Origin of the sequence: Bosea sp. Tri-49 (assembly GCF_003952665.1) — a bacterium.
Lineage (GTDB): Bacteria > Pseudomonadota > Alphaproteobacteria > Rhizobiales > Beijerinckiaceae > Allobosea.
Map to the genome: position 1 here is coordinate 337,435 of NZ_CP017947.1, position 111,111 is coordinate 448,545.

General features: G+C 63.7%; 113 protein-coding genes and 5 pseudogenes (1 of these 118 only partly in view). 48 read left to right on the forward strand and 70 right to left on the reverse strand.

The genetic code is table 11. The features are described from left to right. Positions 1–120 precede the first annotated feature (120 nt). The 18 genes from BLM15_RS31710 to BLM15_RS30705 all read right to left on the reverse strand — a co-directional run bounded on the left by BLM15_RS31710 (position 121) and on the right by BLM15_RS30705 (position 15,547). Complete coding sequence (locus BLM15_RS31710; protein WP_126116681.1) at positions 121–312, reverse strand: hypothetical protein; 192 nt, start codon at positions 310–312, stop codon at positions 121–123. 409 nt (positions 313–721) lie between these two features. Continuing rightward, positions 722–1,105, reverse strand: coding sequence for a hypothetical protein (locus tag BLM15_RS30625; RefSeq protein ID WP_126116682.1), 384 nt, complete (start codon positions 1,103–1,105; stop codon positions 722–724). A gap of 250 nt (positions 1,106–1,355) precedes the next feature. After that, a complete protein-coding gene (locus tag BLM15_RS30630) occupies positions 1,356–1,817 on the reverse strand; it encodes a Pam3-gp28 family putative phage holin (RefSeq protein ID WP_126116683.1) in 462 nt (153 codons plus the stop codon). A 439-nt stretch (positions 1,818–2,256) separates the two neighbouring features. After that, the gene (locus tag BLM15_RS30635; protein WP_126116684.1) at positions 2,257–2,592 is read right to left on the reverse strand and encodes a type II toxin-antitoxin system RelE/ParE family toxin; all 336 of its coding nucleotides are present in this window, start codon (positions 2,590–2,592) and stop codon (positions 2,257–2,259) included. After that, positions 2,592–2,867 (reverse strand): type II toxin-antitoxin system Phd/YefM family antitoxin, encoded by a 276-nt coding sequence (locus BLM15_RS30640; protein ID WP_126116685.1) that lies wholly within the window; start codon positions 2,865–2,867, stop codon positions 2,592–2,594. Before BLM15_RS30640 ends, BLM15_RS30635 begins: the two co-directional genes overlap by 1 nt. A 77-nt stretch (positions 2,868–2,944) precedes the next feature. Next, on the reverse strand, positions 2,945–5,095 hold the full coding sequence (locus BLM15_RS30645; protein WP_126116686.1) for a type IV secretory system conjugative DNA transfer family protein: 2,151 nt from the start codon (positions 5,093–5,095) through the stop codon (positions 2,945–2,947). Further along, positions 5,073–6,131: a P-type DNA transfer ATPase VirB11 gene (gene virB11 / locus BLM15_RS30650; RefSeq protein ID WP_126116687.1), complete on the reverse strand. Its 1,059-nt coding sequence runs from the start codon at positions 6,129–6,131 to the stop codon at positions 5,073–5,075. The genes BLM15_RS30645 and virB11 overlap by 23 nt, the downstream gene beginning before the upstream one ends. After that, the gene (gene virB10 / locus BLM15_RS30655) at positions 6,094–7,440 is read right to left on the reverse strand and encodes a type IV secretion system protein VirB10 (RefSeq protein ID WP_126116688.1); all 1,347 of its coding nucleotides are present in this window, start codon (positions 7,438–7,440) and stop codon (positions 6,094–6,096) included. The genes virB11 and virB10 overlap by 38 nt, the downstream gene beginning before the upstream one ends. A gap of 9 nt (positions 7,441–7,449) precedes the next feature. Next, a complete protein-coding gene (gene virB9 / locus BLM15_RS30660) occupies positions 7,450–8,241 on the reverse strand; it encodes a P-type conjugative transfer protein VirB9 (protein ID WP_126116811.1) in 792 nt (263 codons plus the stop codon). After that, positions 8,241–8,957: a VirB8 family type IV secretion system protein gene (locus BLM15_RS30665; protein ID WP_126116689.1), complete on the reverse strand. Its 717-nt coding sequence runs from the start codon at positions 8,955–8,957 to the stop codon at positions 8,241–8,243. Before BLM15_RS30665 ends, virB9 begins: the two co-directional genes overlap by 1 nt. Continuing rightward, positions 8,954–10,087 carry a TrbL/VirB6 family protein gene (locus BLM15_RS30670; RefSeq protein WP_126116690.1) on the reverse strand — a complete coding sequence of 378 codons (1,134 nt, stop codon included), beginning with the start codon at positions 10,085–10,087 and terminating at the stop codon, positions 8,954–8,956. Before BLM15_RS30670 ends, BLM15_RS30665 begins: the two co-directional genes overlap by 4 nt. An 8-nt stretch (positions 10,088–10,095) precedes the next feature. Next, on the reverse strand, positions 10,096–10,290 hold the full coding sequence (locus tag BLM15_RS30675) for a hypothetical protein (RefSeq protein WP_126116691.1): 195 nt from the start codon (positions 10,288–10,290) through the stop codon (positions 10,096–10,098). 190 nt (positions 10,291–10,480) lie between these two features. Continuing rightward, the gene (locus tag BLM15_RS30680; protein WP_126116692.1) at positions 10,481–11,188 is read right to left on the reverse strand and encodes a type IV secretion system protein; all 708 of its coding nucleotides are present in this window, start codon (positions 11,186–11,188) and stop codon (positions 10,481–10,483) included. An 11-nt stretch (positions 11,189–11,199) separates the two neighbouring features. Then, a complete protein-coding gene (locus BLM15_RS30685; RefSeq protein ID WP_126116693.1) occupies positions 11,200–12,030 on the reverse strand; it encodes a hypothetical protein in 831 nt (276 codons plus the stop codon). Then, positions 12,027–14,438, reverse strand: coding sequence for a VirB4 family type IV secretion/conjugal transfer ATPase (locus BLM15_RS30690; RefSeq protein ID WP_126116694.1), 2,412 nt, complete (start codon positions 14,436–14,438; stop codon positions 12,027–12,029). Before BLM15_RS30690 ends, BLM15_RS30685 begins: the two co-directional genes overlap by 4 nt. Positions 14,439–14,444: 6 nt before the next feature. After that, complete coding sequence (locus BLM15_RS30695) at positions 14,445–14,741, reverse strand: VirB3 family type IV secretion system protein (RefSeq protein WP_126116695.1); 297 nt, start codon at positions 14,739–14,741, stop codon at positions 14,445–14,447. Continuing rightward, positions 14,738–15,037 (reverse strand): TrbC/VirB2 family type IV secretion system protein, encoded by a 300-nt coding sequence (locus tag BLM15_RS30700; RefSeq protein ID WP_126116696.1) that lies wholly within the window; start codon positions 15,035–15,037, stop codon positions 14,738–14,740. Before BLM15_RS30700 ends, BLM15_RS30695 begins: the two co-directional genes overlap by 4 nt. Positions 15,038–15,049: 12 nt before the next feature. Further along, a complete protein-coding gene (locus BLM15_RS30705; RefSeq protein WP_236846831.1) occupies positions 15,050–15,547 on the reverse strand; it encodes a lytic transglycosylase domain-containing protein in 498 nt (165 codons plus the stop codon). A 297-nt stretch (positions 15,548–15,844) separates the two neighbouring features. Here BLM15_RS30705 and BLM15_RS30710 point away from each other — a divergent pair, with 297 nt between their 5' ends. From BLM15_RS30710 to BLM15_RS30740, 7 genes are all read left to right on the forward strand, one after another. Further along, a complete protein-coding gene (locus tag BLM15_RS30710; protein WP_236846832.1) occupies positions 15,845–16,312 on the forward strand; it encodes a hypothetical protein in 468 nt (155 codons plus the stop codon). A gap of 1 nt (position 16,313) precedes the next feature. Then, the gene (locus BLM15_RS30715) at positions 16,314–16,898 is read left to right on the forward strand and encodes a thermonuclease family protein (RefSeq protein ID WP_126116699.1); all 585 of its coding nucleotides are present in this window, start codon (positions 16,314–16,316) and stop codon (positions 16,896–16,898) included. Positions 16,899–16,954: 56 nt separating this feature from the next. Then, positions 16,955–17,539 carry a thermonuclease family protein gene (locus BLM15_RS30720; protein ID WP_126116700.1) on the forward strand — a complete coding sequence of 195 codons (585 nt, stop codon included), beginning with the start codon at positions 16,955–16,957 and terminating at the stop codon, positions 17,537–17,539. After that, entirely contained in the window at positions 17,536–18,096 is a 561-nt protein-coding gene (locus BLM15_RS30725) for a hypothetical protein (RefSeq protein WP_126116701.1), read from the forward strand. The genes BLM15_RS30720 and BLM15_RS30725 overlap by 4 nt, the downstream gene beginning before the upstream one ends. Positions 18,097–18,184: 88 nt before the next feature. After that, entirely contained in the window at positions 18,185–18,757 is a 573-nt protein-coding gene (locus tag BLM15_RS30730; RefSeq protein ID WP_126116702.1) for a hypothetical protein, read from the forward strand. A gap of 43 nt (positions 18,758–18,800) precedes the next feature. Then, entirely contained in the window at positions 18,801–19,274 is a 474-nt protein-coding gene (locus BLM15_RS30735; RefSeq protein ID WP_126116703.1) for a hypothetical protein, read from the forward strand. Next, positions 19,274–19,963 (forward strand): acyltransferase, encoded by a 690-nt coding sequence (locus BLM15_RS30740; protein ID WP_126116704.1) that lies wholly within the window; start codon positions 19,274–19,276, stop codon positions 19,961–19,963. The genes BLM15_RS30735 and BLM15_RS30740 overlap by 1 nt, the downstream gene beginning before the upstream one ends. Before the next feature lie 294 nt (positions 19,964–20,257). Here the strand turns inward: BLM15_RS30740 and BLM15_RS30745 are convergent, their stop codons facing one another. From BLM15_RS30745 to BLM15_RS30760, 4 genes are all read right to left on the reverse strand, one after another. Continuing rightward, positions 20,258–20,548 carry a hypothetical protein gene (locus BLM15_RS30745; RefSeq protein WP_126116705.1) on the reverse strand — a complete coding sequence of 97 codons (291 nt, stop codon included), beginning with the start codon at positions 20,546–20,548 and terminating at the stop codon, positions 20,258–20,260. Beyond that, a complete protein-coding gene (locus BLM15_RS30750) occupies positions 20,539–20,784 on the reverse strand; it encodes a hypothetical protein (RefSeq protein WP_126116706.1) in 246 nt (81 codons plus the stop codon). The genes BLM15_RS30745 and BLM15_RS30750 overlap by 10 nt, the downstream gene beginning before the upstream one ends. Positions 20,785–20,813: 29 nt before the next feature. Further along, positions 20,814–21,413: an acyl-homoserine-lactone synthase gene (locus BLM15_RS30755; RefSeq protein ID WP_126116707.1), complete on the reverse strand. Its 600-nt coding sequence runs from the start codon at positions 21,411–21,413 to the stop codon at positions 20,814–20,816. Positions 21,414–22,203: 790 nt separating this feature from the next. Further along, the gene (locus tag BLM15_RS30760; RefSeq protein WP_442859480.1) at positions 22,204–22,632 is read right to left on the reverse strand and encodes a Ros/MucR family transcriptional regulator; all 429 of its coding nucleotides are present in this window, start codon (positions 22,630–22,632) and stop codon (positions 22,204–22,206) included. Positions 22,633–23,202: 570 nt separating this feature from the next. Here BLM15_RS30760 and repA point away from each other — a divergent pair. The 4 genes from repA (at position 23,203) to BLM15_RS30780 (ending at position 27,517) form a co-directional block, all read left to right on the forward strand. Next, positions 23,203–24,417, forward strand: coding sequence for a plasmid partitioning protein RepA (gene repA / locus BLM15_RS30765; protein ID WP_126116708.1), 1,215 nt, complete (start codon positions 23,203–23,205; stop codon positions 24,415–24,417). A gap of 283 nt (positions 24,418–24,700) precedes the next feature. Beyond that, complete coding sequence (repB, locus tag BLM15_RS30770) at positions 24,701–25,699, forward strand: plasmid partitioning protein RepB (protein ID WP_126116709.1); 999 nt, start codon at positions 24,701–24,703, stop codon at positions 25,697–25,699. A 181-nt stretch (positions 25,700–25,880) separates the two neighbouring features. Next, entirely contained in the window at positions 25,881–27,110 is a 1,230-nt protein-coding gene (gene repC, locus BLM15_RS30775; protein ID WP_126116710.1) for a plasmid replication protein RepC, read from the forward strand. A 143-nt stretch (positions 27,111–27,253) separates the two neighbouring features. After that, positions 27,254–27,517, forward strand: coding sequence for a WGR domain-containing protein (locus tag BLM15_RS30780; RefSeq protein WP_126116711.1), 264 nt, complete (start codon positions 27,254–27,256; stop codon positions 27,515–27,517). A gap of 315 nt (positions 27,518–27,832) precedes the next feature. On the opposite strand, the gene BLM15_RS30785 is transcribed toward BLM15_RS30780, so the two are convergent. Further along, positions 27,833–28,996, reverse strand: coding sequence for a tyrosine-type recombinase/integrase (locus tag BLM15_RS30785; RefSeq protein WP_126116712.1), 1,164 nt, complete (start codon positions 28,994–28,996; stop codon positions 27,833–27,835). 95 nt (positions 28,997–29,091) lie between these two features. On the opposite strand from BLM15_RS30785, the gene BLM15_RS30790 reads away from it, so the two are divergent. The 6 genes and pseudogenes from BLM15_RS30790 (at position 29,092) to BLM15_RS30815 (ending at position 32,388) form a co-directional block, all read left to right on the forward strand. Next, the gene (locus BLM15_RS30790) at positions 29,092–29,388 is read left to right on the forward strand and encodes a nucleotidyltransferase family protein (protein WP_126116713.1); all 297 of its coding nucleotides are present in this window, start codon (positions 29,092–29,094) and stop codon (positions 29,386–29,388) included. After that, positions 29,388–29,732, forward strand: a pseudogene (locus BLM15_RS32270) (HepT-like ribonuclease domain-containing protein). The gene BLM15_RS30790 and the pseudogene BLM15_RS32270 overlap by 1 nt, the downstream one beginning before the upstream one ends. Positions 29,733–30,005: 273 nt before the next feature. Then, positions 30,006–31,208: an RHE_PE00001 family protein gene (locus BLM15_RS30800; RefSeq protein ID WP_126116715.1), complete on the forward strand. Its 1,203-nt coding sequence runs from the start codon at positions 30,006–30,008 to the stop codon at positions 31,206–31,208. Between the two features lie 54 nt (positions 31,209–31,262). Next, positions 31,263–31,640, forward strand: a complete 378-nt coding sequence (locus BLM15_RS30805) for a type II toxin-antitoxin system RelE/ParE family toxin (protein ID WP_126116716.1) — start codon at positions 31,263–31,265, stop codon at positions 31,638–31,640. Then, positions 31,637–31,978, forward strand: coding sequence for a helix-turn-helix domain-containing protein (locus tag BLM15_RS30810; RefSeq protein WP_126116717.1), 342 nt, complete (start codon positions 31,637–31,639; stop codon positions 31,976–31,978). The genes BLM15_RS30805 and BLM15_RS30810 overlap by 4 nt, the downstream gene beginning before the upstream one ends. A 68-nt stretch (positions 31,979–32,046) precedes the next feature. Then, positions 32,047–32,388: a hypothetical protein gene (locus BLM15_RS30815; RefSeq protein ID WP_126116718.1), complete on the forward strand. Its 342-nt coding sequence runs from the start codon at positions 32,047–32,049 to the stop codon at positions 32,386–32,388. A gap of 21 nt (positions 32,389–32,409) precedes the next feature. On the opposite strand, the gene BLM15_RS30820 is transcribed toward BLM15_RS30815, so the two are convergent. Together BLM15_RS30820 and BLM15_RS30825 are read right to left on the reverse strand one after the other, a co-directional pair. Continuing rightward, a complete protein-coding gene (locus BLM15_RS30820) occupies positions 32,410–32,697 on the reverse strand; it encodes a hypothetical protein (protein ID WP_126116719.1) in 288 nt (95 codons plus the stop codon). Positions 32,698–32,700: 3 nt separating this feature from the next. Next, positions 32,701–33,009, reverse strand: coding sequence for a hypothetical protein (locus BLM15_RS30825; RefSeq protein WP_126116720.1), 309 nt, complete (start codon positions 33,007–33,009; stop codon positions 32,701–32,703). Between the two features lie 76 nt (positions 33,010–33,085). Between BLM15_RS30825 and BLM15_RS30830 the strand changes: the two genes are divergently transcribed. The 3 genes from BLM15_RS30830 (at position 33,086) to BLM15_RS30840 (ending at position 34,472) form a co-directional block, all read left to right on the forward strand. Then, positions 33,086–33,319: a hypothetical protein gene (locus BLM15_RS30830; protein WP_126116721.1), complete on the forward strand. Its 234-nt coding sequence runs from the start codon at positions 33,086–33,088 to the stop codon at positions 33,317–33,319. A gap of 141 nt (positions 33,320–33,460) precedes the next feature. Continuing rightward, positions 33,461–33,700: a hypothetical protein gene (locus tag BLM15_RS30835; RefSeq protein ID WP_126116722.1), complete on the forward strand. Its 240-nt coding sequence runs from the start codon at positions 33,461–33,463 to the stop codon at positions 33,698–33,700. Continuing rightward, positions 33,693–34,472 carry an SOS response-associated peptidase gene (locus BLM15_RS30840; RefSeq protein ID WP_126116723.1) on the forward strand — a complete coding sequence of 260 codons (780 nt, stop codon included), beginning with the start codon at positions 33,693–33,695 and terminating at the stop codon, positions 34,470–34,472. Before BLM15_RS30835 ends, BLM15_RS30840 begins: the two co-directional genes overlap by 8 nt. A 455-nt stretch (positions 34,473–34,927) precedes the next feature. On the opposite strand, the gene BLM15_RS30845 is transcribed toward BLM15_RS30840, so the two are convergent. Next, positions 34,928–35,143 (reverse strand): Imm27 family immunity protein, encoded by a 216-nt coding sequence (locus BLM15_RS30845; RefSeq protein WP_126116724.1) that lies wholly within the window; start codon positions 35,141–35,143, stop codon positions 34,928–34,930. A gap of 213 nt (positions 35,144–35,356) precedes the next feature. Between BLM15_RS30845 and BLM15_RS30850 the strand changes: the two genes are divergently transcribed. Next, a complete protein-coding gene (locus BLM15_RS30850) occupies positions 35,357–35,599 on the forward strand; it encodes a DUF6894 family protein (protein WP_129267040.1) in 243 nt (80 codons plus the stop codon). Positions 35,600–35,701: 102 nt separating this feature from the next. On the opposite strand, the gene BLM15_RS30855 is transcribed toward BLM15_RS30850, so the two are convergent. The 7 genes from BLM15_RS30855 to BLM15_RS30885 form a co-directional block, all read right to left on the reverse strand. After that, positions 35,702–35,911, reverse strand: a complete 210-nt coding sequence (locus BLM15_RS30855; RefSeq protein ID WP_126116726.1) for a hypothetical protein — start codon at positions 35,909–35,911, stop codon at positions 35,702–35,704. A gap of 90 nt (positions 35,912–36,001) precedes the next feature. Then, positions 36,002–36,331 (reverse strand): hypothetical protein, encoded by a 330-nt coding sequence (locus BLM15_RS30860; RefSeq protein WP_126116727.1) that lies wholly within the window; start codon positions 36,329–36,331, stop codon positions 36,002–36,004. A 247-nt stretch (positions 36,332–36,578) separates the two neighbouring features. Continuing rightward, a complete protein-coding gene (locus tag BLM15_RS30865) occupies positions 36,579–36,842 on the reverse strand; it encodes a DksA/TraR family C4-type zinc finger protein (protein WP_126116728.1) in 264 nt (87 codons plus the stop codon). 114 nt (positions 36,843–36,956) lie between these two features. Then, on the reverse strand, positions 36,957–37,679 hold the full coding sequence (locus tag BLM15_RS30870) for a GAF domain-containing protein (RefSeq protein ID WP_236846833.1): 723 nt from the start codon (positions 37,677–37,679) through the stop codon (positions 36,957–36,959). Positions 37,680–38,244: 565 nt separating this feature from the next. After that, positions 38,245–38,736, reverse strand: coding sequence for a hypothetical protein (locus BLM15_RS30875; RefSeq protein ID WP_126116729.1), 492 nt, complete (start codon positions 38,734–38,736; stop codon positions 38,245–38,247). Between the two features lie 220 nt (positions 38,737–38,956). Continuing rightward, positions 38,957–39,532 carry a hypothetical protein gene (locus tag BLM15_RS30880; protein WP_206438722.1) on the reverse strand — a complete coding sequence of 192 codons (576 nt, stop codon included), beginning with the start codon at positions 39,530–39,532 and terminating at the stop codon, positions 38,957–38,959. Positions 39,533–39,539: 7 nt separating this feature from the next. Continuing rightward, on the reverse strand, positions 39,540–40,169 hold the full coding sequence (locus tag BLM15_RS30885) for a hypothetical protein (protein ID WP_126116731.1): 630 nt from the start codon (positions 40,167–40,169) through the stop codon (positions 39,540–39,542). 490 nt (positions 40,170–40,659) lie between these two features. Here BLM15_RS30885 and BLM15_RS30895 point away from each other — a divergent pair, with 490 nt between their 5' ends. The 3 genes from BLM15_RS30895 (at position 40,660) to BLM15_RS30905 (ending at position 42,165) form a co-directional block, all read left to right on the forward strand. Continuing rightward, positions 40,660–40,959, forward strand: a complete 300-nt coding sequence (locus BLM15_RS30895; RefSeq protein WP_126116733.1) for a PepSY domain-containing protein — start codon at positions 40,660–40,662, stop codon at positions 40,957–40,959. A gap of 35 nt (positions 40,960–40,994) precedes the next feature. Further along, positions 40,995–41,537: a hypothetical protein gene (locus tag BLM15_RS30900; RefSeq protein ID WP_126116734.1), complete on the forward strand. Its 543-nt coding sequence runs from the start codon at positions 40,995–40,997 to the stop codon at positions 41,535–41,537. A 415-nt stretch (positions 41,538–41,952) separates the two neighbouring features. Continuing rightward, positions 41,953–42,165 (forward strand): hypothetical protein, encoded by a 213-nt coding sequence (locus tag BLM15_RS30905; protein ID WP_126116735.1) that lies wholly within the window; start codon positions 41,953–41,955, stop codon positions 42,163–42,165. A gap of 113 nt (positions 42,166–42,278) precedes the next feature. On the opposite strand, the gene BLM15_RS30910 is transcribed toward BLM15_RS30905, so the two are convergent. From BLM15_RS30910 to BLM15_RS30925, 5 genes are all read right to left on the reverse strand, one after another. After that, entirely contained in the window at positions 42,279–42,497 is a 219-nt protein-coding gene (locus tag BLM15_RS30910; RefSeq protein ID WP_206438723.1) for a hypothetical protein, read from the reverse strand. A 358-nt stretch (positions 42,498–42,855) separates the two neighbouring features. Then, positions 42,856–43,464, reverse strand: a complete 609-nt coding sequence (locus BLM15_RS32420) for a DUF6894 family protein (RefSeq protein WP_442859481.1) — start codon at positions 43,462–43,464, stop codon at positions 42,856–42,858. 345 nt (positions 43,465–43,809) lie between these two features. Next, positions 43,810–44,088, reverse strand: coding sequence for a DUF7696 family protein (locus BLM15_RS30915; protein ID WP_126116737.1), 279 nt, complete (start codon positions 44,086–44,088; stop codon positions 43,810–43,812). Next, on the reverse strand, positions 44,085–44,336 hold the full coding sequence (locus BLM15_RS30920; protein WP_126116738.1) for a hypothetical protein: 252 nt from the start codon (positions 44,334–44,336) through the stop codon (positions 44,085–44,087). The genes BLM15_RS30915 and BLM15_RS30920 overlap by 4 nt, the downstream gene beginning before the upstream one ends. Before the next feature lie 75 nt (positions 44,337–44,411). After that, complete coding sequence (locus tag BLM15_RS30925) at positions 44,412–44,702, reverse strand: hypothetical protein (protein ID WP_126116739.1); 291 nt, start codon at positions 44,700–44,702, stop codon at positions 44,412–44,414. A gap of 158 nt (positions 44,703–44,860) precedes the next feature. On the opposite strand from BLM15_RS30925, the pseudogene ligD reads away from it, so the two are divergent. Both ligD and BLM15_RS30935 read left to right on the forward strand, forming a co-directional pair. Continuing rightward, positions 44,861–45,905 (forward strand): annotated as a pseudogene (ligD, locus tag BLM15_RS30930) (non-homologous end-joining DNA ligase). A 155-nt stretch (positions 45,906–46,060) separates the two neighbouring features. Continuing rightward, positions 46,061–46,300, forward strand: a complete 240-nt coding sequence (locus BLM15_RS30935; protein WP_126116740.1) for a hypothetical protein — start codon at positions 46,061–46,063, stop codon at positions 46,298–46,300. 470 nt (positions 46,301–46,770) lie between these two features. On the opposite strand, the pseudogene BLM15_RS30940 reads toward BLM15_RS30935, so the two are convergent. The 9 genes and pseudogenes from BLM15_RS30940 to BLM15_RS30980 all read right to left on the reverse strand — a co-directional run bounded on the left by BLM15_RS30940 (position 46,771) and on the right by BLM15_RS30980 (position 58,552). Then, positions 46,771–47,793 (reverse strand): annotated as a pseudogene (locus BLM15_RS30940) (IS110 family RNA-guided transposase). 570 nt (positions 47,794–48,363) lie between these two features. After that, the gene (locus BLM15_RS30945) at positions 48,364–49,521 is read right to left on the reverse strand and encodes a DSD1 family PLP-dependent enzyme (RefSeq protein WP_126116741.1); all 1,158 of its coding nucleotides are present in this window, start codon (positions 49,519–49,521) and stop codon (positions 48,364–48,366) included. After that, entirely contained in the window at positions 49,518–51,254 is a 1,737-nt protein-coding gene (locus BLM15_RS30950; RefSeq protein WP_126116742.1) for a hydantoinase B/oxoprolinase family protein, read from the reverse strand. Before BLM15_RS30950 ends, BLM15_RS30945 begins: the two co-directional genes overlap by 4 nt. A 2-nt stretch (positions 51,255–51,256) precedes the next feature. Beyond that, the gene (locus tag BLM15_RS30955; protein WP_126116743.1) at positions 51,257–53,332 is read right to left on the reverse strand and encodes a hydantoinase/oxoprolinase family protein; all 2,076 of its coding nucleotides are present in this window, start codon (positions 53,330–53,332) and stop codon (positions 51,257–51,259) included. Continuing rightward, positions 53,319–54,197: an ATP-binding cassette domain-containing protein gene (locus BLM15_RS30960; protein WP_126116744.1), complete on the reverse strand. Its 879-nt coding sequence runs from the start codon at positions 54,195–54,197 to the stop codon at positions 53,319–53,321. Before BLM15_RS30960 ends, BLM15_RS30955 begins: the two co-directional genes overlap by 14 nt. Further along, positions 54,194–55,159, reverse strand: coding sequence for an ABC transporter ATP-binding protein (locus BLM15_RS30965; protein WP_126116745.1), 966 nt, complete (start codon positions 55,157–55,159; stop codon positions 54,194–54,196). Before BLM15_RS30965 ends, BLM15_RS30960 begins: the two co-directional genes overlap by 4 nt. Beyond that, a complete protein-coding gene (locus BLM15_RS30970; RefSeq protein WP_126116746.1) occupies positions 55,156–56,040 on the reverse strand; it encodes an ABC transporter permease in 885 nt (294 codons plus the stop codon). The genes BLM15_RS30965 and BLM15_RS30970 overlap by 4 nt, the downstream gene beginning before the upstream one ends. Further along, entirely contained in the window at positions 56,037–56,981 is a 945-nt protein-coding gene (locus BLM15_RS30975; protein WP_126116747.1) for an ABC transporter permease, read from the reverse strand. Before BLM15_RS30975 ends, BLM15_RS30970 begins: the two co-directional genes overlap by 4 nt. Positions 56,982–56,992: 11 nt before the next feature. Continuing rightward, the gene (locus BLM15_RS30980; protein ID WP_126116748.1) at positions 56,993–58,552 is read right to left on the reverse strand and encodes an ABC transporter substrate-binding protein; all 1,560 of its coding nucleotides are present in this window, start codon (positions 58,550–58,552) and stop codon (positions 56,993–56,995) included. A 142-nt stretch (positions 58,553–58,694) separates the two neighbouring features. Between BLM15_RS30980 and BLM15_RS30985 the strand changes: the two genes are divergently transcribed. After that, a complete protein-coding gene (locus tag BLM15_RS30985) occupies positions 58,695–59,579 on the forward strand; it encodes a LysR family transcriptional regulator (protein WP_236846861.1) in 885 nt (294 codons plus the stop codon). A 93-nt stretch (positions 59,580–59,672) separates the two neighbouring features. Here the strand turns inward: BLM15_RS30985 and BLM15_RS30990 are convergent, their stop codons facing one another. Both BLM15_RS30990 and BLM15_RS30995 read right to left on the reverse strand, forming a co-directional pair. Then, a complete protein-coding gene (locus tag BLM15_RS30990; protein WP_126116750.1) occupies positions 59,673–60,536 on the reverse strand; it encodes an alpha/beta fold hydrolase in 864 nt (287 codons plus the stop codon). Next, positions 60,533–60,955, reverse strand: a complete 423-nt coding sequence (locus tag BLM15_RS30995; protein ID WP_126116751.1) for a helix-turn-helix domain-containing protein — start codon at positions 60,953–60,955, stop codon at positions 60,533–60,535. Before BLM15_RS30995 ends, BLM15_RS30990 begins: the two co-directional genes overlap by 4 nt. Before the next feature lie 76 nt (positions 60,956–61,031). On the opposite strand from BLM15_RS30995, the gene BLM15_RS31000 reads away from it, so the two are divergent. Continuing rightward, complete coding sequence (locus BLM15_RS31000; RefSeq protein WP_126116752.1) at positions 61,032–61,373, forward strand: GatB/YqeY domain-containing protein; 342 nt, start codon at positions 61,032–61,034, stop codon at positions 61,371–61,373. 77 nt (positions 61,374–61,450) lie between these two features. Here BLM15_RS31000 and BLM15_RS31005 read toward each other — a convergent pair whose 3' ends face one another. Continuing rightward, positions 61,451–63,034: a carboxylesterase/lipase family protein gene (locus BLM15_RS31005; RefSeq protein WP_164547741.1), complete on the reverse strand. Its 1,584-nt coding sequence runs from the start codon at positions 63,032–63,034 to the stop codon at positions 61,451–61,453. A gap of 726 nt (positions 63,035–63,760) precedes the next feature. Between BLM15_RS31005 and BLM15_RS32275 the strand changes: the two genes are divergently transcribed. The 5 genes and pseudogenes from BLM15_RS32275 (at position 63,761) to BLM15_RS31025 (ending at position 74,931) form a co-directional block, all read left to right on the forward strand. After that, complete coding sequence (locus tag BLM15_RS32275; protein ID WP_335904846.1) at positions 63,761–64,795, forward strand: hypothetical protein; 1,035 nt, start codon at positions 63,761–63,763, stop codon at positions 64,793–64,795. Positions 64,796–64,830: 35 nt separating this feature from the next. Further along, a complete protein-coding gene (locus BLM15_RS31010) occupies positions 64,831–69,519 on the forward strand; it encodes a DUF3320 domain-containing protein (RefSeq protein ID WP_335904847.1) in 4,689 nt (1,562 codons plus the stop codon). Positions 69,520–69,569: 50 nt separating this feature from the next. Beyond that, positions 69,570–70,844: a metallophosphoesterase family protein gene (locus BLM15_RS31015; protein WP_126116754.1), complete on the forward strand. Its 1,275-nt coding sequence runs from the start codon at positions 69,570–69,572 to the stop codon at positions 70,842–70,844. Further along, the gene (locus BLM15_RS31020; RefSeq protein WP_126116755.1) at positions 70,844–74,335 is read left to right on the forward strand and encodes an ATP-binding protein; all 3,492 of its coding nucleotides are present in this window, start codon (positions 70,844–70,846) and stop codon (positions 74,333–74,335) included. Before BLM15_RS31015 ends, BLM15_RS31020 begins: the two co-directional genes overlap by 1 nt. Before the next feature lie 119 nt (positions 74,336–74,454). Further along, positions 74,455–74,931 (forward strand): annotated as a pseudogene (locus BLM15_RS31025) (Ros/MucR family transcriptional regulator). A 715-nt stretch (positions 74,932–75,646) separates the two neighbouring features. Here the strand turns inward: BLM15_RS31025 and BLM15_RS31035 are convergent. After that, complete coding sequence (locus tag BLM15_RS31035; RefSeq protein WP_164547742.1) at positions 75,647–77,200, reverse strand: ShlB/FhaC/HecB family hemolysin secretion/activation protein; 1,554 nt, start codon at positions 77,198–77,200, stop codon at positions 75,647–75,649. A 397-nt stretch (positions 77,201–77,597) separates the two neighbouring features. Here BLM15_RS31035 and BLM15_RS31040 point away from each other — a divergent pair, with 397 nt between their 5' ends. The 3 genes from BLM15_RS31040 to BLM15_RS31050 all read left to right on the forward strand — a co-directional run bounded on the left by BLM15_RS31040 (position 77,598) and on the right by BLM15_RS31050 (position 82,523). Continuing rightward, positions 77,598–79,160 (forward strand): FecR domain-containing protein, encoded by a 1,563-nt coding sequence (locus BLM15_RS31040; RefSeq protein WP_126116757.1) that lies wholly within the window; start codon positions 77,598–77,600, stop codon positions 79,158–79,160. A gap of 80 nt (positions 79,161–79,240) precedes the next feature. Further along, on the forward strand, positions 79,241–81,955 hold the full coding sequence (locus BLM15_RS31045) for an EAL domain-containing protein (RefSeq protein ID WP_126116758.1): 2,715 nt from the start codon (positions 79,241–79,243) through the stop codon (positions 81,953–81,955). A gap of 154 nt (positions 81,956–82,109) precedes the next feature. Beyond that, the gene (locus tag BLM15_RS31050) at positions 82,110–82,523 is read left to right on the forward strand and encodes a DUF1236 domain-containing protein (protein ID WP_126116759.1); all 414 of its coding nucleotides are present in this window, start codon (positions 82,110–82,112) and stop codon (positions 82,521–82,523) included. Positions 82,524–82,887: 364 nt separating this feature from the next. Here BLM15_RS31050 and BLM15_RS31545 read toward each other — a convergent pair whose 3' ends face one another. Then, a complete protein-coding gene (locus BLM15_RS31545) occupies positions 82,888–83,055 on the reverse strand; it encodes a hypothetical protein (RefSeq protein WP_164547743.1) in 168 nt (55 codons plus the stop codon). A gap of 195 nt (positions 83,056–83,250) precedes the next feature. Between BLM15_RS31545 and BLM15_RS31550 the strand changes: the two genes are divergently transcribed. Beyond that, positions 83,251–84,126: a DUF1236 domain-containing protein gene (locus BLM15_RS31550; protein ID WP_164547744.1), complete on the forward strand. Its 876-nt coding sequence runs from the start codon at positions 83,251–83,253 to the stop codon at positions 84,124–84,126. Positions 84,127–84,366: 240 nt separating this feature from the next. On the opposite strand, the gene BLM15_RS31060 is transcribed toward BLM15_RS31550, so the two are convergent. Continuing rightward, complete coding sequence (locus BLM15_RS31060) at positions 84,367–85,944, reverse strand: methyl-accepting chemotaxis protein (RefSeq protein ID WP_164547745.1); 1,578 nt, start codon at positions 85,942–85,944, stop codon at positions 84,367–84,369. Between the two features lie 354 nt (positions 85,945–86,298). Between BLM15_RS31060 and BLM15_RS31065 the strand changes: the two genes are divergently transcribed. After that, positions 86,299–87,990, forward strand: coding sequence for a sensor domain-containing diguanylate cyclase (locus BLM15_RS31065; protein ID WP_126116762.1), 1,692 nt, complete (start codon positions 86,299–86,301; stop codon positions 87,988–87,990). A 766-nt stretch (positions 87,991–88,756) separates the two neighbouring features. Here BLM15_RS31065 and BLM15_RS31070 read toward each other — a convergent pair. Further along, complete coding sequence (locus tag BLM15_RS31070; protein ID WP_236846834.1) at positions 88,757–90,025, reverse strand: PQQ-dependent sugar dehydrogenase; 1,269 nt, start codon at positions 90,023–90,025, stop codon at positions 88,757–88,759. On the opposite strand from BLM15_RS31070, the gene BLM15_RS31075 reads away from it, so the two are divergent. Genes BLM15_RS31075 through BLM15_RS31095 form a run of 5 tightly spaced genes read left to right on the forward strand, consistent with a single transcriptional unit; the run spans position 89,913 to position 95,826 of the window. Continuing rightward, positions 89,913–90,872 (forward strand): cytochrome c oxidase assembly protein, encoded by a 960-nt coding sequence (locus BLM15_RS31075; protein WP_236846835.1) that lies wholly within the window; start codon positions 89,913–89,915, stop codon positions 90,870–90,872. The genes BLM15_RS31070 and BLM15_RS31075 overlap by 113 nt on opposite strands. Continuing rightward, positions 90,850–91,998, forward strand: coding sequence for a c-type cytochrome (locus tag BLM15_RS31080; RefSeq protein WP_126116765.1), 1,149 nt, complete (start codon positions 90,850–90,852; stop codon positions 91,996–91,998). Before BLM15_RS31075 ends, BLM15_RS31080 begins: the two co-directional genes overlap by 23 nt. Continuing rightward, complete coding sequence (gene coxB / locus BLM15_RS31085) at positions 91,995–92,978, forward strand: cytochrome c oxidase subunit II (protein ID WP_236846836.1); 984 nt, start codon at positions 91,995–91,997, stop codon at positions 92,976–92,978. The genes BLM15_RS31080 and coxB overlap by 4 nt, the downstream gene beginning before the upstream one ends. After that, a complete protein-coding gene (ctaD, locus tag BLM15_RS31090; protein ID WP_126116766.1) occupies positions 92,975–95,500 on the forward strand; it encodes a cytochrome c oxidase subunit I in 2,526 nt (841 codons plus the stop codon). The genes coxB and ctaD overlap by 4 nt, the downstream gene beginning before the upstream one ends. Continuing rightward, complete coding sequence (locus BLM15_RS31095; RefSeq protein WP_126116767.1) at positions 95,497–95,826, forward strand: hypothetical protein; 330 nt, start codon at positions 95,497–95,499, stop codon at positions 95,824–95,826. The genes ctaD and BLM15_RS31095 overlap by 4 nt, the downstream gene beginning before the upstream one ends. Before the next feature lie 24 nt (positions 95,827–95,850). Here BLM15_RS31095 and BLM15_RS32095 read toward each other — a convergent pair whose 3' ends face one another. The 3 genes from BLM15_RS32095 to BLM15_RS31105 form a co-directional block, all read right to left on the reverse strand. Continuing rightward, positions 95,851–96,159, reverse strand: a complete 309-nt coding sequence (locus BLM15_RS32095; protein WP_206734945.1) for an alpha/beta fold hydrolase — start codon at positions 96,157–96,159, stop codon at positions 95,851–95,853. Positions 96,160–96,164: 5 nt separating this feature from the next. Then, on the reverse strand, positions 96,165–96,563 hold the full coding sequence (locus BLM15_RS32100) for an alpha/beta fold hydrolase (protein WP_206734946.1): 399 nt from the start codon (positions 96,561–96,563) through the stop codon (positions 96,165–96,167). 325 nt (positions 96,564–96,888) lie between these two features. Beyond that, entirely contained in the window at positions 96,889–97,239 is a 351-nt protein-coding gene (locus BLM15_RS31105; RefSeq protein WP_126116768.1) for an ethanolamine utilization protein, read from the reverse strand. Positions 97,240–97,513: 274 nt separating this feature from the next. Between BLM15_RS31105 and BLM15_RS31110 the strand changes: the two genes are divergently transcribed. Continuing rightward, positions 97,514–99,574, forward strand: coding sequence for an ATP-dependent helicase (locus tag BLM15_RS31110; RefSeq protein WP_126116769.1), 2,061 nt, complete (start codon positions 97,514–97,516; stop codon positions 99,572–99,574). Between the two features lie 24 nt (positions 99,575–99,598). On the opposite strand, the gene BLM15_RS31115 is transcribed toward BLM15_RS31110, so the two are convergent. From BLM15_RS31115 to BLM15_RS31125, 3 genes are all read right to left on the reverse strand, one after another. Then, positions 99,599–99,826, reverse strand: a complete 228-nt coding sequence (locus BLM15_RS31115; protein ID WP_126116770.1) for a DUF6894 family protein — start codon at positions 99,824–99,826, stop codon at positions 99,599–99,601. A 47-nt stretch (positions 99,827–99,873) separates the two neighbouring features. Next, entirely contained in the window at positions 99,874–100,599 is a 726-nt protein-coding gene (locus tag BLM15_RS31120) for a Crp/Fnr family transcriptional regulator (RefSeq protein WP_126116771.1), read from the reverse strand. A 171-nt stretch (positions 100,600–100,770) separates the two neighbouring features. Beyond that, positions 100,771–101,031 (reverse strand): hypothetical protein, encoded by a 261-nt coding sequence (locus BLM15_RS31125; RefSeq protein ID WP_126116772.1) that lies wholly within the window; start codon positions 101,029–101,031, stop codon positions 100,771–100,773. Positions 101,032–101,082: 51 nt separating this feature from the next. Here BLM15_RS31125 and BLM15_RS31555 point away from each other — a divergent pair, with 51 nt between their 5' ends. Beyond that, positions 101,083–101,220, forward strand: coding sequence for a hypothetical protein (locus BLM15_RS31555; protein WP_164547747.1), 138 nt, complete (start codon positions 101,083–101,085; stop codon positions 101,218–101,220). 211 nt (positions 101,221–101,431) lie between these two features. Next, a complete protein-coding gene (locus BLM15_RS31130) occupies positions 101,432–102,322 on the forward strand; it encodes a hypothetical protein (protein WP_236846837.1) in 891 nt (296 codons plus the stop codon). Positions 102,323–102,771: 449 nt separating this feature from the next. On the opposite strand, the gene BLM15_RS31135 is transcribed toward BLM15_RS31130, so the two are convergent. The 4 genes from BLM15_RS31135 to BLM15_RS31150 all read right to left on the reverse strand — a co-directional run bounded on the left by BLM15_RS31135 (position 102,772) and on the right by BLM15_RS31150 (position 105,086). Further along, positions 102,772–103,305 carry a hypothetical protein gene (locus BLM15_RS31135; RefSeq protein WP_126116773.1) on the reverse strand — a complete coding sequence of 178 codons (534 nt, stop codon included), beginning with the start codon at positions 103,303–103,305 and terminating at the stop codon, positions 102,772–102,774. Positions 103,306–103,339: 34 nt separating this feature from the next. Next, entirely contained in the window at positions 103,340–103,639 is a 300-nt protein-coding gene (locus tag BLM15_RS31140; protein WP_126116774.1) for a PepSY domain-containing protein, read from the reverse strand. Between the two features lie 144 nt (positions 103,640–103,783). Further along, entirely contained in the window at positions 103,784–104,554 is a 771-nt protein-coding gene (gene xth / locus BLM15_RS31145; RefSeq protein ID WP_126116775.1) for an exodeoxyribonuclease III, read from the reverse strand. A 232-nt stretch (positions 104,555–104,786) separates the two neighbouring features. Beyond that, a complete protein-coding gene (locus BLM15_RS31150) occupies positions 104,787–105,086 on the reverse strand; it encodes a hypothetical protein (protein ID WP_126116776.1) in 300 nt (99 codons plus the stop codon). Between the two features lie 72 nt (positions 105,087–105,158). Here BLM15_RS31150 and BLM15_RS31155 point away from each other — a divergent pair, with 72 nt between their 5' ends. Together BLM15_RS31155 and BLM15_RS31160 are read left to right on the forward strand one after the other, a co-directional pair. Continuing rightward, positions 105,159–105,665: a YciE/YciF ferroxidase family protein gene (locus BLM15_RS31155; protein ID WP_126116816.1), complete on the forward strand. Its 507-nt coding sequence runs from the start codon at positions 105,159–105,161 to the stop codon at positions 105,663–105,665. Positions 105,666–105,783: 118 nt separating this feature from the next. Beyond that, a pseudogene (locus tag BLM15_RS31160) lies at positions 105,784–106,000 on the forward strand (low affinity iron permease family protein); the annotation flags it as partial. Positions 106,001–106,440: 440 nt separating this feature from the next. Here the strand turns inward: BLM15_RS31160 and BLM15_RS31165 are convergent. From BLM15_RS31165 to BLM15_RS31190, 6 genes are all read right to left on the reverse strand, one after another. After that, entirely contained in the window at positions 106,441–106,950 is a 510-nt protein-coding gene (locus tag BLM15_RS31165; RefSeq protein ID WP_126116777.1) for a hypothetical protein, read from the reverse strand. Continuing rightward, the gene (locus BLM15_RS31170) at positions 106,947–107,759 is read right to left on the reverse strand and encodes an SDR family NAD(P)-dependent oxidoreductase (RefSeq protein WP_126116817.1); all 813 of its coding nucleotides are present in this window, start codon (positions 107,757–107,759) and stop codon (positions 106,947–106,949) included. Before BLM15_RS31170 ends, BLM15_RS31165 begins: the two co-directional genes overlap by 4 nt. A gap of 71 nt (positions 107,760–107,830) precedes the next feature. Continuing rightward, positions 107,831–108,754: an MBL fold metallo-hydrolase gene (locus tag BLM15_RS31175; protein WP_126116778.1), complete on the reverse strand. Its 924-nt coding sequence runs from the start codon at positions 108,752–108,754 to the stop codon at positions 107,831–107,833. Continuing rightward, positions 108,751–109,281, reverse strand: a complete 531-nt coding sequence (locus BLM15_RS31180) for a type 1 glutamine amidotransferase family protein (protein WP_126116779.1) — start codon at positions 109,279–109,281, stop codon at positions 108,751–108,753. The genes BLM15_RS31175 and BLM15_RS31180 overlap by 4 nt, the downstream gene beginning before the upstream one ends. A 92-nt stretch (positions 109,282–109,373) precedes the next feature. Further along, a complete protein-coding gene (locus BLM15_RS31185; RefSeq protein WP_126116818.1) occupies positions 109,374–110,198 on the reverse strand; it encodes an alpha/beta fold hydrolase in 825 nt (274 codons plus the stop codon). A gap of 236 nt (positions 110,199–110,434) precedes the next feature. Beyond that, positions 110,435–111,111, reverse strand: the end of a protein-coding gene (locus BLM15_RS31190; RefSeq protein ID WP_126116780.1) for an ATP-binding protein. The gene runs 1,381 nt beyond the window's last position; 677 of the gene's 2,058 nt are visible here — the last part of the coding sequence; its start codon lies off the right edge, out of view; the stop codon is at positions 110,435–110,437.

Here is a 111,111-nt window from a genome sequence, read left to right on the forward strand (position 1 = left end):
TGATCCGGGTGACGTGCAGGGAAACAGCCATCGTGCGGTGCCGTACGCTCTGGAGTTTCGTTTAAGACCCCATGCCCGAACCAAATAAGCCCCGCGCGAGTGTGCTAGCGGGGCAAGGCGTCAGGGGCTTTGTCGAAACCGTTCAAGAGCTCGCCGGGCCAGATCTTCGGCAAGAGTGGCGAAGCTCGCCACGATATAGGCCAGCCGCGTCCGCTCTCGCTCAGTGTGCGCCTGAGGAATGCTCGATTTGATCTGAGCCAATGCAGCATCCAGTGCCGCGCCCGCCCGAGCTAGCTTGACGGGATCGGTCAATGATGAAAATGGCATCTCCTTCCCCCAAGGTGTCAGCTCGGGGGTGGAATTAGCGCAAGCATCGGGCTTTCAAGTTTTTGAAATTGGACGTGCACGAGTGACACCGCCCAGGGGAATGTGAACAGCAGTTCACAACCGTGTAAGCATCACCGAACGAACCAATTCCGTTTGGAACGAACGGGGGTTACCTTTGTAGCCGCGGCAATTCGAGACTCGATATGACAGTGCCTGTTGGATGGCTCTATACGGCAGCTGTTGCCGTGATCGGGTTTGCGTGCTGGCAAGTCCTCAATCCTTAGCAGTCTCTTTGGCTGAAAAGAAAACGCCCCGCCGGCAGTGCCAGCGGGGCTGAGTTGGCTTGGTCAAGGAGACCTTTGGAACGCGCTGTGGATCAACCGGTTCCAGCAGCTCACGAGGGTCCGCGTCGCTCCAAAGTACGCATCCGATCGTCGAGGTTCTTGAGGAAGTCGCGCGCGCTGACGAGGTCGGTGTTGAAGCGCTCCAGATTGTCGATCTGCCGCTGCACGCTCTCGATCTGGCGGTAGTGGCCACGCCACTTCTCTTCATGTTCACCGCGAGCAACGGTCACCCGGTCGACTGCCTGGACATCTTCGCGCAGACGCGACAGGTCCGTCAGCGTTCGCGCCGATCGCACATCGAGCTCGCCGCGTGTGACGGCGGCATCGCGCAGCTTCTCGACCCCGACCTCAAGCCGCTCTGTGGAGCTGCGGATTGGCAGATAGGCAAGCGTCCCGATCGAGGTCATGAACGCGAGCAGGAAGCCGGCCGACATGATCATGATCGTCCACTGCGGCCGACCGCGCTCCTCGATCTTGGTCGCCAGCCCTGAGATCGCACCGTTCAATGCCCCGAATTGCGTCTGGAAGGCCTGGTTGAGATCCTGGATGTCTCGCTCGATCCCAGAAACGCGGGTGCGCAGGATACCCAGCTCTTCCCGATCACTTTGCGACCATCCGACATATGCCCCGGGGCGATCACCGGTCTGGCGCGGCCTGATAGGTGTCGTCTCCTGTCGCGGCGCGTCAGCGGGTCGTCACCGCGGGATCATCGACCGTCGTTGCGATATCGGCCGTGGTGACGATCTTCGTCACCTCTGGCAAGACGGCAGCCGATGCGACAAGGCCGGCCTTGCGGCGGACGTAGAGGCTCCAGGCCGTTGGGATTGCCCACATAACGAAGGCGACGATCACCAGCTCGCCGGAGGCATCGATGAAGCCCTTTGCAGCAAGGGCGCCTGCAGCGCTCTGCACGAGGGTGCGCAAGAAGCTGAGGATCTGTTCGCTTATGATGTTCTCCTGGAGGTGACGAAACGTAAATTCGCCGCTACCGTCGCCGGCGGTGCGCGGTGAGGGCGTTGCGATCGTGATGGAAAAGTTGATGGCCAATAACCTGCGCGCGATGTGGCTCAGGGTGGCGCTGGTGATCGCGATCGGAACCGCCCTAGCCCTGCCGATTCTCTGATCCGCTTGCGTGTATTTCTGCATGGCCAGACACGTCTGGCCGTGGTTGCCCCTTGTCGGCATAACAATATGCATCAACTTCAATTTGGTGAGCCATCGAGACGCCGGAGATCCGGGAAGCGATCACCGCCATCATGGAAGGCGGCCTGGACGCCTTCGACCTGCGGGCCAGGAAGTACCGGGTCGACCTCCCGGCCTAGCCGGAGAGGGAATGTGCGGTGGCCAATGCAGGAATCAAAAAACGCTCAATGCAGGATTCATGAAATTACGACACGGGCAGCGCCAATATCTGTTCTCTGGCAAATGTAGATTCGCATAAGGTATCTTATGGAACCTAGAAGCGATTTCATGTCTGTTGGGTTCCGGTGCGTGAGCGGGCTGGATGTAGCCGTCCACCGCATGGAATCGCAAACAATATGCATCCGGCAAAAGGGCTCGAAGAACTGCGGAGCATAGCCCGATCTCACCGACCAAGTAAGCGGCGCTCAAGCAACGCTTGTAGGTCGCGACGACCATCGGCGACAACGAGGATAAAGACCTTATTGCCGCTGACGCGATAGATCAGGCGGTAAGGATCGAGCAGAATCTGCCGGAATTCCCGAACCCCCAGCACCTCGAGTACCCTGGGAAAGCTACCTCGCTCCGGGTGGTGTTCCAGTGTATGGATTTTCTCGAGGAATGCGTCGAGCAACGACTCGGCCGCCTCCCTTGAACGGTGTTCCAGCAGGTATCGGTGAATGGATTCGAGGTCATCTTCGGCGCCTCGCGTCAGTTCGACCTCGAAGCGGCCTTCCTTCATCAACGATCGGCCGCTTTTGCGCGCAACCTTTCGACAACGCCGCGAACGGGCGAGGTCTTGCCGGCATCGATATCCTGATTGCCGATGGCTAGCAGCTTTAGCAGTGCGAGCGTCTCTTGCGTCTGCTCGAAAGAGGCGACGTCCTGGATAACGGCCCTGGCTTCGCCATTCTGCGTGATCACCATGGGCTCCCGCTTCTCGGCGAGGCTTAAAAGGATATCGGCTGCATTGGCCTTCAAATAGCTGATCGGTTTGACCTGGGCCGAGTATCGCATGGCTGCCTCGATCTAAATTCAGACCGAATTTAGTCTGAGCGCGTGCGGGCCGCAAGAGCTAATCGTACGGTCTGAGCTCAAGTGGCCGATCTGTCGGCATCGCCAAACCCGCGCTGCAGGCTCTTGAGGTTTTCCGCAGCTTGAGCGACGGAACTGCTTGTAGAAGACGGTTCGCCAAGAGCCTGCATCATTATGGCGAAGGTCGCCTCCTGTTCGTCCCCGGCAGCCGCGATGATCCCGCGCAGATCGCAATCTTCGCCGACCGGCGCCGGCGGTGTCCCGAGGCTCAATTCCCCGGAAGGCTTCGTACTCACCCGAGGTGCAGAGGCCTTGACGGGCTCTGTCCGCTGCGTGGGGCTGGTCATGGTGACTGGCGACATATCCGGAGGTTTCCAGTTTGCCGGTGCTCTCTCCGAGGCCGCCCGCTCGGCCTTTGCAGCGGTTCTGGGGAGCTGCTCCGTTTCGCTTTGCCGCGCATGCGCCGATGGGCTGATCGTCCCGCCAAGTGGCTTATCCAGCCAGCCATCGAGGCGCGGCAGTGCGGGTGGAGACCCCTTCGCGGCCTCATAGAGCCGGCGATACGGCTTGTCGCGATAGTGCCGAATCTTGGTGAGCTCGAACGATGGGGAGTTCTTCACCATCAGGATCGAGAGCCGCGCCGACATCTCGCGCAGCTCGAGCGGGCTTCGGAGCGGGCGCGGCGTGTAGTGCGGTGCCCAGACGCGTGGCGAGAAGACCCCCTGCCCGGGCCGCATGACCGGCGTCTTGTAGATCTGCGTGGTCTCGCCGAGCATCTCCGACACGAATCCCGAGGTTTCCAGGTCGTTGATCTGGATGAACAGCTTGATCTGCGAGCCCGAGACCGTGGTGATGCGGGTGTTGCGGCCATAGAGTTCGTCGAGCTGGGCGATGTCCTGCATAATAATCGCCATGCGGAAGCCATAGCCGGCGGAGATCGTGATTTTCGAGATCAGCGAGTCCATCCGCCCGACATGGTAGAACTCATCGAGCATGAGCAGGACCTGATGCGGTTCGTCGGGCCCTGGGATTTTTTCCATCAGCAGGTCGTGGATCTGCTGGAACAGGATGCGGATCAGCGGCCGGAAGATCGCGAGTTCCGCGATGCTGCAGCCGATGAAGATGGTCATCGGGTAGCGGCGCAATGCGCGGATGTCGAAGTCGGAGGTCTCGGTCGCGGCCGAAATCAGTCCGTTGTTCCACAGGCTCATCGCCATGTTGATGTTGAACACGGCGCTGTTGCGGGTTTCCGGCTCGAGCGCGATGTACTGGTTGAAGCTGTCGACGACCCAGGTCGGCAGATGCTCGCTTTCAGTCTTCACGATCGCCCGCAGGACGGTCGAGATGTCCTTGCCGGTCGTCGTCATGCGCGCAACGCTGCGCATGTGCTGTGCGGCGGCCGTCAGCGGCGACGAGAGTACGTACCCGATCAGCGCCGAGAGCAGGAGGCGCCCTGCCCCGGCCCAAGTGTCGTCGGCCTTTTCGGGAATAACAAAGCTCGCGACGACAAGGCAGTCCGTTGCCATACGCTCGTCGCGGCGCACGAAATCGAGCGGATTGTAGCGATGGGTATCGGGTGAGCCCGGCGAGAACATGAAGACCTTGTTGCCCTGCTGCTGCCGGTGGCCGGCGAGGGCTTCGAAATTCTCGCGCTTTGGATCGAAGAACACGGCCGAGCCCTGCCAGAGATAGCCGTTCGGCAGCACAAAGCCGGTGCCCTTGCCCGACCGGGACGGTCCGACGACGAGGATATGAGCCGGCTCGTCCGAGCGGATGGTGACGCCGTTCAGCGTGCCGAGGATGATGCCTCTTTTGGCGGTGAGGCCCTGTTTCGCGGCCTCCATGAAGGTTCCGAAGCGGGCCGCGCCAAACGGCATCTGCCGACGATTGATCAGCCCGATGACGACGAGGCCGACACCGAGCGCGACGACGGCGCCGGCAGCATAGCCGGCACGGATCAGCGCCTCGGTGCGGGTCGGCGGAAAGATCAGCCGCTCATGGAAGTGCCGCCAGGCGATGAAGGCGAAATCAGAGGAGCGGTCGGCGTTCTGCATCCGAAGCAAGGCCCAACGCTGCGATCCTTCGCTCGGAAACCGCGACGGCGCCCAGCGCAGGCCAACAACCACCTCATAGGCGAGGCCCCAGAGCAGCCAGAAGGCAATCAGCGCCAGGATGGCAATGCCGATCCTATAGACGACGATGCGCGCCATGGCCCCCCTCCTCTCCCTGGCGCTCCTTGGGCCATTCCGCCATCCGCGCGAAATAAATCGCCGACGTGCCGCGCCAGCCGCCGATCTTGGTCTGCTGGATCACGATCGGCAGGACCGACTTGATGTAGGCGATAATCTCCTCGCGCTTCAGGCCGAGCCCGGCCTGCATCACCATGAGTGCAAGCTGCTCGAAGGCGCCGGTGGGGCTGTCGGCATGAACCGTGGTGATGCTGCCGGGATGGCCGGTGTTGATCGCACGGAGAAAGGAATAGGCCTCCGCGCCCCGGATCTCGCCGAGGAAGATCCGGTCGGGGCGCAGGCGCAGCGACGCCTGCAGCAGCATCTCGACGGTGATGCGCGCCTCGCCCTGGTCGCCTTTCGAGGCGATCAGCGGCAGATAGTTCTGCTGGATCGGCCTGACCTCGCGGGTATCCTCGATGGTGATGATCCGCTCGTCGGCCGGAACCTCTTTGAGGATCGCGTTGAGGAAGGTGGTCTTGCCTGAGCTGGTGCCGCCGGAGAGCAGGATCGAATACCGACTGACCACGGCGAGCTTGATAAAATCCTCGATCCGTCCCGCATCGAGATGCTCGCAGAGCGCCTGGTCGGCTTCGGTCAGAAACCCCTCCCCGGCCGTCTCCACCTGCTTGAACGAGCCGAGCTTGCGGTAATCGTCGAGTCGCATCTCCTTGATCACCTGCTTGCGGATGGCGAAGGCACCGCCAGCTGTAGTCGCCGGCGGAATGACGCCCTGGAAGCGTTCGCCAGTCGGAAGTGCCGCTGACAACAGCGGGTGCTCCTCGTTGACACTCTGCCCGGAATGGCCGGCGATGCGCTCGGCGAGATGGCGGATCGCCTGCTCGGTCAGTTGCGGAACGTCGTGACGCTCCATCGCGGATTGGCCGAAGCGCTCGACCCAGATCACGCCCGGGCCATTGGCGCAGATCTCGACGACCTGGTCGTCGTCCAGCCAAGGCCGCAGAGGCGAAAGCGCGCGGTCAAGGAAGACCGTGAGGTTTCTGGATGGTGCGCTCACGCCTGAGCTCCCGCAGCGCCTCCTTCACCGGATCGGGATAAAGGGACGAGAAATCGAGATCCCGCCGGACGAAGACGATGATCCGGATACCCTGGTCGAGATGGATCGTCGGCGGGATGTTGATCGAATTCTTGAGCGCCTCCTGGGCGATGTTGGTCAAGGTTTGCGAGACATTCTGGGCGGCGATCTGCCTCGCCTGCAGGGAGAGCTGGTTCTGCCCGACGCCGGTCTGGGTCTGCGTGACCGCGCCAGTGACGGGGTCGGTCGTGGTGACGACCGTGCCATTGCCGGTGCTGTCGTAGTTCTGGCCGAAGCCGCTGAGGAACTGCGCGGCGCCGCCGACGAGGGACAGCATGATCGCCGCGCCGAAGCGCTCAAGATAATGGTTGTCGACGGTGCCGGCGCTGCCGGCCCGGCCGAGATCGTCAGTGCCGTTCGAACCGAGCTGGATCGAGACGCCGTCGGAACGCAGCAATCGTGTCCAGACGACGAAGACACGGGTCTGGCCGCGGGTCAGGCCGGATTTGTACTCGCCGACGAGCCGGCTGCCGGCCGGGATCAGGATGCGTCGGCCGTCGTACGACCAGACATTTTCGGTAACGACGGCACGCACCATGCCGGGCAGGTCGCTCTGGACGGCGGTCTCCAGCACGCCGCGGATCAGCGTGCCCTGGGCGACCAACGCATCGATCCGATTGTTCCTGGTTGCGCGCGAGATATCGACGCCGGCGGCCGACACCGAGGCGAGGAAGCGGCGATTGGGATCATCGTCTGCGGCCGTCGCGGTTCCCGATGAGCTCTCAAGATTCCCGGCACCGGCGGCCGTCGCACTATTGTCCGAGATCACCTGCGGGGCGCGCAGACGCTCCCATTTGCGGCGTTCCTCTTCCGCCAGCCGCTGGCGTTCGAACTCGGCCAGACGGCGCGCCTCGTCGTCGTTAGCCGCTGCGGTCGGGAGGGGAGGTTCGGGCGCGGGTGGCGGCTGGATCGTCTGGGGCGGTGGTGGCGGAGGAGCCGGCGGTTCGACCGGCGCTTGCGGGATGACGATCGTGCCCTGGTCGGTCTGGGGCCGCGGCGTCGACAGCGACGGCGCCGGAAACTGCGTCGTCGTAAACTCCTCCTTGTCTGGCGTGGTCATGATGGTCGGGCGCTGATTGGTCGTGCGATAAAGCAGCCAGCCGGCCACGACGAGCGCTCCAGCCGGAATGCCGACCGTAAGCAGGCGGCCGAGCACGGTGCGGCCGCGGGCGACCGAGGTCGCGGCCGCGGCCTCCAGCTCGAAAGCGCGATAGTCGTCAGCGCTCGGCATCGCTTCTCCTCATTTGCCGGTGGCGCCGATGCGCTGCGGCGCGTAGGGCTCGAGCCCCGTGGGCTCGTGCAGGTTGGTGCGGCGGCGGTTGAAAATGCAGGTCGCATCCTGGCCATTGCGCAGCGTCCACTGCGCCGCGACCTTGTCGACGACGACATAAGGGCCTTCCGTTCGGAAATTAACCAGGCTCTCGTTGCGGTCGCCGTCGACGATGTAGATCGCCGGCGTCTCGCCTTCGAAGCGGAACCAGGTCTTGGTCCCGTCGTCGAACACCGTCATCGGCTTGTTGGCCGAGGCGCCCTTATAGCCATAGTCGCTATTGGCGTTGGCGATGTTGAGGGCCTTGAGATTGGGATGGGCCGCGCGATCTTTGGCGGTTGCGAGCAGACGCGCATCGGCCTCGTCATCCGGGAAGCGGAAGCGCACGGCGTAGGTCTGGTCCTGTGCGGGGTGCGTGTTCGAGCGCAGCAGGAAGACATAGACGCGCTTGGTGGTGACGACATTGAGGTTCGACAGGGCGTTCTTCTCGACCGGCTTGACGAAGATGATGTCGCCCTTGCGGTTGGGCTCGACCTTCCAGGCGATCGCGTCGCCAAGCGCCAGCGTCTCGATCTTCTCGTCGGACTGAAGCTGGATCATCGTCGAGGTGCCGTAGCTCGCGTCGATCGCCGTGACATTGTCGCGGTTATAGGTGACGTCACGGATCCGGGCGTCGATCCGGCCAGGCCGCGGCGTCGCCTCGGCGAAGGCTGCGGAGATCGTCAGAGCTGTGATCGCGAGGCCGAGCAGAGTGCGCCGCATCACGGCTGGCTCCCTGCCGTGCCCGGTGACGGAGCCGTCTCCTGGTCGCGGCGATATTCGAGTGCCTGGAATCCGAGCGGATTGTCGAAGCGCCATTGGTTGCGCATCGGTGTCGCGGTGTAGCGGAAGCGCACGAGCGAGACCCAGTGTCGGGTCAGGATGTTGGTCGCCGATTTCTGATCGGTCGAGAAGCGCACCAGGGCCGTGCGGTGGTTCGGGAAGGTCACCGATTTGATGGTGACGGCAACCTCGGTGTTCGAGCCGAACAGCTTGACCGGATTGTTCGGATTCGCCGGCGAATAGATCTCGGTGAGTTCGCGCGAGGCGTCGCCGGCCGAGAGCAGCTGGGCGAGGTCGAAATTGTCCTTGAGTGCACGCGGATCATAGGTCTCGCGCGCCTTGATATAGCGCACGACGCTGAACATGGTGACGGCTTCGTCCTGCGTCAGCGCGCCCTCGGCCATCGGACGCTTGACCTCGACGAAGCCCGTCGTCTTGTCGACCACGACCATATAGGGCTCGTAGGTCTTGAGCGGCACGAGCAAGGCAAGCAGCCCGAGCGCGACGACGGCAACGACGGTCATCACCGCGGCGACGATCCAGGCGAGGGCCCGTGAATTCCGATTACGGCGGGCGAGATCATGTTCCCAGGTCGCGCCCTCGGCGTAATAGCGCGGATCGACCCGAGGTGATTCCGATGCGGTGACCTCGCTCATGACCGCCCTCCTCGCTCGCCGGTTCCGGGCGCGGCAGCCTGATTGCGAATCTGGTCGGCGAGCCGGCGGAATTCGGGGGTCTCGGCCCAGGAGCCCGCGCGCAAGCCGACGCGGGCACGCTGACGGGCGGTGAGTTCCTCGCGCCGCGACAGCGAGGCTGGTCTGAACGGATTGCGCAGATCGAGCCGGGTCCGGTTGGCGGCGAGGCCAAGGCGATAGCCTGTCGCGGTCGCGAGCACGGCGCCGATCCGCGGCGCGTGGACAGGAACGCCGCCGGCGATCGCCGCGGCGACGTTGTTGATCTGAGCGAGCAGCAGAATGCCGATGATGGCGAGCAGAACGACCGGACCGATCGTCGCCCAGGTCGCGGACTTGCTGCCGGCGACGCCGTTCAGCGCATCGATCGATTGCTGGATCAGCGAGACGTAGAAGGCGAGGAAGGCGTAGACGAGGATCTGCACCACGAAATACTGCGCGATCGCGCCGAGCCAGCCGCTGAAGAAGCGGCTCGTCACGCCGAACAGCAGCAGGATGATGAAGACCGGCGCGAGCGCGAGCAGCAGCCACATGAACATCTTCGAGAGGATGATCAGGAAGATCGCGAAGCCGATCAGGATCGCCATCGCGACATAGAAGACGGCGGCGAAGATGTAGGGTCCCCAATTTGTGATGCCGGCATTCTGCAGGAAGGCTTCGGTGGCGCTGTTCGTCGTGTCCCACATGTTCTGCAGGGCATTCTGGACGCCGTTGACCGAGGTGAGGTTCGCCGAGGTACCGGTGTTGTTGGCGGTGGTGACGACGCTGAGCAGAGCGTTGCCGATGGCTGAGGGGCCGCTGTTCATCGCGTCGTAGACGAGGGTCTGGAAGTCGCTCCAGCTCGTCGCTAGCGCGTAGATCAGGAAGGCCCGAAACAGCCGGAAGGCATGGTCGGCCGGGCCGCCGGTCGCGGTTCCCTGCCAGATGCCGACACCCCATAAGATCACATAGAGCGTGAGCAGGAGCCCGGCGACGCTGGTGGCGCCGCCAGAGGTCGCGGCGTTCGCCAAAGCCTGGTAGGCGCTCGAGACGTAAGTCTCGCCGATCTGATCGACAGATTGCAGGAGCGTGGTGACGCTGAAGGACTTGGCCATCGTCGTCCTCAGATCGGCCGCATCGGGCCGCAGGGTGTGAGTGAGGTGAACGCGGCCAGCGGCAGTGATGGGGCGCCCTCGCGGGATGCGATCGAGGCCGCGTCCTCGTCGGCCGAGCACGGCGCCTTCAGCGGCTTGTAGGCGCAGCCGCCGAGAAGGCCTGCGAGCAGCGCGAGGGTCGTCAGCCTGCGCGCGAGGATCACGGCACCGGCGCCTTCGGCTGTGTGAAGGCATGGCGCGGGACGCTGCCTTTGCCGCATCGTCCGAACTTTGCTGGGTATCGGGTGTTGCCGGGCGGTTCGACGGGACTGCCGAAGAGCCGATCGCAGCCGCGACGAAGGCGACGACCAATCCGCCAAGACACCACAGAACGATCTTGCCGGTATCGGGCCCTCATTGGGTGAACTTCATGGCGCGCGCGACGGCCGATTCCGCCGCGAGACGATCGAGATTGGCCTGGTTGGCCGCAGCCGCCGCGGTGTTGACCGTACCGGTGAGCTCGTTGATCGTCTGGCCGGTCTGGACCTGAACCTGGGTGTTCTGGTCGACGCTGCCCTTGAGATCCTGGGCCTTTCCGATCTCCTGGCCGCCTTGGGTGAAGGCTTGCGAGCGCTGCTTCACAGCGCCTTGCGTGGAATCGATCAGGCCCGACAGGGTCGCCGCGACGTTCACGGAGTTCTTGTAGGCGGTGTCGACCGGATGGGTCTTGCCGCTCACCATCCCGGTGATCGTCTGTACGAGCTGGAGCCCGTTGATCAGAGTCGAGACGATATTCTGCGATCCTGAACCCATTCCGGCGAAAGACAGCGTCCCGCCCGAGATCACCGAGCCGAGCGAGGGGGCCGACCCCATGGAGAAGCCACCGCCGAGCGCCATCTGCGCGAGCGAGCCTTGCGCCTGAGACGAGCGATCCCCGGTGACGGCGGCCAGCGTCTTTTGCGTGAACTGCATGATTTGCTGGTCGGCAGTGAGGATCTGCCGTGTCGTCGAAGCGATTTCCTGGGCTTTGATGAGATTGGCACCGTCACGGGTCGGGACCTGCGCGAAGACCGGACTGGTAATCGCGATCGCAAGGCCTGAGAGCAGCAAGCGGAGGCGCATCGATCTCTCCCTTATCGGTTGCTGGCGGCAGTGGCCGCGTTCTGGGTCTGCTCGAGGAAGAACAGGACGTTGCCAGCGGTATCGACATAGCGTGGCGTGACACAGGCCGGATCGCCTGAGGTGCCGGCTTCCGGCGACGGACAGTTCGACGTGGAGCGACAGGGATCGAGCGCGCTCCCTGAACCGGCCGTGCCAGCGGGACAGACCGTTCCCGTTGACGCCGGGTGGTCGGGACTACCTGCCCGCATCCCACCGGCGGCACGGCTTCCGTCGCTGATGCGCGCGAGATTGAGGGCATTCAGCGCCGTCACCCATAAATTCGTGGAGTTGATCGCCTCGTTCCAGGCGAGGTTGTTCTGGATCCGGGCCGAGCTGTTTGCATCAAGGGCCGCCATCACCGTGTCAGTCGCGCCGATCTGCTGCCCCGTCGTGCGAAAGCCATTCTGCGCCGCCTGCAGGGTCGAACGGCTGGCATCGAGACCGCCGACGACGTTGCCAGCGGACTGGAAGAGCGTCTGGTCGTTGAGGGCCGCGCCCTTGGCACCGGCAGTGGGCGTGACGGAACTCTCTGGGCTGTAGGCCTGGATCTTGCGGGCACCGTCACCGCTCCGCGGCTGCACGGTCGGGTTGGTGACGTTGGCCTTCTTGCCCGTCGTCACGGCGCATTTGACGCCCTTATTAGCCTCTTTGCGCTGACTTCTGATCGGAACGAGCTTGACCGTCGTCCCGGCGGTCTCCGATTGCTTCGTCAGTAGGGCGGCGTCGTTGACGGGGACATTGGCAAGCGTCGGCGGCACGCCGAGCAACGTGATCATCGTGACGATGAGGTGCGTCCGTTTCATGATGCCTCCCTCCCGAGGAAGATCGGCAGCCAGATTGTAGGGTCGTCACCCACGCGGGCGCGCAGCGCGTCGAGCTCGGCCACCGTCTCGGTCCGGCCGGACAAGACCTTGATGAGATCGGGCATGCCGGCGAGGTTCAACCGTGCCACCACGCTGTCGCGCCCGTGCTTGATCAGGAAGGAGCGGCTTTCCGGGGCGGTCGAACGAATCCACGCGACCTCGCGGCCGGACAGACGGAAGGCCTGGGCGTAGCTGTCGTCGTCGGCCTTCGGGTTCGGGAAGAAGATGTTGGTGCTGGTCTGTTCGATCAGCGTGTTCGACGATCTCGAGCGAACGATATCGGCCGCCGATTGCGTGCCGAAGCCGATGATGCCGTTTTGCTTGCGGATCGTCTTCAGCTTGTCGCGGATGAAGAAGGCGAAGACATCGTCGTCGAGCAGGCGCCAGCCCTCGTCGAGGAAGATCATGACCGGATCGCCGGTCAAGAGCTCCTCGGTCCGATGGAAGATGTACATCAGCGCCGCGGTGCGGATGACCGGATCGCCGAGCACCCGCGTCATGTCGAAGCCGAACACGCTCGAGATCGAGAACCGGTCCTCGTCATTGTCGAAGAGCCAGCCGCGCTGGTCGGCCCGCATCCAGCTTTCGAGCCGGGCGAGCAGATCCCCCTCCCCTGCCCGGATGCGGCCGCGCAGCAGGGTCGAGAAGGCTTTCAGCGTCCGCCCTTCGGGCCCGGCACCGAGCGAGGCCGCGATTGCGTTGCGGATCACCTGCTCCTCGGAGGCCGAGAGCTCGCCGCCATTCGCCGGCCGCAGCATGAAGGCGAAGAGCTCGAACAGGAATTCGCGGTTGGGTGCGGTATCGGGCAGCGAGAGTGGGTTGAAGCCGGTCGCCTCGCCCGGGACGAGTGTTTCGTATTGGCCGCCGAGCGCGCGGATGAAGATCTCGGCGCCGCGGTCCTTGTCGACGAAGACGAGCTTTGGCCGCGGTTCGATCCGCTGGGTCTGCGCCGCGATGAAGGACAGGAACACCGTCTTGCCCGAGCCCGTCGGGCCGACCACGGTGAAATTGCCGATGTCCCGGATATGGTGGTTGTAATAATAGGCCGTCTGCGAGGTCGTCTCGAAGACCGAGATCGCCGGTCCCCAATGATTGCCGGCTGGCCGGCCGCTCGGATAGTTGTGCAGGGAGGTCAGTCCCGCAAAATTCTTCGACGAGAGGATCGACTTGCGCGCGATATAGGCGAAATTCCCTGGAAGTTGGGCCCAGAAGGCCGGCTCGCAATTGAGGTCCTCGCGCACCCAGGTGACCGAGCGATCGGTGAGTGCAGCCCCAATCGCCGTGACTGCCGCGCCCACCTCGGCAAGATCGCGACCAAGGCACATCACGGTCATGTGGTGCTCGCCATAGATCGCCTCGGAGGCGAGGAGCTCGTCGCGCGCTGCGTCGAGATGCTCGGCGACGATCGAGCCGGCTTCGTCCGACATGTCGACCTGGCGGGAGACGCGCTCGATCTGCTTGGCCGCCTCCGGCCGGTCGACGATCGCAAAGCTCTGCGTCGCGATGAACTCGTGCGGGACCCGCAGGAGATTGTCGAAGGAGCCGGGGCCGGTTTGGGCCGGGTATTCCCGGATCGAGACCATCGCGCCGAAGCGCGTGTCGGCGGGGCCGGCGCCACGGAGCTCGATCGCGTTGCGGCCGAAGAAGATGCGCTTCATTGCCAGCGCATCCGCCAGATCCATGCGCGGCAGATGCATCGGCCGCGGCTGGCCGCCGTTCAGCAACTGGACCAGGAATTCCAGCGGTTCGGAGAACCAGACGTCGCCGCGACTGACGACGCCGAGCTGCCGGATTCCGTAGCCCGAGAGGTTCGCGCGGACGGCGGTCGCGACATCGCGCAGCTCGGTGAGCGCTGTTTGCTGTGCGACCGACGCGCCCGCCTCGTCCGTGCGGCCGAGCAGCTTCGCCATCATGAATTCGAAGGTGCCGGCCTGGCCCTGTAGCGGCCGGCGAACGATCGTAAGGTACAGATCGTTGACGAACATCCGCCGTTTCGATAGCGCCGCGTTGTAGCGTTCGTCGAGCTCCCGGCAGAACGGATTGTCGAAGCTGGAGTCGATCCGGGGCTGAATCTCGCGCCGCACGATATGCGAGACGAGTGCGAAGCGAGAATTCGCCAAGGTGCGCACGACATCGTTGCGGCCGAGCAGGTGCGCATTGACCTCGCTGATGTCCGAGGTCTCGAAGGAATAGCCTTCGAGCTTGAAGACGGTCAGCACCAACCCGTTGAGCGTGCGGATGACGTGATCGTCGACATGTCGGGTGTAGGGTACATGTGAGCTGACCGGCCGCTCGCGCCGCGAGACCGCCCCGAAAGTCAGTTCGTCGAGAAGGGCGCGGGCGACCATCTCGCCCTACACGCGATAGCTGTCGGCACTCCAAAAGGAGCGCGAGCGAGGCGGGCACCTGGCGGATCTGACGAAGAGGATCTCGAAGATCCGATCATCCCGCACCGTCATGACGAAGCCAAGCAGATGCAACGGAATCGCCACCAGCAGCATCAGCAGATTGTGCGAGACGAGGAAGCAGACGCTCGTCACCACACCGTTCAGCATGAAGTACATGTAAGGCACGCCCATCAATGTCGGCGCTCGCGTGAGTCCCTTGACCAAGGGCGTGATCAACGGATCCTCCAGCTCGGCTTCGGTCATTGGCCGACAGCCGACTGGAAGAACTGGACGATCTGCGCCGACCCGAAGACCAGGACGATGCCGAAGATGACGCTGCCGGCGATGCCCCAGGTCAGCCGTGCCGTCCAGGCGAAGAAGCCGCAGGCGATGACGGCGAGCGTCGCGAGCGAGGTCGCGATCGGGCCGGTCATCGTCGAGACCAGTTGCTGCAAGGTGGACTGGACCGGTTGCAGGGTGCCAGCCTGGGCGAACGCCTCGCTGGCGCCGAGGCCGAGCAAACAACCGATCGCAGCGGCGCGAGAGATCGAGACCTTCATGGGAGCTCCTCTTCAGTCGATGTGCATGACGAAACCGTCGTTCCAGCCAGCGCCTGGCGGTGCCTTTGACGGGGATTTGCCGGCGACTGCGCGACCGGGCGCGGGCAATGCGTAGAAGTCGTTGATGACCTCGGCGACGTAACGCACGGTCTCCGGATAAGCCGGAACGCCGCGGTTCTTCTCGATCGCTTCCTCGCCGGCGTTGTAGGCGGCGAGGATATAGAAGGGATTGCGGTACTTCTCGTGTAGGGCGCGGAGGAAGCGGACACCGCCGCGGACATTGCCAGCCGGATCGCAGAGATCGACCTGGAAGCGTTTTGCCGTCTCCGGCATGAGCTGCATCAGCCCGAAGGCGCCCTTCTCGGAGAGCGCCACCGAATTGAAGCGGCTCTCGATCTTGGCGACCGCGAGCACGAAGTCGGGATAAAACTCCTCCTCGGTGGCGACACGGGTCACCAGCGCGCGCGCCTCCTCGGGCGGTAGCGGCTTATCGGTCGAGCAGGCTGGCATCCGCCCTGCCTTATCGCCTTGTGTAGGCTGAGCGGGCGCCGGCGCCACCGGCATAACACGCCCCGACGCGTCGACGGTGGCCAGGCGCGGCTGCGGACGATCCTGCGCGCGAACGCCCACGAAAGCAGTCGCGATGATCCCTAGTCCGACTGCCAGGCCTGGAATCCGCATCTCTTGGCTCTTTCAATCTAATATCTATTAGAATAGATGTTGTGAATGTGGTAGCCGCTTTGGCATGAGCCGGTCAACCCCGGTCACGGAGGAACGATGAGAGCGAGAGCTGCTTGGGGGATCGTGGTGCTAAGTGCATTCGGACCGCTTTTGGCGGGACCGGCCGCCGCGCAGGACGCTTCCTTCGGCTGCAAGGTGCTGCTCTGCTCGGCCGCGACCTCGCCCGGCTGGCCAAGCGTCCCCTATTGCGTGCCGGTGATGCAGACTCTGTTCCGGATTCTCGCCAAGGGCGGGAGCTGGCCGAGCTGCCCGGAGGCCCGCACCGGCGGGCTTGGCTATGAGGCTTATCAGACTTGCCCCGCTGGCCAGACGCCCGTCCAACCTAGCGACGATGCCGCAGCAACACCGACGGAGGCGTCCAACGGCAATCTCTGCGCCGACCTGTCGAAGCCGCAGCAGGACTGCTCAACGGATGCGGGCTGCCGCACGCGCTATCCGACGACCCCGCGCGCGATTCGCAGCGAACCTCACTTCGTCGAGATCACCACGGCGAACGGCGTCCAGCGCTTCTACTTCTCGCTGCAGGGCTATTGAGATGAGGCGAACGGGAATCGTCGCGATCGCGATGACGATCCTTGCGATCGCCAGTGCGTCGGCGCAGACGGCGTCACGCTGGTTCCCGGTTCCGGCGCACGCTCAGTATCTCACCGGCGACAGTTGGTCGGATGCGGCCACGACCTATCGCCTCTACGGCGTGCAGTCCTGTCTGCGCGGCACCAGCTTCACCAACGCTCGCGGCATCCACCGAGATTGCGGCGAAGCGTCGCTTGCCATGCTGGTCGCGCTGACGCGCGATCTGAAACCGCAGTGCTATGACGCGGCCGCACAGCCACAGAGCCGCACGGTCTTCGTCTTCTGCGTCGCCACGCGCAGCGAAGGATCGGGTACCGGCTCCCGGATCGATCTTGGCACCGCCTTGATCGCCACGGGCTTCGCCTTTGCCGCGCTGAACCCGGATGGCAAGCCGGTGCATGAACCCTATCTCGTGGCCCAGCGCGTCGCCCAACAAGCTCGCGCCGGGCTCTGGGCCTTTCCCGATCTCCCCGATCCGAACGCCATCATCCTGCGCGCCTTGCGCGAAGGCAGCGCCCCCTCGGCCGGCATGCCGTCACCACGCTGATCGTTCCATCAGGAGACTTCAGATTGCAGCCTCGAGCTCGATATGGGAATCCCGCGATGACGCGGCTGCGTGAAGCCGGCGTCGTCGGCTGCCTCAGCGCGTTCGCGTTTGTCGCGCCGTGCTTGGCGCCGGCCTCGAGCACCGGAACCTATCGTCCGAAGCTGCCGGCGCAGTCGCCACCGCTGCGGGTCGAGGTCATCGACGGCACCCGCTTCCGCGACATCGAGACGAAGGCGGAGTTTCGGCTCTACGGCATAGAGAGCTGCGCGCCCGGCCAGATCGCGACTCTGGCGCGCCAGCCTTGGCCCTGCGGGACAGTTGCCGCGGCCTGGCTGGTGAACGCGACCCTCAACCGCTGGCTCGCCTGCGCTGTGATCCGCGAAGAGGGGGACGAGCGCCTCGCGCGCTGCGCCACCGCCCATCATCCGGATCTCGCAGCTTCGATGCTGCGCGAGGGCGTCGCGGTTCTGGCTCCCGCAGCTAGCGACGATCCGGCAGTCCCGCCGAGCTATGGCCAGGCTGAACAGCAGGCGCGCAAAGCCTACCGCGGCCTGTGGTCGAGCACGTTCGAGATGCCCTGGGACTGGCGCGCGCGCCAGCCCGACGGGGCTCGGGCCGTTGGGCGCGGGAATGTGCCATGACGCTGCGCTCGGTGCGGTTCATCATCGCGCTCCCGATGGCGCTCTCTGGATGTTCAACATCGGCTCCGGAGCCGGTGCCATCGATCGCCACGATATCGGCCGTGGGACGGCACGCATTGCAGACGCCGGCGCGCGTCGTTCCCGGAAGGCTCGAATATGCGCCCGATGGTTGGACCCTTGCGCCGATCCTGACGGAGCGCTTCCCTTACCCCACGCAAACAGACGCTAACGCCGCCTATCTCCGATTGATCAGCGCGGCCGCTCCAGGCTGGTCGCATACTTCGGCAGTGCGCCTGTTCGGTTGCAAGCCGGGCGCCCTCGACGCGCAGACTGCGCGGGTGACCCGCTATCGCGGCCCCGTCGTTCACTGCGCGACAGACTTGCTCGACGGTGACGGCCGGCGGCTGCGGCGCGAGACGGTGAATTTCTACTTCCACCGCTCGCTCTGGACGATGCAGCCGGTCGCCCCGCCGCGCGCGCCCGTCGCATGGCGGGATTGGGAGGGCTCGCCCCGTGATCCCTGGTGGTGGCTGCCCGGCCGCGCTCGCTACCAGTAGGAGGCCGGAGGTGGTTGGTTCGGACCTCATCGAGAAAGGAGCTAGTAGCGAGCGGGGGCGTCAGATTGGGCCGCCTCGTGGGCGCCCCATGACGATCCTGCTCGGACTTCTGCTGATACCGGCGGATGCTGCGCCGCTCCCTGCCCAGGCGCTTACGCCGGATCCGGGCGCCTGGCGTCCTCTCGCCTATTCCGACCTTCAGCGGCCGACGCCGCGCAATGCGACTTACGCCGATATCTGGAAGGATCAGATCGACGCCAACAACGCCGCCTATCGGGCGCGTGGCGATCGGCGCTTCGTCGACGCAAATGCTCCAGCGACAGAGGCGCATTTCGTGATCTGGAGCGCGAAGCGCTCCGTCGTGCTCAGCATCCTGAACACGGCGCTCGGCTGCAAGGAAAAGGCGCGTGACCGCAATGCGGCCATTGTCGTCAAGCTCTGCCCGATGCGCGTCGCGATCTACGACGGTCTGCAGGTCCGGACCATGGAAGCGGGACAAGCCTGCTTCATCGAGCCCGTCCCGGAGACGACGCTCAATCCCAAGATGGCAGCGGCTTATGGCGCCTACGACGTCGCCAGCAAGACTCTGAAGCTTGGGCTGGTCGTCAGTCATCAGGCGCCCGACGGTTGTTCGTTCAATGTCCCGCTCGGTCGAGAATGACCATTCCCTCCTCCCCTCCCCGCCGCATCAGAAAGGGATTGCCATGCCAGTTCATCTGCCTTCCGGGATCGCCCTCTCGATTGCATATCTGCTGATGGCGGGTTCCGCAGAAGCGGCCGAGGCGAATTTCACCTTCAATTCGGCCCGCCGCGATGTGCGGGCCGATCCGGATGGCATCTGGACGGGCGATGCCTTCGCTGGCGGCAAGGCGAGCATCTTCAACTACGAGATGCGATCGGGGGCCGGCAGCCTGATCGTCTCGCAGATCTGGAACGAGGATTGCTCATCCAGCGTCTGCCCGACCAGGCTGGTTCGCCTCGAATCCGACGGCCGCCGTATCGTCCTGGTCGACGATATGATGCACCAGGTCGTTCCGCCGAACGATCCGCGCTTTGCAGGGCTCCCGAAATCGGCCGAGCAAGCCGAATACGAGCGCCATCCCTTCCGACTGAGCCAAGACGGCAAAAAGCTTCTCAATGATGATTTCAGCTTCGACATCGATGAGAGCAAGCCGTGATGGCGCGCTTGCGCATTCGACGGACACTGTTCGAAGGCGGGCTCGCTTTGAGCCTGTCGGCAACCCTGGCCCTCGCCGGCGAGTCCGCCGCAAGCCTCGTCGCGGCCGGCATGCCGGCGAACTGTGCGCCCTTTGCTGCCAAGGTGTCAGCTTCGGAGGGAAATTTTGGCTCGGTCAACCAAGCACGTTGTCTCGGGGCGTTTCAGTTCTGTCCGGGGACCTTCGAGCGCTACTATAAGGGGGAGGCGCAGAGTTTCCTCAACGACCCGCAGGCGCAGGTCGCCGCCTGGTCGAAATATGAGCGCGATTCCTGGTCGCAGGCCGAGCGAAACGGCCTGACCTCGCTTGTTGGCCAGCAAGTCTGTCATGGTGGCCGCTGTGCCATGATCGACCAGTCCGCAATTCTATTCGCCTGCCAGTTCGGCTGTGGCAAAGGCGGGAAGCTCGCCAACTATGCTGCGAATGGCGACTGCAACGCTCGCAACGTCAAGGACGGCAACCTGGTCAGCGTCTGCTCCTATATGATCAAAGGCGCAGGCTACGATGCCTCGTGCTTCACCGGCCAGCAGTCGACCGCCTGTGTCCAGACCCCGACCAGCCCCGGCGACTATCCGACCTCGACGGGGATCGCGGCGAACCCGCCCTCCCCCGGCGACGCTTCGGTCATCGTTGGGCCGACGGATGTCTGAAACTGATCCAAGCGAAGTTTGAACAAATGAGGCCGGCGTCCCTTTGGGGAGCCGGCTTGAAAGTTTGAGAACCCGGCGACACGCCGAATATCTCAGAGGGGAACGGCTGGGACGGGGTCGACGCCGGGAGGAAATGGCGGAGCCCGTTCAAAACAACCGTGCGTCCGATATCGACCTGGGCTGGTGATTTTGCAAGGCAACAGGACCCGCTACCGCTATGCACCAATCGCATGTCAAATCGGGCGCGCGCCTGCGCTTTTCAAGATCGCGGGGCTGAATTGGCTCAGCCGAGTTTCATGGCTCGCGGCGAGCTGCCAGCTCGAACTCGGATTGGCTGACGAGGACGCCTTTCTGGAACACCGCGCAGGACGTCACGCCAGAGCCGGCCTGCATCTGTCGTAACAGGCGCAATGCATCGCTGGCGGAGGTGGCACGATTGGACATCTTTGAGCCTCGCGCAACGGCTTTCACTTGATACACGATATCCTCGCGGTTGATTGCTGCCCGGCGATAGTGGCTGGCAGCGCGCATGAAAAGTATCGCGAACCACATCGGCGTGGAAAAAGCTGCTTCCGTCAACTCCATTGAGACGGACCGCGCAGGATAAATGGCTCAAAGGCGTCGAGCTCGCTTTCAACAGCTGGAGACAGATCGCCGCCACAGTAATGTGCGAAGACAAGCGCCCAGAACATGACCTCGTCCGGTCGCCCTCCAAATAGCGCCTTCTGCGAGACGCGTCCGATCAGCGTGATCGCCCGGATATGCTCATAGCGAGCGTGAAGTTCCTGAGCGACCACCTTCGCATCGGGAATCCGAATCATAGTGACACCATTGCGTAGATGCCGTGCGCTCACGCCGCGGTGGCGAGTGCGGCTTCGCGCAGCACAGATGCCTTGGGGCCCCTCGCCTCCTGGATCGTGTGCAGCGTCTCACGATCGAACGACATCCGCAGGGCCACGACCTCGTCTCGCCCAATTCTCTTCGGGAAGCCCAACGGCCGTACGAAGAAGCGCAACTGCATCGCGATGACCACGAGGCGCCAGTCGATCGCGACTGCGAGGGTGCCGACCCTGTGTGCCAGCGCCCATTCGACGACCCCCTGTGCCAGCTCAAGCAAGGGCTCGTCTCCCTTTGACCGCGTGTCGCGCCAGCCGGGCGCTACGCAGAACCGTGTCCGCTCGAATGTCCGCTGGTCAGTCGGTGGCCGCTTCCAGCACAGATCCGCAAGGTTATTAGTTAGGAGAATGGGCCGGGTTGTCGTCAGCAGCCGCTGGTATCCGACGATGTCTTCGTCGCGCAGGCAGATGCGATGAACGGTGTGATTGCAGCCGGCCTGGTCCAAATCCGACCAGTCCCTGTCATCGACGAAGATCTTGTGGCGAAACTGACAGGCACGCTCCATCGGAGCGGCGTGCGGGTGGATATCTGTGCCTGGTATGGCCAAAAGCATCTCGCGCCTCCTCGATTGATAAAGGGGCGTCGAACTGGTCATACGGGCAGCGTCACGGTTATGGCCGTAAATGACCATTGACAACGAAAATCGGCAGCTAAGTGCAGTCGGAAGTTGTAGCCTCGCGGAACTTGCCCTTGCCAGCCAAACTTAAGAAATGCCGGCTTGAGGAACCCTCCCCTTCCGGCGCCTATCGGGTGGGCATGTTCGATCAAGCAGTAGCCGAGATGGCACTAAAGATCGCGGAACGTGATGTCCTTGCGTTCCTTCTTTCATCTGTGCGGTCAGGCTCGCAGCCGCGAGCTTCGCGATCGAGCTCGCAGGGCCACGCGTGATGGTAGCTTGCTGGTTGGCGCTTGGTCCCAAGTCTCGAGAGCATCGAGATTGGCTTGATGGGCGTCGACCTCCCGGCAGTCTGAACCCACGATCCCGGTTCGACCTCGCCTGCGGGACGCCGCCGCCGACATTTCCTCTCTGACGCTCGGTGATCGGGGAGTTCGAACCTCATGAAACGGCGCCATGGTCTTGAGTTCGGGTGAACCTGTTTCAGACGCGACAGGCTCCCCGACCATAAGGTCAAGGAGTCGGCGCCGCATCGGCCGGCACCAATTCGCTCGCAGGGGTTTCGACGCCCCAAGGCAGCCGTACTACCTCGCTAGGACATTAGGCACCCAGGAGGCTGGTCTACCAGGCTTGAAAGGTTTCTGGATCGGTGCTGCAGCCCGCACGACCGGTGTGGAGCATACACCTGCGGCGCGGACAGTGCCTACCCCTGCTCAGTGCTGCGAAATCATTTGACTGCCTTGCCGCCGGATGTCCGGCGCTGCCGGCCAAGGCCCATCTTCGTTGCAAGGCTTGATCGTGTCTCGGCGTATGACGGGGCGACCATCGGGTAGTCGACTGGCAGACCCCACCGCGCTCGGTATTCCTCTGGCGACAAGCCATGGGCGGAGCGCAGATGCCGCTTGAGCGACTTGAACCTCTCCCCGTCCTCGAGGCACATGATGTAGTCCGCTGTGATCGACCTTTTGACTGTCACCGCTGGCGTGGGCTTTTCCTCGACCGCCACTACCGCCGATTCAGCTCCCAATCCAATGATGGCCGCGTGGGTGGTCGCGATGAGGTTGGGAAGGTCGGCGGTTGGGACAGTATTGTTCGAGACGTACGCCGAAACGATATCGGCGACGAGGCCGGCAAGGCCGTTGGTGTTGTCTGTCACTGCAATCTCCCACAATGTTGCTGTGGTGCGTATGAAACGAAAGCAATGAAGCCTGATTGGAGCAATCGATTAGGTCGACAGCACGAGAATTCTAGGCTTGAGACCACAGAAGCCTAGCACGCTGTCCACAAGATAAGGTTCTCCAGCAGCGTAGACGTGCTGTGTCGTGGCGAAGCTTCAAGGCTGGCGGTCGTCAACATTCTACCCGCGCATCGGTCGATCGAAATAGACAGTCCCGGGAGCTCCTCTAGTCGCGGATCTAAATGGCGAATTGCAGCCTCATGCACTCACGTTGAAGGTTGGTGCCACGACATGCTCGGATGTCGAAGGCGCTATTTGCAGAAGCGCCCTCCCCTCGCCTGGCTGATTCTCCAAGGTTCAGGAGAAAATCTTTCAAGTGGCGGCGTCGTGCGGTCAGGCAGCGACGGACAATATGTGGACTCTTGGCCAAGTTCCCGGAACCTGGTGGCGTTAACGTTTGATTAATCTTAAAATCCTTGTCACCGGCTCCGACTCGCGGCAATCCTATGACTACGAAATTCACCCGTAGTTGGAGCCTATCGCGTAGTTATGCTGAAAGCGCGTAATACCCCCTCCTCCGAGGAGCCGGGCCGCCTCGCGGTCGCAGATATCATCGCTGGCGACGGATCAGCGCTGTCAACCGAGCTGCACGCGATGCGTGAAGCGCTATTCCCCCCTGTCTCGAAAAAGACCTTGCGATCATTTTCCTCTATCGAGGCCGCAAAGCTCATTGGAATTGCGGACGCTTATCTTCGGCAAGTGTCTCTCCAAGGCAAGGGACCGCAGCCGGCAATCACTGCCGGCGGTCGTCGATCGTATACTCTCGACCAGATCAACGAGCTTCGCGCGGTTCTGGAAGAGGGCTCCAAGAACAAACGCTATGTTCCTCACCGCCGAGGGACCGAGCACTGCCAAGTCTTGGCAGCTGTCAACTTCAAGGGGGGCTCCGGTAAGACGACAACCGCTTCGCACCTCGCGCAATATCTCGCACTGCACGGCTATCGCGTTCTGGCGATCGACCTCGATCCGCAGGCCTCGCTTACCGCCCTTCATGGCTATCAACCTGAGTACGACATTCAGGCCAACGAGACGATGTACGCGGCCGTTCGCTACGACGATGAGCGGCGGCCGCTGCGGGATATCATCCGCAAGACCTACTTCGCGGGGCTCGATCTCGTCCCGGGCAATCTGGAGCTCATGGAGTTCGAGCACGACACGCCGCGCGCCCTCGCCGAGCGGTCGACAGAACCATTCTTCGGACGAGTCGCCACTGCCTTGGGTTCGGTGGCCGATGACTACGACGTCATGGTTGTCGACTGCCCTCCCCAACTCGGCTTCCTGACACTTGGCGCGCTTTGCGCCGCAACAGGTCTCCTCATCACGGTTCATCCGCAGATGTTGGACGTCATGTCGATGTGTCAGTTCCTGTTAATGGCCTCGGACATGCTCAAGGTCGTCCAGACCTCTGGTGGTACGCTCGATTACGATTTCATCCGTTACATCGTGACGCGGTTCGAGCCGGCTGACGCTCCGCAAACGCAGATGGTTGCTTTCATGAGGTCCCTGTTCAGAGACCGGGTGCTCAACAGCACGATGGTGAAATCGACGGCTGTCTCGGACGCTGGGTTGTCCAAGCAGACGCTGTATGAGGTCGGCAGGGAGAATTTCTCCAAACAAACCTACGATCGCGCGGTCGAGTCCCTTGACGCCGTGAACGGCGAGATTGAGCGCCTGATCGCTCAAGCGTGGGGGCGTGCTGCATGAGCGCTCGAGACCATCGTCGGTATCTTCCGGAGCGAGTTGCCACCTGGCAACTCGCCCGCTTGTATCGCCCCGCTTTCAAGATCCGCCATGCCGGCCGCAAAATTCCGCGTCCGCTTTCTCCGGACCAAGGTTGGGACGGCGCCAGGTGGCGTCGCTTTACGTGCATCGCCAGCGGCGCGTCGCAACTGGACGCACTCTCATCTTGTCTGCCCTTCGAGTTGCCAGGTGGCAACTCGAAGGCTGGAGCCGGTGCAACCGCGGTCAGCGGAGGGAGTGTGCGACCATGAGTCGAAAGGACACTCTTCGCGCGATGCTCACCCGCCGTACTGACGAGTTGCCAGGTGGCAACTCGTCAGTTGCGACGCCTCCAGCAACGCCTCTGCAGCATGTTCGAGCTGGCGCTGTGGGCGCGATGGGGCGCTCGCTTGAACACATCGCGTCTGCTGCCGAGCGCGCAAAAGCGTTGATCGCATCAGGCGCATCCGTCATCGAAATCGCGCCGGATAAGCTGACGAGTTCGTTTGCTCAGGATCGCCTCGACGACGAGGGCATCGAGCAGACGACGCTCTATACGGCGATCAAGGAATCTGGTCAGAAAAGTCCGATCCTTGTCCGGCCGGATCCCAGCAAGGCTGAGCACTTCCAGATCGCCTATGGTCACCGGCGGGCAAGGATTCTTCGCCTGCTTGACCGGCCAGTCCGTGCGGTCGTCCAGAACCTGTCTGACGAAGAGTTGGTCGTCATTCAGGGTCAGGAGAATTCGGCCCGGAAGGATCTGAGCTATATCGAGCGCGGCCTCTTTGCTCTGACTCTCGAGGAGAGGGGGTTCGAGCGCGCGGTCATTATGTCAGCGCTGAGCATGGAGAAGACCCAGCTTTCGAGGCTGCTGGCGCTTACGAAGTCCATATCCAAAGACCTCATCGTCGCGATAGGCCCCGCGTCGAAAGCCGGGAGGCCGAGATGGACGGCATTTGCGGAGCGGCTTGAGGCAATCGACGACAGGTCGCGGCTCGACGGACTGCTTTCCAGTCCAGAGTTCAAGGATGCTGATAGCGATCAGCGCTTTCTCCTGGCATTCGGCGCATTGGCTCCGAGGCGGCCGACGAAGGAGAAAAAAGTCATTCTGAGAGCTGAGGCGGGTGAGCGAATCGCCACCATTGAGCGGACAAAGAAAACATTGTCGGTCGTGGTCGATACCTCGGCGTCATCGGCATTCGGGGAGTTCGTCGCGGCGCAACTCCCGGAACTTTTTCGCCAATTTCAGTCGAAAGGAGTGGCCTGACGAAGCAGGTTACAACGTAAGAGGCCGCAAAAGAAAAAGGCCCCCAGAACGAGTTCCGGAAGCCCTTCTCCTGTGTAGCAACTAGAGAATCACACTTCCGCGAATCGCTGTCAAGAGTCACGTCGAACGCAGTGTCGTTTTGGCGAGCCCAATTCTTTTGCCTAACCACAGGTAAAGGAACATGGTTTCGCACATCTCAACGACGCCCTTTGGGCGGCGAACGCTGACGCTTGCGCATGTGGCAAGCCAGGCGGACGCGAAGGATAGACCGCCGGAGAAAGCGGTCCACAAATGGAACATCTTCCGCGCGATCTGCATGGCGAAGAACCGTCTGGGGGTGACCGAGCGCGCCCTGGCGGTCCTGGACGCCCTGCTGACGTTTCACCCGGAGACAGTCCTGACAGGGGAGGGGCTGGTGGTCTTTCCCTCCAACCAGCAGCTCTGCCTGCGGGCGCATGGCATGTCGCCGGCGACGTTGCGACGTCATCTCGCGGTCCTGGTCGACTGTGGCTTGATCATCCGGCGCGATAGCCCGAACGGGAAGCGCTATGCCCGCAAGGGCAGGGGAGGGGAGATCGAGCTCGCTTTCGGCTTCGACCTGGCGCCACTGGTTGTCCGCGCCGAGGAATTCGAAGCGCTGGCGGAAGAGGTCCTGGCTGAAGACCGGGCTCTGAAGCTCGCGCGCGAGCGGATTACAATCTGTCGGCGGGACATCTGCAAGATGATCGCGACGGGCATCGAAGAGGGCGTTCCGACGCGAAGGGATGGCCGGGGGCCGGCCAACTGGGCCGAACTGCATGAGCTCTATAGGGGCATTGTCGGCCGGCTTCCGCGGACCGCCACGCGAACGCTGCTCGAAGAGATCGCGACCGAGCTGTCGCTGCTTGCCGACGAAATCCTCAACCTTCTGGAGATGCACATTAAAACTCAGAATCCGAGCGGCAATGAGTCTCATTCTGAGCGTCACAAACAGAATTCAAAACCAGACTCTCTTTTTGATCTTGAACCACGCTCTCCAGAGAGCAGGGGGGCGATTGTCGCGTTCGATCCTGAACCGGAGCGGATGCCGGACAGGACGTATCCCTTGGGGATGGTCTTGGACGCCTGTCCCGACATTATCGACTACAGTCGCGGTGGCATCGGCAATTGGCGCGACTTCCAGGCGGCGGTCGCTGTGGTTCGGCCGATGCTGGGAATCAGTCCGAGCGCCTGGTTCGATGCGCAAACCGTCATGGGCGAAAGCGACGCGGCCGTCGTCGTGGCCGCCATTCTGCAGAGGGGAGAAGCGATCAGCAGTGCCGGCGGCTATCTGCGCGGCCTGACCCGCAAGGCCGCAGCGGGGGAATTCTCTCTGGGACCGATGCTGATGGCCCTGATCGGCAGCAGAAAGCGGGAGAAGCAACGTGCCTAGCCGGTGCCGTGGTCCGCTCTGTCATAAGCTGCGTGAATCGGTGGCGCCGGATCGATTCAACCTTTGCGTTGGACCGGGCGGTCGACAGCGAGCGACATGTCCGCATGGACAGAGCCCTGACCTCGAATGGACCGCGGTTGCAGATGCTGGTGCTGGACCGGACCGATCCGCACCAGAACATGGCGCGCTTCTACGTGCTCTCCCTCGAACCGACGCTGTTCGGCGATGCGGCGCTCGTGCGCGAATGGGGACGCTGGGGCCGGCCCGGCCGGCGGCGGTTGGACCTGTTTGCGGATATCGAGGCGGCCGCCGAGGCGCTCGAGGACTGGTTGCGGAAAAAGACCAGGCGCGGCTATCGCGTCGCCGACAGTGCGGCCGGAGCCGAGGATCGCGACAGGCGCGTCTAGTTGCTAGGTGGCAACTTGGCGGGCGCATGCTGCACTGGGCCTGAGAGATTCCGGTTGTGTCGATGCAGGTGCTGCGGGAAGCTGCCTTCCCTAGGGAGGCGATGACATGCGGACGCATAAAACTGCCGAAGCCGGAATGGCCCGGGTCAATGGGATCCTCATTCGCAGCGCGATTGTCGTGGCGATTGCTGCAGCTTTGGTCGCGCCGCTGTTACGTTGAGCGTGGTACTATCGGTCGAGCACGTGGCGACGCGGCGCGGCAAGCTCCGTGTTTGGAGATCGGCGAGCTTGGCAGAGCCGGACGCGCAGCAATGGCTAGAGCGCCAATCGGGCAGCCTTGCTGCGCTGCCGGTCAGCTTCGTTGTAGTAGCTCGCCGCCTGCTGGACCGAGCGGTGCTGCGACTGTGCCATCGCCGCAGGCAAGGGCACGCCGTTCTGGGCAGCTTCGGTCAGATAGCCGGAGCGTAGGCCGTGGGCGGAAAACGCGAGTGGATCGAGCCCGGCCTGGGCGCAGCGGCATTTCAGGATCAGATTGACGGCTTGTGGAGTGAGGGCGCGATTGGAGAGCCCCTCCCAGCGATCGATTGCCCGGAACACTGCGCCTTTGCTGATGTTGGCGCGTTCGAGCCAGTCGCGCAGGGCTACGACCGGCGGGCCGACAATCAGGACGCGGGCATCCTCGTCGGCAGCCGCGGTCTTGGTCTTGCCGAGCGCGATCGCCAGGCAGGGCAGGCGCGGCGAATCCGGATCGTCGGGATCGCGCGGCACCGGCGCTTCCTCGCTGAGCTGCTCGACCCGCAAACGGGCGATCTCGCTGCGGCGGCGGCCGCCCGAGCCGAACGCGACCAGCAACAGCGCCTGGTCGCGGCTGTCGCATAGTCGGTCACTGCCGCAAGTGGCGAGCAAGTGATCGAGGATCGTGCGGGTGACGGCCCGCTTGCTCTTGCGCCGGCGCGGTCGGGCGCTGGCCCGCACCGCCAGTCGCACTGCCGTTCGTAACGATGGCGCGGCGAACGGGCCCAAGAGCCCCTTCCAGCGGTGCAACGTCGCCCAATGCGCGAGACGGCGTTTCACCGTCGCGGGCGCATGCGGACCGTCAACGCGCAAATGACCGCCGAGGCGCAAGGCGCTTGCGATAGCGTCGGGCATGCCGTGGCTGGGATTCGCCTCGCGTTGGGCTGGGTCCCAGAGATGCTGGGCCAAAAATTTCAGCGCCAGCGCTTCCGGAGCCGGCCAGGGCAGGGGCGACCCGGTCGCAGCGATCGCCCAGGCCTCGAGATAGGCTAGGTCCGAGGCCAAGGCGCGCAACGAGTTTTCGCCCATGCCCTCCTTGGCGAGGTGGCGCAGGGTCGCGACGTCGTTGTCGGTCAGGATTTTGGCGAGCTGGTCGCGCCGCTCCATCGGCAAAATGCCGGCGAGCGCGTCGAGCTGCAGGGCGCGGCGGGTTTCGGCGCCGCCGATCGCTGTGATGTCATTCATGGCATGCCCTGCGCTGGCCGAGGGTCGCTTTTGAGAACCTTCGACTGAGGACCAGCATCATTCCGCTGTCGGCCGCTTTGGTGTACAACTCCTCCATGACCCGCGAGCAAGCTATCGCCGAGATCGCTGTCAGCGCCCCCGCCTTGCGCGCTCGCGGAGTCGAGGCCGCATATCTGTTTGGCTCGACCGCGCGCGGTGAAGCGCGGCCCGACAGCGACTTCGACGTCTTCGTTGACATCGCGCCGGACGCAAAATTCTCGCTACTTGATCTGGCCGGCGTGCACCGCCTGTTGAACGAGTCGATCGGGCGCAAGGTCGATGTGACCACGCGAGAAAGCCTGCATCCCAAGCTGCGCAGCGAGATCGAGCGGGACGCCGTGCGCGTGTTCTGATGGCGCGCCGCATCGACGTTGTTCTCGAGGACATCCTCGTCGCGATCGACATTGTCGACGGGGCTGTCGACGGGCGAACGCAGGCGAGTTTCCAGGCTGACGTGTTTCTCCAGCTCGGAGTGGAGCGGGCTCTTGAGATCATCTCGGAGGCGGTTCGGCATCTGCCCTAAGAGCTTTTGGCGACGCAGCCAGATATCCGCTGGCCGGACGTGCGTGCGCTCGGCAACCTGATCCGCGACGAATATTGGCGTGTCGATCCCAAAATCGTTTGGCGGATCGTCGCCGACGATCTCCCGCCGCTGCGCGCCGCGATCGCGGATCTGCTCCGGCGACAGACGGCCTGAGCCATCCGGCGCTCGCGTTAACGGCCTTTCGCCGACGAACCGATCGCATCGCTTCACCGCTGATCCTTGCGCTTCCTATTCGCCATTCTCGTCGTCCGGAGGCCCGGCTGACGTCATCGTCGGTGTTTTGGAGCGCCAGAATCGCCGATTACGGAGGACATGTCCATCACTATCGATAAGAGGTAATTATCGATAGTTATAGATGTACGGTGGTGGGTGTCAGTGTGAAACAAACGAATGGCTATTTAGATTGGTTATGATAGATTTGTAGGGGTGAATTCAACTCGCTACGATTTCTCGCACGCCGAGCGCCAGGCGCTGGTTTCGGACTGCGCCGTAGCCGCGGAAGCCGCGGCGATCGCGCTCGCCCGTTGCGACGAGCGTCTGCTCCACGCCGAGCCCGTCCTGGCCGAGGGCGCGCGCCAGCGCGGCCACGCTTTTGAGGCCCAGGCCCTGATCGGGCTCACGGGCGGCCTGTGCCCGCTCGAGGACCTTTGCCTGCACGATGCCGGCATGGATGTGCGCAGCCCGACGCGCGAGATCGCCCGGGCTGCCGCCATGCTCGACGAGCGCCGGCGCCTGGCGCGGCGTGAGCCGGACGAGATCTTGAGCCCGAGCGCCCTTCGGCAGCGGCTCGGGATCGAAGGATCACCGGAACCCGGTCGGCCGGACAGGTTGACGACCTCGGTGGCCGCGAAACAGTTCGTGGCACCCTGGGACCGGATCGGACGGGACGACGACGATCAGGACCACGCCGGTGAAAATGAACAGGACCTGGAGGAGGAGGAGGACGATCACGCCGATTCGGCCTTCGCTGAGATCGACGCTCTGTTGGTGCGGACCCGCAAAAAGCTAGACGCTTGGAACGATTTGTCCTCCGACGCGGGCCGCAAAAACCTGACCCTGCGCGATCCCGGCTATGATGCCGCCGGGCGGTTCGCGCGCTGGCAACACATTCTGGAGGAGGGCAGGGGGCTGCCAGCCGCGCTTGCGGCCGCGCTCGCGCTCGACGCCTGGCTTTGGCTCGAGCCGTCGGAACGCGCCGGCGAATTCGGCTTCGCGCTGGCCGCGACCGTGTTGCGGCAGCGGGGGGCGGCGTTGGCGCATTTGCCGGCGCTTGGGCTGGGGTTGAGGCGAGGGAAGTTTCGGTGGAGCCCGCATTTGGCGCTCGGCGTCCGGATCGCGGGGCTGCTCGACGCCTTTGCCGAGACCGCCGTGTTCGGGCAGGCGGATCTTGACCGGTTGACCTTGGCTCGAGCCGTGATGTTGCGGAGGTGTGAGGGCAGGAGGGGGAATTCGAAACTGGCGGAGCTGGTCGACCTGTTCGTGGCGTCACCGCTCGTCACCGTGCAGCTGGCGGCGGCGCGCCTGCAGGTGACGCCGCAGGCGGTCGAGGCCATGCTGAAGCAGCTCGGCGGCAGCCTGCCGCGCGAGTTGACGGGCCGGAAGCGGTATCGGGCCTGGGGGATCATGTGACCAGGCAGACATATGCACTTGACGGCATAATGCACTTTAGGGCATGTCGAGCGTATGGTCTGGGCTGTTCAATCCGTCGTTGAGTTCGAGCGCTGGTTCCTGACTCTCGAAAGCGGCGTCCGGGTCGAGATCGCCGCCAAGATCAGCCTGTTGCAGCAAGTCGGGCCAACGCTTGGCCGGCCGCATGCCGATACGCTGAAGGGTTCGGCCTATCCGAACATGAAAGAGCTGCGGGTCCAGATCGGCGGCGACCCCTGGCGAATCTTCTTCGCCTTCGACCCAAGACGGTCAGCCATCTTGCTGGTCGGCGGCAATAAGGGCGGCGATGGCCGCTTCTATGAGGTCAATCTGCCGATCGCCGACGAGCGGTATCGCGACCATCTCGCGACGCTGATCGTGCCACCACCATCGAAGAGAGGGCCAAAACGATGACCGCCTCCTGGAATGAGACGCTGGCCAAACTCCCAGCCGACGAGCAGGCCGCGATCGCAAAGCGTAGCCGCGAGGTAATGGCCGAATATGTCGGCCTCAAGGAGCTCCGTAAGGCGCGCCGCCTGAGTCAGGCGGCTCTGGCTGCGCGTCTGCACACCGATCAGGCCGGTGTCTCAAAACTCGAGAAGCGCGCAGATCTGCTGCTGAGCACGCTCAAGGGCTATGTCGAGGCCGCCGGCGGCAGCCTTGAGATCGTGGCGCGGTTTCCGGACGGTCCGACCTTGCGCATCGACCGGCTGGGAGATGTCGGGCGGCCAAAGAAGGCTGATGCCGCGTAGTCTCTCGCTTCTGCTTGTGGCCCGGTGCGGACGTTGCGCTGAATGAGGCGGCGTGATGTCTTGATGGCATGATCGTCGAGACGCACATAGACCCGACTGGAAGTCTGGTTCTTGCAGTCGATCGAACCGATGGGAGGCTGATCTCGATCGGCTTCGAGGGGTTCGAGTGGCATACTCACCCCGACCTCCTGATGGGCGAGTATGGTCCAACCGCGGAGATGGCACTGGAAGCATTCAAGCACGCGCTCATGAGCGACGAGCTCGTGATTGCCATCATCCGGCGCGGCAGCCGCATGGTCGACGTATCCCTGCCCGACGAACCGCTGTCCGAGCATGAGAGCCTGTCCGAGGGCGAGACGCTGGAACGGCGCCACTGGAGCGGGCGGCTTTGGTCGCAACATGCGATGTGATTGAGCGTCGGCTTCCGACCCTTAGCTGACATTGCGGTTCCGCTCGACCATCTCGTAATGCTCGCCGATGCTGCCGCGAGACATCAGGTTCTTGCTGCCGCATTTCGAGCAGCGGTAGCGCAGGCAGATATCCGGGATAGGCAGATCGTCGGGCAGCCCGTCCATGCCGATCTCGGCATGATGCAGGCAGTCGTTGCACCAGATCTCGGCTCGCTTAAGCCCTCGCGCTCGATCGGAGCCGACTGTCGCCGGCTGCGCCATCGAGCCATCCTTGTTGTAGGCGCGGCGCGGGTTTCGGACTGGCGCCATTGATCACTGCTGCGGCTGGCTCGGGCGCAGCGTCTCGTCGATCAGCATCCTGAAATGCTCGATTGCGCGACCCCTGACCTCCGCTTCGCCGATCTCACCTGCATCGCGTTTCTCGACGGCTTCCGCGATGAGCATTTCCACGACCTTCTCGGCTGCCTGCCGGGTTAGATCGGCGCCGTCGAGCTCGTCGCTCGTTATCGCCACGCTGACCAGGCGAACCGTTCGGGTGAAGCCCTGCATGATGTGCTGTGTGACGTGAAGCAGGTCCACCAGCTCGGACTTGTGCATGTCCGCCAATTCCGTCGTGTCCATCTGGCTTCTCCCTCGATGGCTTGACTCCGTCGCCGCCGATGCGTTCTAGTTATGTTCTCATTCGAGGGCAAGAACGATGTCAGCGCAGCCGGCCGACCAGCGGGTCGAGGACGCATCCCTGGATGCTGAAATCACGGGGATCGTCGCCGAATTATTGGACGAACACGGGTCCGAGCTCGCCGCGCTTCGGGCGCTGGCGCATGACTTCCTCGTCCTGCTCGCCGATGCGGATCGCTCGGTGTCGCGCGGCTATCTCCGGGGCCTGTTCTCGCAAGGGGCGCGCCCGGTCCGCGACGGCGACGAGCCGTGACGCGCCGGCCGGTCACGCTCGCGACGATGCTCGGCCACTATCCTTGGGTGGTCGTCCACCTGCGCTGTCATTACTGCGCGCGCGAGACCAGGGTGCGGCTGGCTGGCGATCGAGTACGGGCTCAACGCGCCACTCGGGCGCGTGCTCCGCAGCTTCATGTCGGAATGCGCCTACGACCCGCACAGCGAACTGCGCCGGCCGCAGAAATACGGACGCAAATGCGGCGCCTACTGTCCCGATGTGATGAGCCCGCGTCCGCCTGATCTTCCGCCCAGCCTCTCGGGGCTGACCTTGATCGAAGGCGGCAAGGCGGACATGCTCCCGGCCGAGCCGAGCGAGCCAGGTCGCCGCCGGCGCGTCGGCGAGGGCGATGATGTGTAATCTCTACAGCCACACCCGCAACGTAGAGGCGATGCGCAAGCTGTTCGCGCCGTTCGACGATGGCGGCGCGAACTTTGCCAACCTGCCGCCGATGCCGAACATTAATCCCGACCGGCCTGCACCGATCATTCGGAACAGTGAGGCAGGGCCAGAGCTGGCCATGGTCCGATGGGGCATGCCCTCGTCTCGCAAAGCTCTGTACGACGCCGCAAGCGAGCGTGCCGAGAAGCTGCGGGCGAAGGGCAAGCCGGTGGATTTTGAGGAGCTGTTACGTCTGGAGCCGGACCGGGGAACGACGAATATCCGTCGCACCGACAGCAAGCACTGGCTGCGCTGGCTCGGCGTCCAGAACCGGTGCCTCGTGCCCTTCACAAGCTTCAGCGAGTTCAACAAGTTTGAGGGCGGCGACGTCTGGTTCGCCTTCGGAGAAGAGCGCCCCACGGCCATGTTTGCCGGGATCTGGTGCTCTCAATGGACCAGCGTCCGCAAGATCAAGGACGGGGAAGAAACCCTCGACCTGTTCGGGTTTCTCACGACCGACCCGAATGCCGATGTTCGCACGATCCATCCCAAGGCGATGCCGGTTATCCTGACGACGCCGGAGGAATGCGCGGCCTGGATGACTGCGCCTTGGGACGTGGCGAAGGCCCTGCAACGACCTCTGCCCGACGGAATGCTTCAGATCGTCGCTCGCGGGGCGAAGAAAGACGATCCACTCGATCCGGCGCTATTCCCGGCGGTCAAGGCGCCGGTGCAGGGCGCTCTGTTCTGACAGCCAATTCCCGCGAGCAGGAAAACCCGCCTGCAACAGGCTGGCAAAAATTGGCGTTTAGCCGATATTCTAAGGCGATCGGAGAAGAGGTGCATGACCAGCAATTGTCGACCCGGCCACCCTGAGGCACCCGTCGTAGTCATCGATACCGAGGAGGCATATGTCGATGCTCTGGAGACAATCGAGCGACTGAGAAGCGCTCCCGAGGGCTCCGTCGAGTATTTGCTGATGGTCGCCTACGGGGACGCTATCGAGCGTTACCTGGACGCCCGCAACAGTAGCCGCCCTCCTCGTCAACCGGCGTGATCATCACGCTCAAATCTACCACCCCGCTCTCCATTTCAGCCAGACCGCGATCACAGCCACAGAAGCCGTGACGATAATAGCGGCTAGGAGGAGGGAACTAGGGCGTCGGTCATCCCTCTTTCCCCTCTGCGAGCGCGAGAATGTCTTGGTCATTTCTCGTCCGGCTTCCACTGATGCGCAGATTCAATAAAAAGCTGGCGCAGACAGCGCGGGCCGCCGCCGTGCATATCGCTGCTTGGATAGCTCAATTCCCAGAATTGTGCCGTATCTCGATCCCTGTATAGAATCGTCCAGCCCGCATCGGCAGTTGCTATCTGCTCGAAGGTCTCGGGAAGTTTGTCACCTGTCTCAGCAATCGTGGACATAGCGGCATCATGCTGGTGGACCTTGGCAATTCCAAGCTCTGTCAACGCGCCCAGATTTCAAACTAACCCACTACCGATCCGGCCCATCCAGCGCTCTTCCCAGCGGTCAAGTTGCCGGCGCAGGGTGATCTGTTCCGATGGGCCATTGGGAGCAGAGCAGTGTGGCCTATTCCGCGTCCGGGAACACGCCCACGTTCGGCTCGTTTGCTGGAAATGCAGCGTTACTTTTTCGACGTCTTCAACGGCGTGTTCGAACGGGTCGATCTGGTCGGTCAGGAATTGGCTGACGAAGCGGCCGCGCGCGACCTTGCTCTCCAAACCTTGGCCGACATCGCGCACGAAGCCATCCCGCGCGGCGGCGAGGCGCTGATCACCGTGAGAGTTCGACGCGATGGCGTACCCATCTACAGCGCTTCGTTAGCTCTTGCAGATCAGTGGATGCGGCTCGACTCATAAGCCCCGGACCGTATCAGCGCCAGGCCCCCGATAGCCATCCGTAGATCCCAACGACGAACAGCGCGACGATCAGCACCGCCATCGTGATCGAGTTCGGGCGGGTCACTGTTTCGGCAGCCGCTTCGCTTGCTCCAGGCTGGCGCGCGCGAGCATTGCCTCCAGCTCCGCCACAACCGTCGGCGGCAAGCGCAGGACAATGTCCGTGTCAGCCTCGGTGATGAAAGTAACCAAGGCATCTTGTGTCGGGTCGCCACTCACCTCAACCGCGGCAACTCGGACAACTGGGATTTCAATGGCCTGCTTGTCTGGCATCGCCCTTGTCCCAAGAGGTAGCTTCATCGCTCCAGACTACGGCCTCTCCTCAACGATGGCGAGGCGGGGTGCAGGCGGTGCTTTGCAAGGTCAGTCAGGGATTTCGGGCTCGTGGAGCATTTCATGGATCAACTCTGCCGCCTTCTCCGTCGAGATTGTCCTGACACCGGAGCTTGCAAGGCGATCGAACATTTTTGCGACCGCCGCGATAGCGTCATGCTCGGCAGCTGAGAACGCCAAAGTGGCCTGAGCCAAGGCCTTGTCTCGGTTGGCAAGAACAATCGCAGTCGATGACGAATGCAGCGTCGTCGTGAACCCCTCGATGAGTTCCTTGGCACGTTCTTCGGGCGTGTATCCCGATGGAGAACTACTTTGTGTCACTCTGAGGCAACCCAATGACTCGAACAGGCTGCTGTTCAATTTCCTTGCCATTGTTGGCGACGTGCCTGGCTGGCGGCGTGAGCTGCATCGCCACGGGAATGCGGCACTCGCCGCGGCTGACTGGGGGGGCTGGCAGCGTTAGGGATACCGGAGGTTTGAAATTGCTGAACTAGAGCCACCAGAATCTGAGCGCGACGGCGTCGCGAATTGCCAACACCTCTCCAGCACGAGCAGCAAATCCTGCAGCCCGAATCGGGCACTCATTAACCCTCGACGTCAGCTTTTATCACTTCAGCTGGCTGTCCTTGCTCCCGCGCCGATTGATTCCGCCGACTTCCGGGCGCCGGTCTATTCCGGACTGGCAATCGACGCATGTGCGAGCCCCTGGCATCGCCTTGCGCCTGGCCTCTGGGATCTCCTCGCCGCAAACCTGGCAGTGAGTTTCGCCAGGACCACTTGGAAGCTTGGCCCGCGCTAACCGCACCGCGTCAGTGACCGAGTCGTCGATCTGATCCTGAACAGCCCCGTCTGGAGCCCAGCCGCCTGCCATCGCCGTGCCCTCCGCTCGATCCCCATAAATCAAGATCAATGGCTTTGGGTTCCCCGCGCCGTCAGTATGGACAGGCGCTATCCGCTCAACGGGATGGGGACGAGTGGTGTTGCATCAGCTCTCGAAGGCGAGCGCGAGGTGCTGTTCGGCCCTGGACGTCACCGAGCAGAGTCGGGACATCGCGTCGGCATCGATCAAAAGAGCCACGCGATCTGGTATCTTCGCAGTGTTGATGACATGAATCACAGCGTTTTCTGGCGACAGCTGCCTCACCGTGCAGCGGATCGCCGCACGGCTGTTGTTGAAGACGATGCGGCCGGCCTTCAGCACGCTACGGCCCTGCGCGAACTCTTTGGCCAGTGACAGTTCAGAGCTTTCGCCGAGGCCTGCCTCGGTCTGGCCGGCCAAGGCGTGTCGCCTGAGTTCGAGGATATCCATCGCCAACCTGCCGAGATCGGCAAGCGTCTCGTCGTCCTGCCGGCTGAAATCCCGCGGCTCTGGATCAAACGCGCATAGCGTGCCGATAGCGTGGCCGTCGGATGAGCGCAGCGGAAAACCGGCGTAGAAGCGGACATAGGGCTCGCCGATGACGAAGGGGTTAGCAGCGAAGCGCTCGTCGGCGGTGGCGTCCGGGATGATCAACGCCGCCGGCTGCTGGATGGTGATGTTGCAGAAGGCCGGGGCGCGGTCGGTCTCGCAAGCTCCGAGGCCCTGCTGCGACTTGAACCATTGCCGGTGGCCATCGATGAAGGACATGGTCGACATCGATACGTCGAAGATGCGCTTCGTCAGTCTCGTCAGGCGATCGAACGATGCCTCAGGCGGCGTGTCGAGCACCCCGTAGCGCGCAAGCGCATCGAGACGCGTTTGTTCGCGCGTCGCATCAGGCCCGGGAGATGGTGAAGGCAGCCGTATCTGCACGGCACCAATTGACCATGCCAAAGCTTACAAATTCAAGAAAACGTGGCGCTCAAATTGCGTATCCACGGACCCGTGGCGGCGTTGCCGCCTGTCAGGAGCGGCATTGGAAGGGCTAGGTGGCCGCGGTGGCAATCAGCAATCCGCTCTTCGCCCAAAACTGCGATCACCCGCAGGCCCCTCAGCGATGACAGTTTCCAGATTATCCGCGAGGACGCAAAATCGTCTCGTTAGCGAGGTCGCGATTTTCAGAAGATCCAGCTGCCCGTCGATCAACACTGACTGAAGGTCTCGATCGTCGAAGTCGCTGTCATCGCCACGCTTCGGAAGCTGCTTTTCAATCTCACGATAGATTGCTTCAGCCAGCCGTTCGCACTCGCACGACATGTGCAGTCACACCTCAAATTTCTGCTCTGTTCGAGAAGATGGGATCGAATTTTACGAAAGAAAGCCCCTCAATGCGCTTACAACGCTTTGGTGCCTGTTAGCCTCGGCTTTCGGTAAGCTGCGTGGCAATACCGGCTGCAGCGCAGGACGCGAGGAACATGTGCCAGACGATAACTGCAGTCGCAGCGGTCGTGGTTAGGCCGGTTTCTGTGATCGTCAGAAGGGCCGCAGACCGCTCGGAAGCGAACCCGAGCTCACGCAGTCCGTAGGATCCACCGACCAGGAGAGCACCTACAATTCCCGTGGCAACGAACTCGGTCTGCGCCCAAGACAATTTGCCGATCGCGGTCAGCGCACCGATCAAGAACAATGCTGCAGCGACGATCGCTAGCGGCCAGGGGCCGCCGAGAATGATGGCCAGAAGCCCCAGGAAGAGCACGGCGAGCTCCGCATGGAACAGCCGCAGTTCATATTGCCTGCCGGCCGGCGTATCGCGCTCCTCCATCTTGATGTCGATCCGGGATTTCGGAACAGGCATTTTTGGCAACGCTGGGCCATCGCCCCACAACGTATTTTGCGGTTCGCTCATAGCTGATCCCCCCTCGCCTGCGCCCAGGATGTCATGGTTCTGCCTTAACGAAAATACCAAATTGCCTAGTTGACTGCACAGGGTGTAGACACTTGTAGAATAATGTCTCCGAATGCGAGTCCATGCTTACTTCTGATCGATCTCCTACTCCCGCCAAACCTCGGCGGCAGAACGAAATTCACAGTTTTCATAATGTAAATAATTTACTTCGCTGACGAGGCTACGAGAACATGTCCTCCATGGTCGGGATTCGCGGACGCCTGGTCGGTCGATCATCGATCTCCGGCCCCTTGACCACAGCGAGAGCTCGCCTCGGCTGCGGGTGGGGTCGCAGCGCCTTCCGGACAGCCATCTGCGCCTCGTAATCCTGGGTCACCAGAGCGACTGCCTTCTTCTTCTGCAAGGCCTTGGTCGCCCGCGTCGCTATCCCCGGCGCCTTGCAACGGTCGCAGCGTCGCTTGAGGTTGTATCGCCGGATCGCAGCTATGGAAGCTTTAAGGGAAAAGGGCCTCCGGCAATCCGCGCAAGCGGCCTCGAGCTTGATCAGCCTTATCCATTGCTCTCGCAGCGTCAGGTGATCTTCTACGCCTACGCAACGGAATCGCTGGCCGCGGCTCGTGAATTCATGTCCGATTTTCAAAGGTTTCTCTCCAAAAGGTTCGTTAGGAAACCGATGTTGCAGATGTTGCTTGCGCGCGCGGATAGGAGGCAGAAAAGAAAAATAAGAAAAATAGCCAAGGGAATAAAAAGAGAGAAAATTGAATATACATTCACGCGCAAGCAACTTCTGCAACATTGGCTCATTACGCGGTCTTCGTCCGCTCTGCTGCCGCTTTGGCAATTGAGGCTTGCGCCTCAGCTCGCCGCTTCGCCTCGGCAAGGGCGCGAGTAGCGAAGCGCTCATGAACAAGGGGGTTAACCCACCAGTGGTTGGCCTGGCCGCGCCGCCCCGTGCCGATCGGCTTCAGCCAGTTGGCCTCGACAAGCGTCTGCAAGCCTACCGACCGTTCGCCTTCCATCATCCGACGAAAAGCCTGCTGAGCTTGCCGATCGGTGATCGCAGAAAGCTCCCGCGACAGAATATAGCCCGCGATCTGGCGCGCCTCGTCCCGCGCACTCAGCGCCGACCCAAGCACCTCCGCGTAGAAATAGCGCTGCTGCGCCCACTGGTATTCAAATAAGAAGCGCTCCGCTCGGAGCCCGGTAGCCGCGTCGATCGTGTCTGGCGGCCAGTCGTCGAGCTCGCTGCGCAAGCTACCGGCCCATTCGACCCAATGAAGGACGAGCGCGATCCGCGCCCATTCACCCTCCAGCTTGTCGAGCCATCCCTTTAGAGGGACCGGAACGTCATCGCAGGCGATTTGGTCTCGGGCAAAGGCCGTGATGCGCCTACGGCAAGCATCGGCTTCTGGCGCACTGCGGATGGTGCCCACGGCGGCAGCTAATCCGCCAAACTCGGTACGGCCCGTTACGTGCGGCGTAAATAATTTGTCACCGGCGCCGTGTCGCGCGCCGCGTCCCCTGCACGACCGTTGGCGCCGCAACGGCACCGGCCGCGCCTCCGACAACCGCGCCGACTGGCCCGCCTACCGCAGCACCGGTACCAGCGCCGACTGCAGCTCCTCCAACGCGTTGCTCAGTCGTATTGCAGGCGGCCGTGGCGATCGCGACTGCGAGTGTGAAAACTATCAGAACTTTCATGGTGCGTTCTCCCTAGCTCGCGCGCGATCTGGAGCAAGAGCGCCAACGCTGAACGGTATGGAACCGGCAGCCTCGCGGCGCGTTTCCGAAGCCTCCTTTGACCAAGCCAACTCAGCCCCGCTGGCAGCCGCCAGCGGGGCTTTTTTCGTTCAGGGAACAAGTTTTCTTTGCCGTCGTTTCCTCACGCAGTGGCCTAACCTGCTCTAGATTAAGGAGATACCCATGCGCAACGTGCTTGTCGCGTCGATCTTGTGCGCCTTCGTTGCAACTGCCGCGCTCGCGCAAACATCGACAACTTCGCCGACACCTTCGCCAAACGCGCCGGCCGACGCAAACGCCCCGCTTCCGGGCGCCAACAGCTTCACCGAAGGGCAGGCCAAGAGCCGCCTCGAAGCCAACGGCTACACGAACGTGACCGACCTGAAGAAGGACGACAACGGCGTCTGGAAGGGCAAGGCCACCAATGCCGGCGCCCAGGTGAACGTCTCGGTCGATTACCGCGGCAACATCGTCAAGAACTGATCGCCCCCTGTCCGCCACGATTTTTGGAGAACTCCATGACCCGCACCATCACCCGTTCTTACGACGACTACGACACCGCCCGTTCGGTCGTCGAGCAGCTTGAGACCTCCGGGATTTCAAGCAGCAACGTCAGCCTAATGGGTCGCAACGGCGATACGGACGAGTCCAACGCCGGCGAGGGCGCCGGGATCGGCGCTGGCGTCGGCGGTGCAGCCGGCCTGCTTGCTGGTCTCGGCCTGCTCGCCATTCCGGGCATCGGCCCGGTCGTAGCCGCAGGCTGGCTAGCGTCAACAGCTGCCGGCGCCGTCGCCGGCGCGGCGGCTGGCGGTCTGGTCGGCTCCTTCATCAAGGAGGGCCACGACGAGGACGAAGCAAACTACTATGCCGAGACCGTCCGGCGTGGCGGCTCGGTGGTGTCGGTTCGCGCCGAACCAGCGCAGGAGGCCGAAGTCGAGGCCATCCTTGATGGCGCGACCCCGATCGATCGCCACACCCGCATGGCGCAGTATCGCCAGGAGGGCTGGACGCGCTTCGACGAGAAGGCCGATCCGTACCTGCGCGGGCAGGCCGGCATCTGACTAGGTCTCCGCTCAAAGGCCTCCGGAGTTCGCTCCGGAGGCCATTTTTCTGAGGTGACTAGCGCTCTTAGCTTCAGCCCGAGAGAGTTGGGAACCGGCCTCGCCGTTCTGCGTTTGATCAACTTCCGAAAGCCAAACTCTCGGCCCTTCTGGCACCCGCTGGGAGGGCTTTTTTTGGAGCTACCGACCCAGTGTCGCCGCTTCCATGATGATGCAACAACCAAGTGCAACAGCAGCGAGCGCGATGAGGTAAAGCCAGCTCTCTCCCGGCAGCCTCCTCATGACATATTTCCAGTGATAAGCGCGCCTATGGTCCGGAATGATGCCGTTTTCATCGCTCCAAACCTTCGGAGGGTTCAATGGCTCGGGCGGCAATCGTACACGCGATGGCCGCGCCCCAGAGAGAGGCACCTGCATGTCGCTGAACGGCACGATTTTGAAGCTAGCGCATCACTACACGGAGCCTGCGGAATTGCTAAAAGCGGTTCGGAAGAAGCACCCGGAGGCGTCTAAGAAGGACATCATCCACGCCGCACTCCGGACAATGATTGAGGCTGCCGAGAGCAAAGAAGGGGTCGCAGCCCATCTCCACCGACTGGTGATGGATAATCGCGGCGGAGACTTTTGAAGCTGCTCGGCTCCTGAGGAAGCCTAGTCCTCCAGAGTCAGGCCGCCCCGATTATCCACAGAGTTGCAGGTAGCCGTCGCCTCGCACCCCTCGCGAGCGCGGGAACGCGAACCTCATAGGGTTTCTCGGAATCGCCCGATTGCGCGCCGGGCCAGATCGTCTTCGTCGTTCGCAATGGTCGCCAAGCTGGCGACGATCTGGGCTAGTCGTGTTCGCTCTCGGTCGCGGCGTGCGTCGGGCAGCGTCGCTCTAATTTTGTCCCGCGCGGTGTCGAGCGCCGCGCCGGCACGAGCAAGGTCGACCGGGTCGCTCAGCGACGAGAACGGCATCATACACTCCCCTAATCAACCAAATCGACCACAGTGAACAATTTTACTCGCAAGCGGTTTGCTAGAGACGTCATCCACGTGTGAATTTGATGAAGTCCGAGACTCTGCTCTATGTGGCGGAGATCGTGGCTGTAGCTCTATCCTGCTGCCTGATGCTGGATTGGTCGACCTGACACGAGCTTGAACGCCGAGAGGCTCCCGGCCAAAGCCAGGCGGGGCAAGTCCGGACGAAGCGCCCAAGGAGGGCAGCCCTTACGGGGCCAGACGATCACCGGCGAGTTGGACACGAGCCGGGCATAGGAATCAGGAGGCCGGCACCGCCCACGCGGAACGCTCCTGCGGCCCGACGGACGAGTTGCGATCAGTTAGGCCAAGTATGGAGGCCAACGTGAGTAAGGAAACAAGCCGCAGCCCGAACGCGCCTAAAGCTGGCTCCAAAAAGAGCCCACCGCCGAAGAAGCGCCCCAAAGAGGCGCCCGTTGAAGACGCGGATGATCAGCGCGTAAAGCAAGGCGATTATTCGGACAAACACTCCTCGGGGCGCAAGGTGTCCTGAAACGTCGCCGGTGCAAGAACGAGCAAGAGGATCTGAGCGGACTGCCTCTCGCCGACGAGGAACGGGGGAGCTGCAAGTCGGCGAGAGGCGTGGCGCGAGGGACCAACTAACGCCGTGCAAAGAATCGGCCGGCTCCTCATGCGCTCCAGCTTTTCGCCGGCCGCGGCCTTTGAAGTCGAGCGAGGCGCGATAGATCTCACCTCCGGCCTGATCTTGGACCCGCACCTTGAAGCGGGCTCGCTCGCCGTTCGGAAGAGTTTCCTTCGCCATGTCGACCAGCGCACGCTGTGCGTCATCGGTCGCGGCTTGCTCGCTTGGGAAGTCCATTGACTGGCGGGCTGAACCGCCAGGATCCTTTGTCGTCAACCGGTATTTAGGCATAGCGCGGCTCCTCCAGCGAGGAATGCGCCGCATCCAATCAAGTTCCGCTATCTCGCCAGGAAACGATCGATAGCGCGCCGAGCGAGGTCGTCCTCGTTCACTGCGAGCGTCACCAAGCTGGCCACGATATAGGCCAATCGAGTTCGTTCACGCTCATCACATTGATCTGGCAGCGTTGTCCTGACCTCTTCCCATGCGGCCTTCAGTGCCGCGCCAGCCCAAGCCAGTTTCACTGGATCCGTCAGTGATGAGAATGGCATCCCTTTCCCCCGAAAAGCCCAAGCTTGGAATAATTAGAACTATTCGAAGAGGCACAAAGAGACCCCGCCGGCGCGAGCCGACGGGGTCTTTTTCTTTTCCGCGATGCTCTCATCCCGCTCAGTTCGAGCGCGTCCGCAGTATCTGCTCCATCCGCTCCAGATCGGCTTTCAGGGCGTCCGCTCCAGCCTGACCGCGAATAGCGGAGAGCGGCCGGCCATCACGGCCATCCTCTGGCCTGCCCGAGCCGTTGAGGAAGCGAAGCCGCTGACCTGCCGGCATGGCGAGCAAAGTGTCCACCTCGCATTGTCGCGCCCATTCGCTCGACCAGGTCGAGACATCTCGGCCGGCGAGGCGGGAATAGGCCATCGGGTGATTGTCGAGGTCACGGGTTGTCACAGTTCGCACCGGCTCAGCGTTCGACCTGACGACTCAATCTCGAACAGGCAATCGTCGATGAAGCGCACCGGCGTGCCATCTTCAAGCGCGTATCGCGTGAGGTTGATGCGCGGGAAAGGACGATAGACGATGACGGTGTAGGGGTTGCCGTCTTCGTCTTGGCAGGCCTCGCGATACATCTCACGAGGAGCTGGCGCCTGGACTGCGACCTTGTCGCTGAGCCCGGATCGTTTCGGCTGGGTACGCATTACAACCTCCAACGCAACTGCTGGAGGCTTAACCAAATGCCAGGAATAGCGTTCCGTCCTGATCCACCCGCGAAATCAGTGACCGCGCGGGCTGCCGGGGCTTTCGTTCGCCGCGTCGAGCCCACGCAACAGCTGATCAATCGAGTCGCGCAGGCTTTTTAGGCCTTCTACCGGCATAATTAGGCGCGCCCGAACTACGGCTTCAAGGCTTAACCCCGCGCTTGGACCAGCCAACAGTTTCTCGGCGACGGGCCGTTCGTGCGTGAACGTCAAGGTCGCAAAGTGCCCCGTTACAGTGCAGCTGAACGGACCTTGCACGAAGGTCTCAGGGACGTCGTCGGGGTCAACAATACGCGGTTGGCTCATGGATCCTGCCGCCAGCAAGAGGGCATATCTTCGTAGCGAGCCAAAGTTGCCGATCAACTAAGAGCGCGTGAGGGCAGGAAAAATCTTTCGCCGCCTCTGGAACGCGCTGTTCTGGTTGACGTTGAGTCGCCGTTCTGTTGCGTTCGGTGGTGTTAAGTATGGCGAGGCAGCCGCGTCGCGTCTTGAGGGCTATGCCTGCCGGCGAGGTGGTGAGCAGCCCGCCAGTCAAAGCGCGTCGCGGCGCTGCCAAGCCCGATCTCTTCGCAGAACCGATGCCGGCACGGATTGAGCCCTGCTTGGCTCTCCTGCAGTCGAAGGCGCCGACAGGGCCGGACTGGGCCTTTGAAGTTACGTGGGACGGCTATCGCCTGGCGGTCCATCGTGACGCTGGCGGCGTGCGGATTATCACCCGCGGCGGCCATGACTGGACGCATCGCTTCCCCTCGATCGCGGCTGAGGCGGCTTCATCCTCGACGCTGGCAGCTTCATCCTCGATGGCGAGGCGGTGGTGCTCGACGGAGCCGGCCGAGCCGATTTCGGCTTGCTGCAGCAGGCGCTCGGCGGTCGCGGCGGCAAGGCGAACGCCGAGCGCGCCATGCTCTACGCCTTCGATTGCTCTATCTCGACGGTCACGACCTCACCCGAATGGCGCTGAGCGAGCGCCGCGACATGCTCGAGGGACTGCTGGCCGGCGAGACCGGGATGATCCGGCTGAGCGAAGAAGTCGAGGCTGACGGGGCGGCGTTCCTGGAACAGGCCTGCAAGCTCGGGCTCGAAGGCATCATCGCCAAGCGCCGTGACGCGCCCTATAGCCCCGGCCGCGGCGGCGATTGGCTCAAGATCAAATGCATCCAGTCCGACACCTTCCTAATTATCGGCTATGAGCCATCCAGCGCGGCGCTTGGCGGCATCGGCCGGTTGCTGCTGGCTGGCCATGGCAATTACGGCCTGGTCTATGTCGGCAGCGTCGGCACCGGCTTCACTCACACGAGCGCAACGGCGCTGCGCAAGCAGCTCGACCGGATCACGGCAGCTTCGCCGCCGGCGCGGGGCATCGGCACGAAGGGCGTGGTCTGGGTGAAGCCGAAGTTCGCGGCCGAGATCGCCTATCGCGGCTGGACCCATGACGAGAAGCTGCGCCATGCGTCGTTCAAAGGCCTACGCCATGGAGCGGACAAGACTACCGTCTTCCGGCTGTCCTGACCTCCGCACGGCGCGCCCTGATACATAGACAAGGAGCTGGAAAACGCGCTCCACTAGTTGGCCGTTGTATCCATATCGCTTCTGGAAATGACCGCTGGCTACGCATGTTGACGCCGCTAGGCGGGAGACAGGCTATGCTTACCGGAAAGGGCTACTTGAACCTGCGCAATGGACGCAGGACTGAGGTCTCCTATCAGTTCACCTCCGATCATGACGACCGCCGAGCCGGCTATCTGCTCCTCGACACAGCAGCATTCGATGACGTCGCGTTTTGTCATCGGCTGATCGTCGATTGCGATGACGGCTCGTCCGTCGTGGTGGCGATTTTAAACCGCAGCGACGGGCATCTCGCCGTAACGGGCCGCGTGCTGGCTCTCCCGGTGGCGACTGACTGACAGAAACACGGGGCGCATGACGAAAAGCTGCGCCGCGCTTCGTACAAGGATCTGCGCGAGAAGGCTGACGAGGCGACTGTTTATCGCCTGATCTGAACGTCCGCTAACGACCCATTGCTGACGGTGGGAACGTCCGCTTTAAGGCAGTGCAGTTGGCCGTCTTGCAGAATCTAAGCTGACGCCGCTCAGACGTTCGCAAGATCCTGTGTGGATGGCTCCCGCGTGGCAAGGGTAATGTGAGGTTTCGGCGTCGTGGTCGGGTGCAGTCTTGTGTCCGGCCTGTCAGCGCGATCATGGACCGCTGGCCCTGATGGTTTCCGCAGACGAGGTCCCATTCTGCTTTGCGGGCTAAGACGCCCTGGACCTTCACGCAGGTTGTCCTCGTCCCGGTCTGACCGGTTCGCCATCACTTCACATGGTCCTCACAACTACTGAAGCGCTCCTCGTGGCTGCGCTGATAGGCGAGTTTGCTATGTGGCTGAGGACTCCCGCGCGCGGTAAACCTCGCCGCGTACCATGATGGCCCAGATCGCCCGCGCCGATCGGTTGGCCATGGCGACGGTGGCCAGCCGCACCGGCTTGCGGGCGAGCAGGCAGCAATGCGCGGATCGGCGGCTTCTGGATGGTGCAGGTTGCGCCGGACGAGGGCCGTCATGCCCGTGACCAGCAGCCATCTACTGATCACCCATCTTGGATATTCGGCCGAGCCGCTCCTTGCCGCCGCTGGAGTTGTTGAGCTGGGTGAGGCCAAGCCACGCGGCGAACTGGCGACCGGAGCGGTACTGGGTGGAATCAGTCACGGTCGCGGCCAGGGCGGTAGCGCCCAGCAGGCCCACGCTCGGCACGATGGCGATACGCCGGGCCAGATCGTTGGAGCGATGCCAGGCCAGAAGATCCCGCTCCAGTTGCCGGATGCGGTGCTGTCCCTCGGGGGCCTGCTCGGCCAAGGCTCCGATCACCTTGGCCGCCAGCTGTGGGACCTCGTGGGCCTCGCCCGCGACGACCCGTCGGACGAACGCCGGGGAGTGGGTGATGCCCTTGGGGGGATGTCGACGCCGAACTCCGCCAGCAGACCCCGGATCATGTTGACCAACTGGGTGCGCTGCTTGACCAGCAGGTCGCGCGTCCGGTGCAGCTATAGCGCGCCTGCTGCTCGACCGACTTGATCGGCACGAACCTCATGGTCGGGCGGGACACCGCCTCGCAGATCGCTTCGGCATCCCCGGCGTCGGTCTTGCCGCGCTCGACGTACGGCTTGACGTAGGCCGGCGGCATCAGCCGCACTTCGTGGCCCAGGCGGACCAACTCCCGAGCCCAATGGTGGCTCCTCCCGCAGGCCTTGATCCCGAGCAGGCAGGGCGCAAGCTTGCTGAAGAACGGGATCATCTGCGCCCGTTTCAGGGCTCGGCGGATACGACTTCACCCGTGCTGCTAATCGCATGGACCTGAAAGACGGTCTTGGCCAGGTCGAGGCCGACGGTGGTAATCTCCATAGCGGGTGGCTCCCAAAGTCGTGGTTTGCATCCCGAGCGCGACGGCCCTGAATAGGACGAGCATTCGCAGGTATGTCGTCGAAGCGAGCCTCCGCCCCGCCCTGGTAAGTGGGATTGCGCCCACGAACCTGGGCGAGCGTGAAGGCCAGGATCATCGCCGCGCCGCCGCTTGTGTCGCCCGTCAGCGCCAGCGCGACAAGGGCGAACGCGACCGGTCCCGCAGCCTGAGGTACAGCGAACGTGGCGGACGAGACGTACCAGCGAAGCAACCCCGCCGTACCTGATGTCGTGGAAGTCGCCATGGCCTGCCCCGAAAGTAAGGGCCGGGCCGTTCCCGGACATTGCTAATCCCGCTTGAGATCGAGGCCGTTACCTCGCGGCGCGTACTCGGCGATGTTCGATGCCCTGTCAACGATCGCGCATGCAGATCCGCTATAACGTCGGGGCTTAGCGCACGGAGGGTCGGGCAGTGGTCGGATGTCTGCTTTGTGCAATGGATTGAGTGTCAGCAAATGGCGCTTCACCGCCTTCGGCAGGCCGAAGCTGAGGTTCTTCTAGTCGCCCGATGTTTCAATCGGCGCGCCCGCGAGCCTCAACCTGCCAGAGCGCCACCAGATCTTGGCCACGTACGACATGGAGCACATCGTGCAGGTTGATCGTCGGATCACAATGCGGGACCGTGCATTCGACCACCGTGCCGATCGGCAGCGCGCCCAGCCCTTGAAAGGGAAGGATGCGACCGAACTCGTCGCCGCACCATTCAATTCGCCCGACCAGTTCGCCGTCGTGGAAGACTCGCGGCGGCGGACCGTCGAGCGCGAAGCTCTTGCTGCCACCATCAATGATGGCGAAGCCGAGCGAGCTGTAGCCGATCACGGTGACGGCGATGCGCAGCGCCGGATCGAATTCCGGCCCGCCGCGGCCATGCATGTCGACGGTGTTGTAGGCCTCGTCCATGAAGACGTAGGAGCCGGCCTGGATCTCGGTCAGCAGGCGATCCTCGCCGTCGAGAAGATGGCTGCCGGTGCCGCCGCCCGAAACGATCTCCGGCGCCAGACCGGCCTCGCGCAGCGCCTCGATCATGACTGCGAGCAAGCGCCCCATCTCCTGGTTGGCGGCGCGGCGCGCGGCGAAATCGTCGATATGCTGGACGCGGCCCTGATAGGCTTGGACGCCGCGATAGCGAAAGCCGGCCAGGCCCGAAACGAGCCTCGCCAGTTCCACGGCCTCGGCCGGCGTCGCGACGCCGCTGCGTTTCAGCCCGACATCGAGATCGACGAATACGTCCAAGACGGTGCCGTGCCGTCGCGCAGCCTCGGCATAAGCGGTAACGAGATCGGCGCGGTCGACCACGACGCCGATGCGCCCGCCGGCCGCCGCGGCGCGCGCCAGGGCGTCGATCTTCGCCGGGCTTGCGATCGGCGCGCTCAGCAGCAGGTCGCGGACGCCGCCCTCGAACAGCGCCAGCAATTCGCCCGGCTTGGCGCAGCAGATGCCGACCGCCCCGGCTGCTATCTGCCGGCGGGCGATCTCGGCGCATTTATGCGATTTCGCATGCGGCCTGACATTCAGCCCGGCCTTGCGGCAAGTCTGCGCCAACAACGCGATATTATGCTCGAACAGGTCGAGATCGAGCACGGCCGCCGGCGTCTCCAGCCGGACACGGCTGCCAGGCTCGCCGACGAGCTTCCGGTTGAGCGCAGCCGCCCCGAACAGAGGCGCGCTCATGACCTGGCTCCCACGAGCTCCGCACGCCTGCTGGTCGTGGCAGCCTCATCGACACTCACGCCATGGGCATCAAAGACCACGCCATAATCGCGGGCGGCGCCAGCCACCGTGACCTTGCCCTCGCGCAGATCGTCAGCGACGCGGATCGGATCACGTTTCAGCGCATCGCCATAGCCGCCGCCGCCCGCCCCTATGAGACGGAAGACGTCTCCGGCTCGAGCCGCGAAACTCTCCATCGGCATGGTCGGCAAGACCTGCTCCGTGCCATCGGCCCGGATGAGAATATGAGCGGAGGGTGCGCCCGGACTGCCGCCCTCGAAGCCGAAAGGCGGGTGATCGCGCCGGTCGCCGCGCAGCACGAAGCGGATCGGCGACAGGAAGCGGAATTCGCGGATGAGCGAGAGCCCACCGCGGAACTCGCCCGGTCCACCCGTATCGGGCACGAGGCCATAACGCAGCACCTCGACCGGCATATCGGCCTCGATCATCTCGACCGGCTGGTTGGAGAGGTTGGCGGCGGGATTGGAGATGCCCTCGATGCCATCCTTGCCGGCGCGGGCGCCCCAGGTACCGACCACCATCTCGTTGAGCACGAAGGGCCGCCCCTCATGCGTACCGCCGGCGGCCAGCAGATAGGGCCCGCCTTCCGAGCCGCCCATGGCGCGCTCCGGCACGATCTGCGCCAGCGCCTGCATGATCGCATCGAAGACGCGGTAGCCGACAACGCCGCGCGCGCCGCAGGCCGCCGGATAACGCGGATTGACCAGGCAGCCTTCGGGCGCATGGACCGTGATCGGCCGCAGGTAGCCCTCGCAGTTCGGAATGTCCTGCTGCGACAGGCAGCGTATGGCGCAGAAGGCAGCCGATTCCGGCAGCGAGATCGGGCAGTTGATCGAGGCTGCGACCTGGTCGGCCGTCCCGGTGAAATCGATGTCGATCGTGTCCTCAGTGACGGTGACGGTCGCGACGATCGGCAGCGGCTGCGGGTTCTCGCCGACGCCGTCGATATAGTCGGTGGCGCGGTAGATGCCGTTGGGTAGCGCGCGGATGACGTCGCGCATCATCGCCTCGGCGTGGTCGTGCAGCGCGTCGATATAGGCATCGAGTTCTTCCGCGCCGTAACGGCCGATCAACGTCTTCAGCCCTTCCTCGGCGACGTTGCACGCGGCGATCTGGGCGCGGATGTCGCCGAGCACCTCGACCGGCGAGCGCGTGTTGGCCTCGAGGATGCGGAACACCGCCTCGACCAGCTCACCGGCGTCGTAAAGCTTGAGCAACGGGATGCGCAGGCCTTCCTGCTGGATCTCGGTGGCGTAGATCGCAACCGAGCCGGGGACGATACCGCCGAGATCGGTGTGATGCGCCACCGTCGCGGCGAAGCCCGAGAGTCGTCCGGCGACGAAGATCGGCTTCAGGATGTAGATATCAGGCAGATGCTGGCCGCCCGAACCATAGGGGTCGTTGGCAATCAGGATGTCGCCCGGCTTCAGCCCGTCGCCGTAACGCTCCCGGACGAAGCCCATGATGCGCGGGAAGGAGCAGAGCTGGATCGGCAGCGTCAAACCCTGCGCGATCACCCTGCCCTTCGCATCACAGAGCGCGGTCGAGTAGTCCATGATGTCGCGCACGACAGGCGAATAGGCCGAGCGCATCACAATCAGCGCCATCTCGTCGGCGGTCGAGGCGAGCGCGTTGCGGATCACCTCCAGGGTGATCGGGTCGATCTCTCGCATGCTCACGCGGCCTCCAGGGCGATGTCGATATTGCCGGCCTCGTCGAGCCTTGCGCTCTGGCCTGGGCCGACGACGCAGGTGCAGTCGTATTCCTCGACGACGAAGGGCCCGCGCCGCGCGCTGCCGTCGAGGTCGGCACGGCTGATCACGGCGATCGAGGCTGCGGATCCGCTGGTGTTGAAGGAGACCGGCCGGTCGGCGCGCCGCATCGGCGCTTCCGCCGCGAACTGGTGGCGCGGCGCGACAAGCGGCAGGCGCACCGTCAGGCGGGCGTTGACGAGATGGACCGCATCCTTCTGCGAGCGATGGCCATAGGTGCGCTCGTGCTCGCGATGGAACAGCTCGGCCAGTTCGGCCATGTCGAAGCGCCTGGCCGGCACGGTCAATTCATAGGCTTGGCCGACATAACGCAGGTCGGCGGCATAGCGGAATTCAGCCTGCGCGAGATCATAGCCTTCGAGCGTGAGGATGCGGCGTGCGTCGGCGCCGAGCTCACCGAAGAGCTGCTCCAGCCCGGCATCGTCGAGCTCGCCGGGGCGATGGCGTGACGGCCGCACGAACTCCTGCTCGACATCCGAGCGCAGCAGGCCGAGGGCACTGAAGACGCCGGCGGCACGCGGGACGATGACGCGGCGGATGCCGAGCGCGCTCGCGACTTCGGCCGCGACCACCGGGCCATTGCCGCCGAAGGCAACCAGGGTCGCCTGGCGGGGATCGCGGCCGCGATAGGTCGAGACCGCCTTCACCGCCCGCGTCATGGTGGTGACCGCGAGCGTCAATACACCGCGCGCCGTCTGCGTCAGATCGAGGCCGAGCGGGCGCGCGACCTGATCGTTCAATGCAGCGCGGCCGGCATCGGCTTTGAGCGGAAAGCTGCCGCCGGCGAGCGCGATGTCGTTGATGTAGCCGAGCGTCAGGAAGGCGTCGGTCAGCGTCGCCTGCCGGCCACCGAGCCCATAGCAGACCGGACCGGGCCAGGCGCCGGCGCTCTGGGGACCGACCGAGACCTGGTTCATCTTGTCGATGGCGACGATGCTGCCGCCCCCTGCACCGATCTCGGAGACGTCGATGAAGGGCATCTTGATCGGGTAGCCGCCGCCCTTAACCAGCTTGCTCGACAGATTGATGCCGGCGCCGACCTCGTACTCGGTGGTGCGCGCCGGCTCGCCGTTCTCGATCAGCGCCGCCTTGGCGGTGGTGCCGCCCATGTCGAACGAGATGATGCTGGGCTCGTCGCCCCCCGAAACCAGCCGCGCGCAGGCGATGACGCCGGCGGCGGGGCCGGATTCGACCAGCGAGGCGGCGCGCTTCACGGCCGAGCCCAATCGCATGATGCCGCCACCGGAATGCATCATCTCGACCTGACAGGTGACGCCGATCGAGGCGAGCCGCGCCGTCAGCGCACTGGCATAGTTGCGCACGACCGGGCCGATATAGGCGTTCACGACCACGGTCGAGGTGCGCTCGTATTCGCGGATCTCGGGCAGGATTTCCGAGCCGCGGCAGATATAGACGCCGTCGCCGAGCTCGGCGCGCAGGATGTCTTCAGCCTCGATCTCGTGCTGCGGATTGGCGTAGGCATGCAGGAAGCTGATCGCCACCGCCTCGACGCCCTCCTCGCGAAAGCGCCGCGCCGCTGCGACGACATTCTCTTTCGAGAGCGGGATCCGTACCGCGCCATCGGGGCCTAGCCGCTCGCGCACCTCGAGGCGGAGACGCCGCGCCGCCAGCGGCTTCGGCTTGTCGTATTGCAGATCGTAGAGCACCGGGATGCGCAAGCGGCGCATCTCGAGCACGTCGCGGAAGCCCTCGGTGGTCAGAAGGCCGGTACGGGCGCCCTTATACTCGAGGATGGCGTTGGTCGCGACCGTCGTCGCATGGACGATGCCGGTGATCCGGTCGGGCGTGGTCTGGTAGTCCTCGACCAGCGCCTTCAGTGCTTGGGCGATGCCGCGGCTGTAATCGTCCGGCGTCGAGGGCACCTTGCGGGTCTCGATCAGCCCATCGTCGCGCGCGATCACGATATCGGTGAAGGTGCCGCCGATGTCGATGCCGATCCGGTAGCTATGCTGCGCCATGGATGTCTTCCTGGGTTTGGGGGATCGCTGCGTCGTCCGCGGCCCGTACCAGCAACGGCGTGCGCCGACCGGCGAGGCCCTTCGGCACGGCGGCGATGAGAGCTTGGGTGTAGGGGTGCTGCGGCTGGTCGAGCACATCGAGACAGGACCCCTGCTCGACGATCGCACCCTTGCTCATCACGACGATGCGGCTGCACAGCGTGCGCACCAGCGCGAGGTCGTGGCTGATGAAGAGCAGCGTCAGGCCGAGCTCGCGGGTCAAACGTGACAAGAGGTTGATCACCTGTGCCTGCAAGGAAACGTCGAGGGCCGAGACCGGCTCGTCGGCGATCAGCACCTCCGGCTTCATCGCCAGCGCGCGCGCCAGGCCGATGCGTTGGCGCTGGCCGCCGGAAAGCTCATGCGGCAGGCGCGAGCCGATCTCGGGACCGAGACCAACCAGCGTCAGCAATTCGGCAATCTCGCTTTCGCGCTGCGCCTTGGGCACGCCGCGCAATGCCAATGTCTCGCCGAGGCAGCGCACGACGCTCTTGCGCGGGTTCAACGCGCTGCTCGAATCCTGGAAGACCATCTGCACGCGCCGGCGCCACGGCCCGGCATGGTCGCGCATCAGCTCCGCCATCGGCTCGCCGTCGAGCAGCACCTCGCCGGAGGTCGGCTGCGCCAACCCAACCGCGAGACCGGCCAGCGACGACTTGCCCGAACCGCTTTCGCCGACGATGCCGACGACATCGCCATGCATGACGTCGAGGCTGACATCGTCGAGCGCGACGAGCCGGCTATCGCGGCCGAGCAGGCGGTCGATCAGCCCGCCCTGCGGGAAGGATTTGGAGACGCCGCGCAGCGCGAGGATCGGGCCGGTCATCGCGGCCTCCAGCAGGCGGTGCGATGTCCGGCCTCAGTGACAAGCGCCGGCATCTCGCTGGCGCAGGCCTCGATGGCGTCGGGGCAGCGCGGCGAGAACGGGCAACCGACCGGCAGCCGCCCAAGCCGTGGCGGCGCGCCCTCGATCGCGGTGAGCGGGCCGACCGGGCCGGTGAGGCTCGGCACGCAGGCTTTCAGCAGGCTTGTATAGGGATGGCGCGGCGCAAGCTCGATCGCCTCGACCGGTCCGTCCTCGACGACCTTGCCGCCATACATCACGACGACGCGGTCGACGATCTCGGCGACGAGCTGGAGATTATGCGAGATGAAAACGATGGCGAGGCCGAGCTCGCGGCGCAGTTCGGCGATCAGGTCGACGATCTGCGCCTGCACGGTGACATCGAGCGCGGTCGTCGGCTCGTCGGCGATCAGCAGCCGCGGCCGGCAGGCGATCGCCATCGCGATCAACGCGCGCTGGCGCATGCCGCCCGAGAATTCGTGCGGGTAGGAGGCGAGGCGCTTGCCGGCATCGCGGATGCCGACCCGCTCCAGCGATTCCACCGCGATGCGGCGCGCCTCCCCGGCGGAGACGCCGCGATGCGCCCGCACCACGTCGACGATCTGCCGGCCGATGGTCAACGCCGGATTGAGCGAGCTCTGCGGATCCTGGAAGACCATGGCGATGTCGCGCCCGCGCAGCGCCCGCATGCGCTTCTCGTCGGCAGCGTGCAGGTCTTCGCCGTCGAAGATCACGCGCCCGCCGATGGTGCGGGCCGGCGCACCGAGCAGGCGCATCACCGCGAGCATCGTGAGGCTCTTGCCCGAACCGGATTCGCCGACGATGCCGACCGCCTCGCCGGCTGCGACGGAAAAGTCGACGCCGCGCACCGCCTCGACCATGCCGCCATCAGCCGAGCGGAAACCGACGCGCAGGCCCTCGACGCTGAGCAAGGCGGGGCTCATGCGACCAGCGTCCTGGCTTCGCTGCGCGGGTCGAACAGCTCGCGCACCGCATCGCCCAGCAGGTTGAAGCCGATCACGGTCAGCGAGATCGCGAGGCCGGGGAAGACCGGCAGCCACCATTCGCCGGAATAGATCGCGCTGCGGGCGTCGGAGAGCATGGTGCCCCAGCTCGGCTGCGGCGGCTGCACGCCGAGGCCGACGAAGCTGATCGAGGCCTCGATGACGATGCCGATCGCGACCAGCAGCGTGCCCTGCACGATGATCGGCGACAGGCAGTTGGGCAGCACGTCGCCAATGACGATCTGCCAGTGGGAGGCGCCCTGCAGGAAGCGGGCGCGGACATAGTCGGCCCCGGCGATGCGCCTGGCCACCGCATAGGTGACCCGGGCGAAGACCGGCGAGAACAGGCAGCCGACGAGGACGACGATCTTGACCTCGTTCGGCAAAAGCAGCGGGCCGACCGGCAGCGGCCCGACGCCGAGGATGCCGACAATGGCGATCGCCCAGACCAGAAGCGGGATCGAGGCGACGCCGTCGACGATGCGCATCACGATCTGCTCGCCAAGCCCGCCCTTGTAGGCGGCGTAGATCCCAGCGGTGACGCCGATCGCTGCGCCGATCAGCACCGCGCCGATGCCGACTGAGAGCGAGGCACGGGCGCCGAACAGGATGCGGCTGAGCACATCGCGGCCGCCCTGGTCGGTACCGAGCCAGTGCTTCATGTCGGGCGCGGCGAGCCTGTCCTCGATATTAAGCGCCAGCGGATCATAGGGCGCGATCAGCGGCGCGAAGATCGCGGCGAGCACGATCAGCCCGACGATGCCGGCGCCGAGCCAGCCGCTCCAGTCGAGGCCGTCAAGGGCTTTGCGCAGATTGCTCATGCCGTCGCCCTCTGGCGCGGATCGAGCACGCGGTTGATCAGGTCGGCGCCGAGATTGGCGAAGACGAAGATCGCGGTGAACAGGAAGACGATGCCTTGCAGCAGCAGGAAGTCGCGCTGCGAGATCGCGTTCAAGAGCGCGCGCGACAGGCCGGGGATGTTGAAGACCTGCTCGATGATCAGCGCCCAGCCGAACATGTAGCCGAAGGAGAGCGCCGCGAGATTGATCACCGGCGGCAGCGCATTGACCAGCGCGTAGAACACCACCTGCCGGGACGAGAGGCCCATGGCGCGGGCGGTGCGGACATAGTCGCCGCGCAAGGTCTCCTGCAGGCTCGCCTGCGTCATCCTTGCGAGCACGGCGATGTAGTAGACCGCGAGCGAGAGCGAGGGCATCATGATGCTCTGCAGGTGTAGCGAAAGCCCAGCCGAAAGCGGGGCATAGCCGCCGGGCGGCAGCAGGCGCAGATCGACGGCGAGGAAGCGGATCAAGACGATGCCGAGCCAGAAGGCCGGGATCGACAGGCCGAGCACCGCGGCGAAGCGGCTGACCCGGTCAAAGACCCCACCCGGCCGGAGCGCGGCGAAAACCCCGATGCCGATTCCGCAGACGAGCGCGATGGCGAAGGCGAAGAGCACGATCGACAACGTCACCGGCAGGGCGTTCACAATATCGGTCGCGACGTCGCGGCCGGTGACGAAGGACTTGCCGAAATCCCCGCGCATGACGTCGCCGAGCCAGGCGGCGTATTGCGGCAGGAAGGGCCGGTCGAGGCCGTGGGCCTGCTCGAACTGCGCGATCTGCTCAGCCGTCGCATCGGCCCCGAGCACGATCCGGGCCGGGGAGCCCGGTCCGGAACGCGTCAGCGCGAAGAGCGCGAGGCCGACGAAGAGCAGCGTGCCGATCGAGGAGACGATGCGGCCTGCGATGAGGCGGAGCATGGCAGGCTCGCTCAGACCTTGATCTCGCCGGGGGCGATGGTCAGGCCCTGGTTGACCTTCACATCCTGGAGCGTCTGGCGCCAGAGATTGGAGGCATGGACATAGCCGAGCACGCCGATCGGCGCGTCGCGGGCGGCGAGCGCCTGCAGCTTGCCATAGGACTCCTTGAGCTTGGTCTCCTCGGTCTCGGCGAAGGCCGCAGCGAGCGTCTGGTTGAACTCCGGATTGTTGTAGCCCGTGCTCTTCGACAGCACCTGCTCCGGCGTCAGGCAGACCTGCATGATGTAGCTCGGCTCACCCGGCGACATGAAGACCTGTAGCGCCGCCTGATGCTCGCCGCGGATCGCCTGCTGGATCAGCACCGAGAACTCGTAGACCTTGAGGTTGACCTTGATGCCGATCTTGGCGAGCTGCGCCTGCACGAAGATCGCCGCATCCTTGGTGTCGAGCAGATAGGGCTCGGCCTGGATGCTGAGGTCGAACTCGGCACCGGTGGCATATTTCGACTTGGCCAGCAGGCCCTTGGCCTTGTCGAGGTCGAAGCCGAGCTCCTTGTCGGCCTCGGCGTTGAACCACCAGCCGCGCGAGGGCGCCGGCACGGCCGAAGGCTCGAGCAGCCCGTAATAGACCTTCTCACCGATGGTCTTGCGGTCGATCGCGGCGGAGACCGCCTTGCGGAAGTTCACATCGTCGAAAGGGGCCTTCAGGTTGTTGGTGTACATCAGCAGGGCGCCACCCAGCGTCGGGCGCGAGGCGCCGGTGATGCCCGGCATGGTCTTCAGCCGGTTGAACTCGCGCGGCGGCGGGGCGCTGATCAGGTCGACCTGGCCGGTCAGCAGATAGGCGACGCGGGTGGCGTCCTCCGGGATCATCTTGACGACGAGCCGGTCCCAGTGCGGCAGGCCCTTGCGCCAGTAGTTCGGATTCTTCCTGAAGCTGATGTAGTCGTTCGGCTTCCACTCCTCGAAGACGCCGAAGCCGGTGCCGACCCCGGCCGGGCGCGACTTGAAATAGTCGTCGCCATGCTCCTTGCGCGAGCCGGCGGGATAAATGCCCATGTATTTGGTCAGGAAATAGAGCCAGGGGCCGTAAGGCTCGGAGAGCTCGAACTGAACCTGTAGCGGACCCAGCACCGTGACCTTGGTGATGCGCGTGAAGAGCGAGCGGCGCGCCGCCTTGTTGGCCGGGTCGAGCAGGTAGTCGAAGGAGTATTTCACATCCTCGGCCGTCATCTTCTTGCCGTTGTGGAAGGTGACGTCGTCGCGCAATTCGAAGGTATAGGTCTTCTTGTCGGCCGAAATCGTCGGCAAGGCCTTGGCGAGCTGCGGCTTCAACACGCCGTCGACATCGTACTCGACCAGGTTCTCGAACACGGTCTGGCCGAGAACCATGGCATCGTGATTGAGCTGGTTTATCGGATCGATGGTGATCGGATTGCTCGGCAGGACGATGGTCAGGGTCTTGCCACTGGTTGGCTGGGCGTGGAGCAGGCTCGCGGGCAGGATGCCGCCAAGGGCGCCGCCTGCTGCGGCTGCAAGAAACGCACGGCGATTTGTCGGCACGGTCAGCATCGGATTCCCCCTGTTTTATGGCAATGCCTTGGCGGCGCCGGAGGCCGGCGCCGCGCCGAACGAGGGAAAGCTAGAGCGCTGAGGCGGCGAATAAAAATAAGAAGTGCTTGCCGCTTGATTGTCTCCGGCTATCGTCTTGGCGATGCGCTACACCTTTGGTCAGGCCGAGGCGTTCTACTGGGTGACCCGATTGGGCGGCTTCCGTGTCGCCGCCCAGCATCTCAACCTGTCGCAACCGACGGTGAGCCTGCGCATCAAGGAGCTCGAGCGCATCCTCGGCGGCGAATTGTTCGACCGCTCGCATTATCGCCCGATCCCGACGACGCTGGGCAATACGATCTATGCCGATATCGAGCGCATGCTCGCTCATGCCGAGCAGGTGCAACGCCACAGCAAGGACGGGCTGCGCGGCCGCAGCCTGCTGAGGATCGGCGCGGCCGATTCCTTCGCGGCCGCCATCCTGCCCCCTTTGCTGGCGGCATTGGCGCAGCGCCATGGCGAGCTGCAGGTCGATGTGACCGTCGATTTCAGCACGAAGCTCGAACAACTCCTGCTCGACCGCTCGATCGACATCGCCTTCCTGTCGCAGCCGCGTGCCCATCAGGGGATCACGATCGTCCCGCTCTGGCTGATCGACCTCGTCTGGGTGATCGGCGAGGGACTGCCCTTCCCCGGGAAGGTGGCGACGCCGGAGAACCTCGTCGATCTGCCGATCTTCACCAACGGCTCGCCATCGGGCCTGTTCACCACCATCCAGATGTGGTTCGGCGCGCGCGGGCTGAGACCGCGCCGGCTCAATACCTGCAATCCGCTGACCGTGATCGCGCGCCTCGCCAGCGCCGGCACCGGCGCCGCGATGATCCCGCGCGAGATGATCCACCTCTCCGGCGAGAAGCTGGCTTTGCGGGTGCTGGAGGCCGACCCGCCGATACCCGCGCATAATCTCTGCGCGATGTGGTGGAACAACGAGTCCGCTGACGAATGCGGCTATCTCGCCAACCTCGCCCGCGAGATTGCGATGAACTGATGGGCTCGTGTGCACCCGCAGAGCGATGTCCGCTTTAGGGCAACGACTGAACGTCAGCTTTTGGCGCCGACCGCCCCTCTTCACCGTGAGCCCTTATGCGGGAACGTTCTGTTTGAGGAAGGCAAAGATTTCCGCGGACTGGTCTGGCAGGAAATGATAGCCGTTCTCGATGAAGCATATCTTTGCATGCGGCGCGTTGCGCTCGAGCCGCAGGCGCGTTTCCGCAGAATCGATGAAGACATCTCGCCCGCCGAGGACCGCAAGGATCGGCATCGCCAACCCTCGGAGTTCGTCGTCCGTCAGTCGTGGAATATCCACGATACGTGGTCTCACGGCGCCACTGATGCTGTCCATCAAACCCGCTATGAGCTGGAGCTCGGCAGGCAGCTCCTTCGGCGGCGGGCCGAACACCATTTTGCGAATCTTGCGTTTGCCCCAGGAGCCTAGCAGCAACAGCGGCGCGGCCCACAGCAGCAGGTTTTTCTGGCGGCCGATACCCGCCGGGCACATGAGCGCAAGCGCCCGGACTGCCATCGGCCGGCGCTTCGCATAGTCGAGCGCCAGCCAGCCGCCCAGCGATGTGCCGACCAGACCCATTGCCATGAGCCCTAGCCCCTTGACGACGTCGTCGAGCCATGAGGCGTGAGCGTCGCCGGTCAGATCGGGTCGCACAGGCTCGCTGAGGCCAGGCTCGCCGATGACGTCGACGGCATAGAGGCGAAACCGCGATGCCCACAACGCGATGTCGGGAAGCCAGGCGGCGCTGTTCGCCTGCGCGCCATGGAGCAGGAGGACCGGCGGCGCATCCTTCGGGCCGCATGCGAGCACAAAGGTCCGGCCCTGACATGTCGGCAGATGGAGCTCCTCCTTTGGGACAGGCCAGCGGTCAAGGACATCGCGATAGAGGGCCTCGACCGCCGCGGCGGTACTCTCGCTGCGATAGATGGCGGCCGTCATTTGAGCGCTCGCAATTGCAGGTCCACCAGCTCAAGCAGCCTTGCAGCGTCCGAGGGGCTTGCGATCACGACGATCTTGAGATTGCGACTCGTTGGATCGAACGCCGTGCTGAGGTGCAAAGGCGCTGTCCTTGAGTCTCCCGTCATGCCGGCCGCATTGAGAAGCGATGCCATCCGCTCCGCTCCCTCGGCCGAGATGTCGACAATCTCGACGATGCAGGTCGCGCGAAGAGCGGCGGCCGGGGCCGAATGACCCCGTACGACACCGCTGAATGCGTCCAGCGTCCGCTGATCGATGCGGTACGCCTTCCCGACCTTGGTCGCCGGCAGGCGCCCGTCGCGGATGTAGCGAAGCACCGTCTTGGGATGGAGCTTGAGCTCTTCGGCCGCCTGCTCGACCGTAGCGAGTTTGCCAGACATTGATATTCCCTATCACTCCTATATTAGGGCAGAATAGGTAATAATTAGGATTCGTAAAGGGATTAATGAGAATCATATGGCAGCGAGCATGATGAAAGCCCGGTTGAGCGCCGACCTGCGACATGCCCTGAAGGAGAAGGATCGGCCGCGAGCCGCACTGCTTCGAAGTCTCCTCGCGGCACTCGACAACGCGGAGGCGCCGCCCGCGACCGCAAGCCCGGTATCTGGCCAGGATTTCCGGAGCGGCGCGGCGGAAGTGGAACGACTGGTTCTCGATGACCGTGACGTCCAACGAATCTTGGTTGCGGAGATCGAAGAACGCGAGGGCGCAGCGGCACAATTTGAACGCATGCGTCAGGCTCAGCGCGCTGCAGATTTGCGGTTCGAAGCGACGCTGGCCCGGCAGTATCTAAAGTGACTTGAGCTCGCGAGCGATCGTTTTGGATGTCCGCTTACGGGCGCTCGGCGAGAGTCAGCTATTGGCGCAAGGGCGCCTCATATCCTCCAAGCCGCGTTGCGCCCGGGCTGGACGGCGTCGGCAAGCTGATAGCCGCTGTCGCGGCCGAGGATGTTGACGCCTTTGCCGTCCGGCGAGACCGGACGCCACGCTCCCGAGATGTCGGTTGAGGGTACGCCGGTGTGAGCGAAGCGGGCCCAACTCGCCAGCATCAGCTCGGACAGTTTGGCCTCGGCCTGCCCGGCTCCCACTTTGGCGCTGAAGAACGGGTGTCGATAGGTGCCGAAGACGAACGGGATCTCGGCCGTATGCGGAACGCCGCGCGCCGGTGGCGCGAGGGGATGATCGAATTCGTAGAGATAGGCGGAGTGCCCAGCCCGCGCATGGCGCCTGGCGGCCTCGAGTGCGCGCAGGCGAAAGACGATGTCGCCATAGGCGGCGATCCAACACCTTTTCAGAGCATCGCCCTCGGCCGGCGTCGCGGTGGAACGATAGGCCTCGACGATCTCAGCCACCGGCAGATGCGCGGCCTCCGGGCGATAAATCGCGATCAGGTCGCGGATCATCGCCTGCAACTCGGCCTCCGTCTGCGGCGACTTCAGCCCGCCCACAGCCTTGCCGTCGGGATTGACCAGGTCGTACCAGAACACGCCTTCGTCGCGCGTGGTGCCGATCAGCGCGGGGACGGCCGGCAATTGCCCGTCACGTGGCCAGGCCGTCAGCACCTTGCCATCGAGCACAGGCAGAATCGGCGGGCGTCCGAGCGAGCGCACCATGGCAGGATCGCGCGCCAGCTGAAGCTCGGCGTCGTGAAGCTGCTGGGCGGGAAGCTCACGCAGGCCGGCGATGCTGGTGCCGAGCCGCTTCGCCAGCGCCTCCGCATAAGCAGCGGCGGTGTCGAGTTCAGGAAAGCCCGGGGCGCCGTGCAGCGAGCCGCTCTGGATGATGACCTTGTCGAACAGCCCGGCATTGGCAGGGTTCTGCGCGATCGTCGCGACGCTCTGCCCGCCGGCCGACTGGCCGAAGATCGTCACCCGCGCCGGATCGCCGCCGAAGGCGGCGATGTTGTCCTTCACCCAGCGCAGCGCCGCGATCTGGTCCTGATGTCCCCAATTCGCTAGGGTGCCCGAACGCTCGTCCTTGAGCTCGGGATGCGCCAGCCAGCCCAGTGCGCCGAGCCGGTAATTCACCGTCACCACGACGACGTCGCCGCGCGCGGCCAGCGCTGCGCCGTTCGTGCCGGCGACGAGGCCGTGGCCGGTGCGCCAGGCGCCGCCATGGAGCCAGACCATCACCGGCCGCTTGCCCTGAACGGAGGGCGTCCAGACGTTGAGGAAAAGGCAGTCTTCCGATTGCGGATCGGCGCCGTCATAGAGCCAGGCGGCCGCGCCCGCCAAGGTCTGGATCGAGGCTGCGCCCGGCTTGCTCGCATCGCGTATACCGGCCCAGGGCGCGGCCGATTGCGGCGCACGATAGCGTAGCGGCCCGACGGGGGCGGCGGCGTAGGGGATGCCGAAGAAGGCGGCGGCGCCGCCTTGCGCAAAGCCCCACAGCTTGCCGCTCGCGGTCTCGACCACCGGCATGTCCTGCGCCAGCGCTGCAGCGGCGAGCGTACTCGACAAGCCAACGAGAACAGTCCTTCGATCGGTCAGAAACATCGCCAGATCCCTCCCTGCAGGCTGCAATATATTTTAAGCTTAAAATATTCTGGTAGGCAAGCGGAGTCCCATGTTCGCATCACGGGTCAGAGCATGCTCGATTTCGTCCACGCGGACGTAGGCGGCGGAACGCTTGGCCGCCAACCTTTCCAATGGTCGTCTTGCCCGCGCCGGGCAGTCCGCTGAGGACGACGAGCACGTTACCTCCCAGGGCTTTGCTGCGTCCGCTTGTAGGAGGAGAGCACGGTGGTTGTGAGCGGCCGCTTGGCGTCGCCTTCGGTCATTCTGCCGCCGAGCTCCCAAAGTCCGCTTTCCGACAAAGAACCAGAGTCCGCTGGTGGCGCTAGTCGTCCAAATCCGTCCGGCGGATTCGCCTATTGCTCGGCACACTTAACGAAGTAGGCACTTGGCGCGCTACAATCACAGGTTCTATCCTGAGCCGGCGTTGGGGAGCAAAATGCTGAATCAAGAAATCGGGCAGCCTGTGAGCGGTGACAGCGAAGCGCCGCCATCGGTTACAATCGATGCAGCAGTCGCTAGAAGCTTCACGTATGCTTCCTATCAGAACGCGGTCCCGGTCTTAAGATCACTCGCGATTGCAAATCCAACCGATAGGCACTTGGAACAGTGCCGGCTGGCGATGGTATCGACCCCGGCCTTCCTCCGCCCCAAGCTCTGGACGCTCGCCTGGTGCCCGGCGACCGCATCACCATCAGCGATAAGCGGGTCGAACTTGATGCTGGCTATTTGGCCGGTCTGGACGAGGCGGAGCGCGGCGAAATCACGTTCCGACTCTACTCGCAGGACGCGTGCCTGGCCGAAGTCCGGTTTCCCGTACGGCTTCTGGCACGCGATGAATGGGGTGGTGTCGCCGACATGGCGCAACTGCTGCCGGCGTTCGTGCTCCCCAACGATCCGGCAGTCCCGAAGATCCTACGCGCTGCGGCCGAGTCGTTGACGGCGCATGGGCATCCTTCGGGACTCGACGGCTACCAATCGGGCGATCCCAAGCGAAGCCTGCTGCTGACGGCGGCTGTCTATTCTGCCATCGCCGGGATGAAGCTGCACTATGCCGAACCCCCGGCGAGCTTTGAACAGCGCGGCCAGAAGGTTAGGCGCCCATCGACAATCGCTCGGGATAAGCTCGTGACCTGCCTCGACAGCTCCCTGCTGTTCGCCGCAGCCCTAGAAGGCTGCGGGCTGAACTCGGCCGTGCTGCTCTTCAAGGACCACGCGGCCGTCGGCGTCTGGCTGACGAAACGGACCTTTCCGAGAGCGGTGGAAAGTGACCTAACGGAAGTCCGTAAGGCTATTGCCGCTAGAGAGCTCGTCGTCTTTGAAACGACCGGAGTGACGCATCGGCCGGTTGCGACACTGGACCACGCTCGCCGGCTCGCCGAGTCGCGGCTCGCCGAAACCCAGGCCTCAGGCTTCGAAGCGGCGATCGACCTGCACAGGTCGCGCAGCGGCGGCATCACACCGCTCGCCTCACATCGTGCTCCGGTCCCTGTTGCGGAGGAGGCGCAGGATGGCGACATCCAGTTGCCGCTTTCGGTTGCGGCGGAACCGTCCGATCTTCCGGCGGAGGTCGTTGAGCTCAAGCCGACCACTGCCGCAGGGCGCATCGACCGTTGGCAGAAGAAGCTGCTCGATCTCACGCTACGCAACCGGCTGCTCAATTTCGCCGACTCCAAGAAGACGAGCCTTTCCTTTGCACCGATATAGCCTATCTCGAGGATAGGCTTTCGGAGGGTGCTGCGATGCGGCTGATCTCGCTGCCGGAGCATAATCCACTCGGCCAACGCGACGAGGCCCTTTATCGAGAAGTGCGCGGCCAGGATTTGCATCGTGGCTTTGCGGCGGATGCGCTCGCGCGTGGCGAACTCACGTCGCCGCTGGACGCCAAGAACCTCGACGCGCGGCTGATTGAGCTCCATCGCCAGGTCCGCAACGACTTCGCCGAGGGCGGAGCAAATACACTCTTCCTCGCTGTCGGGTTCCTACGCTGGAAGCGCATGCCCGGCGATGAGCGAAGCTATCGTGCGCCACTTCTGCTTTTGCCGGTGAAGCTCGACCGGCGCAGTGCGAGCTCACAGTTTACGCTACGTTTCCACGAGGACGAGCCGCGCTTCAACGCGACGCTACTGCAATTCCTGGAGCGCGAGTTCGATCTCTCGCTGCCGCAGTTCGCTGGCGAGTTGCCGCAGGACGAGAACGGCATTGACGTGCCGCGTCTGCTTGGCGCGATGCGCCAGGCGGTCCGCGACGCGCCCGGCATGGAAGTTGTCGACGACGCTGCGCTGTCGACCTTCTCCTTCGCGAAATACCTGATGTGGAAGGACCTCGTTGAACGGACCGACGCGCTGCGGCAGAATCGGATCGTACGTCACCTGATCGATACGCCCGAGCAGGCCTTCTCTGGATCCGATGATGCTTTCGTCGATGAGCGCGAGCTCGACGGGCGCTATGCGCCGGCCGACATCGTCTCGGTTCTGCCGGCCGACTCCTCGCAGATCGCAGCCAGCATGGCCGCAGTCGAAGGGCGCGACTTTGTCATCATCGGCCCGCCCGGTACGGGAAAGAGCCAGACGATCGCGAACATGATCGCGAACTGCCTGGCAAGCGGTAAGACGGTGCTCTTCGTTGCGGAGAAGACCGCAGCTCTGAACGTCGTGCACCGCCGCCTGAAGGCGCATGGGCTGGGCGACCATTGCCTCGAACTGCATTCGAACAAGGCGGATCGCAAGTCGTTTCTCGCACAGCTGCGGACCTCCTGGGAGAAGGGCCGCGCGTCCTCGTCCTCCGACTGGGTCGCCGTCAACCATCGGCTGAAGGTGAGGCGAGACGTCCTGAACGCCTATGTCGAGGCGCTCCACCAGCGCCATGCCAATGGCCTGACCGCCTATGCCGCGCTCGGCGTCGCCTTGCGCGACCGCCATCGTCATGCTCCCGAGTTGTCCTGGTCGCATCGCGATCTCCATGATGACGAGGCGCGGCGAGCACTCGGCGACCTCACCGAGGAGGTAGGCCGCGTGTTCGCGGCCGTCGAGCGCGCGCCGGTCCTCGCCTGCGTCGATGCTCCCGAATGGTCCTCGGCCTGGCAGGAGCGCCTGCTGGCGACGGGGCGCGACCTTGCGGGAAAAGTTACCACCCTCGGGACGGCGCTCGCGGCGTTTCTGCCGCAACTGGGACTGTCGGCATCCAGCGATGCCTCAAGCACGGAGCTGGAAAGGCTGTCTCTCCTGGCCTCCGCCCTCTGTGAGAGCGTCGGCAGCGACCAACGCATCACGTTCGATCCCGACTTCGCGGGCCTTCGCCAGGCGCTCGCCGAACTCGAAGGCTCGATCACCTCCTATCGGACTACGGAAGCGGAGCTCTCGGCGACGTTCGCGCGTGATTCGGTCGTTCGGATCCCTCTCGACGATCTGGAGCGCGACTGGCGCGAGGCCGGCGCCGCCATCTGGCCGCGCAGTTGGCTGGGACGCCGGCGGGTGAAAAAGCTGCTGCATGGCTATGCCGCTGCCGGCCAGCCCAACCCAGACAAGGATCTGCCTATCCTGCGCCGGTTGCAGGCGCTCCGCTCGTCGGTCGAGAGCTGCAGTCTTGCGGGCAAGCCACTCGCCTTTTCCGGCCTCGATACCGATGTGTCGGCAATAGACCGCCATCTCTCCGGCGCGACTAAACTTCGCGACAGCTTGCTGCGGCTCGGACGCGCGGCAGACGATATCCGCGCGGTCGTCAAAGCTATCGCGCCGGTGCTCGTCCCGAGCATTGATGCTGAGCCGGTCCGGCTGACTGCCGTCGCTTATCGCGATGCTTTCGCCGCCTTCTCAGTGGCCATGGCGCAGTTCGCCGCGGCCGCGGGGTCGGACCCGTCACGGTCTACCAGCGAGACGCTGCTGTCCGACCTTGTGGGAATGACTGATCAACTCGCGGGTGCTCGCCAACTGCTGCGCGATTGGACGAGCTGGTGCCGGGTCAGGGCGCAGGGCGAGGCGCAAGGTCTCGGCCCACTGATCGCTGACCTACAAAGCGGCGCGCTCAGCCCGGACGAAACGCGGTCGGCCTTTGATCTCGCCTATGCGCGCTGGTGGCTGCCCCACGCTCTCGACACGAATGCGACGTTACGCGATTTTCGCCGCTTCCAGCACGAACACGCCGTCGAAGAATTCCGCGAGATCGACGATCTCGTCCGCGCCAAGGCGACCGCTCGTGTGGTGAGTGCCCTTGCGCACGGTTTGCCTCCGGTCCAGAGCGTGCCGCGCAACTCGGAGCTCGGTCTACTGCGTCACCAGATGGAGCTGCAGCGACCGAGCCGCTCGATCCGCGAGATGATCGGCGGAATGTCAGGCAGCTTCGGCAAGCTCGCGCCCTGCATGTTGATGTCGCCACTGTCGATCGCGCAGTATTTCCCGCCGGATCAGGCGCTGTTCGACGTCGTAATTTTCGACGAGGCCTCACAGATCACCACCTGGGATGCCGTTGGCGCGATCGCACGGGCAAAGCAGACGATTATCGTCGGCGATCCCCGCCAACTCCCACCGACGAACTTCTTTGGTCGCAACGAGGACGACGAGGAGGTCGCCGAGCATGAACGGGACCTCGAGAGCATCCTGGATGAGGCCAAGGCCGCCGGGATCCCAGTCCGCGACCTGCGTTGGCATTATCGCAGTCGCAACGAATCGCTTATCGCGTTCTCCAACGCGCATTACTACCAGAACAGGCTGATCACCTTCCCTGCACCGGAGGTCGAGGACCGGGCGGTCAGGCTGGTGCGGGTCGATGGTGTCTATGACCGCGGCAAGAGTCGAACGAACCGCACGGAGGCCCGCTCACTAACCGATGACGCGGTCCAGCGCATGAAAGACTGGTTGAAGCTGCCCGAAACGAGCCGGCCAACGCTGGGGATCATCACCTTCAACGCGCAACAGCAGGCGCTGATCCAGGATCTGCTCGACGAGGCACGCCGCCATGAGCCGGCGCTCGAATGGTTTTTTGCCGAGGATCGCATCGAGCCAACCATCGTCAAAAACCTCGAGAACGTGCAGGGCGACGAGCGCGACGTGATTCTGTTCTCGATTACCTTCTCGAAGGATGCCGCAGGCAAGCGCACGATGGATTTCGGAGCACTCAATCGGGACGGCGGCGAAAGGCGCCTCAACGTGGCAGCGACTCGAGCACGGCAAGAGCTCGTGGTGTTCTCCGGCTTCAGCGCCGACGATATCGATACCGGCTGCACCAAGGCGGTCGGCGTCCAGCATCTCAAGACGTTCCTCGACTTCGCCGAGCGCGGCGCGATCGCATTGCCAGCGCAGGACAAGGGATCGGTCGGCGCGCTTGAATCTCCATTCGAGGAGGCGGTTGCAGCGGAGCTGACCCGCCTCGGCTGGCAACTGGTTCCCCAGGTCGGCATCTCCGGCTTCAGGATTGACCTCGGCGTGAAGCACCCCGACCGCGCCGGCGCGTTTCTCGCCGGCGTCGAATGCGATGGCGCGACCTATCACAGTGCGGCGACCGCCCGCGATCGGGACAAGGTGCGGGAGCAGGTGCTGCGCGGGCTTGGCTGGAACATCGTCCGCGTCTGGTCGACCGATTGGTGGTTTGATCTGAATGGAGCCACCATCCGCCTTCATGAGGCGTTGACTGCCCTGCTAGCGGACAGCCGGGCGAAGGACGCCGAGCAGGCATCCAATCAAACCTTGCATTGGGAGCTTGGCGACGAGGTAGATTCTGTTCAGTCGACGGCGGACGTGATTGAACTCGAGGTAGCGCACATAGAGGGCTCGATGTCGCCAATGGGTCCCGTCAACTCCGTCCCTGCCGCTGAGCTTGCAGCCGACGTCATGGCCGAGACGGAATCTCAGCCCGTTAGGCTGGCCGCCGCTGGCACCCGGCTCGGCACACATTCTCAACAGACCGGTGATGCGCCGCGCTATGGCCTGACGGACCTCTCACGATTCCGGGCGGAGCCGAATATGTTTCACGAGTTCGGCTACCGCGCCACTCTACGCGGCATGGTCGATGCCGTGATGGAAACAGAGGCGCCGCTGCGCGAGGAGATCCTGGCGCAGCGCATCGCTCGCGCCCACGGATGGCTGCGCACGGGCGGTAAGATCCGCGAGCGCATCCAGCTACATCTGCGCGACCTTGAGCGCACGAGCGAGTCCAGTGGTGAGTTTCTGTGGATACCGGGTACGATCGTGCCGATCCATCCCTATCGCGCGCCGGTCGATGTCGAGGCGCGCCGAGGCATTGCAGATATCCCGCTCGCCGAACTCGCCAGTCTTGTCGTCGCCGAGCCCGCCCTATTGGAGGAGACCGATCCTGCGCTGGCATTGGCGCGCCTGTTGGGCGTCGAGCGGCTGGCGGCGACATCGCGAGCGCGACTGGACGAGGCCCTCCGGCATGCATCCACCCGTCTTCAGTCGGTCGAAGCAGATGGCCAATAGACGCGCGTGATGGTTCGCTTCCTCCAAAGTGCCGGGCCAGAGGGCAAAATGTGACTTATCGCTTCGTCCATGCGGCGGACATTCATTTGGATTCACCGCTGCGTTCTCTCGCGCTGCGCGATCCGGATCTCGCCGATCTGATCGGAAACGCCACCCGCCGCGCCTTCGTGCGCGTCGTTGATCTCTGTCTCGACGAGCAGGTCGACGCGCTGCTGCTGGCCGGCGATCTCTATGATGGCGACCAGACCTCCATGAAGACGGCGCGCTTCCTGGCCGAGCAGCTCCGGCGGCTGCACGAAGCCGGCATCCGTGTCTTCGTCATCCGCGGCAACCACGATGCGCTGTCGCGGATCAGCAAGGAGCTAACCTTGCCGGATTCCTTGAAGCTGTTCGGCGGCCGCGCCGAGGCGATTGCGATCGAGCGGAGCAACGGCCAGTTTCCCATCGCAATCCACGGTCTCAGCTTCGCGCAGCCCCATGCTCCCGAAAGCTTGATCGGTAAGTACAAGCCGCCGATCGAGGGCGCCGTGAACATCGGCCTGATGCACACCAGCCTCTCTGGCGCGCCCGGACATGATCTCTATGCGCCGTGCAGCCTCGCCGATCTGCAGGGCACTGGCTTTAGCTACTGGGCGCTCGGCCATGTTCACAAGCGTTCGATCGTCGAGGGTGGCTGCGCAATCGTGATGCCCGGCATGCCGCAGGGCCGCGACGTCAACGAGGCCGGTGCCAAATCCGTAACCCTGGTCACGATCGGCGACGATCGCTCGATCCGGATCGAGGAGCGCGTCACCAGCATCGCGCAGTTCGAGAGGGTTGCGGTCGATGCGACGGGGATTGACGACTGGCGCGATCTTGTCGCTGCGCTGGCGCGAGCATTGGAGCAGGCGCGCGGTGATGTCGCCTCGGAGCACCTTGTCGCTCGCCTGCGGGTGACGGGAGCGACCCCGCTTGCCTGGCGCATCCGGCGCGATCTCGACCTCCTCAAGACCGAGGCCGACGATCGGGCCTCCGTTATCGGGAGCTGTTGGGTCGAGAAGCTCGAGATCGATTGCCGGGCGCCAGGCGTGGCGGCTGGCGCTTCGGCTGATCCCCTCACCGAACTGCGTCGCCTGATCGAGGAGGAGGTCATCGGCTCTGACGCATACCAGGCCGAGGTCGCGGCCATCGCCGAGGAGCTCAGGACACAGCTTCCGCAGGAATGTCGCGGCCTGCTCGGTTCAGATGAGGAAGCGTTCAAGGCCATGCTCGCGGCTCTAGCGAAGGACGGGTCCGAAGACGTGCTCGCCCGACTCCATGCCGGTGCGGAAGGCGGCGTTTCCTGATGCGCCTGAAGTGCCTTGATCTCACACGCTACGGCAAGTTCACCGATCATCGCATTGAGTTTGGCGAGCGGGTGGAAGGCGAGCCCGACCTGCATATCGTCTACGGTCCCAACGAGGCCGGTAAATCGACCGCTCTGGCCGGTTTTCTCGATCTCCTCTTCGGGATCGAAACGCGCAGCCGCTTCAACTTCATCCACCCTTATCCAACGATGCGCATCGGCGGGACATTGGAGCTCGCCGGCGGTCCCCAGGCGCTCGTCCGGATCAAGCGGCCGCAGAACAGCCTGCTCGATGTGCGCGACCAGCCGATTGCCGAAGGCGTCCTCCTGGGAGAACTCGGTGGCATCGATCGCGACTCGTATCGCACGATGTTCTCACTGGACGATGCGACATTGGAGGCAGGCGGCGAAAGCATCCTGTCGAGCAAGGGCGATCTCGGCCAGCTTCTGTTTTCGGCGAGCGCGGGTCTGGCGGATCTCAGCAAAGGCCTCGTCGATCTCAAGACCGAGGCCGAGGGTTTCTACAAATATCGCGCCCGCAGCGGCGAGCTGTCGGAGCTCAAGGCCCGTCTCGGGGAACTCAAGGCGGAGCGGGAGCGGATTGACACCTTGGCCTCCGACTATGCCCAGCTGATCGAGGCGCGCGATCGGGCCGCCATTCAGTACGAAGAGGCGATCGTCAGCCGCAGCAAAATCCAGGCGCGCATGGACGAGATCCAGCGCCATCTGAACGCCTTGCCGCGCCTGGCGGATTTGCGTGGAATCCGCCAGCGCATTGCGCCCCTGGCCGACCTTCCCAACGCTCCGCGCGGCTGGGCCGAGGAGCTGCCGCAGCTGCAGGAGGACGAGATCGAACTCGGCATTCGCGCGCAGGGCCTCACAGAGGAGATCGCGGAGCTGTCAGGGCAGCTTGACGCGATCGTGGTGGACGAGACGGCGCTAAAGCTGACCGACAAGGTCGAGCGGCTCGCTGATCTGCGTGCCCGCTATGTCACGGCGGAGAAGGATATCCCGGAGCGCCGTCTGCAACTGCGCGAGGCCGAATTCGCGATCTCTACGATCCTGAGCCGCATCGAGCGGACTGAAGAGACAGATCCGCATCGCCTCGTGCTGGGAGCCTCCGTCGTCGGTGTGCTTCGCACGCTGATCGAGACGCGCTCCGGCATCGAGACCGCGCTGAAATCGGCAACCGATGAGCTGTTGGAGGCTCGCCGGCGACTGGACGAGGCGCAAGCGAGGCTACGCGAGGCCGGCGGCGATCCGGAAGCCGCGCAGGGACGCGAGACGCGGATGTCGTCGCTGGCGGCGACGGTCGCGGCCGCGCGGGCGGACGATCATGCGGCGCGTCGCCGGCTGGCCGAACGGGCTCGTGATGCCGCCGGCATGGTGCTGGCGGATCGCATTCGCGAGCTGCGGCCCTGGAACGGTGACATCGAGGAGCTCGTCGACCTGCCTGCTCCCGCTGCGGGGGAGATTCAGCGCTGGGTGCTGGCGACCGCCGAGACACAGAAGCGGATCGATCAGCACGCCGGCGAGGTCGAGCGCCTGACGACGGAACAGGTCCGCCTGGCGGCTGAGCTGAACGCGCTCAGTGGGATCTCAGGTCTGGTCTCTGATCAAGAAGCCGCGAGCATTCGTGCAATCCGGGAGCAGGCGTGGGCGGATCATCGGGGCAAGCTCGACACCACTTCCGCCGATGGCTTTGAGGCGGCGCTTCGGCGCGACGACATCGTCACGAACGGACGGCTCGGTCATATGGCGGATGTCGCAAAACTCCACCAGACGAGCCAGGCGCTGGTCATCGTGAAGGCAGAGTGCGATCGCGCCATTGAACTTCGGGATCTCGCGACAACGGCTATGCAGGGCCTCCAGCGCGAGATCGCGGCCGCCGTAGCTGCGATCCGACCGACGCTGTCGGACAATACATCGCTGCCTCAGTTCGAAGCTTGGCTCGGCCGTCGAGACAAGGCCTTGGAGGCAAACGCGCTTGTCCGCGCGGCGGAGAGCGATCTTCGTGAGGCGGAAGCCGACGCCGTGGCTATGCGCGATAGGCTGGTCGGCGCGCTCGGCGCGGCCGGTCTGCCGCAGGATGCCGAGGCTCGGTTCGAGACGCTGCTGGTCGCAGGGCAGGGGGTCATCGATCGGGAGGTCGAGCTGAAGGCGTTGCGGGCCAGCGTGGATGAGCGGCGGCGCGACCTGGGGAGCCGTGAACGCGAGGTCGAAAAGGCCACGGAGGCCGACCGGGACTGGAACGCCTCATGGACCAAAACCTGCTCGGCCTGTTGGTTGGGAGAGGGCGGCATAGTGCCGACGCTCGCGACGGTTCGCGAAATCCTCGCAGCCATCACCGAACTCGACCCCGTGCTGGAGAAGAAGGCCAGTCTCGTCGACCGGATCGGCAAGATGGAGAAGGATCAGACCGCATTCCGCGACGACGCTGCAGCGCTCGCCAGCGAGATGGGGATCGCTGCTTCCTTCGGCGATGTCCTGGATCTGGCGCAGGTAGTCGGCGCTCGGATTCAGGAAGCTTACGCCGAACGCACGCGGCGGGTGACCGCGGCCCAGAACCTGGAAGCTGCTCGGGCCCGGCATCGCACGCTCTCCGAGACGTTGGCGGTTCACGACCGGCGCAAGACTGAGATGCTCGCCTTCTTCAGCGTCGCAACCTTGGCGGAAGTCTCTAGCAAGCTGGTGGCCATCGAGAAGAGGGCGGAATTGGCGGCGCAGGCCGACGCTGCCGAGCGTGACATCCTCGCTGCGCTTCGGCTGGCCACGATCGACGAGGCGGAAGCTGCCCTCGATCTCTCCGATCACACTGCCCTGGAGGCTGAGCTTGTCGAGCTGAAGGCTCGCTTCGATGATCAGGACCAGCGCAGCCGTGACCTGTTCTCTGTTCACAGCAAGGCGCTCGACCGGGTCGAGGCCGTCGGCGGCGACGGTGCGGTGGCCAAGATCGAGGAGGAGAAGCGCACGCTGCTGCTCGACATCGAGGATCGCGCGCTCCGCTATCTCAGGCTGAAGCTGGGCGCGGCCGCGGCCGAACAGGCGCTGCGCGCCTATCGTGACCGGCATCGCAGCTCGATGATGGCGCGCGCCTCGCAGGCCTTCGCAACGATCAGCCGTGGCGCCTATGCCGGGCTTGCCGCCCAGCCGGAGAAGGACGGCGAGATTCTGATCGCGCTAGCGGCCAGCGGAGGCTCGAAAGAGGCCGCGGAGCTATCGAAGGGCACGCGTTTCCAGCTTTATCTCGCGCTGCGGGTCGCCGGGTACTACGAGTTCGTCGCCTCTCGGCAACCGGTGCCGTTCATCGCCGATGACATCATGGAGACTTTTGATGATTTCCGAGCCGAAGAGGCTTTCCGGCTCTTCGGGGAGATGGCGCAGGTCGGGCAGGTGATCTACCTCACTCATCATCCGCACCTTTGCGAGATCGCGCGGCGGGTGTGCCCCGGTGCTAGGATTCATGAACTGACTGCACGCCTGCAACGTTAGTAAGATTGCTTGCGCACACCGATATCTGGAAGTTAATCACATGCACTTCCTCGCAGAGCCCTTCTCTGCTTGGGCGCCGTTTATTGGCGCCTGCCATTTTCCTAGACGCAGGATTTCGAATGTCCGAGAATCATGAAGAATTACTGGAGCTGACGGCTTCTATCGTCTCGGCCTATGTGAGCCACAATAATGTTCCTACCGCTGACGTGGTCGGCCTCATCGCCAGCACTCATTTCGCGTTGGCGAAGCTCGGCAGCACGCCGACAATCGCGCCGGCGGAGCCACTCGTGCCCGCTGTCTCGATCAGGAAATCGATCACCCCGGACTTCCTGATCTGCCTGGAAGATGGACAGAAATTCAAATCGCTGAAGCGTCACATCGGGTATAAGTACGGGCTGACGCCGCAAGAGTACCGCGTAAAATAGGGCTTACCTGCCGACTACCCGATGGTCGCTCCCAGTTATGCCGAGGCGCGGTCAATGCTGGCGAAATCGATTGGGCTTGGGCGCAAGCAAACGCCGGCCGCAGGCCCGGCCCCCGAGCCCGTCAAGCCGACCAGAGCGAAGCGTGTGACGAAGGCCAAGGCGTCAACTTAACGGACCCCATGCCACCGCTTTGCCGCGAGCGCGTTGCGCTGTGCGGCCGGGCCCTTGTCCCATTTCATCCAATTCGATCCGCGCACCCGATCGTACGGGTTGGACGGCTCGCCGCCAATGCGCTCTCTGAACCATGCAGCGACTGCCGCGACGATATGAGGGGCGTGTATCAGTGAAGCCAGCAGCCAAGGCTAGTCCCGCGGGAGGCATCGCGGGCGATCTGATCGCCGTTCTGTCTTTCCGAAGCCAAGCGGCAAGGTCTGGTACGATGACCAGCGTGATGTGCATCGCCAGATCTTCGAGGCCGAGGAAACCGTGTCGCTTGGCAGTTAAATGTAAGAATGCGCCAGTTTCGTCCGCCTTGCGCATTTAATTATGAGAATCGTGTCCGCCGGATTCTCAAATTAACTGCAACTGCGAGAGCGCTGGCGGCCGACTGGTTTGGGCTATTATTGTGCTGGCGAGATTGACAAAGTGCGCTGGGATGGATTGCTCATGGGAGGCTCGCGGGGAGAGAACACCGGGAGCCGAATTCTCACATTAAGTAACAAAATTTCAGTCGGATTATCAAATTAACTGCTCATTCTCAAATTAAGTGCCAGCCCAACTAACTGAAATCATTGGCGCCGCGATATCGCATTTCACTGCCAAGTGACACCTAGTGCCGGCGCGGCCGTGTCGGGCGATCGCTCGCTGGAGGTTGAGTAGCTCCTGCTCACCCGCAGTGCCAATCTCCCCGCTCGGGACAAGCCTTCAGAATCGTCGACAGCGAGAACAGGACGGTCGCGCCGCGGCCACCTCGGCTGGGCGAATTGTAGCTCAGCGGCGCGGCGACGGTGATGCCGGCCTCGACCGAATCGTTGAGTTGCAGGCGTACGCCGCCGCCCGCCGCGGAGAGCGACTGGACGATGTCCTTCGGCGCCGCATAGCTGCGGACGGCTCCGCCTTCGACGAAGCCGAAGAGCTGCACGTTCTTCAGGAAAGATAGCCCGGGCCGATAGTCGTAGCGTAGCTCTGCCGAACCGGCGATGCCGTTGTCACCGGCGAGCCATCCGCTTTGGAAGGCGCGCCCGAAGGCGCCGCCACCGAGATAGAACTGCTGTGAGATCAGCAACGCCTCGGAGCTGGCCTGACCGGAGCCGGCGAGCTTCATCGACCAGCTTTCGCCAAGACCCTGATAGCGCGTCAGCGCACCTTGCAGGAGATAGAAGTCGCCCGAGCCATCGAAACGCGAGAGCAACGGATCGTAACGGCGCGAGGCATCGTCGATGTCAAACCCCTTGCGCAGGCCGAGCATCGCATAAGTCGTGCCTAGCCAGTCGTCGCGGAGGCGATAATCGGCCGTCAGGCTCGCGATCCGCAGGCGATCACGATAATTGATGCCGAAAATGCTCTCCTCGACGATGTTGCTGATGCCCAGCCCGGCGGTCAGCGAGAGCGATTGCCGCTGTGTCTGCAGTGCGACGACCGTTGCCCTGGCTTCGAGATTCTCTGCATCGGACCGGACACGGCCGAGCCGACGCAGGTCGCCGGGCCAGACGACGCTGCGCGAGGCCGCGACGCCCACCCGCAGCCAGTCATTGCCGAGCGGCGCATCATAGGAGAGGCGGCCATAGCGCAGCTCCCGTGTCGAGCCCGGGACCGATGAGAGGTTCACAGCGAGCGTGTCGCCGGGGACGATCAACGAATTCAGCGCGGCGCCGAAATAGGCCTGCCACGGACCGACGGCATTCGAAGCGGCATTGTCGAAGCCCGCGGAGACGAACACGCTCCAGCTGTGGAGGATCACGGTCAGACGGAACTGCCCGGAGCCGGTGCCGATTTCCTCCAGCGTCGTGTCCTTGACGCGTACCCCCGGGAGATCGTTGACGAGCAGGAGCTGGCGCTCGAGCGTCGCCAGCCTGGCCGGCGTCTCCTCGGCGATCGGCGCCAGCATCCGGCGCGTGCCGAAGCGGTTCGCCTCGTCGCCCTGCACCACCAGTTCTGCGACGGTGCCTGGGATGATCCTGATGGTGACGACGCCGCGCTTGATATCCTGCGGCGGTATGAGCGCACGCGTGAGGTGATAGCCGGCGTCGCGATGGAGCTTGCTGATCTCGCCAGCGAGGGCGACGAGACCCGCCTGAGAGATCGGCTTGCCGAGCTTGTCGCGATAGGTGGCCTCGATCTCGCCGGAGCCGAGCGGACTGTCGCCCTCGATCCTCACGGCGGCGAGCGTGAACAGCGCCCGTTCTTCACCGGTCGGTTGGTCGGGCGCGGATCCCGCCATCCGAACCGAAATCCCATCCCGGGTCTCCTGCAGCCGCTCGGCGCGTCGCTGCTCGAGCCCCTGATCGGCCGGCTGGATCGGCGGCGGAGACTGGCGGCCGCTCTGGGCATAGGCGGGGCCAATCAAGGCCGGCGAGCACATGAGGAGCGATAGGATCACCGCTCGCAGACTACCACTGGATAGTCCGCCCACTCGCCGCCATGCCATGTCGAACATGCACCCGTCTGTTGGGCTTTTGCCCAGCCTTCCCCGCTCAAAAACCGTAAATAGACATGGTTAATCAGGACTTAATGCTTCCTCCTGTTTCAGAGCGTTGCGCTAAGCCAGCGTTCAGAACTGCCTGCTAGAAGGCAGGATAGCCGGCTTTGCACGACCTCCAGAACGGAGACTGCCCCCCATGCTACGAGCGACCCGCATCCTCTTCGCTGCGGGCCTTCTGGCCCTTTTGCGTGCGTTGGGCCCGAACGAGGCTTTCGCCCAAGACAATATCTGGCAGGTCAGCAAGGTCTCGGGCGAAGCCTGGGTCGCAGGTTCCGGCGTTCAACAGGTGTCGCTCGGCCAGGCCTCGACGCTCAGGCCCGGCGATATGATCCGTACCGGGCGCAACGGCCGTGTCCTTTTGGTGCGCGGGGCGGAGAGCATGCTGATCTCCGCCAATTCGCAGGTCGCCGTGCCGACGACGAACGGCTCGGGCCGCTCGACGATCCTCCAGCAGGCCGGGTCGATCCTGCTCGACGTGGAGAAGCGGAACGTCCAACATTTCGAAGTCGAGACCCCCTTTCTTGCCGCCGTGGTCAAGGGCACGCAGTTCCGTGTTACGGTGACCTCGGGCAGCGCCAAGGTCGACGTCCAGCGCGGCCAGGTCCAGGTCAGCGATTTCCGCTCGGGTCAGTTCGTGCTGGTCCAGCCCGGGCAGGCCGCCAGCGTCGCTGGAAACGGTGCGGCCGGCCTCAGGCTCTCCGGTACGGGACAATTCAACCCGACCCAGCAGGGAGCACCGCGCACACCCTCCATTCGTCCGATTTCGGTTCCACGCGAGGGCCTGCCGCCGCCAGTCGGTGCCGCCCGCGAGGAGCGCCGGGCCAGTGGCGGCGAAGGTTCTGGCAAAGCCGTTTCCGTCAGTGGCGGAACGGTGCGCATCGGCGCGACATTGGGCGAGGCTAAAGTCAACGTGCATGCGGTGACCAAGGGGCTGGCGCGCAATGTGGGCGACGGAGCCGTCTCCTCCGGGCGCGTGCAGGCCACGTTCTGGTCGACTGGAGAGGTTTCGCCAGCGATCAACGCCTCGAATAATGGTCAGCCAATCGGCAATTTGGAAAACACGAGATCGGATGGCGTGACAGCTTCGGCGAACGTCAACAGCCAGGCGAACGGTCGTAGCAATGGCGCAGGCGTCTCAGCCAAAGGCAGCAGCAACGACTCAACGAAAGTCTCCGGCAACGCCGGCGGGAACGGCAACGGCAATGGCGGCGGGAACGGCAACGGCAACGCCGGTGGGAACGGCAACGGCAACGCCGGCGGGAATGGTAACGGCAATGCCGGCGGGAACGGCAACGGCAACGCCGGCGGGAACGGCAACGGCAACGCCGGCGGGAACGGCAACGGCAACGCCGGCGGGAATGGCAACGGCAATGCCGGCGGGAATGGCAATGGCAATGCCGGCGGGAACGGCAACGGCAATGCCGGCGGGAACGGCAATGGCAATGCCGGCGGGAACGGCAACGGCAATGCCGGCGGGAACGGCAATGGCAATGCCGGCGGGAATGGCAACGGCAATGCCGGCGGGAACGGCAATGGCAATGCCGGCGGGAACGGCAACGGCAATGCCGGCGGGAATGGCAATGGCAACGCCGGCGGGAACGGGAACGGCAATGGCGGCTTGAATCTGGGCCTGAACCTGGGCGTCGTGAACGTCGGGGTGAGCCTCGGCGGGAGCGGCGTCGGGAATTCCCGACGCTGATTCTCTTGACGGAATGGTCAGCTTTCCTGGGCTAGGGTCGGGCTGATTGACCTCAATGCCCGGCAGGGTGGCGGACGGACGTGACGCTGTATCGGCCACACCTCATTGCCTTTGGGCTGCTTGCGCTGGCCTGGCTGGTCGGCCTGCCTGGGGCGCTCGCGGATCTCATCGGCGACAAGCGCTTTCTCTGGCCGAAACGTCCTGCCAGCGAAACCATCGCGCTGGTCGAGATCGATGCTCCCTCCCTGGCGCGTATCGGTGTCTGGCCGTGGCCGCGCCGCCATCACGCCAAGCTGATCGAGCAGCTCGAGGCGGCAGGCGCCACTGAGATCCTCTTCGACGTCGACTTCAGCGCCCGCTCCAATCCGACTGATGATGCAACCTTTGCGGAGGCGCTGGCGAAGGCCGGCGGCTCTGTTGTGCTGGCGACTTTCCAGCAGAGGGCCGGCGACCTCAATCGCGGGCTGACACTGCACGTCAACCGGCCCTTGCCCGAGTTCGCTGCTCACAGCTGGCCGGCCGTGGTCAATGTCCTGCCCGAGACGGACGGGCTGGTTCGCCGCTACGGCCTGGGCGCGCGCATCGGCGAGTTCCTGCCGTCATTTGGTGCGTTGCTGGTCGGCCGCCATGACGAGCACGGCTCACCGTTCCGTATCGATTTCAGCATCAGGACCGATACGGTTCCAACCGTGTCCTACACCGCGGTGCTCGATGGCGAGCCACAGGCACTGGCACGGCTCAAGGGACGCAAGATCATCGTCGCTGGAACGGCGGTCGAATTGGGCGACCGCTTCAACGTCCCCAACGGCCGCGTTATTCCAGGTTCCATGCTGCAGCTTCTGGCCGCTGAATCGCTGCTGCAGGGCCGTGACCTGCAGAGCACTAGCCTGCCATTATCGATCGCCGGAACGCTCGCCATTCTCGCGGGGATGGTTCTGCTCTGGCGCCGAACCAGCGCAAGCACGCGTGTCGCCGTCGTGCTGTGGACGGCGGCTGCGCTGGAGATCGGCGCGCTTCTGATCCAGGCGAACTGGCCGGTCATCGTCGACACGAGCAGCTGGCACCTTCTACTCGGCGCCTATCTGATCGCCGTAGCGCTTCATGAAATCGACCTGCGCGGGCTGCTGCGCGGCATCGCCGAGCGGCGTTTCCAGCGCATCGCGATGTCGCTGGGCGATGGGCTCGTCTGCCTCGACGACCACGGGCGCATCGTCTTCTGGAACCCGGGAGCCGCCAGGATTTTCGGCTATTTTGAAGAGGATGCGCTCGGCAAGCCTTTCACTGCCTGCCTCGCCGATTCCGGCGACGTCACGTCGGCGCAGCTCACTCGCCTCCATGACGCTGCGGCGACACAGGCCGCGGACGACCACGTCCTCGATCTCGTTGGCGTCAGGCGCAATGGCGAGCGCTTTGCCCTAGAGGCCAGCATCTCCAGCTGGCAAGGGACCGATGGGCGTCAGTTCGGCCTTGTTCTGCGCGACATCACCGTGAAGCAGCGTGAACGTGAGCGGATTCGCTATCTGGCCGAGCATGACGACCTGACGGGGCTGTTCAATCGACATGCGCTCGGGGAGCGCCTCTCGGCGCAGTTGGAGAAGGACGGCATACTCGTATCGGCCGTGCTGCTGATCGGCATCGACCGGTTTCACCAGCTCAGCGATATCCATGGCCGTGAATTCGGCGATCGCGTGCTCGTCGCGTTCGCCGATCGGCTGCGCTTGCTGGTGCCTCCCGATGCTGAGGCGGCTCGCTTTGCCGATGACGAATTTGCCTTGATCCTTCCGCAGGAACGCGTTGCGGCCGTGGCGGATGATATCGCGCGTGATTTTGGATCTGCGGCGCTCGTCTTTGGCGAGTGGCGCCAGCGGGTGACGGTGCGCATCGGTTATGCTGTTGCCGAGCCGGGCTGGAGCGCCGATCACCTGATCGGAAACGCTCACCTGGCGCTCGAGGCAGCCGCCTCGGCCGGCGAGGAGCAGGCTATCGGCTTCGCCGCCGCGATGCGCGACAGGATCGCATCCCAACTGGCACTTGAAGCCGAGCTCCGTCTTGCCCTGGAGAAGAACCAGTTCGAATTGTTCTACCAGCCGCAAGTGCTCCTGTCGGATCGGAGCGTGATCGGGGCGGAAGCCCTGATCCGCTGGCGCCATCCAGTGCGTGGTCTCGTGCCGCCGGGGCAGTTCATCCCAGTGCTGAACAATTCCCCGTTGTCCGACGCAGTCGCGAACTGGGTTCTGGCCACGGCTTGCCGGCAGTCCCGGCGCTGGCAGATGGCAGGCACGCCGATCCGTGTAGGCGTCAACCTCTCGCCTTCGCAGTTGCAGGGCAGCGATCTACAGGACACCGTCGCCGCGCTGCTCGACCAAACCGGCCTCGCCCCCGACCTGCTCGAACTGGAAGTCACCGAAGATATCCTGATCGAGGACGCCGAGAAGGCGCAGAAGACGTTCCGCGAGATCCGCGCGCGCGGCGTCAAGATCGCCTTTGACGATTTCGGGACCGGATATGGCAGCCTGAGTTATCTCAAGGCGTTCCCGCTCGACACGCTGAAGATCGACCAGACCTTTGTGCGCCAGCTGCTGAATGACAGCGGCGATGCCGCCATCGTCCGCGCCACCATCGACCTTGGCCGCTCACTCGGCCTGTCGATCATTGCGGAAGGGATCGAGGACGTCGAAACCGCTAATCGTCTCAAGAGTATGGGATGCGAGGAAGGACAGGGTTATCACTTCGGACGGCCGCTTCCTGGGGCTGAATTCGAGCAGCTATTCCTGGCAGGCCGGCAAGTCGCCTAGCGGGGCGCGCCCTGTGCCGGATGCTGGCTTAAAGTCGCGGGGCATTAGCACCTACCCGCCACGGATGCGGTTATCTCTCACGCACAAATCCGGAACTTTTTATAAGGGTTCTAAGTTGGAGCCTCGATCTGGGGGAACACCAGGAGATCGACCCATGAAAAAACTCATCGTTGCAGCCGCCATCGCGCTAGCTCCGTTTGTGGCACTCGCCCAAAATCCTCAAGGCGCGCAGGGCGGTGCGGCCGGCGGCGCTGCCGCAGGCGCAGTCGGTGGTGCAGTTGTCGGTGGACCGGTCGGCGCAGTAGTCGGGGGCGTAGGCGGTGCGGTTGTCGGCGGGATCATTGGAGACAACACGCCGCGCTTCAAGACGTATGTCACCGAACAGCGGGTTCCCTCCTACACCTATGCGGAGGAGGTTCGCGTTGGATCGGTGCTTCCTGACCGGGGCGTGACCTATCGCGAGGTGCCGGCCGAGTATGGCGTCAAAGGATACCGCTACACCGTAGTCAATAACCGCACAGTGCTGGTTGAACCGGGAACCCGCAGGGTCGTCCAGGTGATCGAATAGGCCGATTGTCGGATCCCGCATCGTTTTATGCGGGATCCACCTTTTGTCTTAGGTCGATCGGCACCCTTCGAATGGCCTCCACCCTCAAAAAAGGGAGGAGGACAGGCAGCATTTACTTGCTCTTTAGGGTGCCGGCGTCCGAAGCTCGGAAGCATGTCCCATGAATCAATTTGCAGGCATCGCCACCATCGCGATCATCGCTCACGCCGGTATCGCTTGGGCGCAACCAGTCATTGTCGGCCCGGGAGAAGGCCCCGTTCAGGTAGAACGCGCGCCGCGCGAAGCGCCGGGGCGTGCGCTTGAGCCAGAAACAGCCCCGGCGCAACGCATGTATGCTCCAGGCTCCGAACGCGGTGAAAATCAGTCAGGCCAAGATCCACAACGCGGCTCTGGCCAGCGACGCGAACGCGACCAGGCCCAACGGGAACGACCAGACCCAGCGCCGAGCTCGCGCGCTCAGCAAGAGCAGCCAAGAGAGCGACAGCAAAGAGAGGCGCAACAGCAGCGCGAGCAGGCGCAGCGTGAGCGGCAAGACGACCGCAATGGCCGCAGGCCGACCGAGCAGGCTCAGCCCGACAACCGCGCCCCACGATCGCCCGACACAGCGCAGCCGCAGCGGCCGGACAATCGGCCAGCTGCTCCGAGCACGGCGCAGCCTGCCCCCCGGCAGGACGATCAGCAGCGGCCCGGAATCAATGCGCAGCGCCCGGATGCGACGCAGCCCGCAATGACCAGCCCGCAGCCGGCCGAGAACCGTGCCGCGCCGAGCGGCCAGTCCACCGACAATGCACAGGCCGGTACCGACAACCAGCGCATTGCCGACACGGTTCGCCAGCGCGTCGAGCGTAACGAGGTCCGTCCGGTTCAGAATCTCGGGGTTTCCGTCTCGGTCGGTGCCGAATTGCCCTCGCGCGTGCAGCTCCAGCCCTTGCCGAGCGAGATCGCCGCGGTCAGGCCGCAATACCGGGACTATCGCTACACGGTCTCCGAGCGTGAGATCGTCATCGTCGATCCCCGCGACCGTCGTATCGTCGAGGTGATTGATCGCCGCGGCGGCAGAGGCGGGAACGTCGACGTCTACGCGGCCTTCGAGCGTCAACGCGACGTCAGGCGCTGGCACCGGCCGGATTCGGTCGTCTTCCGTCAAGGCGTTGTCCTGCCTGCCGGCGTGCCCTATCATGACGTCCCTGACGAGCTGATCGAGCGCCATCCCGACTGGCGCGGCTATCAATACGTCATGACCGAGAGCGAGGAAGTCGCGATCGTCGAGCCGCGCACGCGGCGCATCGTCGAGGTCGTCGACAAGCGCGCATCGCAATCGGCCGCCGCGGCGCCTGCTGGCGCAAGTCCGCCTCCGTCGAACGGTACGGCGGACCGGCACGAACTCGCCCGCATGATCCTAGCAGATGCCAGGCCCGGTGAGATCCAGGGCGTCGACGGCCTGAAGGGCGCGATCCTGCCGCCGCAGGTCGCGTTGCGGCCGCTGCCGGCCGAGGTCGAGCAGCAGGATCAACAGTTGCGCGGCTATCAATACGCGCTGATCGGCGACGATGTGCTGATCGTGGATCCCAGAAGCCGCGAGATCGTTGAGGTCATCGAATAGTGTCCTGACGATCTAAACACGCATGGTACGCCCGGTCTCGCATTTGCGAGGCCGGGTCTCTTATCGTTGAGCAAGAGCTGTGGCCCTGTTGGCCACAGGAGCAACTTCACCAGCTCGGCTCGCATCAAAGTGAACATTCCCGATATCGGGTTCAGGCTGGACTCGGCGCTGACCGCCCGCGACTATCCTCTGCTTCCGGGCACCCAGCTAACGTCGGCTTCTGGCGCCAAGCCGACCAGCCTAGCTTGCCATCTGCCCTGAAAAGCGGGTCACGGTTTGTCCTAGGCGCGTGACCTCCCCGTCAACCACCGCTGCGGCATCCGCGATCTCTTCACCGCTGCTCAACGTGCGTTCTGCGTCGAAAGCCACTTGCTTCATCGCGCCAGTTGCCTGCTCGGCTTGAGCGATCGCGCGTGCCAACAGCGATGCAATTGTGTCTATCGTGCTGGCCTGTTCGTCGACGGCGCGTACGATCCCGCCGGTGGCGTTGACGATCGCCTCCGTCGACTGACCGATATTTCGCATGGCGGCCACGGACCGTTCCGTGGCGGTTCGTACCTCCTCGATCCTGGCCCCAATTTCTTGTGTTGCGATCGCAGTGCGGGCGGCCAGATCCTTCACCTCTCCTGCAACGACCGCAAAGCCCCGCCCGGCAGCGCCGGCTCGGGCTGCCTCTATCGTGGCGTTGAGGGCGAGTAGATTTGTTTGCGTGGCAATGCCCCGGATCACCTCCGAGACCTCACCGATGTCGCGAACCGCATCGGTGAGCTCGGCGCGGATGGCAATGGCCGCTTCAATATCCGCCGCGGCGGCGCCGACAAGGCCGCTCGTTGTGTCGGTTTCCCGACGAATCTGGCCGATACTGTCTGCGAGCCGGCGGGAGCATATCTCGACCGACAAGATATCGTCGCTGGCGTAAGCAACGCGCGAGACGGCACTGGTCAGCGAACTATGCGTCGCACCCGCGATAGTGCGCAGCATTATGGCGGCCTCGGTCATGCGCCCCGCTGAGTTCGTGAAGGCGTTCATGATGTCGCCGACCTCATCGCGGAAGCCGCGCGCATGTGCTTCGGCCGACTCCCTGCGGTCCTCCTCGCGGGCAGCGCGTGAAAGCGCCTCTTCCCGTAGTCTGGAAGCAACAAGCGCGGAGCGAATACGGTCAATATAAAGTCGCGCAAAAGCGCGCAACGACACCAAAAGTATGATGCTGTAAATAATTAGAAGCGCGAGGTTGCTTAGTGCCTGATCGAGCGGTGTATAGATGACCTGAGCCAGGCGACCGAACATCACCATGCCTGAGAAAGTCAGCGCTGCGGCCGGCATGCTCGCCATGGTAAAGATGCCCGCGAAAATCAATCCAGCCAGGATCGTTGCTACGAGCGTTTCCATTTCCGGCACGAGGGACGGATTGAGCCAGAGCCCAGCAATGAGCCACGGCAAAGCCAGTATGGCCGAGTCAACAATCGTGCGCCGTGTGAAACGCTCTGAGGGCGGTTCCGCACGCTGGCGTGTCTCAAGCGCTCGAGTTCGGCGCAAGCCGGCCATGCCGATTACAACGACGCATGTAAACCAACCGACCGCAGCTAAAACCCAGCCGTGCCAAATCGCTACCGCCGCCGTAACTACCGCAGCCGCGATGTTGGAGATGAGAACCGGTGGCAAGATTGCTGAGAAAACTTCAGACTGCAGGCGCCGCAGCAATCCCGCCTCGGTTTCGTCGAGGTCTGGCAGGCCGAGCTTTTGGCCAATCCACAGATGGTAACGCTGCAATAGGACGCCCAGCCGCCCCTTATCGCTGGCGCCGTTGCGCGCCGTCATTGTTTCGATCCACGCCTCTACCAGCCCCCCGGAAAATTGGTCGCATGCAGAAGTTAACGTTCTGTCGTGGATGTGACCTGAATGGTGGCAGAGGCGGGCCGCCTGGTGCCCTGCATCCGGAGCGCGCATACCTAGGCGACGCCAACACAACTATTAGCTTCTTGGCCAGGCGCCACGCAGGAGTTGGCGCATTGCCGAGCCAGTCGGTAGGCCTGCAATGCTGTCGCCGTCAGGGTCTGCTCTGAGGGCGTTTGATCCACAAGGAAAACGGATCTGGAATTTTTGGTGAATCGCAGATTCAGCACGCAGTTACCAGTAAATGTCTAAAATTGCGCGTTCTCCTGCAATATTCCATTGATCGACAACTTTCAGCCGCGCTGCGATACCCCATCGTCAAGCTTCAAATCGAGCCGCAAGGCCGGGCGACGATTCTTGGGGTCAACTGCTGTAACGGCAAGGCTGCGCATGTTCATCCGGATTTTGGATTGCATACGGACGGACCATGATCCCAAACTCGTTCTTCTGGCGGTTCTCGTCTCACTCGTCTCGGGTTTCACCGTTTTTGCGATTCTCAACCACGCCCGCGCGCAACAAGGCGGAGCGCGGCACGGCTGGTCGCTCATAGCCGCCTGCGTGGCTGGCGGCGGGATATGGTCCACCCATTTTGTCGCGATGCTCGGCTTTGCCCCCGCGACTGCCGTCAGCTACGACATCACGTTGACGCTTGCCTCCGCGCTACTGAGCATCGTGATCGCCGGCAGCGCTATGCCCCTCTTGATGTCGACAGCTCTCCCATGCGCGCTCGTCGGCGCTGTCGTACTCAGCGCGGCTATTGCTGCCATGCACTTCACCGGCATGCGAGCGCTGGTGTTCGCGGGCACGTTCGCTTGGGAACCTACCTTAGTCGCGCTCTCCGTGAGCTCCGCTGTCCTGCTGATTAGCGCTGCCATCCTCATTGAACGTCTCGCCAACAGGCGGGGGCACAGATTGATCGCCGCAACGCTATTTGGCGGGGCCGTTTGCTGCCTCCATTTCACGGCGATGGCCGCGGCCGTTGTCAAAACCGACCCGACCCTCACTGTTTCGGACGGAGGACTGTCAGAGTTTCTGCTTGGGCTTTCGGTCGCCTTCGTGGCGTCAGTGATCGTGGCTCTCAGCCTGGTGGCCATCGCCTTCGACAAGCGCGCTCACAGGGCGTCCGCCGATGCGGACCAGATGCGAAACATCATCGAGGCGGCACAGACGAGTATCGTCGTATGCGAGAACCAGAAAGTGATCGCAACAAACCGGACCTTCGAGCAGCTGGTCGGCCTCGGTCAGGCGGAGATCGAAGGGACCCCCCTGACGAATTTTATCGCCAAGCCTGCACTGACCAGCGACCACAGCAATAACTGCCTGAGGGGAGTTGAGGCGCAGCTGATGACCGCCACCGGCGTCCTCGTCGATATTGCGCTGAACGCCACGCCGATCCTGTCCAGCGGCGCCCCGCGACAGTTAGTCGAGATCCGCGACATCCGCGTTGAGAAGGCCGCGCGCGAGCACATGACCTATCTTGCAAATCACGATGCACTGACGGGCCTGCCGAATCTTCGTCTGTTCCGCAGCGAACTTCGAAGGGCCATCGACATCGCCGCCGCGTCCGGTGACGAATTCGGTCTTCTGTGGCTCGACCTCGACCGTTTCAAGAGCGTGAACGATACCTACGGGCACGCCGTGGGCGATGTTCTCCTCCGTTCGGTCGCAGCGCGGTTCCGTTCGGTCCTGGGAGAACGGCACCTCTTGGCCCGGGTGGGGGGCGATGAATTCGTGGTTTTGTGCCGGCCCGAACAAAAGGGCGCCGACCCGACGGCCCTGGCTCTGCGGCTGCTGGAGGCGATGGTCGAACCGGTCCCGATAAACAACAAGAAACTCGACGTTGCCTTGTCGATCGGCCTGGCGGTTTATCCGCACGACGCGGATTCGCTCGATGCGCTCGTGCACAAGGCTGATACAGCGCTTTACGAAGCCAAGAAGATGGGCCGCGGCTGTTGGAGGCGCGCTGCCTGAATTGGCCCAATCGGCAGCAGTTCCGAGGAGTTCCGTTCTCGGATTACAGGACGGATCATCGGGTGCGACCTCTCCCTGGCGTCCCCTTCCACCGCGGCGGGAGGCTGCGGCGAGGAGTTTACGGCCTATCTGGATTTAGCGCAGATATTCCCGCGCCGGGGCAGGCCTTTTCCTTTCGAGACGGCGTGCTAGCGTGAGTTTGGCGCTCCCCAACCAGCGCCACGCCTCTCGCCGATGGACAGCCGCCTCCCACGCGTCCCATCGGCGAGAGGTAGAGATTCTCCGAATGCCGTACTCGCAGCGGAAGCCATGAGTTACATTCGTGTCGTTGATCCCGACAACATCCCCGAGACTGTCGTCGCAGGCCCCTTCAACTGCTCGCTCACAGGCGAATTGGCTACCCTAACCTTCATCCACGGGCGGCCGATCGCAGAGAAAATGTTGGCCGGGCCAACCGCAGAAATTTCCATCGAAGCTGTCGTTCGGGCTCGTCTTGTGATGCCTGTCGAAGGCCTGAGAAACTTGCGGGATTCTCTCCATCAGCTTCTACGGGGGCGCCAGGCAGACGACTCGGCGCATGGCAAGAGGAGCGGTCACTAGCTAGCCATTTCCGGTTCGGCGCCATAGGAGACGCCTGGCTGACTGGCGTCGCAAGCGAGCGTCATCATACACCGGCACCCGCCTGCTTCAGATCGCTAGCTGACGTTACCGGATTCTGGGCGCTCCTGTCAGTTGTCTTGGTTGCCCCTGCTGCTCTGCTCACTGTTCAGTTTGCTGGCGCCGTTACCCGCCAGACCGCATTGCCGACGTCGTCCGCCACCAACAGGCCATTGCGCTGGTCGACGCGCACCCCGACTGGACGGCCGCGCGCTTCGCCTTTCTCGTTCAGGAAGCCGGTCAGGATCGGCCTCGGCATACCCGACGGCTTGCCCTCGGCGAAGGGCACGAAGATGACGCGGTAGCCGACCGGCCGCTGGCGATTCCACGAGCCGTGCTGGCCAATGAAAGCGCCACCGGCATAGGCCTGGCCCATTCGTCCCTCCTTGACGAAAGTGAAGCCGAGCGAGGCGCTGTGCGAGCCAAGCGCATAGTCAGGCTTGATCGCCTTCGCGACCAGGTCCGGACGCGGCGGCTCGATGCGTTTGTCTACATGCTGACCGAAATAGCTGTACGGCCAGCCATAGAAGCCGTCGCGTTTCACCGAGGTCATGTAGTCGGGAACGAGATCATCACCGATCTCGTCGCGCTCATTCACGGCAACCCAAAGCTCCTTGGTGACAGGATTCCAGTCGATGCCGACGGGATTGCGCAGGCCGGAGGCGAAGACCTGCGTGGCGCCCGTTCTTGTATCGATTTCGAGGACTGCCGCCCGCTGCTCCTCCTCGGCCATGCCGTTCTCGCCGACATTCGAGTTCGAGCCGACGCCGACATAGAGCTTGCTTCCGTCAGGGCTGGCGAGGAGGCTCTTCGTCCAGTGATGATTGCGCCCGGCCGGCAGGTCAGCGACCTTGACGGGCCTTGCCGCGCTTTTGGTTTCGCCGAGCGCATAGGGGACGCGGACGACCGCATCGGCATTGGCGATGTAAAGCTGGTCGCCGACAAGCGCCATCCCGAATGGCGAGGTCAAATTCTCGAGGAAGACGCGCTTCGTCTCGGCGACGCCGTCGCCATTCCCGTCGCGTAGCAGGGTGATGCGGTTGGCACTTGGCGTCTTGGAGCCAGCCTTTTTCATGAAGAGCCCCTGGACCCAGGCACGCACACCGCCCTGCTTGTCGTCAGGCTTCGGCGGTGCGTCGCTCTCGGCGACCAGAATATCGCCATTGGGCAATTCGTAGAGCCAGCGCGGATGTTGCAGCCCGGTCGCGAACGCCGTGACCTGCCCCCCATTGGCTGCCACCGGCTTCTCGCCCTGATTCCAGCCGATGGCGTCGGCAACCTTGATCGTCGGCAACCATGAGCTCTTGGGCTCGGGCAGGATCGGGGTGGATCCGTATCCGGCCTCCTCCGGCAAGGAGGGCTCGCTGCAGGCCGCCATGGCCAGAAGGGACGTCGCGACTCCGCTCGCCAGAAGTGCATTCCGGAAATGCGCCATGACACCAACCTTCAGTATCCGTGCCCCCGCCGTTCTGAACGCCATCCGCCTTGCTTTGTTCGCACATACCGCAATCAGAGCGGAACCGTGGTCCCGATCGCAGGTTGTCGCCAAAGGGGGAGATCGCTTGCACCGCTCGCGGGAGTCCACAACGCAACATCTTGACGCGTCAGGGCCGATTACGATCGGGGCCGCGGTGCTGGCCGTGTCCGGCCTGATTACAGTGTCGGTCGTCGAACTCGGCCCGCTATCCCTTCAGATGTTGCAGCACTTGGCCCTCATGAATGTCGCTGCGCCGCTGGTGGCACTCGGCCTGAGCAAGCGCGGGCGCCTCGCCTCAACAGCGCTCCTGCCCGCAGGCTTCGTCCAACTCCTCGCCCTCTGGGCTTGGCATGCTCCGGCAGTGCAGCAACTCGCGGCATCGTCCGGGGCGAGCCAGTTCGGCCTCATGAGCGTGCTTGCTGGCGCCGCGGTCTGGTTCTGGTCTGCACTCATCGCCGCATCGGAATGGAGGGCATTGATCGCGCTTCTCCTGACCGGAAAGCTGGCCTGCCTGCTCGGCGCCCTGCTGATCTTCGCGCCGCGTGACCTCTACAATCTCGACGGCCTCGTCCTGGCCCTCTGCACGACAGGGCCGTCCAGCCTCGCCGACCAGCAGCTTGCGGGCCTTTTGATGATCACCGCCTGCCCGCTCAGCTATTTGATCACGGGCATCGCGCTTGTGGCGCGGATGATCGGGCGGCTCGAAGACGGCGAGCGTTCTGGCCATGTCGCCGCTCGCGCACGCTAGGCGAGCGGCCGTCTGGCTGCTCGCGACGCCGCGGCGCCTGCTCGGCGTCGCCGGCGCCATGGCCGTAGTGGTCCTCGTTGGGGCGTTTCTCTTCGCCTGGTCTGGCGCCTACAACGTCGCGGCGAGCACCGGTCATTTTCGGATCGTCGATTACTTCTTGCGCTTCGGCATGGAGAATTCGGTCAAGGCACACGCGCCCTCCATCAGCCTGTCTGAGGAGAACGATGAAGACCGGGTGCGACTCGGCGCCGCCCATTTCCATGCAGGGTGCGCCTATTGCCACGGCTCGCCCGGAACGCCGATCAGTCCCGTTGCCGCGAGCATGCTGCCGCCGCCACCCGATCTTAGCGACAAGGTCGGCCTCTGGCGCGACGGCGAGCTGTTCTGGATCGTCAAGCACGGGCTGAAATATGCCGGCATGCCCGGCTTTCCGTCGCTGCATCGCGACGATGAAATCTGGGCCGTGGTTGCCTTCCTACGCCGATTGCCGAGCCTGGACCGGCACGGCTATCGCGCTTTGGCGCTGGGTGAAATCGAACCCGAGCCGCAAAGCGGCGCGGAAATCGCGACGGGGCAGACCGAGGCGGACGCGATCGGCGCCTGCGCCCGGTGCCATGGCGCAAGACGCGGTCCGCCGAGCCGCCTTGTTCCGATCCTGCACGGCCAACCGGCAGCCATGATCGAGAACGCGTTGCATGCTTATGCCGCCGGCGAGCGCGACAGCGGCGTGATGCAAACTGCCGCGGCCGACCTATCGAACGCTGCGGTCGGCCGGCTCGCGCGCTATTACGCTTCGCTGCCGCGGCCTGTCGCGCAGGCGGAGAACTCCGAACCCGCCGCTAGCGCGCGGGGCGAAGCGATCGCGCGCGCTGGGATACCTGCGCGCGGCGTCCCGTCCTGTCTCGGCTGTCATAGTGCCGAGGCCGCTCCCGAATATCCGCGCCTAGATGGGCAACCCGCGCGCTATCTCGAAGGCCAGCTCGCAGTCTGGCGGGCCGGTCTCAATGATCGCAGCACGACGGGGAAAATCATGGCGCCGATCGCACGCCGGCTCGGCGAGGCGGATGCGCGGGACGTCGCCGCCTATTTCGCGAGCCTCGCTCCTGCGCCCGAGGCAAGTCGATGAGGCGAGGCGCTGTCATTCCCGCAGCCATGGTCGGCTTGGCGGGGCTTTCCGCCTGTTCCCCACAATCGGCTTTGTCTCCGGCTGGCGACGAAGCGGAAAGGATTGCGCTGCTGAGCTGGAGCCTGTTCGCCGGCGCCGCCGTGATCCTCTCCCTTGTCCTCGCAGCCCTTGGCGCGGCGATCTGGGGGCCGGCGCGCATCCGCCGAGTGCTCAGCGGCGATGGCCTGATCCGATGGGGCGGTACCGTCTTCCCGGTGGTCACGCTGAGCGTTCTGCTCGGCTACGGCCTCTGGCTGATGCGCGAGACAATCGCGGTGCCGACGCCGCCCGAGCTGCGGATCGATGTGACCGGTGAACAATGGTGGTGGCGGATCGCCTATCACCGTGAGGGCGCAGCGCCGGTTTCGGAGGCCAACGAGATCAGGATCCCGGTCGGTCGCGACATCGAGTTTACCCTGCGCTCCAACGACGTCATCCATTCGTTCTGGGTGCCGAGCCTCGGCGGCAAGCTCGACATGATCCCCGGCCGGACCAACCGGCTCCGCCTGAAGGCAGACCGGCCGGGCGTCTATCGCGGCCAGTGCGCGGAGTATTGCGGCGGGCCGCACGCATTGATGGCGCTCGAAATCGTTGCTGTACCGCAGGCCGAATTCGACGCCTGGCTGGCTGCGGCCGATCAGCGAGGCCGGCCTGCCGAGGGGCGCCTCGTCCGAGGCGAACAATTGTTCCTATCCGCCGGCTGTGGCGCCTGCCATGCCGTGCGCGGCACGCAGGCGGCGGGCGTGGTCGGCCCCGATCTCAGCCGCGTCGGCGGCAGGCGCTTCCTCGGTGCCGCGACCGTGCCCCACACCCCCGAAAACCTCGCCGGTTTCATCATCAACCCGCAGACCGTGAAGCCCGGCGCCCTGATGCCGCCCTTCGCGATCTTCTCGGCCGAAGAGATAAGCGCGTTGACCAGTCATCTCGGGAGCCTGCGATGAGTGCTCCTGAGCTCCCGTCCGCCCTGCCACGGCCCGCAGGCGAGCTTGAGCAGCTCGAAGCGGTCTGGAAGGGTCCGCGCGGCTGGCGCGTCGTCAGCGACGTCAACAACACCATCATCGGGTATTTCTACATCGCGACGGCGTTCCTGTTTTTTCTGCTCGCCGGTGTGCTCGGCCTCTTGATCCGCCTGCAGCTCGCGACGCCGGGCAACGATTTCCTCTCGCAGGACACCTACAACCAGATCTTCACCATGCACGGCACGGTGATGATGTTCCTGTTCGCCGTGCCGGCGGTCGAGGCGGTCGGCATCCTGTTGCTGCCGCCAATGCTCGGCGCCCGCGATCTGCCCTTCCCGCGGCTCGGCGCCTTCGCCTTCTGGGCCTATTTCATCGGTGGATCAGTCTTCTTCTGCACGCTCTTCTTCGGCGTCGCGCCCTCGGGCGGTTGGTTCATGTATCCGCCGCTGACCGGCACGCGCTTCTCGCCCGGCATCGGCGCCGACTGGTGGCTGCTCGGCATCGGCTTCATCGAGATCTCGGCCATCGCTGGTGCGATCGAAATCATCGTCGGCGTGCTGCGCACCCGCGCCCCGGGAATGACGCTGGCGCGGATGCCGATCTTCGCATGGACGATGCTGATCTTCGCCGCGATGATCGTCTTCGCCTTCCCGGCCGTCATCCTCGCGACCATCCTGCTCGAGCTCGAGCGGGCATTCGATTGGCCTTTTTTTATCGCCGAGCGTGGCGGCGATCCGCTGCTCTGGCAGCACCTCTTCTGGTTCTTCGGCCATCCGGAAGTCTACATCATCTTCCTGCCGGCAGCCGGCATGGTCTCGATGATCGTCCCGCCCATGGCCGGAACGTCCCTCGTCGGCTACCGCCTGATCGTAGTGGCACTGATCGCGGTCGGCTTCTTCTCCTTCGGCCTCTGGGTCCACCACATGTTCACTACGGGCATCCCGGCCCGCTCGCTCGGCTTCTTCTCGGCCGCGAGCATGGCGGTGGCGATCCCCAGCGGCATCCAGGTTTTTGCCTGGATCGCGACGATCGCGGCAGGACGGCTCAAGCTGACGGTGGCCTCTCTCTTCGTGATTGGCTTTCTCGTGATCTTCACGCTGGGCGGGCTGACCGGGGTGATGGTGGCGATGGTGCCGTTCGATCGCCAGGCCCATGACAGCTATTTCATCGTCGCCCACCTGCACTATGTGCTGTTCGGCGGCATGGTCTTTCCGCTCTTCGCGGCGATCTACTACTGGACCCCGGCCTTCAGCACCCGTCCATTCTCGGAGCGTCTTGGCCGATGGGCCTTCGGGCTGATCTTCGCCGGGTTCAACATCGCCTTCCTGCCGATGCATGTGACCGGGCTGATCGGCATGCCGCGCCGGGTCTACACCTACCCAGCCGGAATCGGCTGGGACGGGCTCAACATGGTTTCGACGATCGGCGCCTTCATCCTTGCCGCCGGCATCGTTGTCTTCCTCATCGATGTCATCAGGAACATGCGGCTGACTGGATCGCACCCCGCGGGCGATGTCTGGGGCGCCAATAGCCTCGAATGGCTGCCCAACCATGAGTATGCCACGCGCAGCATTCCGCGCGTGATTGGCCGCGATCCGCTCTGGCAACAGCCAAATCTAGCCCGCGACATCGAAGCCGGCGGCTACTATCTCCCGGGAACGGCAACCGGCGCCCGCGAGACGATCGTGACCTCGCCGATTGAGGCCGAGCCGCAATATCTGATGCGCCTCAGCGGGCCCGGCTATGCGCATGTCAGCGCTGCCCTGTTCACTGCCACCTTCTTTCTGTTGCTCACCGTCAAGGCCGTGACGCTCGCTGCGATCTGCGGTGTCCTGGCCGTAATCTCAATTCTGGTCTGGATGTGGAACAGCGATCCGCCATCGGCCGGCCAAGTCGACATCGGCGGCGGCATCGTTCTGCCGACCTATGCGTCCGGGCCGGTCTCGCACAGCTGGTGGGCTATGGTCATCCTGCTGCTCGTCGCCGCTGCGCTCTATCTCTCCTATCTCTTCGGCTTCCTCTACCTCTGGACAGTGGCGCCGGAACGATGGCCGCGACAGTCGGACCTGCCGTCGTCAGCAAGCGCGTGGGCTTCGCTCGCGGCCTTCGGCATCAGCGGCACCTTGCTCGCGGGGGCCCATCACTTTCTCGATCGCAACGCGCGCCGCACCGGGCTGGTGGCCCTGCTTCTCCTTGCTGGGGTAACGGCCCTTGCGGCAGCGCTCGCGCTCGACCTCATCGGCCACTGGCGGAGTGGCCTGCGCCCGCAAGCCAGCGGCTATGCGGCAATGGTCTATGCCAATGCAGCGCTGCAGGCACAAATCATCGCAGCGGTCGTCGTCATCGCCCTGTTTGCGATTGCTCGCGTCCTGGTCGGACGGCTCGACAGCAGCAGGCGCGTTGTCTTCGATGTCCTTATGCTGCTTTGGGTCTACGCCATCGGGCAGGCATCCTTCGGCCTACTCCTCACCCACGGCTTCCCCAGAATGGTGGCAGAGCCGTGATCAGGGCCGCTCCCTTGCGTCAGGCGGCTGCCGCGCTCGTCGGCCCCACGGTCTGGGCCGCCCATTTCCTGACGATCTACGCGTCGGAATCGCTGGCCTGCCGCTGGAACCAAGCGGCGGTCCACGACACGATTGTCACCGCTGCGACCCTTCTGGCCGTTGTCGCGATCCTCGCCCACATGCTGATCCTGCGGCGGCGGAACCAAAACCCGGCAAAGTCATGGGGGCTCTTCCTGCTCCAAACTGCCGGTGCGCTTGATGCGCTCAGCCTCCTTGGCATTGGCTGGGCGGCGGTTGCGGCGGCTCTGCTCAACGCTTGTCGTTGAAGAGGGGCCTTCCTCACCGCGACGTCATTTCGCACGGCCTTTAGGTTGTCCCGTTCGCTCGATGAACTCGAGTATGAAGGCAAGAGCGGATTCGGCGCGCGTTTCGAGCAGGAAATGACTTCCGTCCAGGATGTGCGCCTCCATTCTCGGCAGGTCTTCCATCCAAGATACCGTCCCGGCTAGCGCGAAATATGGTTCGTGCCGGCCCCACAGCATCAACGCCGGGGGCTGCCATCTCCTGAGGTAGTCTGCGAAGGCATCGAAACGGGCGATTACGTTGGCATAGTCGGAGATCAGGGCGCGCCGCATGTCCATGCGGCCGGGCAGGTTCATCCCCGCTAGTCCTCGATCCAGGGCTCTCCCTTGATCCTTGCGGCGACCTCCTCCGGCAGCCCGCCCGTGTACTGCTCGCGCGTGAATTTGAAGGTGAGGTGTGAGGTCGCCTTTGCTTCGTTTTCTGCCGTGGGGTTTGCCCAGAACTCGAACGTCGTCTGCCATAACGGCCCGAAGCCGCTGCGATGCGCGTTCGCATTCTGGATGATCAGGCCGGAAACCTGTTCGGGGGACCGCATGGCGATATCGAGGCCCACAGGTGCTCCCCAATCAGGCAGATAGATTAAGCGATGGCTGATCGCGAGAGGGTCCAGAAGCTCCTGGATCGCAGTGCCGAATGCATCGAAGGTTGGCACAGGCAAGGGAGCCGACTGGCCATAGCCTGGCAAATCGGGCGCGATCACGTAAGCAACTATCCGGGAATGACGCCACCGAACGTGCGTTACGAGCTTGGAAAGCCATGCAGGAGCAGCAGCGCGGGCTTAGCCACGTCGCCTGTGGTGATAAAGGACAGGTCGGTTCCCGCCGGAAAGCCGCAGCCGCTGTTGCTTCGGTGACGTCATGCCAGCACTCCTCGCGCTGGCTTGGAAACGCGCAAATGGAGGTTGGGTTGCGAACGGCCCGAGAGCACGGCGAAGGAGGGGCAACGAGCACCGCCAGCGATCCTGCGGGTTCCTCAACGAATACTGCGGACGACGAGCCAAACCGACATGCTGATGGTGATGGTCGCTATTCGTGTGCCGACTGCCAATGCGGATAGGTGACATAGGCGGTCACGGCGCCTTCCTCGTGAGAGCGGATCGTCACGGCTTCACCTTTCGGCATATAGACGATTTCGCCAGGCCCCGCGGTAATCGTTCCGGCCTCTGTCTCAACCGAAAGTCTGCCCTCCAGAATGACCATGACGTCGTCGACAATCATGGTCTCGGAGAGACTTTGGCCTGGCTCATAACGTCCAAAGCCGATGGTTATCGGCCCCCCGTGTCGCTCATCGATCAGATTGCCAACGAACACACCTGCCTGTTGACCAGGGGATCGCTCCATCGACGCATCGGCCCTTGTGAACTTTCGAACGTTCATTCGTCTTTCTCCGTGCGAAGTGTTTTCGCTGCCCCAAAACCAAGCATGGGAGCTCAAGTTACAAACGCTCGGCGAGAAAGTTCCCGCGCGCAGGGACGCGTCGCAATCGAAGCCAAGCGGTCAGCCGACCGATGGCCGCTGACATTTCATCTGTTGTCAGCTATAGAACATAATCGGAACAAATCGCTGACGAAGGCAATTTGGCGCCGTTATTCGACATTGCACCCTCCAACTGCCCCGTGCTGCGCTTCAACTCCGACAGGCCGAATCAATCATGAACGCGCACGTCTATCTAGACAGCCTCAATCCGGCGCAGCGGCGGGCGGTCTCGCATGGCGGTGGCGCGGATCCCGCTCCGCCTGTGCTGATCATTGCCGGCGCCGGCTCGGGCAAGACCAATACGCTGGCGCATCGCGTTGCCCATCTCCTCGTTTGCGGCGCTGACCCGCGGCGCATCCTGCTGATGACCTTCTCTCGCCGGGCCGCCTCCGAGATGATCCGCCGCGTCGAGCGCATCGCCCGCAAGGTGATGGGCGATGGCGCGGGCATCGCTGTGGATGCGCTGAATTGGGCCGGCACCTTCCACGGCGTCGGTGCGCGGCTCCTGCGCGACCTCGCCGAGCAGATCGGGCTCGACCCCGCCTTCACGATTCATGATCGCGAGGACGCCGCCGACCTGATGAATCTGGTCCGGCACGAGCTCGGGTTCTCGAAGACCGAGGCGCGCTTTCCAACCAAGGGAACGTGCCTGTCGATCTATTCGCGCTGCGTGAACGCCGAGCAGCCGATCGAGGAGGTGCTGAGGCTGTCCTATCCCTGGTGCATCGCCTGGGCGGAGGAGCTGAAGCAGCTCTTTGCGGCTTACGTGGAGGCCAAACAGCAGCAGAATGTGCTCGATTACGACGACCTGCTGCTCTACTGGGCGCAAGCGATGAGCGATGGCGATCTCGCCGCCGATGTCGGGGCGCGCTTCGACCATGTCATGGTCGACGAATACCAGGACACCAACCGGCTGCAATCTTCGATCCTGCTCGCTCTCAAACCGGATGGTCAGGGGCTAACCGTCGTCGGCGACGACGCCCAGTCGATCTATTCGTTCCGGGCGGCGACCGTTCGCAACATCCTCGACTTCCCGCTGGCGTTCTCGCCGCCGGCTGAGGTGATCACGCTTGACCAGAATTACCGCTCGACGCAAGCGATCCTTGGCGCCGCCAATGCGGTGATCGACCTTGCCGCCGAGCGCTTCACCAAGAACCTTTGGACCGATCGTGCCGCCGGCGCGGAGCCAGAACTGGTCAACGTCCGCGACGAAGCCGATCAGGCCCGCTTCATCGCGGAGACGGTGTTGGCAAACCGCGAGGCCGGCGCAACGCTGAAGCAGCAGGCCGTGCTCTTCCGCGCGTCTCATCACAGCGGTCCGCTCGAGATCGAACTGACACGCCGGAACATCCCGTTCGTGAAGTTCGGCGGGCTGAAATTCCTCGACGCCGCCCACGTCAAGGACCTGCTCGCGTTGCTGCGTTTCGTCGAGAATCCGCGCGACCGGGTTTCGGCGTTCCGCGTCATGCAGCTGCTGCCCGGCGTCGGTCCGACCTCGGCCCAGCGCGTCATCGAGCATCTGGCGCAGGCGCCGGATCGGGCAGAGGCTTTGCGCGAAGCGCCCGCACCGGCACGCGCAGGAGAAGATTGGACCGCGTTCGTCGAGGCGTGCGAGGCGCTACGCTCCGGCAGCTCAGGCTGGCCGGCCGAGATCGAGCGGGCCCGGCTTTGGTACGAGCCGCATCTGGAGCGGATCCATGAGGACGCAACGACGCGCCAGGCCGACCTCCTGCAGCTCGAGCAGATCGCCGGCGGCTATCCCTCGCGCGAGCGCTTCCTGACCGAGCTGACGCTCGACCCTCCAGACGCCACCAGCGACCAGGCCGGCGTGCCGCATCTCGACGAGGACTATCTGATCCTCTCGACCATCCACTCGGCCAAGGGGCAGGAGTGGAAGTCGGTCTTCGTCATGAATGTTGTCGACGGCTGCATCCCGATCGATCTCGGCGCCGGCGCCAAAGACGAGATCGAGGAAGAGCGCCGGTTGCTCTATGTGGCCATGACCAGAGCCAAGGATGATCTGCACTTGATGGTGCCGCAGCGCTTCTTCACGCACGGCCAGTCATCAACCGGTGACAGGCACGTCTATGCCGCCCGCACGCGCTTCATCCCGAACAATCTGCTGAAGTATTTCGAGCGGCGCGCGTGGCCGCTGGCGGCACCCACGGGTGCGCGGGCGCCGTCCGGCGGCCCAAAGGTCGATGTTCGCGCCAAGATGCGCGGCATGTGGCGCTGAGTCGATTGCTTGTTAGCGGGGCGCCTAATGGCCCTCAAGCTTAAGCTCTGCGACATACACTTGCGCACCATCTGCGTCCCGGACCGTCACCGTCAGCGCCAGAAAATCTCCGTTCGGCAGCTTCTCGCGGTTCATCCCGACCAAAAGCTCCTTGGCAGCGTTCTTTGCACTCGCATCATCAGGCAACTCGACGCCCTCATCATCCAGGTCGGTCTTGTCGCCGTCGCGGGTGTGGAAGAAGTAGCGCGTCATCCTCGCAGAATGCGTACCCAGCCATTCAGGTTCCAGCTACCCGACAATTACTTTCGCAGGTGCAGATAGCGCGCGTCGAATTCGCCGAGCTCGCACAGCTTATCCCAGTCGAGCACCGTGATGCGGTTGGCGCGGATCCGCACGAGCTTCGCCTGGCGCAATTCCCGCAGCTTCTTGTTGATGTGGACGGTCGACAAGCCGAGCGCGTCGGCAATCTCGGTCTGAGTCATCGGCAGATTGCAGGTATGACCATCGGAAAGCCCGATCGCCTTCATCTTGGTAATGAACTCGCACAGAAAATGCGCGATGCGGCTCGGGGCCGATCTCCTGCCGATACCAACCATCCATTCGCGAAAAATCGACGCGTCGATCAATGCCTCGCGCCAGAATGCTTCAGCTACCCGGTACGAGGCGCGCGTGATGCGGCGAACGGCATCATGTGGGATGAAGCCCACTGTCGCTGCAGTCAGGGTTCCCAGGCTGTGGTCCATCTCCTCGATGTGAAGCGAATGCAGGTCCGGGATATCTCCGGGAATGTGCAGCGACAGAATTTGACGCTCACCTGAACCGACGATCTTGTATCGACATACAAGGCCTTCGATCACCAGGCAGCACTGCTTGGTGCGCTCGCCCTCGCTGACGATATCTTGGTATGCATCGAACGGCCGCACGCTGACCGGCAACTCGAGAAGCAGTCCCCGTTCCTCCTCGGAGAGCGATGTGATCGTTTCAAGCTTGCGGACGAGCTTTTCAAGATGCTCGCGTTTATCCATCCCGTCCGCTTCCTCGCTGAATGCTGTCAGACTGCGGTGTCGACTGGCCGCAGCACTTGCCCAATCAGGCCTGGATATTGAGCGCTGGAATGGATGACGGCAAGGACGATGACGGCGCCGTCCATCTCTTCGAAGCGCTGAAGAAGAGCTTTTCCCGGGCGGGCCTCGCTGCTACGCCGCCTCCACCGGGGGCGCCAGCACACGACCCGTGATCGCCAGATGCTTGTCGCTGCGGTTCATGACCACGACCACCACGCATGTGCCATCGTCACAATCAAGAGTCAGTCGATGGCAAAACGAGCTGTCGTCGAATGCTGCCGTGTCGAAGAGCAGATAGCCCGCCCGGTGGTCGTCGTAATCGGCTGCAAATTGATACGCGACCTCTGTCCTGCTCCCGTCGCGCAGGTTCAGATAGCCATTTCCGGTAAGCATAGCCTGTCTCCGCCTAGCGGCGTCAACACGCGCCGCATAAAGGAGCGGAACGTGCCGTTCCTGCTGTCCAGTGCGTACGATCAGGCGACGCTCGATCAGCACCCCGCTTTCGATGGTGTGGCTAATATCGGCAAGCCCGCACCTCGGGAAAGGCTCCTCTCGACGCTGGCGTCGTTGCTAGCGACGTAGCCTTTTTCAGCCTCGTTAATTCTTCGGGATCGGGCAGACGCTGCCAAAGGGGGCGCGGATCCTCCGTTCCGCCCGACACATCGATTTCGAGGGCTGCCCGCTCGTGCTCTGAAGTCAGACGACATGCACGCGATGCGAGACTGAGAGATAACTCGGACCGATCCGAAATTGTGGCTGGCCGATATTGCCAGCAACAAGGCATGTTAACCCGATGCCTGTCGCCACGATCGAAGAAATCCAGGTTCGCGGTCAGGATGACAGAACGGGAGCCATCGTTTCGTTCCCCTATGACGCGAGCTTGGTCGAACGCTTCCGCGCAAGGTTTCCGCGCGCGAGATGGCATGACGACAGCCAAACGTGGTTCGTTCCCGGCACGACGGCTGAACGCCGCGTCGGGCTCTGGCTTCAGCACGAGCTGTCAGAGCCAATGGCCTTTGCCGATGAGCGTGGGCGAGATGCATTTGCGTTCGATCCTATCGAGAGCCAGTACCTCGAAGCGAACGACGACCTGATCGTTAGAACTCCATATTCGCGGATTGTCATCGAGGAGCTTCGCGCCATTCCATGGGCCGCGTGGGATGCGGGCGAGCGCGCCTGGCGTGTGCCGTATCGTTCCCTCGAGGCGCTCAGAGAGCGCTGGCTGACCATCGAGATCGCTGCCCGACGGGCCGAGCCCGGCGAGCGCAAGCGGCGGCGCGAGGAGCTGAAACGCTCGCCGGAGTTTGCCGCGATCAAGGAGCTGGCAACTGAGCGCCGGCGCAAGCGTCTTCCACTACCAAGTTCGGCGCTACCGCCAATCGGGCGACCGGTGATGACAGCCATTGGCATCGTGTCGGTGACAGGCAGTGACGGAGAGATAGCGGACCTGGCGACGGTTGCGACATATCCTGTCTCGAACACTATGGGCGACTATGTCTGGGTCTTCTGGCGCTCGCCGACGCTCGACGAACTTGTGCGAACCTGGCCAGCGCGGCGAGCGTCCAATGAAAAAGAACAGGCAAGGGGATGGTGGCTTCCGACGCTGGCGGAGCTGCGTGTGGCTCGCCGGAAAGCCAGGTCAATCGAGCGAGCAGCGGCAACCAGAGCCGCTCGCACCGTATAGCCTGCAACTGCCCCCGCTTCCGGCCTACGCATGTGAGATGCTGCGACAGGTATCGCGATAGCGCGCAACGAGGCAGCCAAGGGAGGCGGCGATGGGGGCCTTGGATCGCAGCGGGTCCTACGCTCCATTGAGGTCACGGACCTGCATGTTTGCGGATTGTCACGCCCGGAACGCCGGCTCTTCGTTCTGTGCGGCAATAAACAGGCCCGGCCTTCACGAGAAGGCCGGGCCTGGGGATCGCCGAGCGCGACCGCGTTTCTCTAATTGGCCGTCCCCTTGGCCTCCGGCCGGCGTCATCGAGCGACCGATACATCCACGGCTCGCTCGATGCCGGTTCCTTCGGCTCGCCCCAAACCTAGGCGGGCGAGCGCCGAATGCCAGTGGCGATTCTGGAGAGGCCTGGCACCCTTCCGAGCGCCAAGCGGGGAATGCGGATAGGACGCGCGTCGTCAGATCAGAGGTCCGCGATAGCGCTCCGCCTTATCGTCGAACCTGCTCCAGCCTTCGTCCCGATATTCGGTAAGCCGGGTGTCTCGATCGATCGGCGTCGCGCTATCCATGATGGCCTCGGCCGAAAGGGCCTGATCCTCCGACGCCTTGACCGACACCACGGTGCCGCCACGTCGAACGGTCTCGGCGTGATAGTTGGCGCTCTCCTCATCCTCACCAGCGCTCGTGAACGCCCCGATGATGCCGCCGGTAGCACCGCCCGCCGCAGCACCCGCGGCAGTGGACGCAAGCCAGCCAGCCGCCACGACTGGGCCAATCCCGGGAATCGCGATCAGGCCAAGCCCGGCGAGCAGGCCGGCCGCGCCTCCAACCGCGGCCCCGATGCCGGCGCCTTCGCCAGCGTTGCCGTCATCGGCATCCTCGTGGCGGCCGACGAGGCTGATATTCGCGGCCGGGAACCCGGCTGATTCAAGTTCTTCGACGACTCGACGGGCGATATCGTAGCTCTCATAGGATCGCGTGACGGTGCGCATGAGTTTCTCCTCCTGTTGTCATCAAGACCGAATGTCAGTTGCGGGTGATGTTGCCCCGGTAATCGACCGAGACGGTCACCTGAGCGCCGGAGTGCGTCGCGTTCCCCTTCCAGACGCCGTTGTCGTCCTTCTTCAGGCCGGCGACATTGGTGTAGCCGTTGGCCTCAAGCCGGCTCTTGGCCTGTCCTTCCGTGAAGCTGTTGGCTCCCGGCAGGGGCGCATTGGCATCGGCCGGAGCAGTGGGCGAAGGCGTTGGCGCGGTTGTCGATGTCTGCGCGACGCCGGCGGTTGAAATCAAGGCGCAGAAGATCGACGTGATAATCACGTTGCGCATGAGAATCTCCTTGAATGTCAGCAGGTTATGCCAGTGATAGGAGAAAACTTCCGGATTAAAGAGTGGTTCCGCCCGGTAAGTGAAAGTCGGTGAAATTGCTGATTGCGGGTGCCCCAAGAGCGGGGTGACTATGGCACCGGTGGATTACGAGAGAAGAACCCAGGCCGGCGCATGATCGCTCGCCTTCTCCCAGCCGCGTACATGCCGATCAACATCGGCAGCCCTAAGTCGCTTCGCGAGATCCGGGCTGAACAGCAGGTGATCGAGGCGCAAACCGGCGTTCCGACCCCACGCGTTCCGGAGATAATCCCAGAAGCTGTAGATGCGCTCGCCGGGGTGCACCTTGCGCAATGCATCTGTCCAGCCCTGTTCGAGCAGCTCACGGTAGGCTTGCCGCACTTCCGGGCGGAACAGGGCGTCGTCGATCCAGCGCTCCGGTTTGTAGACGTCGAGCTCGGTCGGGATCACGTTGAAATCGCCGATCAAGGCCACGGGCACTTGGTGAGAGAGCAGCTCTGCCGCGTGGTCAGATAGGCGGTTGAACCAGTCCAGCTTGTAGTTGAATTTAGGTCCCGGTGCCGGATTGCCGTTCGGCATATACAGGCAGCCGATGAGCACGCCTTTCACGGCCGCTTCGATATAGCGGCTCTGCGCATCGTCTTCGTCGCCTGGAAGACCGCGGCGCGTCTCGATCGGATCGGCGCCGCGCGCCAGGATTGCGACACCGTTCCAACTCTTCTGGCCGTGCCAGATCGCGCCATAGCCGGCATCGCGGATCGCGGCTTCAGGGAATTTGCTCTGTAGTGCCTTCAGTTCCTGGAGGCAGACGACATCTGGCTCGGCCTCCGCCAGCCAGCGGAGCAGCACCGGCAGGCGCCCATTGATCCCGTTAACATTGAAAGTGGCTATTTTCACGAGCGAGACGGTTTGCGGTGACCACGTCTCGAGCGATCAGGGGCGAGCTGCTGAAGGACGCAGCTCAGAACAGCGAAGGTCATCGGCGGTGTCCTAAGCCGCGAAACGAGATAGCCCAGAGGTAACGCCAAGGGCTTGGGGATTTTCCCACCCGCAATCTCGTTTGCGAGCAATAGGCCTACCAGTTGTACCAGTGTTCGCATGGCGAATTGCTCCGGGCTTTGGGGTCGACCTAATCGAGCTTTAGCTTGCCGAGGTTTCCGGGCAGCCCCGCGACGGCGAGGTCATCAGGACTGCGGTTCGTTCCCGGCTCAGGATTCGCTTCCGGCCCATTTCGCTTGTCTCGGCGGTGATCCTCATCCCATTGGCGAAGCGCTGCGACCAAGCCCTTCAGCTCTTCGGCAGCGGCAGAACCTTCAGGAGCATCGCTCAAGGTGTTGGCTCGCTCGGCCGCAGCCGCATAGTCAGTATGTGATTGAATTAGCATCGCAGCCTCCGTGTCGAATGTGCCTCGCCCGCTGCGGCTCGGCATATTTTGCTCTTGGACCGGAACCGCGTGCGACGCCCTTCGTTCCATGGGCTTCAGTCAGCCAGGGAGCGCGACATGGCCAATGAACCTAAAACCCTAAACGATCTGTTCTTGGATACGCTCAAGGACATCTACTATGCCGAAAAGCAGATCCTGAAGGCCCTTCCAAAAATGGCGAAGGCCGCAACCGCGCCGGAACTCAAGCAAGCGTTCGAGAAGCATCGCGACGAGACCGAGACCCATGTCGAGCGTCTCAGCGACGTGTTCGAGATCATCGGCAAGGCTCCTCGGGGCAAGACCTGCGACGCCATTCTCGGCATCATCGAGGAAGGCAAATCGATCATGGAGGAGTTCGAAGGCAGCCCAGCTCTCGATGCCGGTCTCCTCGGCGCGGCCCAGGCCGTAGAGCACTACGAGATTGCGCGCTACGGCACGCTGAAAGCGTGGGCTCAACAACTCGGCTTGGGTAACGCTGCCAAGCTCCTCGACCAGACGCTGATCGAGGAGCTGAAGACTGACCAGACGCTCTCCAAGCTCGGCGAAAGCAAGGTCAACAAGCAGGCTCAGGCCAAGGCCGCCTGACCTCTTGCGGCTCCGGTTCGCCGGAGCCGCCTTTCACTTATGTGGTCGCCATGCCAGACAAATCCGATCCGATATCAAATCTTGGCCGTCCTCCTTTTTCACCCGGCTTTCGCAGGCTATTGCCCGCTATTCCGGCAAACCCGCCACAGCCTTCATCGCCCTATCGGTGGTTGTCATCTGGGCGGTGTCCGGCCCCGATCTTTGGCTTCAACGATACCTGGCAACTGGTGATCAACACCTCGACGACGATCATCACCTTCCTGATGGTCGTCGTGATCCAGAACAGCCAGAACCGCGACACGGCAGCGATGCAGATCAAGCTCGACGAGCTCCTCTCCAAAGTCGGGATGACATGAGCAGGGTCCCCGCGCGACGCGGGCGCCACTCTGACATCTGCAAGACTCAGCTCGATCAATGAACCGACGGCTTCTTGGCACGCTAGCTCGGCGTCGATCCGCGCTGGAGCGCTAGCGGGCGGCTGGATCGATAGATCTGGCGACCGCGTCCTTCGCCTTCTGCGGCAAGAGGGTCATGGTGAGGATGAAGGCGGAGAGCAGGAAGCACACGCCGTTGGTGATGATGAGCGGCCACGCGCCGAGCCCGAAACCGTAGGTTGGATCCCGGAGGCGGCATCCCGATGGAGGATGCAACATACTTGTCGAAGCTCAGCAGACCCATCAGCGTCCCGCCTGGAATACCGAGTAGAAAATGGACAGTGAATTGAAGAATACTGTCTGATGCCAGCAATGGCGACATTGACAAGCTCGTGCTCACCTCATGCGAAGCTCGTTCGCATCTTGGGCGCGAGTTTCGAGCCGCCCCTCCGGACTTTCCGGCCCAAAACCAGACAAGCAGCCAGAAGCGCTATCTGTGATGCAACGAAAGGCATTTCGCTCTGCGTCGGGGCCAGAACCTGCAGGAAGTCGATCTTCTGGAACGATTGAACGACGAGGACGAAGAGATTCAGATAGAGCGCCGTGGTGGCGCCCAATGCGTACGCCGTTACGGCGCGGCCTTGAGGTACAACGAACCAGGCCGCTGCGGCGATTGAGAGTGCGGCGAGCGAAAGCCCCCCGACGATCAGCGCTGGCGTCAAGCCGCTGATCGGAAACATGAAGCCGGTGACGCTCGTCGCCGTCGTGCTTGCCAGAAACAGGATTTGCCAACCCGAAAGCCACTTGTGCGCGGCCAGGGCCGCAAGCGCGACGATGCCGCTTATGATTCCGACGAAGCTGATGCCCACGTGGAGAAGAACGAACGTCTCGATCGCAAGCCCCACAATCATGACGACCTCCCCTGGATCTCGAATTTGCCTTGCGTGATGTAGCGGGCGGCCGGCTTTCTGAGCGAAAGCTGCGGACCGAGCGCTTCGCGCCCAGCGAGGAAGGCGGTCCAATCCTTGAGATCGGGGAGCGAGGGGATCGTGACGGCTTCACCCAGATCGAGGCCGGCCAAAGCGGCGTCAACCATGTCACCGACCTCCATGACCATCTCGGAAGGGATTTGCGCCAGGCGCTGTTCGTCCCAGATCGCCGTTTGCGTAATGCCGGGAAGTACGGCCTGGACGCGCACTCCCTTCGGCGAAAGCTCGGCATGAAGAGCCTCGCTGAAGGCCAACACGAAGGCCTTGGTCGCAGGATAGACGGCGGTAAAGGCGGCCGGCATCAAGGCGGTCACCGACGCGATGTTGACGATCAGACCCCTGCGCTGGCGCGCCATTCTAGGAGCAGCGGCCGCAGCAAGCCGGGTGACGGTCATGACATTAAGCTGGATGACGCGTTCGAGATGGTCGGGGTCGGCGGAGGCGAAGGGGCCTTCGCCCGCCATCCCGGCGTTGTTGATCAGCCCGGTAATTTGGGCGTCATCGCGAAGACGCTCTTCGACGCCGGCCAGTTCAGCGCGATTGCCGAGATCGGCCGCCAGAACTTCGACGCTCACCCCGGTTTCCCTGATCAAACCCTGAGCGAGATCGCGGAGCTTCTCACCATTTCGTGCGACAAGCATTAGGGCATGCCCGCGCTTTGCCAGCCGATCGGCATAGACGGCGCCAATGCCTGCCGAGGCGCCCGTTATCAGAATGCGTCCTGAACCCATCTCTGTTGGCATGGTCGTCTCCTTGAAGCGAAGGGGGCGGCAGACGGACGGTAGAGAGCCTCTGACGAAGCTCATGCGCCGCGAACGAAACGGTAGGCCGCTCCATTCGTCTCGACGGTGCCAAGTCCGGGATAGCTGAAATGATAGCCGAGCAGCTTCAGTCGATCGGAGGCGATGCGGTCCACGAAGGCGGCCCTTGTTTGGATCGCGGCCTGAGGATCGGTGTCGTTGCCAAAGCGCCAACGCGGGTGTTCGAAGGAGACGATTTCGTTCGTCACCACATCGCCGGTGATGACGAGCGCCTCTGGGCCTTCGAAGGCGTATGACATATGGCCTGGCGTATGGCCGGGCGTGGCGATTGCGTGAATTCCGGCCCCGACCTCGTCGCCATCCTTCACGGCAACGAGCCGTTCGCGTATCGCTGACAAGTCTCGCTGCGCGCCCCTTGCGAACGGGTGCAGGGCGTCGGGCAGGGTCGACCGAAAGTCGGGATCCATCCAGAAATCCCATTCGGCCGCAGCAATGTAGTAGGTCGCGTTGGGATAGCGCAGCCGCCCATCGGGACCGATTGCCCCCCACAGGTGATCGGGATGGGCGTGGGTCAACAGAACCTTGGTGATCTCCGCAGGATCGTGGCCCGCAGCGGCGAGAGATTGCGCCAGACGGCCTTCGGTTGGCTGGAACTTCCCGCCGCCACCGACGTCTACCAGGATCAGCTCATTGCCTGAACGGATCAGCGGGACATTGGCCTTGGCGTCGATCGATCCGGCACCGCCGCCGAGTCTCTGCTCTATGGTCGTCCACTGGGCGGGTGTGGCATCCGGCGCGACAATCGCGGCTGGAAGCGGGAAGCTTCCGTCACGCAGAACCGTCACGTCGAACACGCCGTGCTGGAGCCGATGCAAAGGCAGTTCGGCATAGGCTGCGTGCGGCCACGAGCATTGGACGGAGAGAACGGCGCCTGCAGTCAGGAAGCCACGGCGGTCGATAGTCATGGCACGTCTCCTTCGCGGGTTTGTCGGGGGCGAATGGCGGCAAGCAATGCTAGGACTGCAGCTTCGGGTGGCCAATCACGGCCGCCGAGGATCAAGAGGCCGTGGCCGGCGCCATCCGGCGCGATATCGATCTGGTCGGTCAGGATGACGACGGCTTTGGCGGCATTCATGAATTGAGCGATGAGAGTGGCGGCCGGCGTGTTCGTGTCGGTTTGCCAGAGCGCTCCGGGGATGCCGATGCAGAAGCCGCCGTCGAAATCCTGCACAAAAATCTCGTCGAGCCGCAGCGTGTTCGACACATCGTCCCGGGCCGTCTGGTCCGACCAGAAGCGATCGAGCAGTGGGAGGGTCTCGATTTCGTTGCGCGTCGGTCGAGAGGTCCAGGCGTGACCGCCCTGCGCTGAGGCGATCACGACTTCAATCCCTTTGTCCCTCAGCCCGAAATAGACCTCCACGAACACCGATCTCTCGGCGGTCTCCGAGCCGTCCGCCGAGCCGATGATGAGCACCACACGCTGCGGCCGCATGGATATCGTCTCCCTCTTGCCGGCTGCCCGGGCGCGCTTTCCTCGCCAGGCAAATGCGCCAGGCTTTCGTGCAGGGGCCGCGAGAAGGCCGGTCAGCTCTTGAAGAACACCAGCAGGTCCGCGTTGACGATGTCTGGATGGGTCGTGCAGAGCCCGTGCGGCAGGCCCTTGTAGACCTTCAGTGTTCCCTGCTTGAGCAGCTTGACCGAAAGCGGGGCGGAATCCTCGAACGGCACGATCTGATCGTCGTCGCCATGCATCACCAAGACAGGGATATCGATCTTGCGCAGGTCGGCGCTGAAATCGGTTTCCGAAAATGCTTTGATGCAGTCGTATTGAGCTTTCGTGCCCCCCATCATCCCCTGTCGCCACCAGTTGTCGATGACGCCCTGCGAAACCTTTGCGCCCGGCCGGTTGAAGCCATAGAATGGTCCGCTCGGGACATCGCGATAGAACTGCGCGCGGTTCGCCGCGACGGCCGCCCGAAAGCCGTCGAAGACCTCGATGGGCAGGCCGCCGGGATTGTGTTCCGACTTCACCATCACTGGCGGAACGGCGCCGATGAGAACAGCTTTCGCGGCGCGCGCCGTTCCGTGCCTGCCGAGATAGCGAGCGACCTCGCCACCTCCCGTCGAATGGCCCACATGGATGGCTGCCTTGAGGTCCAGCGCTTCGGTCAGCGCCGCGACGTCGTCGGCATAGGTGTCCATCTCGTTGCCAGTCGCGGTCTGCGTCGAGCGGCCATGCCCGCGTCGGTCATGCGCGATGACCCGGAAACCGTGATGCAGGAAGAACAGCATCTGGCTGTCCCAATCATCTGCGCTGAGAGGCCAGCCATGATGGAAAACAATGGGCTGCCCGGAGCCCCAATCCTTGTAGAAGATCTCGGTCCCATCCTTCGTCTTGATCGTGCCCATCGTTTGGGTTCCTTCGGAATTGAGGGAATGCGCTGACGGCGCGGCCTGCGCCGCAGCTGACGAAGCCACGAGGACCGTGGTCGCGGCGGCGGCCGCGAGCAGGTCACGGCGGCTGATGGCGGAGGGGTTCGGTGAGGTGTTCACTGCGTCTCTCCTCCTCGGCCAGTCAGGACACGGCGTCCTTTGGCGTGAGGTGAAGGTCGCTTGGCGCGGCGGTGTAAACCAGTGAATCGATGTTAAGCGGTGTGAAGCGCCCGCGTCACATCGCGCAACAGTTGGCCCGATCGCTGCTCCCAGGCGACGGCGCCTTGCTGGCGGGCTAACGCGCTCGATTCCGCAACGAGCGCTTCCACGTTCAGATCGGACCGGCCCATGTCGATAAGCGCCCGCGCCCGAAGTCGCATGAGCTCGGGTAACAGCCAGGCTTCACCCGTTCGCGCACAGCGCTGTTCGGCGTCTTCCAACATCGCGATGGCGTCGGAATGCCTGCTCGAAGCCATCAACGCCGAGGCGATGACGAATTGGAAGAACGTGCGGTAGAGCTGAAATCCACTTGCCGCCAGCCGGTCCAAACCGGAAACCGCGCAGCGGAGATTTTCCCCGTCTTGTCCGCCTCCCAAGAGCGGGTGAGCCTGATAGCACTCTGCATAGGTGTGCCAGACGTCCAGCGCGTGTTCCCGGGTGCCATCCTTCAGCATGGCGAGGTAGCGTTCTGCCCGATCGCGATCTCCCGCGAGGAGCGACAAGGGGCAGGCCGCATCGGCCAAGGCATGGCATAACGTCAGGTTGTGGCCCGAGGCTTTGGCGGCGACGATCATGTCATCGACCTCCGCGAGCGCCTGGTCTTCGCTGCCCCGGAGCCACAACAGCCGGGCTAGCGTAATCCGGGCGGTGACAAGTTGATCGTACTGGA

Coding starts and splice junctions, on each gene's coding strand:
- BLM15_RS30625 (WP_126116682.1), bottom strand. CDS start 1,105: ATGTCGGCCGGCTTCCTGCTCGCGTTCATGACCTCGATCGGGACGCTT.
- BLM15_RS30630 (WP_126116683.1), bottom strand. CDS start 1,817: ATGCAGAAATACACGCAAGCGGATCAGAGAATCGGCAGGGCTAGGGCG.
- BLM15_RS30635 (WP_126116684.1), bottom strand. CDS start 2,592: ATGAAGGAAGGCCGCTTCGAGGTCGAACTGACGCGAGGCGCCGAAGAT.
- BLM15_RS30640 (WP_126116685.1), bottom strand. CDS start 2,867: ATGCGATACTCGGCCCAGGTCAAACCGATCAGCTATTTGAAGGCCAAT.
- BLM15_RS30645 (WP_126116686.1), bottom strand. CDS start 5,095: ATGGCGCGCATCGTCGTCTATAGGATCGGCATTGCCATCCTGGCGCTG.
- virB10 (WP_126116688.1), bottom strand. CDS start 7,440: ATGCCGAGCGCTGACGACTATCGCGCTTTCGAGCTGGAGGCCGCGGCC.
- virB9 (WP_126116811.1), bottom strand. CDS start 8,241: ATGCGGCGCACTCTGCTCGGCCTCGCGATCACAGCTCTGACGATCTCC.
- BLM15_RS30665 (WP_126116689.1), bottom strand. CDS start 8,957: ATGAGCGAGGTCACCGCATCGGAATCACCTCGGGTCGATCCGCGCTAT.
- BLM15_RS30670 (WP_126116690.1), bottom strand. CDS start 10,087: ATGGCCAAGTCCTTCAGCGTCACCACGCTCCTGCAATCTGTCGATCAG.
- BLM15_RS30680 (WP_126116692.1), bottom strand. CDS start 11,188: ATGCGCCTCCGCTTGCTGCTCTCAGGCCTTGCGATCGCGATTACCAGT.
- BLM15_RS30685 (WP_126116693.1), bottom strand. CDS start 12,030: ATGAAACGGACGCACCTCATCGTCACGATGATCACGTTGCTCGGCGTG.
- BLM15_RS30690 (WP_126116694.1), bottom strand. CDS start 14,438: ATGGTCGCCCGCGCCCTTCTCGACGAACTGACTTTCGGGGCGGTCTCG.
- BLM15_RS30695 (WP_126116695.1), bottom strand. CDS start 14,741: ATGACCGAAGCCGAGCTGGAGGATCCGTTGATCACGCCCTTGGTCAAG.
- BLM15_RS30700 (WP_126116696.1), bottom strand. CDS start 15,037: ATGAAGGTCTCGATCTCTCGCGCCGCTGCGATCGGTTGTTTGCTCGGC.
- BLM15_RS30705 (WP_236846831.1), bottom strand. CDS start 15,547: ATGCCAGCCTGCTCGACCGATAAGCCGCTACCGCCCGAGGAGGCGCGC.
- BLM15_RS30715 (WP_126116699.1), top strand. CDS start 16,314: ATGAGGCGAACGGGAATCGTCGCGATCGCGATGACGATCCTTGCGATC.
- BLM15_RS30720 (WP_126116700.1), top strand. CDS start 16,955: ATGACGCGGCTGCGTGAAGCCGGCGTCGTCGGCTGCCTCAGCGCGTTC.
- BLM15_RS30725 (WP_126116701.1), top strand. CDS start 17,536: ATGACGCTGCGCTCGGTGCGGTTCATCATCGCGCTCCCGATGGCGCTC.
- BLM15_RS30730 (WP_126116702.1), top strand. CDS start 18,185: ATGACGATCCTGCTCGGACTTCTGCTGATACCGGCGGATGCTGCGCCG.
- BLM15_RS30735 (WP_126116703.1), top strand. CDS start 18,801: ATGCCAGTTCATCTGCCTTCCGGGATCGCCCTCTCGATTGCATATCTG.
- BLM15_RS30740 (WP_126116704.1), top strand. CDS start 19,274: ATGGCGCGCTTGCGCATTCGACGGACACTGTTCGAAGGCGGGCTCGCT.
- BLM15_RS30745 (WP_126116705.1), bottom strand. CDS start 20,548: ATGGAGTTGACGGAAGCAGCTTTTTCCACGCCGATGTGGTTCGCGATA.
- BLM15_RS30750 (WP_126116706.1), bottom strand. CDS start 20,784: ATGATTCGGATTCCCGATGCGAAGGTGGTCGCTCAGGAACTTCACGCT.
- BLM15_RS30755 (WP_126116707.1), bottom strand. CDS start 21,413: ATGCTTTTGGCCATACCAGGCACAGATATCCACCCGCACGCCGCTCCG.
- repA (WP_126116708.1), top strand. CDS start 23,203: ATGCTGAAAGCGCGTAATACCCCCTCCTCCGAGGAGCCGGGCCGCCTC.
- repB (WP_126116709.1), top strand. CDS start 24,701: ATGAGTCGAAAGGACACTCTTCGCGCGATGCTCACCCGCCGTACTGAC.
- repC (WP_126116710.1), top strand. CDS start 25,881: ATGGTTTCGCACATCTCAACGACGCCCTTTGGGCGGCGAACGCTGACG.
- BLM15_RS30780 (WP_126116711.1), top strand. CDS start 27,254: ATGCTGGTGCTGGACCGGACCGATCCGCACCAGAACATGGCGCGCTTC.
- BLM15_RS30785 (WP_126116712.1), bottom strand. CDS start 28,996: ATGAATGACATCACAGCGATCGGCGGCGCCGAAACCCGCCGCGCCCTG.
- BLM15_RS30790 (WP_126116713.1), top strand. CDS start 29,092: ATGACCCGCGAGCAAGCTATCGCCGAGATCGCTGTCAGCGCCCCCGCC.
- BLM15_RS30805 (WP_126116716.1), top strand. CDS start 31,263: ATGGTCTGGGCTGTTCAATCCGTCGTTGAGTTCGAGCGCTGGTTCCTG.
- BLM15_RS30810 (WP_126116717.1), top strand. CDS start 31,637: ATGACCGCCTCCTGGAATGAGACGCTGGCCAAACTCCCAGCCGACGAG.
- BLM15_RS30815 (WP_126116718.1), top strand. CDS start 32,047: ATGATCGTCGAGACGCACATAGACCCGACTGGAAGTCTGGTTCTTGCA.
- BLM15_RS30820 (WP_126116719.1), bottom strand. CDS start 32,697: ATGGCGCCAGTCCGAAACCCGCGCCGCGCCTACAACAAGGATGGCTCG.
- BLM15_RS30825 (WP_126116720.1), bottom strand. CDS start 33,009: ATGGACACGACGGAATTGGCGGACATGCACAAGTCCGAGCTGGTGGAC.
- BLM15_RS30830 (WP_126116721.1), top strand. CDS start 33,086: ATGTCAGCGCAGCCGGCCGACCAGCGGGTCGAGGACGCATCCCTGGAT.
- BLM15_RS30840 (WP_126116723.1), top strand. CDS start 33,693: ATGTGTAATCTCTACAGCCACACCCGCAACGTAGAGGCGATGCGCAAG.
- BLM15_RS30845 (WP_126116724.1), bottom strand. CDS start 35,143: ATGTCCACGATTGCTGAGACAGGTGACAAACTTCCCGAGACCTTCGAG.
- BLM15_RS30850 (WP_129267040.1), top strand. CDS start 35,357: ATGCAGCGTTACTTTTTCGACGTCTTCAACGGCGTGTTCGAACGGGTC.
- BLM15_RS30855 (WP_126116726.1), bottom strand. CDS start 35,911: ATGCCAGACAAGCAGGCCATTGAAATCCCAGTTGTCCGAGTTGCCGCG.
- BLM15_RS30865 (WP_126116728.1), bottom strand. CDS start 36,842: ATGGCAGGCGGCTGGGCTCCAGACGGGGCTGTTCAGGATCAGATCGAC.
- BLM15_RS30875 (WP_126116729.1), bottom strand. CDS start 38,736: ATGAGCGAACCGCAAAATACGTTGTGGGGCGATGGCCCAGCGTTGCCA.
- BLM15_RS30880 (WP_206438722.1), bottom strand. CDS start 39,532: ATGTTGCAGAAGTTGCTTGCGCGTGAATGTATATTCAATTTTCTCTCT.
- BLM15_RS30895 (WP_126116733.1), top strand. CDS start 40,660: ATGCGCAACGTGCTTGTCGCGTCGATCTTGTGCGCCTTCGTTGCAACT.
- BLM15_RS30900 (WP_126116734.1), top strand. CDS start 40,995: ATGACCCGCACCATCACCCGTTCTTACGACGACTACGACACCGCCCGT.
- BLM15_RS30905 (WP_126116735.1), top strand. CDS start 41,953: ATGTCGCTGAACGGCACGATTTTGAAGCTAGCGCATCACTACACGGAG.
- BLM15_RS30910 (WP_206438723.1), bottom strand. CDS start 42,497: ATGATGCCGTTCTCGTCGCTGAGCGACCCGGTCGACCTTGCTCGTGCC.
- BLM15_RS32420 (WP_442859481.1), bottom strand. CDS start 43,464: ATGCGGCGCATTCCTCGCTGGAGGAGCCGCGCTATGCCTAAATACCGG.
- BLM15_RS30920 (WP_126116738.1), bottom strand. CDS start 44,336: ATGCGTACCCAGCCGAAACGATCCGGGCTCAGCGACAAGGTCGCAGTC.
- BLM15_RS30925 (WP_126116739.1), bottom strand. CDS start 44,702: ATGAGCCAACCGCGTATTGTTGACCCCGACGACGTCCCTGAGACCTTC.
- BLM15_RS30945 (WP_126116741.1), bottom strand. CDS start 49,521: ATGAGCGCGCCTCTGTTCGGGGCGGCTGCGCTCAACCGGAAGCTCGTC.
- BLM15_RS30950 (WP_126116742.1), bottom strand. CDS start 51,254: ATGCGAGAGATCGACCCGATCACCCTGGAGGTGATCCGCAACGCGCTC.
- BLM15_RS30955 (WP_126116743.1), bottom strand. CDS start 53,332: ATGGCGCAGCATAGCTACCGGATCGGCATCGACATCGGCGGCACCTTC.
- BLM15_RS30960 (WP_126116744.1), bottom strand. CDS start 54,197: ATGACCGGCCCGATCCTCGCGCTGCGCGGCGTCTCCAAATCCTTCCCG.
- BLM15_RS30965 (WP_126116745.1), bottom strand. CDS start 55,159: ATGAGCCCCGCCTTGCTCAGCGTCGAGGGCCTGCGCGTCGGTTTCCGC.
- BLM15_RS30970 (WP_126116746.1), bottom strand. CDS start 56,040: ATGAGCAATCTGCGCAAAGCCCTTGACGGCCTCGACTGGAGCGGCTGG.
- BLM15_RS30975 (WP_126116747.1), bottom strand. CDS start 56,981: ATGCTCCGCCTCATCGCAGGCCGCATCGTCTCCTCGATCGGCACGCTG.
- BLM15_RS30980 (WP_126116748.1), bottom strand. CDS start 58,552: ATGCTGACCGTGCCGACAAATCGCCGTGCGTTTCTTGCAGCCGCAGCA.
- BLM15_RS30985 (WP_236846861.1), top strand. CDS start 58,695: ATGCGCTACACCTTTGGTCAGGCCGAGGCGTTCTACTGGGTGACCCGA.
- BLM15_RS30990 (WP_126116750.1), bottom strand. CDS start 60,536: ATGACGGCCGCCATCTATCGCAGCGAGAGTACCGCCGCGGCGGTCGAG.
- BLM15_RS30995 (WP_126116751.1), bottom strand. CDS start 60,955: ATGTCTGGCAAACTCGCTACGGTCGAGCAGGCGGCCGAAGAGCTCAAG.
- BLM15_RS31000 (WP_126116752.1), top strand. CDS start 61,032: ATGGCAGCGAGCATGATGAAAGCCCGGTTGAGCGCCGACCTGCGACAT.
- BLM15_RS31010 (WP_335904847.1), top strand. CDS start 64,831: ATGCGGCTGATCTCGCTGCCGGAGCATAATCCACTCGGCCAACGCGAC.
- BLM15_RS31020 (WP_126116755.1), top strand. CDS start 70,844: ATGCGCCTGAAGTGCCTTGATCTCACACGCTACGGCAAGTTCACCGAT.
- BLM15_RS31035 (WP_164547742.1), bottom strand. CDS start 77,200: ATGGCGGGATCCGCGCCCGACCAACCGACCGGTGAAGAACGGGCGCTG.
- BLM15_RS31040 (WP_126116757.1), top strand. CDS start 77,598: ATGCTACGAGCGACCCGCATCCTCTTCGCTGCGGGCCTTCTGGCCCTT.
- BLM15_RS31050 (WP_126116759.1), top strand. CDS start 82,110: ATGAAAAAACTCATCGTTGCAGCCGCCATCGCGCTAGCTCCGTTTGTG.
- BLM15_RS31550 (WP_164547744.1), top strand. CDS start 83,251: ATGACCAGCCCGCAGCCGGCCGAGAACCGTGCCGCGCCGAGCGGCCAG.
- BLM15_RS31060 (WP_164547745.1), bottom strand. CDS start 85,944: ATGACGGCGCGCAACGGCGCCAGCGATAAGGGGCGGCTGGGCGTCCTA.
- BLM15_RS31075 (WP_236846835.1), top strand. CDS start 89,913: ATGGCGTCGGCAACCTTGATCGTCGGCAACCATGAGCTCTTGGGCTCG.
- BLM15_RS31070 (WP_236846834.1), bottom strand. CDS start 90,025: ATGGCGGCCTGCAGCGAGCCCTCCTTGCCGGAGGAGGCCGGATACGGA.
- BLM15_RS31080 (WP_126116765.1), top strand. CDS start 90,850: ATGTCGCCGCTCGCGCACGCTAGGCGAGCGGCCGTCTGGCTGCTCGCG.
- coxB (WP_236846836.1), top strand. CDS start 91,995: ATGAGGCGAGGCGCTGTCATTCCCGCAGCCATGGTCGGCTTGGCGGGG.
- ctaD (WP_126116766.1), top strand. CDS start 92,975: ATGAGTGCTCCTGAGCTCCCGTCCGCCCTGCCACGGCCCGCAGGCGAG.
- BLM15_RS32095 (WP_206734945.1), bottom strand. CDS start 96,159: ATGAACCTGCCCGGCCGCATGGACATGCGGCGCGCCCTGATCTCCGAC.
- BLM15_RS31105 (WP_126116768.1), bottom strand. CDS start 97,239: ATGAACGTTCGAAAGTTCACAAGGGCCGATGCGTCGATGGAGCGATCC.
- BLM15_RS31110 (WP_126116769.1), top strand. CDS start 97,514: ATGAACGCGCACGTCTATCTAGACAGCCTCAATCCGGCGCAGCGGCGG.
- BLM15_RS31115 (WP_126116770.1), bottom strand. CDS start 99,826: ATGACGCGCTACTTCTTCCACACCCGCGACGGCGACAAGACCGACCTG.
- BLM15_RS31120 (WP_126116771.1), bottom strand. CDS start 100,599: ATGGATAAACGCGAGCATCTTGAAAAGCTCGTCCGCAAGCTTGAAACG.
- BLM15_RS31125 (WP_126116772.1), bottom strand. CDS start 101,031: ATGCTTACCGGAAATGGCTATCTGAACCTGCGCGACGGGAGCAGGACA.
- BLM15_RS31130 (WP_236846837.1), top strand. CDS start 101,432: ATGCCTGTCGCCACGATCGAAGAAATCCAGGTTCGCGGTCAGGATGAC.
- BLM15_RS31135 (WP_126116773.1), bottom strand. CDS start 103,305: ATGCGCACCGTCACGCGATCCTATGAGAGCTACGATATCGCCCGTCGA.
- BLM15_RS31140 (WP_126116774.1), bottom strand. CDS start 103,639: ATGCGCAACGTGATTATCACGTCGATCTTCTGCGCCTTGATTTCAACC.
- BLM15_RS31150 (WP_126116776.1), bottom strand. CDS start 105,086: ATGCCGAGCCGCAGCGGGCGAGGCACATTCGACACGGAGGCTGCGATG.
- BLM15_RS31155 (WP_126116816.1), top strand. CDS start 105,159: ATGGCCAATGAACCTAAAACCCTAAACGATCTGTTCTTGGATACGCTC.
- BLM15_RS31165 (WP_126116777.1), bottom strand. CDS start 106,950: ATGATTGTGGGGCTTGCGATCGAGACGTTCGTTCTTCTCCACGTGGGC.
- BLM15_RS31170 (WP_126116817.1), bottom strand. CDS start 107,759: ATGGGTTCAGGACGCATTCTGATAACGGGCGCCTCGGCAGGCATTGGC.
- BLM15_RS31175 (WP_126116778.1), bottom strand. CDS start 108,754: ATGACTATCGACCGCCGTGGCTTCCTGACTGCAGGCGCCGTTCTCTCC.
- BLM15_RS31180 (WP_126116779.1), bottom strand. CDS start 109,281: ATGCGGCCGCAGCGTGTGGTGCTCATCATCGGCTCGGCGGACGGCTCG.
- BLM15_RS31185 (WP_126116818.1), bottom strand. CDS start 110,198: ATGGGCACGATCAAGACGAAGGATGGGACCGAGATCTTCTACAAGGAT.